Annotated in this window: 89 protein-coding genes, 3 tRNA genes and 1 pseudogene (2 of these 93 cut by a window edge); 76 read left to right on the forward strand and 17 right to left on the reverse strand. The window is 49.5% G+C overall.

Translation table 11 applies throughout. From position 1 onward, the window contains the following. From LKE33_06375 to LKE33_06410, 8 genes are all read left to right on the forward strand, one after another. A protein-coding gene (locus LKE33_06375) for an LptF/LptG family permease (protein MCH3950544.1) crosses the window boundary here: on the forward strand, window positions 1–1,022 show its 3' portion. The gene continues 70 nt to the left of window position 1, outside the view; 1,022 of the gene's 1,092 nt are visible here — the last part of the coding sequence; the start codon falls outside the window, past its left edge; the stop codon is at window positions 1,020–1,022. Between the two features lie 915 nt (window positions 1,023–1,937). Then, complete coding sequence (locus tag LKE33_06380; protein ID MCH3950545.1) at window positions 1,938–2,966, forward strand: PhnD/SsuA/transferrin family substrate-binding protein; 1,029 nt, start codon at window positions 1,938–1,940, stop codon at window positions 2,964–2,966. A gap of 16 nt (window positions 2,967–2,982) precedes the next feature. After that, complete coding sequence (phnC, locus tag LKE33_06385; GenBank protein MCH3950546.1) at window positions 2,983–3,723, forward strand: phosphonate ABC transporter ATP-binding protein; 741 nt, start codon at window positions 2,983–2,985, stop codon at window positions 3,721–3,723. Further along, window positions 3,720–5,255, forward strand: coding sequence for an ABC transporter permease subunit (locus LKE33_06390; GenBank protein MCH3950547.1), 1,536 nt, complete (start codon window positions 3,720–3,722; stop codon window positions 5,253–5,255). Before phnC ends, LKE33_06390 begins: the two co-directional genes overlap by 4 nt. A 473-nt stretch (window positions 5,256–5,728) precedes the next feature. After that, on the forward strand, window positions 5,729–6,922 hold the full coding sequence (locus LKE33_06395; GenBank protein ID MCH3950548.1) for a DUF3084 domain-containing protein: 1,194 nt from the start codon (window positions 5,729–5,731) through the stop codon (window positions 6,920–6,922). Beyond that, window positions 6,922–7,347, forward strand: coding sequence for a pre-16S rRNA-processing nuclease YqgF (locus LKE33_06400; protein ID MCH3950549.1), 426 nt, complete (start codon window positions 6,922–6,924; stop codon window positions 7,345–7,347). The genes LKE33_06395 and LKE33_06400 overlap by 1 nt, the downstream gene beginning before the upstream one ends. A gap of 632 nt (window positions 7,348–7,979) precedes the next feature. After that, window positions 7,980–9,260, forward strand: a complete 1,281-nt coding sequence (locus LKE33_06405; GenBank protein ID MCH3950550.1) for an S-layer homology domain-containing protein — start codon at window positions 7,980–7,982, stop codon at window positions 9,258–9,260. A 924-nt stretch (window positions 9,261–10,184) separates the two neighbouring features. Continuing rightward, window positions 10,185–11,495: an S-layer homology domain-containing protein gene (locus tag LKE33_06410; protein MCH3950551.1), complete on the forward strand. Its 1,311-nt coding sequence runs from the start codon at window positions 10,185–10,187 to the stop codon at window positions 11,493–11,495. Between the two features lie 826 nt (window positions 11,496–12,321). Here LKE33_06410 and LKE33_06415 read toward each other — a convergent pair. Both LKE33_06415 and LKE33_06420 read right to left on the reverse strand, forming a co-directional pair. Beyond that, window positions 12,322–13,950 (reverse strand): IS1182 family transposase, encoded by a 1,629-nt coding sequence (locus LKE33_06415; protein ID MCH3950552.1) that lies wholly within the window; start codon window positions 13,948–13,950, stop codon window positions 12,322–12,324. A 95-nt stretch (window positions 13,951–14,045) separates the two neighbouring features. After that, a complete protein-coding gene (locus LKE33_06420) occupies window positions 14,046–15,323 on the reverse strand; it encodes an NlpC/P60 family protein (protein MCH3950553.1) in 1,278 nt (425 codons plus the stop codon). Window positions 15,324–15,804: 481 nt separating this feature from the next. Here LKE33_06420 and LKE33_06425 point away from each other — a divergent pair, with 481 nt between their 5' ends. The 15 genes from LKE33_06425 (at window position 15,805) to LKE33_06495 (ending at window position 29,973) form a co-directional block, all read left to right on the forward strand. Further along, window positions 15,805–16,446 (forward strand): YigZ family protein, encoded by a 642-nt coding sequence (locus LKE33_06425; GenBank protein MCH3950554.1) that lies wholly within the window; start codon window positions 15,805–15,807, stop codon window positions 16,444–16,446. A 226-nt stretch (window positions 16,447–16,672) separates the two neighbouring features. Continuing rightward, window positions 16,673–18,046 (forward strand): SH3 domain-containing protein, encoded by a 1,374-nt coding sequence (locus LKE33_06430; protein ID MCH3950555.1) that lies wholly within the window; start codon window positions 16,673–16,675, stop codon window positions 18,044–18,046. A 92-nt stretch (window positions 18,047–18,138) separates the two neighbouring features. Continuing rightward, window positions 18,139–18,696 (forward strand): hypothetical protein, encoded by a 558-nt coding sequence (locus LKE33_06435; protein ID MCH3950556.1) that lies wholly within the window; start codon window positions 18,139–18,141, stop codon window positions 18,694–18,696. A gap of 60 nt (window positions 18,697–18,756) precedes the next feature. Beyond that, window positions 18,757–19,665, forward strand: a complete 909-nt coding sequence (locus LKE33_06440) for a VirK/YbjX family protein (GenBank protein MCH3950557.1) — start codon at window positions 18,757–18,759, stop codon at window positions 19,663–19,665. 96 nt (window positions 19,666–19,761) lie between these two features. Continuing rightward, window positions 19,762–20,988, forward strand: a complete 1,227-nt coding sequence (locus tag LKE33_06445) for a hypothetical protein (GenBank protein MCH3950558.1) — start codon at window positions 19,762–19,764, stop codon at window positions 20,986–20,988. 829 nt (window positions 20,989–21,817) lie between these two features. Beyond that, window positions 21,818–23,422: an organic solvent tolerance protein OstA gene (locus tag LKE33_06450; protein ID MCH3950559.1), complete on the forward strand. Its 1,605-nt coding sequence runs from the start codon at window positions 21,818–21,820 to the stop codon at window positions 23,420–23,422. Beyond that, entirely contained in the window at window positions 23,403–23,987 is a 585-nt protein-coding gene (gmhA, locus tag LKE33_06455) for a D-sedoheptulose 7-phosphate isomerase (GenBank protein MCH3950560.1), read from the forward strand. Before LKE33_06450 ends, gmhA begins: the two co-directional genes overlap by 20 nt. After that, window positions 23,987–25,465: a D-glycero-beta-D-manno-heptose-7-phosphate kinase gene (gene rfaE1 / locus LKE33_06460; GenBank protein ID MCH3950561.1), complete on the forward strand. Its 1,479-nt coding sequence runs from the start codon at window positions 23,987–23,989 to the stop codon at window positions 25,463–25,465. The genes gmhA and rfaE1 overlap by 1 nt, the downstream gene beginning before the upstream one ends. Next, a complete protein-coding gene (gene rfaD, locus LKE33_06465) occupies window positions 25,462–26,427 on the forward strand; it encodes an ADP-glyceromanno-heptose 6-epimerase (GenBank protein ID MCH3950562.1) in 966 nt (321 codons plus the stop codon). Before rfaE1 ends, rfaD begins: the two co-directional genes overlap by 4 nt. A 12-nt stretch (window positions 26,428–26,439) precedes the next feature. Then, the gene (gmhB, locus tag LKE33_06470) at window positions 26,440–26,967 is read left to right on the forward strand and encodes a D-glycero-beta-D-manno-heptose 1,7-bisphosphate 7-phosphatase (protein ID MCH3950563.1); all 528 of its coding nucleotides are present in this window, start codon (window positions 26,440–26,442) and stop codon (window positions 26,965–26,967) included. Continuing rightward, window positions 26,957–28,009, forward strand: coding sequence for a lipopolysaccharide heptosyltransferase II (waaF, locus tag LKE33_06475; GenBank protein ID MCH3950564.1), 1,053 nt, complete (start codon window positions 26,957–26,959; stop codon window positions 28,007–28,009). Before gmhB ends, waaF begins: the two co-directional genes overlap by 11 nt. Beyond that, window positions 28,002–29,030, forward strand: a complete 1,029-nt coding sequence (locus LKE33_06480; GenBank protein MCH3950565.1) for a glycosyltransferase family 9 protein — start codon at window positions 28,002–28,004, stop codon at window positions 29,028–29,030. Before waaF ends, LKE33_06480 begins: the two co-directional genes overlap by 8 nt. Before the next feature lie 696 nt (window positions 29,031–29,726). Further along, window positions 29,727–29,802, forward strand: a tRNA-Lys gene (locus LKE33_06485). Between the two features lie 9 nt (window positions 29,803–29,811). Further along, a tRNA-Glu gene (locus LKE33_06490) sits at window positions 29,812–29,886 on the forward strand. 11 nt (window positions 29,887–29,897) lie between these two features. Further along, window positions 29,898–29,973: transfer RNA gene (locus LKE33_06495), tRNA-Val, on the forward strand. A gap of 489 nt (window positions 29,974–30,462) precedes the next feature. On the opposite strand, the gene LKE33_06500 is transcribed toward LKE33_06495, so the two are convergent. Next, the gene (locus tag LKE33_06500) at window positions 30,463–31,875 is read right to left on the reverse strand and encodes an amino acid permease (GenBank protein MCH3950566.1); all 1,413 of its coding nucleotides are present in this window, start codon (window positions 31,873–31,875) and stop codon (window positions 30,463–30,465) included. Window positions 31,876–32,154: 279 nt separating this feature from the next. Here LKE33_06500 and LKE33_06505 point away from each other — a divergent pair, with 279 nt between their 5' ends. The 9 genes from LKE33_06505 (at window position 32,155) to LKE33_06545 (ending at window position 39,673) form a co-directional block, all read left to right on the forward strand. Further along, window positions 32,155–33,426, forward strand: coding sequence for a M18 family aminopeptidase (locus LKE33_06505; GenBank protein MCH3950567.1), 1,272 nt, complete (start codon window positions 32,155–32,157; stop codon window positions 33,424–33,426). A 587-nt stretch (window positions 33,427–34,013) separates the two neighbouring features. Continuing rightward, window positions 34,014–35,024, forward strand: coding sequence for a metallophosphoesterase (locus LKE33_06510; protein MCH3950568.1), 1,011 nt, complete (start codon window positions 34,014–34,016; stop codon window positions 35,022–35,024). A 222-nt stretch (window positions 35,025–35,246) separates the two neighbouring features. Then, entirely contained in the window at window positions 35,247–35,723 is a 477-nt protein-coding gene (locus LKE33_06515) for a hypothetical protein (protein MCH3950569.1), read from the forward strand. Continuing rightward, a complete protein-coding gene (floA, locus tag LKE33_06520) occupies window positions 35,720–36,712 on the forward strand; it encodes a flotillin-like protein FloA (GenBank protein ID MCH3950570.1) in 993 nt (330 codons plus the stop codon). Before LKE33_06515 ends, floA begins: the two co-directional genes overlap by 4 nt. An 11-nt stretch (window positions 36,713–36,723) precedes the next feature. Next, entirely contained in the window at window positions 36,724–37,191 is a 468-nt protein-coding gene (locus LKE33_06525) for a hypothetical protein (protein MCH3950571.1), read from the forward strand. 341 nt (window positions 37,192–37,532) lie between these two features. After that, the gene (locus tag LKE33_06530) at window positions 37,533–38,018 is read left to right on the forward strand and encodes a YbaK/EbsC family protein (GenBank protein ID MCH3950572.1); all 486 of its coding nucleotides are present in this window, start codon (window positions 37,533–37,535) and stop codon (window positions 38,016–38,018) included. A 115-nt stretch (window positions 38,019–38,133) separates the two neighbouring features. After that, the gene (locus tag LKE33_06535) at window positions 38,134–38,556 is read left to right on the forward strand and encodes an aspartate 1-decarboxylase (protein MCH3950573.1); all 423 of its coding nucleotides are present in this window, start codon (window positions 38,134–38,136) and stop codon (window positions 38,554–38,556) included. 78 nt (window positions 38,557–38,634) lie between these two features. After that, a complete protein-coding gene (locus LKE33_06540; protein ID MCH3950574.1) occupies window positions 38,635–39,291 on the forward strand; it encodes an HAD hydrolase-like protein in 657 nt (218 codons plus the stop codon). A gap of 235 nt (window positions 39,292–39,526) precedes the next feature. Next, complete coding sequence (locus tag LKE33_06545) at window positions 39,527–39,673, forward strand: hypothetical protein (protein ID MCH3950575.1); 147 nt, start codon at window positions 39,527–39,529, stop codon at window positions 39,671–39,673. Window positions 39,674–39,749: 76 nt separating this feature from the next. Here LKE33_06545 and LKE33_06550 read toward each other — a convergent pair whose 3' ends face one another. The 6 genes from LKE33_06550 to thiW all read right to left on the reverse strand — a co-directional run bounded on the left by LKE33_06550 (window position 39,750) and on the right by thiW (window position 45,254). After that, window positions 39,750–40,037 (reverse strand): metalloregulator ArsR/SmtB family transcription factor, encoded by a 288-nt coding sequence (locus tag LKE33_06550; protein MCH3950576.1) that lies wholly within the window; start codon window positions 40,035–40,037, stop codon window positions 39,750–39,752. Beyond that, the gene (locus LKE33_06555; protein ID MCH3950577.1) at window positions 40,009–40,611 is read right to left on the reverse strand and encodes a 4Fe-4S binding protein; all 603 of its coding nucleotides are present in this window, start codon (window positions 40,609–40,611) and stop codon (window positions 40,009–40,011) included. Before LKE33_06555 ends, LKE33_06550 begins: the two co-directional genes overlap by 29 nt. Continuing rightward, a complete protein-coding gene (locus LKE33_06560; GenBank protein ID MCH3950578.1) occupies window positions 40,604–40,810 on the reverse strand; it encodes a 4Fe-4S binding protein in 207 nt (68 codons plus the stop codon). The genes LKE33_06555 and LKE33_06560 overlap by 8 nt, the downstream gene beginning before the upstream one ends. A 486-nt stretch (window positions 40,811–41,296) precedes the next feature. After that, window positions 41,297–43,570, reverse strand: a complete 2,274-nt coding sequence (locus tag LKE33_06565) for an SMC family ATPase (GenBank protein ID MCH3950579.1) — start codon at window positions 43,568–43,570, stop codon at window positions 41,297–41,299. Further along, window positions 43,570–44,709: an exonuclease SbcCD subunit D gene (locus LKE33_06570; protein ID MCH3950580.1), complete on the reverse strand. Its 1,140-nt coding sequence runs from the start codon at window positions 44,707–44,709 to the stop codon at window positions 43,570–43,572. Before LKE33_06570 ends, LKE33_06565 begins: the two co-directional genes overlap by 1 nt. 38 nt (window positions 44,710–44,747) lie before the next feature. After that, the gene (gene thiW, locus LKE33_06575) at window positions 44,748–45,254 is read right to left on the reverse strand and encodes an energy coupling factor transporter S component ThiW (GenBank protein ID MCH3950581.1); all 507 of its coding nucleotides are present in this window, start codon (window positions 45,252–45,254) and stop codon (window positions 44,748–44,750) included. Window positions 45,255–45,887: 633 nt separating this feature from the next. Here thiW and LKE33_06580 point away from each other — a divergent pair. The 8 genes from LKE33_06580 to LKE33_06615 all read left to right on the forward strand — a co-directional run bounded on the left by LKE33_06580 (window position 45,888) and on the right by LKE33_06615 (window position 55,316). Further along, on the forward strand, window positions 45,888–47,045 hold the full coding sequence (locus tag LKE33_06580; GenBank protein ID MCH3950582.1) for a M48 family metallopeptidase: 1,158 nt from the start codon (window positions 45,888–45,890) through the stop codon (window positions 47,043–47,045). A gap of 51 nt (window positions 47,046–47,096) precedes the next feature. Continuing rightward, window positions 47,097–48,161 carry an FkbM family methyltransferase gene (locus LKE33_06585; protein MCH3950583.1) on the forward strand — a complete coding sequence of 355 codons (1,065 nt, stop codon included), beginning with the start codon at window positions 47,097–47,099 and terminating at the stop codon, window positions 48,159–48,161. 145 nt (window positions 48,162–48,306) lie between these two features. Next, the gene (locus LKE33_06590; GenBank protein ID MCH3950584.1) at window positions 48,307–49,305 is read left to right on the forward strand and encodes an ABC transporter substrate-binding protein; all 999 of its coding nucleotides are present in this window, start codon (window positions 48,307–48,309) and stop codon (window positions 49,303–49,305) included. A gap of 86 nt (window positions 49,306–49,391) precedes the next feature. After that, entirely contained in the window at window positions 49,392–50,270 is an 879-nt protein-coding gene (locus tag LKE33_06595; GenBank protein MCH3950585.1) for an ABC transporter permease, read from the forward strand. Window positions 50,271–50,272: 2 nt separating this feature from the next. Then, window positions 50,273–51,067 (forward strand): ABC transporter ATP-binding protein, encoded by a 795-nt coding sequence (locus tag LKE33_06600; GenBank protein ID MCH3950586.1) that lies wholly within the window; start codon window positions 50,273–50,275, stop codon window positions 51,065–51,067. A 53-nt stretch (window positions 51,068–51,120) separates the two neighbouring features. After that, window positions 51,121–52,395, forward strand: coding sequence for a diaminopimelate decarboxylase (locus LKE33_06605; protein ID MCH3950587.1), 1,275 nt, complete (start codon window positions 51,121–51,123; stop codon window positions 52,393–52,395). After that, window positions 52,379–53,965, forward strand: a complete 1,587-nt coding sequence (locus tag LKE33_06610) for a ClC family H(+)/Cl(-) exchange transporter (GenBank protein MCH3950588.1) — start codon at window positions 52,379–52,381, stop codon at window positions 53,963–53,965. The genes LKE33_06605 and LKE33_06610 overlap by 17 nt, the downstream gene beginning before the upstream one ends. Before the next feature lie 265 nt (window positions 53,966–54,230). Then, window positions 54,231–55,316: a glycosyltransferase gene (locus LKE33_06615; protein ID MCH3950589.1), complete on the forward strand. Its 1,086-nt coding sequence runs from the start codon at window positions 54,231–54,233 to the stop codon at window positions 55,314–55,316. A 196-nt stretch (window positions 55,317–55,512) separates the two neighbouring features. Here the strand turns inward: LKE33_06615 and LKE33_06620 are convergent, their stop codons facing one another. The 4 genes from LKE33_06620 to LKE33_06635 form a co-directional block, all read right to left on the reverse strand. Then, window positions 55,513–56,730, reverse strand: coding sequence for an ISL3 family transposase (locus LKE33_06620; GenBank protein ID MCH3950590.1), 1,218 nt, complete (start codon window positions 56,728–56,730; stop codon window positions 55,513–55,515). Between the two features lie 281 nt (window positions 56,731–57,011). Next, window positions 57,012–57,611, reverse strand: a complete 600-nt coding sequence (locus LKE33_06625) for a TIGR04100 family radical SAM protein (protein MCH3950591.1) — start codon at window positions 57,609–57,611, stop codon at window positions 57,012–57,014. Further along, window positions 57,586–58,149 (reverse strand): TIGR04002 family protein, encoded by a 564-nt coding sequence (locus LKE33_06630; protein MCH3950592.1) that lies wholly within the window; start codon window positions 58,147–58,149, stop codon window positions 57,586–57,588. Before LKE33_06630 ends, LKE33_06625 begins: the two co-directional genes overlap by 26 nt. 17 nt (window positions 58,150–58,166) lie before the next feature. Further along, window positions 58,167–59,033, reverse strand: coding sequence for a bifunctional hydroxymethylpyrimidine kinase/phosphomethylpyrimidine kinase (locus LKE33_06635; GenBank protein MCH3950593.1), 867 nt, complete (start codon window positions 59,031–59,033; stop codon window positions 58,167–58,169). A gap of 255 nt (window positions 59,034–59,288) precedes the next feature. Between LKE33_06635 and LKE33_06640 the strand changes: the two genes are divergently transcribed. The 5 genes from LKE33_06640 (at window position 59,289) to LKE33_06660 (ending at window position 64,303) form a co-directional block, all read left to right on the forward strand. Next, the gene (locus LKE33_06640) at window positions 59,289–60,611 is read left to right on the forward strand and encodes a replication-associated recombination protein A (protein MCH3950594.1); all 1,323 of its coding nucleotides are present in this window, start codon (window positions 59,289–59,291) and stop codon (window positions 60,609–60,611) included. Window positions 60,612–60,675: 64 nt separating this feature from the next. Continuing rightward, a complete protein-coding gene (acpS, locus tag LKE33_06645) occupies window positions 60,676–61,056 on the forward strand; it encodes a holo-ACP synthase (protein MCH3950595.1) in 381 nt (126 codons plus the stop codon). Then, window positions 61,053–62,597 (forward strand): NAD(P)H-hydrate dehydratase, encoded by a 1,545-nt coding sequence (locus tag LKE33_06650; protein MCH3950596.1) that lies wholly within the window; start codon window positions 61,053–61,055, stop codon window positions 62,595–62,597. The genes acpS and LKE33_06650 overlap by 4 nt, the downstream gene beginning before the upstream one ends. 39 nt (window positions 62,598–62,636) lie before the next feature. Beyond that, window positions 62,637–63,731: an N-acetylmuramoyl-L-alanine amidase gene (locus LKE33_06655; protein ID MCH3950597.1), complete on the forward strand. Its 1,095-nt coding sequence runs from the start codon at window positions 62,637–62,639 to the stop codon at window positions 63,729–63,731. A 5-nt stretch (window positions 63,732–63,736) separates the two neighbouring features. Then, on the forward strand, window positions 63,737–64,303 hold the full coding sequence (locus LKE33_06660; protein MCH3950598.1) for a GerMN domain-containing protein: 567 nt from the start codon (window positions 63,737–63,739) through the stop codon (window positions 64,301–64,303). 443 nt (window positions 64,304–64,746) lie between these two features. Here the strand turns inward: LKE33_06660 and putP are convergent, their stop codons facing one another. Next, the gene (putP, locus tag LKE33_06665) at window positions 64,747–66,240 is read right to left on the reverse strand and encodes a sodium/proline symporter PutP (GenBank protein ID MCH3950599.1); all 1,494 of its coding nucleotides are present in this window, start codon (window positions 66,238–66,240) and stop codon (window positions 64,747–64,749) included. A gap of 429 nt (window positions 66,241–66,669) precedes the next feature. Here putP and LKE33_06670 point away from each other — a divergent pair, with 429 nt between their 5' ends. From LKE33_06670 to LKE33_06810, 29 genes and pseudogenes are all read left to right on the forward strand, one after another. Then, entirely contained in the window at window positions 66,670–67,098 is a 429-nt protein-coding gene (locus LKE33_06670) for a DUF1934 domain-containing protein (GenBank protein MCH3950600.1), read from the forward strand. Continuing rightward, a complete protein-coding gene (argS, locus tag LKE33_06675; GenBank protein ID MCH3950601.1) occupies window positions 67,088–68,746 on the forward strand; it encodes an arginine--tRNA ligase in 1,659 nt (552 codons plus the stop codon). The genes LKE33_06670 and argS overlap by 11 nt, the downstream gene beginning before the upstream one ends. A 29-nt stretch (window positions 68,747–68,775) precedes the next feature. Beyond that, window positions 68,776–70,395: a CTP synthase gene (locus LKE33_06680; protein ID MCH3950602.1), complete on the forward strand. Its 1,620-nt coding sequence runs from the start codon at window positions 68,776–68,778 to the stop codon at window positions 70,393–70,395. A 58-nt stretch (window positions 70,396–70,453) separates the two neighbouring features. Beyond that, window positions 70,454–71,416: a class II fructose-bisphosphatase gene (gene glpX, locus LKE33_06685; protein ID MCH3950603.1), complete on the forward strand. Its 963-nt coding sequence runs from the start codon at window positions 70,454–70,456 to the stop codon at window positions 71,414–71,416. Between the two features lie 97 nt (window positions 71,417–71,513). Next, window positions 71,514–74,789: a transcription-repair coupling factor gene (mfd, locus tag LKE33_06690; GenBank protein MCH3950604.1), complete on the forward strand. Its 3,276-nt coding sequence runs from the start codon at window positions 71,514–71,516 to the stop codon at window positions 74,787–74,789. Window positions 74,790–74,851: 62 nt separating this feature from the next. Then, window positions 74,852–76,417 carry a polysaccharide biosynthesis protein gene (locus LKE33_06695; GenBank protein ID MCH3950605.1) on the forward strand — a complete coding sequence of 522 codons (1,566 nt, stop codon included), beginning with the start codon at window positions 74,852–74,854 and terminating at the stop codon, window positions 76,415–76,417. Further along, window positions 76,410–77,204, forward strand: coding sequence for a nucleoside triphosphate pyrophosphohydrolase (mazG, locus tag LKE33_06700; GenBank protein MCH3950606.1), 795 nt, complete (start codon window positions 76,410–76,412; stop codon window positions 77,202–77,204). The genes LKE33_06695 and mazG overlap by 8 nt, the downstream gene beginning before the upstream one ends. 98 nt (window positions 77,205–77,302) lie before the next feature. Next, window positions 77,303–77,578, forward strand: coding sequence for an HU family DNA-binding protein (locus LKE33_06705; GenBank protein ID MCH3950607.1), 276 nt, complete (start codon window positions 77,303–77,305; stop codon window positions 77,576–77,578). Between the two features lie 75 nt (window positions 77,579–77,653). Next, window positions 77,654–77,998 carry a septum formation initiator family protein gene (locus LKE33_06710; protein MCH3950608.1) on the forward strand — a complete coding sequence of 115 codons (345 nt, stop codon included), beginning with the start codon at window positions 77,654–77,656 and terminating at the stop codon, window positions 77,996–77,998. A 510-nt stretch (window positions 77,999–78,508) separates the two neighbouring features. Then, complete coding sequence (locus tag LKE33_06715; protein MCH3950609.1) at window positions 78,509–79,009, forward strand: S1 RNA-binding domain-containing protein; 501 nt, start codon at window positions 78,509–78,511, stop codon at window positions 79,007–79,009. A gap of 54 nt (window positions 79,010–79,063) precedes the next feature. After that, complete coding sequence (gene tilS / locus LKE33_06720; GenBank protein MCH3950610.1) at window positions 79,064–80,116, forward strand: tRNA lysidine(34) synthetase TilS; 1,053 nt, start codon at window positions 79,064–79,066, stop codon at window positions 80,114–80,116. Then, window positions 80,100–80,639 carry a hypoxanthine phosphoribosyltransferase gene (hpt, locus tag LKE33_06725; GenBank protein MCH3950611.1) on the forward strand — a complete coding sequence of 180 codons (540 nt, stop codon included), beginning with the start codon at window positions 80,100–80,102 and terminating at the stop codon, window positions 80,637–80,639. Before tilS ends, hpt begins: the two co-directional genes overlap by 17 nt. Before the next feature lie 50 nt (window positions 80,640–80,689). Continuing rightward, the gene (gene ftsH / locus LKE33_06730) at window positions 80,690–82,624 is read left to right on the forward strand and encodes an ATP-dependent zinc metalloprotease FtsH (protein MCH3950612.1); all 1,935 of its coding nucleotides are present in this window, start codon (window positions 80,690–80,692) and stop codon (window positions 82,622–82,624) included. Window positions 82,625–82,978: 354 nt separating this feature from the next. Further along, a complete protein-coding gene (locus LKE33_06735) occupies window positions 82,979–83,980 on the forward strand; it encodes a biotin--[acetyl-CoA-carboxylase] ligase (GenBank protein ID MCH3950613.1) in 1,002 nt (333 codons plus the stop codon). Window positions 83,981–84,452: 472 nt separating this feature from the next. Then, complete coding sequence (locus LKE33_06740) at window positions 84,453–85,223, forward strand: type III pantothenate kinase (protein ID MCH3950614.1); 771 nt, start codon at window positions 84,453–84,455, stop codon at window positions 85,221–85,223. 242 nt (window positions 85,224–85,465) lie between these two features. Further along, window positions 85,466–86,434: a tRNA dihydrouridine synthase DusB gene (gene dusB, locus LKE33_06745; protein MCH3950615.1), complete on the forward strand. Its 969-nt coding sequence runs from the start codon at window positions 85,466–85,468 to the stop codon at window positions 86,432–86,434. 441 nt (window positions 86,435–86,875) lie between these two features. Next, on the forward strand, window positions 86,876–89,881 hold the full coding sequence (locus LKE33_06750; GenBank protein ID MCH3950616.1) for a heavy metal translocating P-type ATPase: 3,006 nt from the start codon (window positions 86,876–86,878) through the stop codon (window positions 89,879–89,881). Between the two features lie 404 nt (window positions 89,882–90,285). After that, window positions 90,286–90,906, forward strand: a pseudogene (locus tag LKE33_06755) (IS1595-like element ISSag10 family transposase). Between the two features lie 23 nt (window positions 90,907–90,929). Next, a complete protein-coding gene (lnu(C), locus tag LKE33_06760) occupies window positions 90,930–91,424 on the forward strand; it encodes a lincosamide nucleotidyltransferase Lnu(C) (GenBank protein MCH3950617.1) in 495 nt (164 codons plus the stop codon). A 340-nt stretch (window positions 91,425–91,764) separates the two neighbouring features. After that, entirely contained in the window at window positions 91,765–93,069 is a 1,305-nt protein-coding gene (locus LKE33_06765) for a GGDEF domain-containing protein (GenBank protein ID MCH3950618.1), read from the forward strand. Window positions 93,070–93,093: 24 nt separating this feature from the next. Further along, complete coding sequence (locus LKE33_06770; protein MCH3950619.1) at window positions 93,094–95,313, forward strand: EAL domain-containing protein; 2,220 nt, start codon at window positions 93,094–93,096, stop codon at window positions 95,311–95,313. A gap of 24 nt (window positions 95,314–95,337) precedes the next feature. Then, window positions 95,338–96,198 (forward strand): sensor domain-containing diguanylate cyclase, encoded by an 861-nt coding sequence (locus LKE33_06775; GenBank protein MCH3950620.1) that lies wholly within the window; start codon window positions 95,338–95,340, stop codon window positions 96,196–96,198. 1 nt (window position 96,199) lies between these two features. Beyond that, a complete protein-coding gene (locus LKE33_06780; protein ID MCH3950621.1) occupies window positions 96,200–97,903 on the forward strand; it encodes a hypothetical protein in 1,704 nt (567 codons plus the stop codon). A gap of 58 nt (window positions 97,904–97,961) precedes the next feature. Continuing rightward, window positions 97,962–99,293: a nucleotide sugar dehydrogenase gene (locus LKE33_06785; GenBank protein MCH3950622.1), complete on the forward strand. Its 1,332-nt coding sequence runs from the start codon at window positions 97,962–97,964 to the stop codon at window positions 99,291–99,293. 12 nt (window positions 99,294–99,305) lie between these two features. Continuing rightward, window positions 99,306–100,196: a polysaccharide deacetylase family protein gene (locus tag LKE33_06790; GenBank protein MCH3950623.1), complete on the forward strand. Its 891-nt coding sequence runs from the start codon at window positions 99,306–99,308 to the stop codon at window positions 100,194–100,196. After that, window positions 100,193–101,995 carry a glycosyltransferase gene (locus tag LKE33_06795; protein MCH3950624.1) on the forward strand — a complete coding sequence of 601 codons (1,803 nt, stop codon included), beginning with the start codon at window positions 100,193–100,195 and terminating at the stop codon, window positions 101,993–101,995. Before LKE33_06790 ends, LKE33_06795 begins: the two co-directional genes overlap by 4 nt. Beyond that, the gene (locus tag LKE33_06800; protein ID MCH3950625.1) at window positions 101,992–103,872 is read left to right on the forward strand and encodes a polysaccharide deacetylase family protein; all 1,881 of its coding nucleotides are present in this window, start codon (window positions 101,992–101,994) and stop codon (window positions 103,870–103,872) included. Before LKE33_06795 ends, LKE33_06800 begins: the two co-directional genes overlap by 4 nt. 22 nt (window positions 103,873–103,894) lie before the next feature. After that, complete coding sequence (locus LKE33_06805) at window positions 103,895–104,920, forward strand: glycosyl hydrolase family 18 protein (GenBank protein MCH3950626.1); 1,026 nt, start codon at window positions 103,895–103,897, stop codon at window positions 104,918–104,920. Window positions 104,921–104,924: 4 nt separating this feature from the next. Beyond that, complete coding sequence (locus tag LKE33_06810; GenBank protein MCH3950627.1) at window positions 104,925–106,580, forward strand: polysaccharide deacetylase family protein; 1,656 nt, start codon at window positions 104,925–104,927, stop codon at window positions 106,578–106,580. A gap of 224 nt (window positions 106,581–106,804) precedes the next feature. Here the strand turns inward: LKE33_06810 and LKE33_06815 are convergent, their stop codons facing one another. Further along, window positions 106,805–108,433 carry an IS1182 family transposase gene (locus LKE33_06815; GenBank protein ID MCH3950628.1) on the reverse strand — a complete coding sequence of 543 codons (1,629 nt, stop codon included), beginning with the start codon at window positions 108,431–108,433 and terminating at the stop codon, window positions 106,805–106,807. A 397-nt stretch (window positions 108,434–108,830) separates the two neighbouring features. Continuing rightward, window positions 108,831–109,745, reverse strand: a complete 915-nt coding sequence (locus LKE33_06820) for a LysR family transcriptional regulator (GenBank protein MCH3950629.1) — start codon at window positions 109,743–109,745, stop codon at window positions 108,831–108,833. Between the two features lie 122 nt (window positions 109,746–109,867). On the opposite strand from LKE33_06820, the gene LKE33_06825 reads away from it, so the two are divergent. Together LKE33_06825 and LKE33_06830 are read left to right on the forward strand one after the other, a co-directional pair. Beyond that, window positions 109,868–110,278, forward strand: coding sequence for a DUF2000 domain-containing protein (locus LKE33_06825; protein ID MCH3950630.1), 411 nt, complete (start codon window positions 109,868–109,870; stop codon window positions 110,276–110,278). 608 nt (window positions 110,279–110,886) lie between these two features. Beyond that, window positions 110,887–114,435, forward strand: coding sequence for an autotransporter outer membrane beta-barrel domain-containing protein (locus LKE33_06830; GenBank protein MCH3950631.1), 3,549 nt, complete (start codon window positions 110,887–110,889; stop codon window positions 114,433–114,435). A 606-nt stretch (window positions 114,436–115,041) separates the two neighbouring features. Here LKE33_06830 and LKE33_06835 read toward each other — a convergent pair. Next, on the reverse strand, window positions 115,042–115,343 hold the 3' portion of the coding sequence (locus tag LKE33_06835; GenBank protein MCH3950632.1) for a phosphatase PAP2 family protein. The gene runs 274 nt beyond the window's last position; 302 of the gene's 576 nt are visible here — the last part of the coding sequence; its start codon lies off the right edge, out of view — the gene reads right to left on this strand; the stop codon is at window positions 115,042–115,044.

Here is a 115,343-nt window from a genome sequence, read left to right on the forward strand (position 1 = left end):
CGACGATTTTTGTGGCAAGCTCCTTTCTGTTTCGCGTGACACAATATATTACGCAATACGGCGCTTCTTATTCTTCGCTGTTTCGCCTTTTTCTGTGCCTTATGCCGGAAGTCATCAACTATACATTTCCAATGTCTATGCTGCTGGCTTCCCTGCTTACGATGGGACAGCTTTCCGGTAATAGTGAAATTACGGCAATGCGCAGCGGCGGCTTAAGCTTCCGTCGTATTGCCGCTCCGATCCTGACTGCCGGTTTTATCGTCAGTCTTTTTTCAGTCGTTTGGGCTGAAAAGGTCGTCCCTCCGGCTAAAGCCGAATACGAACGGATTATCCAGCAGGAAATTAAGAATAATACCAAACCCCGTACCCAGAATCACGTTCTGATCAAGAATATTCATAACGGACAGCTGGAACGCTTGACCTATGCCCGTACTTTTGATGAAAATGCGGGCGAGATGAAGGATATTACCATCGAGGAATGGAATAACGGGCGCGTGGTTCGCATTCAGCGTACGCCGTCCGCCAAGTGGGAAAACGGTACCTGGATTATGGAGAAGGGAACCGTTACGGAACTTACCGGTGAGGAAGGCCTGACGAGAACGATGACCTTCGATAAGCAGGTGCTTCCGATTTCCGAAACACCGAAGGCTATTACCCTGGATCAAAAAGACCCGGATGAAATGACCATCGGTGAACTGAAGATGTATATCGGCATTTTGGAACGGCAGTATCAGCCGACCAGTAAATATGTCATGGAAATCTACAGCCGGTTTACCGTACCTCTGGCCAGCTTCTTCTTTGCGCTCATCGGTGTGCCTCTTGGCGTGCAGAGCCAGCGCAGTGGTACCTCTATGGGGCTTGGCTTCAGTGTGGTTATTATCTTCATTTACTACTCCATTATGACCTTTATGACAGGTCTTGGTCAGGGCGGTGTCATTCCGCCGCTGATTGCTGCGGCTACCCCGAACGTGCTCTGCGGGGCATTAGGGTGCTGGATGATTTGGAAGAAAGATAAAGCATAAAAAGAACCGTGAAACAATGATCTATTGTTTCACGGTTCTTTTTATGCCGCGGGTCGCAGGTCGCAGGCCGCCGGTCGCCCGTGGAAGCCAAATTGCATTAGCAATTTGGCCATGAATAAACAAAAATATATGCATCAGCCCTCAGCCCTCTTGTTTTCCTTCGGAAAATAAGAGGGGGAACCGCTTGCGGTGGGTGTTCAGTCGGATAACAGGAATTGGTTCGATAAAGTACCTGTTAAATTCAAACCAAATTGAAATTTATCACACCTGAGACCTTCTTCCACGCCGCTGTGCGGCGTCGGAGGAAGGGGGACCGCTTTGCGGTGGATGGTAGTTTCTTTTGGTTTTGCAGCTTTCGTTTCTACCTCGCTGCCGCAGGCGAGGCCAAATGCCAAAAGCGCTTTTCAGCCAGCTGCAGCTATCTGCTAACTGCTAACTGCCAACTGCCATCTGCCTTGGGTTTCAGCCGCCAAAATAGCTGCCCGCACGGGTGTACTATCCACTTTTCACTATCCACTTCCCACTTGACCAGACGAAGCCAAAGGCGCTTTTCGGCTAACTGCAGCTATCTGCTACCTGCTAACTGCCATCTGCCTATTTAGAATCAGCCAAAGTAGCTGCTCACTCGGGTGTACTAACCACTTACCACTAGCCACTGTTTCTTCTGCCACATTGCTTTTTCCCCCAATCTAGTGTATTCTTAAAAAGTAAACTTTACCTAAATTTTACAATTTAATACCCGGTCTTGGGGGAGCGCCCTGGACCGGCAGTCGTCATGCGAGGGAGCCTGTGAGCCAGGCTGAGAGGGTGCCAGAGCCGCCGACCGTTATTTTGGACATTGGTCCCTCTGCATGCTTTTTGCGCTTTGTGAGGGACTGTGGTTCCTCATTTTTTTATGTAAGGAGAGCGCGTATTATGAAGATGAAAAAATGGATGATAGGGGCACTTACTATTTGTACTGCTGCCACACTGTTTTCAGGCTGCGGGGGTGAAAAACAGTCCTCCGGCAAGAAGGCTGTCCCGGAACTGAAAATTGCCATTTCCCCTTATCAGGACGCGGATACGCTGAAGACAAAGACGGAACCGCTTGGGAAAATGCTGCAGGACAAAATGAAAGTAAAGGGCTATCCCATCGATAAAGTGACGATTAATGTGGGTACCTCCTATAGTGCAGTAGGGGAAGCACTCAGTTCCGGCAGTGCCGATGTCGGATTTATTTCCGGGGCTACTTACGTGATGTATGACTCGGATGTCGATGTACTGCTCACCGCACTGCGGGAAGGCATTGATAAAGATACGACCGATTTGTCGGTCTGGAATAACGGAAAGCCGGACGTCTTTACGAAGAATCTGGTTAAATATTACCGGTCTGCCATTGTAGTCGGACCCAGTGAAAAAGGAAAGGCAATCCTTGACAAAGTAAAGCGCGGTGAAAAACCGACATGGGAAGAACTTAATAATCTTACCTGGGCTGTCATGAGCCCGGCTTCGGCATCCGGTTATCTTTATCCTTCCCTTTGGCTGAAACAGAATTACGGGAAAAAGATTTCCGACCTGTCCCATGTGGTGCAGTCTGATTCTTACACAACATCCACGGCGCGTCTTGCGACCGGCCAGGTAGATGTCATGGTCGCTTATTCCCATATTCGGGCTAAAATGGCTAATGACTGGTCGACAAAGCTCGGCGGTACGGGAGATATCTGGTCTCAGACGGGTGTGATCGGTGTGACGGATAAGATCTTTAACGATACGGTAAGTATCAGTAAGACCAGCAAAGTCATGCAGGATGAAGGATTCCGCAAGGCCCTTGGAGAGTCTCTGATCGAGATTGGCAAGACGGAAGACGGTCTCGCTGTACTGAAAACAATCGGCCATAAAGGATATGACTGGGCTGATGCGCACGATTATGACGGAGAAAGAACGGTGCGCAAAGAAGTGAAGTAAATTATCAGGGTGAATCATGCTGGAACTAAGACATGTCTATCATAAGTACAAGGACAAAGATATATTGCAGGATATCAGCTTTGTCATCCCGGAGGGTCAGTTTGTTTCGGTCATCGGACCGAGCGGAGCGGGGAAGACAACCTTGCTGCGTCTTTTTAACCATATGACCAAACCAAGAAGCGGCGAAGTTTATGTGGGCAAAGAGAGAATTGATACACTGCACGGGGCTAAGCTGCGTAAGGTACAGCAGAGAGTAGGCATGATTTACCAGGATTTTTGTCTCGTAGAGGAACTTTCATGTGTAGAGAACGTATTAAACGGCTGCCTTGCCAGAATACCGTTTTGGCGTGCTTTGAGCGGCCGTTTCCCGGAAAACGAACGGACAGCGGCCCAAAAAGCCCTGCAGGAAGTTCATTTGGAAACCTATGCTGACCAGCCTGTGTATGCATTGAGCGGCGGTCAAAAGCAGCGTGTTGCCATTGCCCGTACGCTGCTGCAGGATGCTGATATTCTTCTTGCAGACGAGCCGGTGGCTTCCCTGGATCCTCTCACGGCAGAGCAAATCCTTGGACTTTTGCGGCAGCTTCAGCAAGTCTCAGGAATGACTATTTTGATGAGCAGTCATAATGTGGAACAGGCCAGAAAGTGGTCTGACCGCATTCTTGGTTTAAAGGACGGCAAGCTTTTCTTTGACGGCCCTCCGGAAGCATGGACACACGAGCGGCTGGCAGCACTGTACGGGAGCCGGTTATCATGAAAAAATCAGCATCACTTCGCTGCGGATTCCTTTTTGTGCTCATCACGGCCATTTCTCTTTGGAAAGTACAGTTTTCCCTGCCGCTTTTGTGGGAGCGGGGCAGCAGGTTCTTTGACATTGCCCGCGCCATGGTGCCGCCTGATTTATCTTATGTACCTGTTGTTTTAAGGCCTTTGTGGGCTACGGTGCAGATGTCAGTGGCAGGAACCGTCCTCGGTGCGATTGCAGGCTTTTTGGGCGCTGTTTTTGCCAATTCATATACGAATCCCTTACCGTACCTTCGCATTCCCTTTAAAGCTGTTGTTCATCTTATCAGGACGGTGCCTGCCTTGATTCTGGCACTCGTATGTACTTTTTTTGTAGGTATCGGGAGTCTTGCAGGAACAATCGCTTTGTTTCTTTCTACGACTGTTGTAATGACGCGGATCGGCTATGAAGATATGGAAAATGCGAATCTGAAGGTTCCTCGCTGTCTTGAAGTTGCAGGCTGCAGCCGGCTGCGGGCCTTCATCCGTACTGTATTGCCTCATGTGCTGCCCGGGTATCTGACCAATGTACTTTACCTTTTTGAAAGCAACGTTCGTCATGCTTCGATTTTGGGCTACGTCGGAGCCGGTGGGATTGGGCTTTTGCTGAATGAACGGATTGCCTGGCGGCAGTATCACGAAGTGGGAGCTATCCTGATGCTTTTATATGGGATTGTACTCATGACAGAAGGCGTAAGTGAATGGCTGCGTAAGGTACTCGAAGGAAAAAGAACGCTTGGAAAAAATGGAAAATTAGCGGTGGCAGCCATAGTAACGACTCTCTTTACCGCCTCTCTTGTGACACTTGAATGGCCGACCGAATGGGGCAGAGGAAATGCAGCGGCATCTGCGATTTTTGCCGGTATCTGTCACCCCGATACCGCTATGCTCTTTTCTTTGTCCCATAACGATGTGCCCTATCTTTTGGTGGAAACTTTTTGTATTGCTTTTCTGGGTACTCTGGGCGGCACGTTGATTGCAGTCTGGCTGTCATTCTTTGCCAGTTTTCGGATTCTTCCGTTCCCTGTGGCACTGGTTTCAAGAATGGGACTTCTTTTGATTCGTACGGTTCCGGCTTTTGTATACGGCCTCATGTGGATTCGAGTGACGGGACCGGGACCTTTTGCAGGAGCACTCACCTTGGCGCTTTGCAGTATTGGCCTTTTGGCAAAACGGTTCCTCATTGCGATTGATGAAATCCAGCTCGGTCCGTATGCAGCGTCACGCGCCATGGGTGTGCCTTCTGTGCGGGCCTTCTGGCGTACTGTCCGGCCGCAGCTTTCCGGAAGATATGCGGCGGCCATTCTTTACCGTATGGATGTGAACATCCGGGAGGCGGCGATTCTCGGTGTGGTAGGTGCCGGTGGTATAGGAACACCGCTCATCCTGGCCATGATGCATTATGAGTGGCCGCAGGTAGGGGCGCTGTTCTGGGGTATGGTGCTGCTAGTTACAATTGTGGATGTGTTGTCGGAGTTGTGGAGAAAGAAAAATAGAAAATCATAAAAAAGGCAGATAGCAGGCAGCAGATAGCCGATAACTGCAGATGGCGAAAAGCGCCTATGGCCTTCAGTAGAGTGAATAGTGGATAGTAGTTAGTGCACCCGGGGCAGCCACATTGGCGGATTCTTGACGAAGATTGCTATTAGCAGTTAGTTCCAGCCTTCGGCAGAAATGTCCATCACCCACCGCAAGCGGTCCCCCCCCCTAATCAACTTTCTTCCCCCACTTCGTGGTCCTTCCTCCTTCCGAACGGACAGAGGTGGCAGAGGAATTCCAAACCTTACGGTTTGGCTTAACTTGGGCGGCGTCGAAGAGGGTCTCCTTTGCAATTTTTCTTCCACAGTGGCTAGCGACCTGTGTAAAATGGAAGAGACAGTGAAAAAATTCCTATTTTTTCACTGTCTCTTCCATTTTCTCTCAAAATTTCTTATAATAATTTATACTCAATCAATTTAATACGAAGGGGGTGGACCGATATGCTTGGCATTCGATTGATTCTGATTCTTGCAGTAATGGGCGGCCTCATTGCCTTTTTAGGCGATAAACTTGGCAGTAAAATTGGTAAAAAGAGACTACGGCTGTTCGGTCTGCGTCCTCATGATACGTCAGTAGTAATGACGATAGTGAGCGGGGTCCTGATTGCCTCTGTGACAATGGGAGTCCTGACTGTTACTTCCAAATCTGTCCGGACGGCGCTGTTTGGTATGAAACAGCTCCAGCAGGATTTGGAGAATCTGACTGAGTCGCGGGACAAGGCGCAAAAAGAACTTTCTGCCCAGAGCCAGACCATCAAGGAACTGGATGATCAGATTGACCAGGCGAAGGAAGAACTGGTTCGTGCCGAAGGGGAGAAGAAGGCTGCTCAGGCCCAGATGGAAGCGGCAAAGCAGGATCTTTCCAAAATGCAGGCTCAGTATGACGAAGCAAGCCGCCGGCTGAAAGACGCCGAACAGCAGGCGCGGCAGGCTGAAGCAGCCAAAGACAAGCTGCAGAAGGATGTCAGCGAGCTGGAAAACCAGGCTGCTCAGCTTAAAAAAGGTATCATAGCGATGCGTGAAGGCGACATCGTCTTCCGCAGCGGTGAAATTTTGTATACGGGTACGCTGCGTGCCGGTCTTGACACAGCAAAGACGAGAGAAGAACTGGAATCCTTCCTCAATGCGGCCAATGCGGCAATCGGGGAGAGACTGGGTGTCCAGCCGAATACGCCGGTCATCTGGCTGAGTAAAGAGGTTGTGGAGCAGGAAGCAGCTAAGCTTTCTGCGGCCAAAGGGCTTGCCTACGTGCGCCTCTGCGCGGCCGGCAATATTCTTCATGGGGAAGTCGTCGTCTGCCGTCTTGAAATGACGGAAGACCGTGTCGTTTACCCTGAAGGCACTACGATTCTTGAACAGAACATCACAGTAAAACCGAATACGGACGAAGTAGACCTGGCGCTCATGGCTTTCCTCAAGGACGTGAACCATGTAGCTCAGGGCGAGGGTGTCATCCCGGATCCTCTGACGGGTAAAGTCGGCGCCATTTCAAGCGGCGATTTGGTGGAAGCCAGTGAAAAGATTTCGAAATTGGGCGGTCACGTCAAGATTACCGCTAAAGCGAAACGCGATGTTACCGTGGCCGGCCCTGTGACGCTGCGTCTTGAAATTCGCGGTCTCGGAGAAAGTCTGTAATGGAACCTCTCATTCTCGCCGTTGATCCCGGCAAGGACAAAACAGGGGTAGCCCTTGTGGATAGGGAAGGACGTATTGAGGCGTTTACCGTGATCCTCATGCAGAATTTTGATCAAGAGTTTGCCGCGTTTGTAAAAGACAGACCTATTGAGCAGTGCGTCCTGGGGAACGGTACGACCTCGGCTGCGATGAAGCAGTACCTGGTGACAGCGCATCCGGAGTGGCCGCTTACGGTCATTGACGAAGCCTTCAGTACAGATGAAGCGCGTCATCTGTACTGGGAACTGTATCCGCCCAAAGGGCTGAAGAAGCTGCTGCCATTAAGCCTCCTTACGCCGCCGGGCAATATGGATGGCCTTGCGGCGGTTGTTCTGGCAAGACGCTTTTTGAAAAACACCGGCCGGCAGGCAGGGAGCAAGTCGTAAAAGGTTCAAAAGAATCACAAACAGAGTGAAGCGATAAAAAGTCGTTTCACTCTGTTTTTTATTAACCGCTGGTCGCGGTTCGCAGGTTGCCGGTCGCTTCATAGGCGGCAAACTGACAAGCAGTTTGCCCCAAAATAAAAATGGACATCAACTGCAATCTTCCTCAAAAATCCGCAAAGTCGTTGTCCGCACGGGTGCACTAACCACTACGCACTAGCCACTATCCACTTCGTACAGCCAATGCCACATGCCAAAAGCGCTTTCATCCTACGATATAAATAAAATATATCGTTTAATATACAATAGCAATAAGATAAATAAATACTTTTTTAAGCTATTAACAGAAAAATCAGACTATAATAGCAGAAATAAATTTTTAAGATTGAAATTATAGTAAAATCAATAAAAAACAGATATGACTAATCAGTCGAAAATTCTCCAATTTAGAAAAAGTTTATGCTATAATAGCGGTGCAAGCAAACGGCTTGCCGGACAGGCCGTTAGAAGAAATATCTTGACGGATAAAGAACCCGGATGTAGAGGAAACAAGGTCACTCGCACGGGAAAGGCTCTTTACACGGAAAGAAATTTCTCCGAATCGGTCAATATGATTCCTAAAGGAGGAATTTATTATGAAAAAGAGTCTCGTATTTGCCATGGCTATGGCACTGGGTGTAAGCGCAACTGCTTTTGCTGCTAACCCGTTCTCCGATGTACCTGCCGGCCACTGGGCTTATGCAGCTGTTGCTAAACTGGCTGCTGCAGGTATTGTTGATGGTTATCCTGATGGCACCTTCAAAGGTGACCGCACCATGACCCGTTATGAAATGGCTCAGATTGTTGCTAAGGCACTGGCTAAAGGTGCTATCGGCGCTGATGACAAGCTGGTCAGCGAATTCGCTGATGAACTGGACAACCTGGGTGTTCGTGTTGCCAGACTCGAAAAGAACGCTGACAACGTAAAGATTACCGGTACCGTTAAGGCCAGCTACTCCGATAACAGCGGCGGCGCTCTGGACGGTGAAGGTGACAAGTCTATGGCCAGACTTCGTACCGATATCTACTTCACCGGTGAAGTAAATGACAACTGGCATTATGTAGCCATGCTCCGTAACCAGCAATTCTTCGAAGGCGAAAATGAAGAGGGCGATGACGATACCGATTTCCAGAGAGCTTATCTGACCGGTAACATCGGTGTAGTTAACCTGCAGGGCGGCCGTTACAACGATTTCATTGCTGATGGTAACATCTACGATAACCGTGTTGATGGTATCAAAGCCAGTGTTCCTTTCGGCGATGCATACTTCACTGCTGAATACGGCAAGATGGCTGATGTAGGTCAAAGATGGGATGTTACCCACGGCGACGGTGATTCTGTAGCTGATACCTTCTGGATGACCGAACTGGGCGGCACCTGGGGCAACTGGGATCTCGCTGCTAACTACATCCAGGCTGATAACGATGTCGCTATGGGCCTGAATGGCGATGACAACCACATCTGGACCGTTGGCGCTACTTACCATACCGGCAAGTTCTATCTGGGTGGTATGTACCTGATGGGCGATGATGATACGCTGGACGGCGCTGTTGACCGTGAAGGCCATGACGCTTCCGATTATGATGATGACGGCTTCGTAATCAAGATGGGCTGGGCTGGTGCTCAGAAGTCCGATCCTGGTTCTTGGGGCCTGTATGCTAAGTACTACGATCAGGGTGCTCCTACCACCATTTCTCACACGATGGATGGTCTGTATGATTCCTTCCCGGGCGAAGGCTTCAAGGGTTATCTGGTCGGCGGCAACGTAACGATTGCTAAGAACATGGTAGCTCAAGTCGACTACTATGATCTGAAGGGCAAGGAAACCGATGCTCATGCTCGTACCCTGTGGTCTCAGCTGATTGTTTCCTTCTAATTCAGTTAGAAGAAATACTCAAGAGCAGCGCGAATGCGCTGCTCTTGTTTTTTATGTGAAAAAGGACAGTGAAAATGAAATTTCATTTTCACTGTCCCTTTTCACATATTTTTTGAGATGTATCGGCCCTCTTGTTCGCGTGCTTTTTGCGAATAAGAGGGGGGACCGCTTGCGGTGGGTGTTCAGTCGGATAACAGGAATTAGTCCGATAAAGCACCTGTTAAATTCAAACCAAATTGAAATTTATTCCACCTGAGACCTTTGGAAGACCTTATGCCAGGCCTTCCGAATCAGTGGTAGATAATGGACAACTCTGCCGAAGGCAAAATACGAATTGCCAGATATAATCCTCATAAAGAATCCACCAAAGCAAATGCCCGCACAAGTGTACTATCCACTTTCCACTATCCACTTTGCCAGACAAAGCTAAATGCGCTTTCCGGCTATCGGCTGCGATCTGCTAACTGCAAGCTGCTGACTGCCTCAACAATCTGCTCGCACTACAGTACTAACCATTTTTCACAAATTGTTCATAAATTTATAGAAAAGCAGAAATTATTCATTGATTTTTAAAAATCAATTAAAATTACTCATACTAAACCTTAAAGTTAAAACGAAAAAATGAAAGTGATGTAACAAATTTTAGATAAAATGTAACAATCGTTTAAATCTATCGTAAATAACGTAATATAATTTAAATAACAAATTTCTAAAATTATAGAAATAAGTTAAAACTTTCTTTAAACACAATTAGACAAAAAGAAAAAGCTATGGTAAGATATAGGAGCAATCCGGTTGGGATGTCATTGAAATAGACAAATCAATACGCAGACCGAGGAAACTAGGCAACTCTGGCAAGCGCGTAGAGACGAGGATATGGAGATGAGATTCCGACCGAGATTAAATTTAAAGGAGGAATTTCTCATGAAAAAGTCTCTGGTATTTGCCATGGCTATGGCACTGGGTGTAAGCGCAACTGCTTTTGCTGCTAACCCCTTCTCCGATGTTCCTGCCGGCCACTGGGCTTATGCAGCCGTTGCTAAACTGGCTGCTGCAGGTATTGTTGATGGTTATCCTGATGGCACCTACAAAGGTGACCGCACCATGACCCGTTATGAAATGGCTCAGATCGTAGCTAAAGCACTGGCTAAGGGTGCTATCGGCGCCGATGACAAGCTGGTCAGCGAATTCGCTGATGAATTGGACAACTTGGGTGTTCGCGTTGCCAGACTGGAAAAGAACGCTGACAACGTAAAGATCACTGGTACCGTAAAGGCTACCTACGCTGATCACAGCGGCGGTGCTGTAGACGGCGACGATGCTGGCAACTCCATGGCTAGACTCCGTACTGATATCACCTTCACCGGTGAAGTCAACGACAACTGGCATTATGTAGCAATGCTCCGTAACCAGCAATTCTTCGAAGGCCAGAATGAAAACGGTGACAGTGACACCGATTTCCAGAGAGCTTATCTGACCGGTAACATCGGTGTTGTTAAGCTGCAGGCTGGTCGTTACAACGACTTCATTGCTGATGGTAACATCTATGATAATCGTGTAGATGCTGTTAAGGCTACCGTTCCTTTCGGCGATGCATACTTCACTGCTGAATACGGCAAGATGGCTAGCCAGAGCACCTATGGCTGGCAGAAAAAATACACGTTTAAGGATGATAGTACCAGCGGCGATGTGACGGTTGATCTGAGCAAAGATTCTGCTGCTGATAAGTTCTGGATGGCAGAACTGGGCGGTACCTGGGGCAACTGGGATCTCGCTGCTAACTACATCCAGGCTGATGATGTAGTTGTTATGGGTATGGACGGCGACGACAAGATTTGGACCGTTGGCGCTACTTACCATACCGGTAAGTTCTACCTGGGTGGTATGTACCTGAAGGGCGACGATGATGCTTTTGCCGCTAAATATGCTGACAAGGATTATGATGATGACGGCTTCGTAATCAAGATGGGCTGGGCCGGCGCTCAGAAGTCCGATCCTGGTTCTTGGGGCCTGTATGCTAAGTACTATGATCAGGGTGCTCCTACCACGATTTCTCATACCATGGATGGTCTGTATGATTCCTTCCCGGGCGAAGGCTTCAAGGGCTATCAAGTTGGTGGTAACCTGACCGTTGCTAAGAACATGGTAGCTCAAGTCGACTACTATGATCTGAAGGGTAAGGAAAGCGACGTTCATGGTCGTACCCTGTGGTCTCAGCTGATTGTTTCCTTCTAATTCGATTAGAAGAAATACTCAAGAGCAGCGCATTGCGCTGCTCTTGTTTTTTATGCGAAAAAGGAGGCTGTGAAGAAATGCTGTTGCATTTCTTCACAGCCTCCTTTTTTCGTAGGGATGGACCTTCTTCCACGCCCTAGTTAAGCCAAACCGTAAGGTTTGGAATTCTTCTACAACCTCCTTCCGTTCGGAAGGAGGGCGGACCACGAAGTGGTGGAGGAAGGTAACAAGAGGGGAACCGCTTGCGGTGGAGGGATAGTTATATATTTTTGCACACTGAAGTGAAAATAGCAGCACCAGCCCTCTTGTTCGCGCTAATTAAGCCAAACCGAAAGGTTTGGAATACCTCTGCCACCTCCGTCCGTAGGAAGGAGGAAGGACCACGAAGTGGGGGAGGAAAGTAAGTTAAGGGGACCGCTTGCGGTGGGTGTTCAGTAGGATAACAAGAATTGGGTCGATAAAGCGTCTGTTAAATTCAAACCAAACCGAAATATAGCACCACCTGAGACCTTCCTTCACGCCGCTGTGCGGCGTCGGAGGAAGGAGAACCGCTTTGCGGTGGACGGTAGCTATTTCTGCCAAAAGTTTTTATAAATTCTGGGCAAAATTGCGTTGGCAATTTTGCGTCCACGAGCGGACAGCGGACGGCGGGTGGCGGAAAGCGAAAAGGGGCTGTCGCAAGTGACCGATTTTTAATCCCTGAAATAACTTGCTAAAGGCCCCAATTTGCCTTACTTTTTAGTTGGATATGTTTTGAGATGAAAAAAGGGCGCACGAAATTAAGCAACCCTAAGTTGCTTTTTTTCGAGCGCTCTTTTTGTATCTTTTAGGCCTCTTTTTTCAGCGGATATAAGTGCAAATCCTCTTTGCCGTCTTGAACTTTGTGATGGACCTTCAGGACATTCCGTGCCATGGCACATATTCCCACTGTTACCAGGGCATTTCCTTTGCCTCGGGTTTCTAATCTTCTGACGTTTAATGAATCCTTGAGATCCGCAAAGGCTCCTTCTGCCTGTATACTGCGGTTCATCCTCAGTTCCTTACCATATTCGGAAGTAATGTTCTTCAGGGATTCTGCCCTCAATGCAGCAAAATTCTTCGAGACCACTAATTTCTTGTTTCTTTTCTCCATAGGTGTCCTGCAATTGTTCCCATGGATGCACTGTTCCTTGTAGGGACAACCGCTGCAGTCCTTACATTCGTAATATGTTTTCTCTGACACATATCCCGACCGGTTCTTTACCTGGGTTACTTTGCTGACTTTCAGCAGTCTCCTACCTTTACAGATATACATGTCTTGATCAGGCAAATATGTCATGTTTTCTGCTTTGCCGATGTCGTTCTTATACTTTTTCCTCTTGCTTCTTTCATAATTGTTAGGCTTGATATATGAAGTATACTGATTCTTCTTCAGCCAGACCAAGTTCTCTTCGCTTTCATAGCCTGCATCGGCTACAATGTTTGCAAATTTCTGACCGAAGTGGGCTTCAAATCCTTCAAGAAAAGGAATGAGTGTCCGCATATCTGTGGGATGTGCACTCACATCTGCAAACAAGGTAAAACCGGAATTGTTTGCATATTGGACATTGTATCCCGGCTTTAAGGCGCCATTAAGCATGGCATCTTCTTTCATCCTCATAAAGGTAGCATCCGGGTCTGTTTTGGCAAAGCTGTTCCGTTCCCCACAGATGTGAAGCTGCTTCGTATACACCTTAAGCCGTTTGAGATAGTTAGCTAAAATCTCATAGTACTTCTGTAGAATGGTCTTTCTTTTCCCACATCCGTGAACAAACTCGATTCCCTCAGCCCGCTTTATGACAAGCAGTTTTTTTAGGAGCTTCTTTAAATGACGGATGTGGAAAGTGTTTCCGTAACAGACCTTGATTCCGAAACGTTCCTCGATTTCGGGAACCAGTTGCTCCAGTTTCTCTATGAGTTTGTTCTGGCTGCCTAAGACTCTGTTTTTCCAAACAAATTTGTACTTGTTTGCCACAGATTCAATTTTTGTCCCATCGATGAACAGGCTATCCAGAGTGATGAAACCGCGAGCCAGCAGCCATTTATCCATCTGAATCATGAGTTTCTTGATACATGGTTTTAGATGGAGGGAACAAAATCTTGCAATGGTTGCATTATCCGGAGCTTTTTTCCCATCTAAGAGAAACATGAAATGAGTGTCTCTTTTACAGGATTGCTCTATCTTACGCGAACCACGAATTCCTTCCATACATGCATAAATGACGATTTCCAGCAGCTGAATTGGTGACGTTAATTTATTCTCGACATGAGAATACGTGTCATACAATGCCTTTACATCCATCCCTTCTACCATGGCACGCACCAAGCGAACAGGATCGTCATTAGGGATTTGTACTTCAAAATTTAGAGGAAGAAAAAGTTGATAAGAACTACCAATTTTTGTATAATCCTTTTGTGTAGGTTTGTTTTTTTGCATATTTAAATTCTACACCAAGGCGCGGTCTCATTCAATGAGGCCGCGCCTTGCTTTTGATACAAAAGAGGCCGTCGCAAAATGCGACAGCCCCTTTTTCACCGATATACATTCACCTTCGTCAGTTGCTCCGCCAGCGATTTCCCGCTGCGGCCTAAAAGATCCACCTTGCTTACAACAACTTCGAGCACGTAATTAGCTTTCACCTTATTTCCCGTACGTTCGCCATAAGAACCGAGAGCATGGATCATGTAGGGTGTGCCGTTCTTCTCTCCCAGATAGATCATCACGTGCCCCGGCTTAAAGAGCAGGGCACCGGCCGGCAGTGTATCGATGTACTTCAGTTTTTGCGGCAGCGTCATGGCGCGGACATCTTTGCCGGGGAAAGAACGGGCCTGCTCGCCGCTGTTACGGGGGAGCTGTATACCTACCGTCTTATACACGTCCTGGGAAAAAGCGGAGCAGTCCACGCTGTTTTTGAGGCCACCCCAGCCGTAGGGAGCTCCCAAGTGGCGGAAGGCCATAGTCACAATATTGTTGGCTGTATAGGGCAGATATCCTTTGTGAAGGGAATCGTTGTAGTTAGGTTTTTGACGGATGATTTTGAGGGTTCCTTTGTCATCTCTTACAGGGAGAAGCAGATTGCCTTTTTCGGTCGGAATGGCCGTTCCCATCTGGTAGAGTTGGTCTTCCGTACCGGCTTTAAGGGTGAGGAGTCTTCCTGTTACGACGGCAGGGTCAGCCGGTTCCACAAATTTCTTCCAGGTGGCACGGTCTGTGAGCGCCACATAACGCGAAGGCACCCAGCCCCGGTAATCCGGCGTGCGAACGTAGTAAAAAGATCCTGTTTTATCGGCTACATAGATGCGGACCGGCGTTGTCGGGTCAGCAGCGGAACACTGCCAGTCATCAAAATTTGTATCGGCCGGCGTTTCAAAGGCCTGTGCCTCCGTAGGGAACACGCGGACATTGGCGCGACTTGTCAGGACACCGTATTTGACATTATTTTGGTCTTTGATGAGGGCGACGGCATTTTCCCTGAGTCGTGCGGCTAAGTCTTTGGTCACTGGTTTGCCTCTCACGTAGAGCTTCATATTTACAGGGGCCTCTGTGACGTAGGCACGCAGCGTTTTCCCGTCAATGGTGTCCTTTTCTTCACGGATGTCACCGTAGATTGATTTTTTCATTTGTGCATTCATGGCCGCAATACGGGCCGGGGAGGCCATGACTACGTCACCATTCTTTTCCTTCCAGGTCAAGGCTTCCGTATAGGCGGCCGGCGTGTCCGGCATCTTTGCCATTGTAAGGCCCCAGTGGGGCAGTAAAGTCAGCACCGACACCGTCAGTGCCACACAGGAAAATTGTTTAAATCGCATGGATAAAATCTCCTTTCGAGCGGGGAAAGTGGTTGGTGGTTAGTGGAAAGAGTGGTTAGTACACCCGTGCGGGTATATTTTTTGGCTGCAGCCAAAGGCAGACAGCAGTCAGCCGTTAGCCGATAGCTGCAGACGGCCCGAAGGCCTCAAAGGCGCTTTTGGCTTTTGGCATCACCTGAGGCAGTGAGAAAAAGCGGCAGGTGATGACACTTAAACTCTTTTATGTCATTCGTGCAATGCGTCAATCAAAGACCTTCTTTCACGCCGCTTTGCGGCGTCGAAAGAAGGGGAACCGCTTGCGGGGGATGATAGAATGCTTTTACTTATTCAAAGCAAAATTGCCATGACAATTTTGCTTCCACGGGCGCCCAGCGACCGGCGGCTTTTAACTTTTCGTGTCTAATTTGTAAAGATTTTTAAAAGTTCCCTGTTTTTTTCTTTTTCAATGCTATAATGATACCATATTATGAAAGGATAGAGCATGGACCAATATATTATCTCAAAACCTGTGCGGACAGAAATCGTGGTAGAAAAATCACGTTTTATTTGTACACTGGCGCGCGTTGCCAGTGAGCAGGAAGCACAGGATTTTATCAAAAAGACACGCAAGGAATTCTGGGATGCCACGCATAACTGCACGGCGTATATTATCGGCGGCGTGCCGCGGGCAGAACGCTCCAGTGATGATGGGGAGCCATCCGGAACAGCAGGATCTCCTATGCTGGAAGTGCTGCGTAAAAAGGAACTCTACAATACAGCTGCCGTGGTGACGCGTTATTTCGGAGGCATTAAACTCGGTGCGGGAGGACTTACCCGCACGTACGGCAAAGCCGTAACGGAAGCCGTTAAAGCAGCAGGTCTTTCAAAGATGGTTCCCATGGGGCACTACGCGTTTACCTGGTCTCTTGATGATGTGGGCCGGGTGCTCAATCTGCTGTACCGGCAGTCACTTTTTGCGGTGCACGATGTTGAGTACGGCAGCCGGGCTGAGATTATTCTCGAAATGAAACAGGCACAAGTGCCGGAAGCGGAAGCCTGGCTTACGGAAACACTGAGCAAGCCGGTGACGCTCGAGGAAAAGCATCTTTTTGAAGCGGAGCAGCCTGTGGCGGCGGGCGTGTAAAAGCTGTCGATATGCAGGGACTATTAATCGCCTGCTTATGCTGTTCTGAAGAAAAAAGGGGACAGAGCGCAGTAAATGACAGCCTGCAATAAGGAACGTTCCTTGACGTTTGACCTTGAAATAAAGTAAACTAATAGAGTGTGCTTTTATGAGGGTACACGTTGAGTTTATGGATAATTGTTCAATGAAAAATTATCTTTCCTTTGAACAAGTAGGAGTGTAAAGTATGCTGAAAAAATCAATTGCAGTGTTGGCGAGCTGCCTGATTTTGGGCAGTTCGGTACCGGTTTGGGCGGCCGATGTGCCGGTCAAGACGATTACGCGGACGGAAAAATCCGTTTCCGTGGAATGCCCTGAGGTAACGGGCGGCAATTCTTCAGCCACGGAAAAAATAAACAGGGCTTTGAGCAGCCAGGTGTCTTCCTTCGTGAGTGAAGCTTCGACACTGGGCGGCGGCAAGGTTCACTACGATGTACATCGCGCCGATGATGACGTGATCAGTCTTACGATTATGATGACGCCTCAGATGGGCGTCGAAGAGACGCAGGGAATGACTTTTGACCGCCGGACCGGAGAGCAGCGTCCCCTGAGCTACTATTATAACGATGCCCAGGTCAAGGCCCGGGCTGAAAACGGTCTGCAGTATCTTTACGATGTAGAACCGGATAAAGCTGCGGTTATGCCCGATACGTACTATATTGATGAAGATAAAAGTGTGATTGGTTTGTATCATGCCGGCAGCGTTCTCGATAAGAACGAGGGAGAAATTGAAGTCAATCTGTCCGCAGCGGATATCAATGACGGCCAGGGATTCGAGTCGGAAGCTGAGAATGCAGCCACAACGGCAGCAGCACAGCCCGTCAAGTCCACTTCGGAAACGGCAGCTCCTAAAACGGAGACCACGAAGACCGAGACAGTAAAGAAAGAAGAAACAAAACCGGCTGCCAAGGAAACACCGAAAGCAGAAACTACCAAACCGGCTGAAACGGTAACAAAGGAAACCCCGGCTCCGGCTGCTCCCAAGGCAGAGGAAAAACAGGCGGCTGCAGAGACGCAGACACCTGCTCCGGTGGAAACTCCGAAACAGGAAACCCCAGTGCCTGAACCTCAGCCCGCACCTCAAGCCGAAACTCCGTCGGTGCTCCACTACAGCGGAAATTATCCGAAGGGTACGGTAGTCGGAACGGAAGTCCGGATGCGTGCCGGCGCCGGTACGGATCAGGATATCATCGGATACTATGAGAATGGGGAAGTCGTCGGTGTCATGAGCAGTGACGTCGCTACGGGCCGCAAATGGTACCAGGTGACGCGCGGAGACGGCACTGTCGGCTGGATTGCCGCGGACTACCTGAGCGTGGAAGAAGGCAGTTACGTGAGAGCCGATGCCGTCCTGGAAAACCGCAAGGGCACTATTACGGGTACAGAAGTGCGGATGCGCGGGGATCCCAGTCTGAACGGCGATGTCCTTGATTTCTTTGAAAAAGGCGAGGTCGTCACGATTCTTGATGCCGCCGAAGGCGATGGCATGCAGTGGATCAAGGTAAGACGCGATAACGGCGCAGTCGGCTGGGTAGCAGCCGCTTATTGCGCGCAAGAGTAGTCAATCCCTCGTTTTTATGATAAAATAATTCAAGACTGAGCAGTCACTCAGTAAAAAATAGTTGGAGAAAATTAAACAGGAGGCTTGTTCACATGAATAAAATTTTAAAGATGCTTGCCGCTGCCTTGTTCTGCGCAGCCTTTGCTGTTCCTGGTTTCAGTAAGGCTGACGCATCTACGAAACTGGCAGTGGTACCGCTGATCATCGGGGAAGAAGTCGAAGATGATGCCGGTATTAAACCGATTGCGTACAGCTCTGTCGTAGGTGAACTTTTCCAGTATCCGGAATATGATATTGTCGATGCAGCACCGGTTCGTAAGGCAGCATTGGAACAGCAGGATAAACTCTTTACCAAAGAAGGTCTTGCCGCAGTAGCAAAAGCAACCGGCGCCGATATGGTTGTGGCCATGAGCGTCGATAAGTTTGAAGTCACGGAAGATTATGTTCGCCGTGAGCCGGAAACAAAATTGAATTTTGTCGGCAACTTTGCCTGCATCAATGTAAAGACCGGTAAATACGATGAAGATCGGTATCGCTTCCGTGATTCCAGAGAAACTGAAGCAATTCCTCCGAAGTATGATTACCCGCATCAGCGCTTCCGTTTCCTCTGCAAACGCGAACTGAACAAAGCAGTGAAAATGAACAAATAGTCTTAGAGAAATGAAAAGGCGGTCCGCGTTGACCGCCTTTTTTCACAGAGAGGGAGATTCATGAACTGGGCGGATTTAGAGAGAACAGGTCATGCCTGCTATAATTGTAAACATTTAAAAGAACGAAAACGTTATATTGTTTTTCTGGCGCGCTGCCTGCTGCACAGCAGCTCGGTAACGGGGCTGCAAACTTTTTTTGCTTCCGATCCGGTATGGAAAGATGTCTATGAGGGAATGCCCTGCCTGTTGGAACAGGCAACTCGGGCCTTCTTTTACAAGGGAGCGCAGTGGGACGAGAGAGTCAAACTGGTTAAGGATCATCTGACCTTGCTGAGGCAAGTGATGACGGATGATTTTCTGCGGCGGATTTATCACGACCACGAAACGGTGACGCTCTGGCGTGATGAATTCCAGGAAAAACCGTTGACCATGGAAATACTTTTCCACCCGGGACAGCGCAAGGAAGGCTGCCTTTCCCTGGTACTGCGGTGGGGAGAAATCGATTTTTACCAGATTATGTTCTGGCTTTCTCCGGCGCCGGATACAGGGAAACCGTGCATCTTTGTCGGTGCCCTTCAGGGAACAACGCTCGGCAATGATGCCGTGAAGGCAATGACAAAGAAATTTTTCGGGTATCGGACAAAGAACCTGATTTTTTACGGACTGCGTACGTTAGCGGACCTCATGGGCTGCGAAAAGATTTATGCCGTGACGAATGAAGGTTATTATGCCATGAACCATGTGCGTATGGATCGGAAACTCAAAACGAATTTTGGAGATTTCTGGGCGGAATGCGGCGGAGCGCCGGACAAAGATCCGCGTTTTTATGTCATTCCGCTGGAAGAACGGCGCCGTGACCTATCTGAGCTGAAACCTTCCAAACGCGCCAACCATCGCCGCCGATATGCGCTCATGGATGATATGAGTGCCGCGATGGCAGAAGCCCTGCGCCCCTGGAAAAGAGTGTAAAACCCGGAAAAAGTGCCTGAGAACGGCCGAACACTAGTCACTTGCCGCTCTTTATGTTAAAATAAATGTTAGACAAATCTGACGGAGGTGTACGTCGTGAATAAAAAACTTATCAGTATGTTAATGGCAGCGCTGCTATGCCTGACCTGTCTGACACCGGCTTTTGCCGAGGAATCGCTGACAGCATCGACAGTAGCAGACAAGCTGGCTGCGACAGAAACTTTTCTGTACGGTCAGGAACAGGCGGGTTCCCTGATTACCCGTGTTGACAAAGTGGAAAAGGATCTGTACGGACAAAAATCCAGCGGTTCCGTAATGAGCCGCGTAGATCGTGTTTATAACCGTGTGGAAGGAACTCCGAGCGGAAAGCAGCTTTCGATAGCAGCTCAGATGAATGCGATTGAATGGCAGTTCTCCGACCGGATGTCTACGGATGGTGCCAAAGACAGAATCGGTGCTCTGGAAAACCAGATTTTCGGATCCCAGTACACGAATGATACGATTCTTTCCCGTCTGAACCGCCTGAACAAAGCTGCCTTCCCATCCGGAAGCCTGACTCGTCAGGCTGTGACGCTGCCGAAAGATTCCCTGATCAAGATTAAGTTCATGGAAGATCTCAGCAGTAAGCAAAATGTAGCCGGCGATAAGGTTGACATCGCTGTGGATGACAACGTGTATGTCGGTGAAGCCCTGGTGCTTCCGAAAGGCGCCAAGGGCACGGCGACGATTGCTAAAGTCGTACAGCCGAGAATCTTCGGACGTGATGCCCGCATCGATATCAACTTTACGGATGTGACGGGTGTCAGCGGCGAGAAGATTCCTGTCACGATGGGTGAACTGGCTAAACAGCAGGCCAAGACGGCTGCCGGTGCAGCCGGTGCCTCTATCGGCGGCATGATTCTCTTCGGGCCTGTCGGCGTAGTCGGCGGTGCTTTTGTGAAAGGCTCTTCCGTAACGATTCCGGCCGGCAGCAATACGTACGTGCAGGTGCAGGAAGATACGCCGGTACAGGGCATTATCCTGGCAGGCGTTCCGCAAAGCGGCCAGCAGGCTGTCAGCGCTTCCGAAGAAGAGCTGAAGAAGATTAACACGGTAGAAAAACCGGATGAAGTTGAAACCGATACCAATACCGATGAAACTGCCGTCAAGGAAGATACCACCAAGACGGACCGTGCGGATGACGAAACGGAAGCTACCCTTGCTGCGGATGAAAAGAAGCAGGAAGAAGCCAGTAAGAAAGAAACCAGCAAATCCGACAGTAATACGGATACATCCGAGGACGATGAAGATATGGACATCGACCTGGATCTGGCAGAAGAATAAAATTCAAAAATCGGGGCTGCTGCGGCAGCCCCGATTTTTTTGTATCAGAAAAACGCCGGTCGCGGATTGCCCGTGGAAACATTCTACCATCCACCGCAAGCGGTTCCCCTTCCTTCGACGCCGCGTAGCGGCGTGAAAGAAGGTCTTTTGGTAGCAGCTTTTCGGTATATTTAAATAATAAAAAAGCAAAAGAAAAATTGTTGCACCTGCCCTCTTGTTTTCCCTAGTTAAGCCAAACCGTAAGGTTTGGAATTCCTCTACAACCTCCGTCCAGTGGAAGGAGGGAGCCCGCTTTGCGGGGGAGGAAAGTAAGTTATGGCGGGACCGCTTGCGGTGGGTATTCAGTCGGACAACAAGAATTGGTGCGATAGAAACGCTGTAAAATCCAAACCAACACCCAATCGGGGCAGTAGTGACCCTCTTCGACGTCGCTACGCGACATTGAAGAGGGGGGACCGCAGGAAGGCCTGATGGCATCAGGCCTTCCGAAAAGCGGTGGGTGATGTCCCTTTCTGCCGAAGGCTGATTACTTACTACCCGTTTCTTTCTTCCTCAAGAATCCGCTATGAAAAATACCCACACTAGTGTACTAACCACTTGCCATCTAACCACTAGCCACTTTTTCTTTTCACCAAAAGCCAAAGCCTAAAGGCACTTTTTATTTTTCATCTAAAGCAATACAGTTTATAATTTAAAAGACATAATGTCCGTTTTCCGGGGGTGCTGATTTTTCACCATCCCCATTATTGTGGTATAATTACCATGGTATATTCTTTATTGCATTATATTCAGCCCGACAGGGTGAGCCAACGAGTGGAGGAACTCATCGATGAACAATAAAGTGCTTACATTAGGCACCATGCTGGTTCTGCTTCTGCCTGCGACGGCGTGGGCGGAAAAAACATATGAAGGCGGTCCTCTTTTTACGAAAAATGGGCCTGTATATGTGCCTCAGACTTTGGAAGATGTGGCTCGTAACGCACGCCGTGCGGAAAGCGTCAAACGGCTTCAGGATGAGCCGGACGCCGAGACAGAAAAAATTATCATTGCCCAGGGTGAAACAGCCCAGCAAAAGAGAGAACGGGAAGCCCGGGGAGAAGAAAGCCCGGCCGGCGCCATTTCATCACTGCCGATTACCATTTACGGTGATCACGTAATCTACGATTCCGAAACGGGGGATTTCACGGCAACGGGCAATGTCCGCATGTATCAGGGCGACCAGAAGCTCTATACGACGGAAGCACGCGGCAACGCCATTACGGGAGATACGTATCTGCTCGAAGGCGGCCGTATGATCGATCCGCCGAGCACGACGGATGCCAAATGGGGCTACTATAACTTCAAGACAAAGACCGGTACGGTCAAGAATATGAAGGGCACCAGCGGGACGGAAATCTATCACGCAGACAGCGCTACGATTTATCCGGACCGGACGGAACTCGACGAAGGCGGCCAGGTGACGCGCTGCCCGGCTGTCAAGCATCCGCCTTGTGCCGAAGTGCGGGCCAATAAGGTCGTGATTTATCCTAACGATAAAATCATCGCTTACGACGTTAAGGTGTACCTCAGAGGAAAGCACATTTATTCCCGTGACCGCTGGATCAATGATCTGACGGCGCAGGATTCGGGCGAGAGCATGGTTCCTCATATCGGTTATGATGATGATCAGGGCTGGAAGTTCCGCTTCAACCTGGCCTATCCTCTCAGCGATTCGAATACGGTGCGTGCCGACATCAAGTATTATTCGAAGGTTGGCTGGCGCCCTATGGTCTCGGATACGCAGGACTTTAAGAACTTCTATCTGCGCCTCAGTGAAGGCTATGATGAAGATGATGATAACAACTGGATCCGCAAAGAGCATGATATCAAGCTTGTCTATAAAGACCATTATTTCAGCGATTATATTCCAATTTCCTATTCCGCTTACGCCAGCAACGGTTACTGGAAGGAAGATTCAAGAAGAAGCTGGCACACGGAATATGCCGCGTTCCTGAAGCACGATCCAATCCATCTGACGCATGGTGACAGACCGGTTAATTTGAATCTTCGTATGGGCCATAAGTGGATTGATGAAAATGCGCGCGATAAGAGGCAGAGAACGTGGGTTTATTCTGCTGTAGCAAACCGTGATATGGGAGCAGGCTTCTATACCTGGCTCGGATATTACTGGGAGAAGCGGCGCGCTTCTATCTTCGATTACGGCGCTCCTGATATGGACCGTGAAGTTCAGTGGGGCATTGTCAAGAATTTTGGCAGCCGGGATCATCTTACCTTTATTACGCGGTATGATGAAGCGCAGCACAATATCTATGAATATATCTGGCGTTGGGACCACGATTTCTGCTGCTTCCGTCTGGGATTTGAATACCGCGATAAGCGCTATGACGGCGGCGACGATGAATGGAGTGTGAACTATGACCTCTTCCGTTGGTAATGTACAGGAAGTAATCAATGCTCGTTTTTTGGAACATGAAAAATTGATTCACCGTGTCATGGGCAGCAAGAGACTGATGAAGAATCTCGAGGATGCGGCAGGTCTGATGAAGATGACGCTTGCTTCGGGACGCAAGATTATGTTTTGCGGCAACGGTGGCTCAGCTGCCGACGCCCAGCACTGGGCTGCTGAAATTGTCGGCCGTTTTAAGAAGGAACGGGAAGGCATGGCAGGACTTGCTCTGACCACGGATACGTCGATTCTGACGGCCGTTGGCAACGATTACGGGTTTGACCGCATTTTTGCCCGTCAGGTGGAAGGCCTGGGACAGGAAGGCGACCTGCTGCTTGCTATTTCGACATCCGGCAACAGTGCCAATGTAATTCAGGCTATCGAAGCTGCTCGTAAAAAGGGCATCCGTGTCATCGGTTTTACGGCTCGTACGGGCGGTAAGATGGCAGAAATGTGCGATATCCTGCTTAACATACCGGAAGATAATACAGCACGGGTGCAGGAAATTCATGAACTCATGGGTCATATCCTTTGTGAATTGGTGGAAGCGTAATGAGCAACGATCAAGTAATTGAATTTTTGACAGATAAGTTATCGAAGATGCGTATTGCCGTTATCGGCGATATTATGCTGGATCAATACTATTATGGGGAAGTCAAACGGATTTCCCCGGAAGCACCGGTGCCGGTCAACCGGGTCCGCCGCATGACGAGCGTACTCGGCGGGGCGGGCAACGTGGCTGCTAACCTTGCAGGACTCGGTGCCCATGTCTATGCCTGCGGCGTGACGGGGCACGATGCTCACCGCACGATTCTTGAGACGAAACTGCAGGCTGCAGGAATTGATTTTTCGGGTCTTTATCCTTCACCGGACCGCAGCACGATTACTAAATTGCGCGTTATCGGTTCCCGGCAGCAGATGCTGCGCCTTGATTTTGAGGAGCCGGGGGATTTGTCGGCGGAGGAGGAGAGAACCCTCCTTAAATGGTATGAAAAGCGGCTTGCTGAAGGCCTTGACGGGATTGTGCTGTCAGACTATGCCAAAGGCGTCTGCTCAGATCATTTCTGTCAGGAAGTGATCCGGCTGGCTCACGGGGCTGACGTGCCCGTGCTGGTTGATCCGAAAGGCTCCAACTGGAACAAGTACCGCGGCTGTGACTTTATCACACCGAATGTCAAGGAAATGTGCGAGGAGGCAGGCGTCCAGGTTCCTAACGAAACAGAACCGCTGGTAAGGCTGGCACGCCGTGCTCATGACGAATTTGATATTGCCAATGTCGTGGTGACGCGCTCCGAAAAGGGCGTGACGCTGGTCAACGACCACGAAGTGATTACAGAAGCGGCTACGGCGCAGGAAGTCTTTGATGTGTCCGGTGCCGGCGATACGGTCGCTTCCGTGCTGCTTGCTGCGGCAGCAGGCCATTTGCCGCTTGCCGATGCACTGGAACTTTCTAACAAGGCAGCAGGAATTGTCGTATCCAAAGTCGGTACATATGCGGTGCACCGCGATGAACTGCTCAAGGAAGTACTGTCCGATCACGAACGGGCCGGGCATGAATATGAACCGATGAGCTGGGAAGAAGCCCAGCGCCTGGTTAAAACGTGGCAGGTGGCAGGAGAAACGGTCGTCTTTACGAATGGCTGCTTTGACATCCTCCATACGGGACATATTTCCTATCTGGAAGAAGCAGCCCGCCTGGGAGATCATTTGATTGTTGGTGTCAATACGGATGCGTCCGTCAAGCGCCTCAAGGGGGAGACTCGTCCGCTTAACGGGGAAGTCGACCGGGCAAGAATCCTGTCCGCACTGCGCTGCGTGGATGGTGTCGTACTCTTCGGGGAAGATACGCCGACCGAACTTGTGCGTACGCTGCGTCCTGACCTCATCGTCAAGGGCGGCGATTACAAGCCGGAAGAAGTGGCCGGCCGTGAATATGCCGGAGGCGTGCAGATTCTCCCGTTCAAGGATGGGTATTCCACGACGGGACTGATTCAAAAAATTGTGAACCTGGTGAAGGAGGGCAAATTATGATCATTGTAACCGGTGGTGCCGGGTTTATCGGCAGCAATATCGTCAAGGGACTGAATGACCGCGGCCGCGACGATATCCTTGTTGTAGATAACCTCACCAACATGGTGAAATTCAAGAATATCCAGGGCCTCAAGGTCATGGATTATCTGGATAAAGGCGATTTTCTGAATCGTATCAGAGAAGGTAAGTTCAATCACGAAAAGATTGACATCATCTTCCATGAAGGTGCCTGCTCCGATACGATGGAATATAACGGCAAATACATGATGGACAATAACTTCGAATATACGAAGACGCTGTTCCATTTTGCGGTTGACCGCAAGATCCAGTTCCTTTATGCTTCCTCTGCCTCGACCTATGGCAGCGGCAAGCATGGATTCCGTGAAGAACCGGCCTGCGAAGAAGCACTCAATGTCTACGCTTTTTCCAAACTGTTCTTTGATAATTATGTCCGCCGCTATATGGATTCCCTCGAGAGCCAGGTAGCCGGGTTCCGTTACTTCAACGTCTTTGGACCGCAGGAGAACCACAAAGGTAAGATGGCTTCCATGGTCCGGCAGATGTTCCTGCAGTGGCAGAAGGACAAGCAGGTCAAGCTCTTTGAAGGCTATGACGGCTATGGCCCGGGCGAACAGACCCGTGACTTTGTCTATGTCAAGGACGTCGTCAAGGTGCTTTTCTACTTCATGGATCATCCGGAATTAAAGGGTATCTATAACTGCGGTACGGGCCACGCCCATACGTTTAACGATATGGCGAAAGCCGTATTGGAATTCTTCGGCAGCGGGGAGCTCGTCTATGTGCCGTTCCCGGAAGTGCTGAAGGGTAAGTATCAGAGCTATACCCAGGCCGATACGACGAAACTGCTTGCGGCCGGCTATGACGGTGGCTTTACGGACTTTGCCCAGGCAGTGAAGGAATATTGCCAGGTGCTGAAGGATTCTGACGGTTATTATAAATAAGGAGACGCTGCTGTGAGTCAACGTGCAGTATTTTTAGATCGGGACGGTGTCCTGGATATTGATACAGGCTACATCAGTAAACCGGAAGAAATACGGTGGGTCGACGGCGCGCGGGAGGCTGTAGCCCTGCTGAAAGAGCAGGGCTTTCTCGTTTTTGTCACCACTAACCAGAGCGGTATTGCCCGCGGCTATTTTACGGTGAAAGATATGCAGGCACTGCATGCCTGGATGGAGAAGGAAATCGAGAAAAAGGGCGGCCGCATTGACCGTTTTTACTATTGCCCGCACCATCCGACCAAGGGAATCATTCCCGAACTGACCCATCCGTGTAACTGCAGGAAACCTCGTCCGGGGATGATTCTGCAGGCATTTAAGGACTATGATATTGATAAGAAGGGTTCTTTCATGATCGGGGACCGGATGTCCGATGTGGATGCAGGACTTAATGCCGGTATTCCGGGATATCTTTTTTCGGAAACGAATCTATTAACGTTTGTAAAACGAGTTTTGGCAAGGCAGGCGAAGGGCTGTGGAGTATAAAAATATTCTGATTATCAAAATGAGCTCCCTGGGGGACGTCATTCATGCCCTGCCGTTTGCGGGGGCGCTGCGGGAACGGTTTCCGCACAGCCGGATTACGTGGCTGGTGCATCCGCAGTTTGGTGCTTTTGTACCGGATCCGCCTGTCGTGGATGAAGTCTTGTATTTTGACAAGAAAGCTTATCTCAAGATGAACTGGAAGGATAAGCTGAGGAAACTTCGGGAAATGAAGCATCTGCTGCACTCCTGTCATTTTGATCTTGTCATTGATCTGCAGGGACTTTTTAAGAGTGCAGTCATGGCGTATCTGACGGGTTGCCCCAATCGCATCGGATACGGTGAAATGCGGGAAGGCAGCGGCCTGATTTCGAAGGCGATTGTCGGCCCTCATATTCATGACCATGTGATTGAGCGTTATCTGGATGTGGCACGCTATCTGGGAGCTAAGGTGGATAAAATCAGTTATCCTATGCCGGCTCTGAAGGAACAATGCGAATCCATCAAGCAGCGGTTAATCGAGGCCGGCATGCCGGACAAGAACCCGCTGCCATACGTTGTGATGGCGCCGGGAGCCCGCTGGGAGACAAAGCAGTGGCCGGTAGAGCACTATGCCGAACTGGCACTGAAATTTGCCAAAGATGACTGGTACGTCGTACTTGCCGGAGGACCGGACGACTGTAAAAAAGGTGAGCGTATCTGGGAACTGACCGGGTACAATCCTCACATCATTGATTTTATCGGTCACACAAATCTCCGGGAACTCGGTGCACTCATTAAAATGTGCCGATTCTACGTGAGCGGCGATACAGGCCCGCTTCATATTGCGGCAGCCTACGGAAAGAACCTGATTGCGATTTACGGACCGACGAGGCCAGATCGTACCGGTCCTTACGGAGATCTGGGTGCTGTGATTCTGACGAGTCCCGAGTCGTGTGCCGGCTGTCTTAAAAAACATTGTGATCACTGGACGTGTATGGGGCATGTAACCCCCGACGACGTTTACCGAATCTTTCAGGAAAAGGAGGCCGAATCGCATGATTGAACTTGCACATAAGAAAATCATCGTGACTTTTTTGATGCACCTGGGCGATTTGGTGCTCACGACGCCTTTTTTGCATGCGCTCCGCAGCGCAGCACCGGGGGCAGAGATTACATACCTCGTCGATGAAAAACTGCGGGATATCGTAGATTACAACCCTAATATCGACCACGTATGGACGATTGATAAAAAGGGAAAGGACGATAATCTGAAATCACTTCTCGCCATGAGCCGCCGCATTTCGGAAGCTCATTTCGATGTGCTGATCAACCTGCACCCGAATGAACGCTGTTCCTTTATCGACGCCATGGCTTCTGTGCCCGTGAAGGTGGGGGCAAGTCACTTCATTTTCCGTCCTTTCTTCCATCCGTTTATCAAACTCAATCGGACCATTCACGCGGCTGATATGTACCTGGATGTGCTGACGCGGCTGGGCGTAAAAAATCTTGTCCATAATGGTCTGGAAGTCTTTCCCGGACCGGAGCATCAGGAAAAAGCCCGCCTTTTCTGGGAAGATCAGGGACTCATGCCGGGGCAGCTGCTTGTCGGTTTTAATATCGGAAGTGCTGTCGTGACAAAGCGCTGGGCACCGCAGCGCTTTGCCCAGGTCGCTGATACACTGGCGTCGGAAGGGTACCGTACCGTCTTTTTCGGCGGGACTATGGATGAAGCAATGGTCAAAGAGGCTGTGAGCTACATGAAAACGCAGCCGATTATTGCGACCGGAAAATTCCGTTTGGGAGAACTGGCTGCTGCCATGGGCCGCTGCAAACTTATCATTACTAATGACAGCGGACCTATGCACGTAGCCATCAGTCAGAAAGTACCGATTGTGGCGATGTACGGCCCGAGTCATCCGGATTTGTACGGACCTTATACCAAGGATGCTATTATCGTACGGGCTATTCCGCCTTGTGACGGCTGCCACAAACGCATGCGCCATCAGTGCGATGATATGCGGTGCATGAAGAATTTGACGGTAGAGCAGGTGCTGGAAGCGGCGCACAAGTTTTTGAGGGTTTAAAGGCACCTCTGCTCATCTGGTACTCGGCAAGCCTCGCACGCAGCTGAGCAGAGAGTTCTTTCCAAGGAAACTTTTTAAGTCCGACGCCGAATATGGGCGCATCTGCTTTGTCAGACCGGGCTGTGACCACTCGTGCGGCCTTCGGCCGAAAAGGAAACTCACGCAGCTCCTTCTCGTCGCTGCTTCTGAGAAACTTCGCGTCAACAACTCCCACGGCGCTTCGCTTGTGTATCGTTGGCGCTCAGTTCCGACTTCGTGGCCCCAACCCGGTCTTTTGGGGAACCGATGACTAAATGAGATGTGTCAGATTCATGTAGATACGCTGCATCTCTCTAGGAGACAAAGCGATGATTTACCGGGTGTAAGTCGAGCTTTTGTCGACAACGGGAGAACAGCGTAGATGCATGAAGATGGCGCGTTGAATTAGTCATCGGTTCCCTGACATCTGCACCCATCTTCGGTATCGTCCATAAAAAGAAAAACAAAATAAAAAACACTGCTTAAACGTTAAGAAGGAAAAGACATGCCTGAAATTCAGCAAAGGTAATACTATTTCTTTTAGCAGTGGTTTTGCGGCTATACGAGTTTTGTAAAAATCTGTTAAAAATTTTTCAACTTTTTTCAAAAAAACACTTGCATTCTTTTGGTAAATCTAGTATTATATTCGAGTAGTCACTCAACGGAGTTGACTGACGTGGTCCGCTAGCTCAGCTGGTAGAGCACCTGACTCTTAATCAGGGTGTCCAGAGTTCGATCCTCTGGCGGATCACCATTTTTTTTTGGCCGGGTGGTCAAGCGGTTAAGACACCGCCCTTTCACGGCGGTATCGGGGGTTCGATTCCCCCCCCGGTCACCATATTTTTTCATGGGCGCTTAGCTCAGCTGGGAGAGCGTCTGCCTTACAAGCAGAATGTCAGCAGTTCGATCCTGTTAGCGCCCACCATGGAAAGCACAGACAGTCTCATTTGTGAGGCTGTCTTTTTTATTAGTAGCGAACCTTCGGTTTGCTGATCCTCTGCTACCTCCTTCCACGGAGTCGGAAGGATGGACCACGAAGTGGGGGGAGGAAAGCAATAGGAGGGGCTGTGCAATAATGCGCATGCATTATTGCACAGCCCCTTTTACGCAGGTCGCCGGTCGCTGGCCGCGGTTCGCCCGTGGAAGCAAAATGACCAAAGCATTTTGCTTTAAACTTATAAAAATAAACCCTGAAATTTAAGTTAACTTCTAAATTTCAGGGTTTATATCATATTTTACTTGTGCCAAAAGCATCTTTTTATTTTTCACAGTCCCAATCCTTATAAAATCGACGAAGGAGATTTGCTAATCTTCTTCTGTCCTGTACGGATTCCATTATAGTTTGGCGCGTGAAAATCCAAAAAAAGAACTGCTGCCTGAAGAGGCAACAGTTCTTTACGTCTAAGAAAGCTGCTTATTTCGAGGTGTTTTCCATCGCTTCTTTTTCTCTTTCCCGTTTGGCCAGGGTCGGGAAAATCAAGCCGATACCGAGCAATACGACCGGCGTGATGATGTTCATAGCGAACTGGAAGTACCAGCCGCTTGTGTAGGCAGCAACGCCGCGCGGGAACATACCCATGATGCAGGCAAAAGCGGTAAAGGCAAAGCACCAGAACCCGGCGAACATCCCGATTCCTTTGCTCTTGACGAAGTGGTAATCCGAGGTGAAGCGGCCCGTACCGGTGTATTTCTTCAGCGCCATGTAGGCGAAGAATACCCACAGATAACGCAGCGGCATGCATACAGCGTTCAAACGAATCAGCCAGTTGTACAGGCTGGTCATATCGCCGATACCCAGAGCCGGCACGATGAGCAGGATGCTGACGAGCGTAGCCGTCATCTTATAACCCGTAACCGGTACGCCTTTGCTGTTGATTTTAAGGAAGGATTTAGGAACGAACTGCGGATCTACATCAGAAAGCAGAATCTTAATCGGTGCGTCAATGGAAATAGCGAGCGTTGCCGACTGTCCGAGGACGTTGCAGATAGCGTAGATGATGACAAAGGTCTGACCGATGCCATAATACTGACCCAGTTTGGAGAAGCTGTAATAAGCACCGTTCATCATCAGGTCTTTAGGAATGTTGTTCGGGTCAAACATCAGGCCCATGGCAAACGTGCCGAGCAAAGCCGTAACAGCAACCATGGTAGCCATGAAAATCATGGCTTTCGGGAATTCACTGGACGGTTTCTTCAGGTTGTTGACGTACGGGGACAGACGTTCGCAGCCGCCGACGGCAAATACCAGGATGGCAAGGGTGGTCATGTAGTCGAAGTTGAAGTTCGGCATCAAGGTTTCCCAATCCAGGTTATACGTGAAGGTCTTGGCCGTTGTCAGATGCGGAGCGGCCAGCGCCAGCAGGATATATAACAGGGACATGATGAACATGGAAGAACCGGCCATAGCACCAATTTTCTTCAAGGCGCCTACACCTTTGGATGCATACCAGAGGAAAATAAAGAAAATAACGAGTGCCAGGCACTGGATGACGATAGGCGGCATCATTTTAGTCAATTTGCCGTTCTGGAAGAAGGCCCAGCCAAAGGCAATCATGATGTTCTGCGGTTTTTGTGCCAGGTAGGGCATATGGACGATCCAATAGGTCCAGCCCGCCAGATACGCTAGTTTGGTGTTCGTCGTGTTGCGGATCCAGGTGGATACACCACCGGAAGAATCCTTAAAGGTGGAGCCCATTTCACCAACCATAAGGACGTAAGGGATGAAGTACAAAGCAAACATCAGAATCCACGATACAACGGCTTTTAAGCCCTGCGTGGCATAACCGTTAACGATGTTGCCGAAGCCCCATACCGAGGTGAAGGTCATAAGTCCCAGGGCTTTTCAGGAGAGTACTTTATTGCCTTCGCTGCTAACATTGTTCTTGTCCATTGCATTGCCTCCATTTCACTTAAAGTGTTAAATATATTGCAGTGACAAGTCCTTTTACTGTAATATTTTAACATAAAAGAAAATAAAAAAATAGAATCTTTTCAGATAATTTAGACTTGAGACAATTGTGCGAAAAGTGTTAGACTATACAAGACAAGTCCTGCATCTGATTCAAGAATGCACTTAGTTCAATTCATTAAGAAGGAGTCTGATCCCATGACAAATACTATCGATGACCTGCTTACCTTTATTCAAAACAGTCCTTCTCCGTATCATACGGTCCTGTCCGCAAAGGCACTCCTTGAAGCTTCCGGCTTTACGGGGCTGGATTTGAAAGATACCTGGCAGTTGGAACCGGAGAAAGCCTATTATGTAACGGTATATGATTCGGCCCTCATTGCGTTCCGGACAGGGCGGAAGGGCAGCCGCGGCCTTAAAATGGCGGCAGCTCATACGGATTTCCCGTGCTTCAGGATCAAACCTCATGCGGAAGTCCTGAAAGAAGGTTATGGAACACTGAACGTTGAAGCGTATGGCGGCATGATCGTCAGCACCTGGATGGACCGTCCTCTTTCGCTGGCAGGTAAAGTGGTACTGAAATCACAGGATGTTTATGCTCCTCAAACACGCATCATTGACCTGAAAAGACCGCTCTTTACGATGGCGAGCCTGGCAATCCACATGAACCGTGAAGTCAATGACGGCTATAAATGGAATAAACAGAAAGATGTACTGCCTCTGGCCGCTCTGGCAGGAAAGGAAAAGGATTTCTTCCTGTCCTTCCTTGCAAAGGAACTGAACTGTGCTGCGAGCGACATCCTTTCCTTTGATCTGTCGCTGTATCCGGCAGAACCGGGCTGCGTGCTGGGCCTGAACGGTGAATTTGCTTCTTCTGCCAGATTGGATAACCTGACTTCCGTGAAGGGCTGCCTGGCCGGAATTATCCATGGCACAGGTAAGGACGGACTGCGCGTGGCGGCTCTCTTCGACAACGAAGAAGTCGGCAGTACGACGAAGCAGGGCGCCAACTCCCTGGTCTTGAATAATTTGCTGCGCCGTATTTACCTGAACCTGGGATACGATGAAGAGGCCCTTTATGCCGATATTGCCGGCGGATTCATGTATTCTGTCGATGTGGCCCATGCTTATCATCCCAACTATGGGGATAAATGCGATCCTACGAATAAACCCGTGCTGGGCGGCGGCGTCGTGCTGAAACAGGCCAGCAGCCAGTCTTATGCCGGAGATGCGGAAGCTGTCGCTATTACCCGCGGCATCTGCGAAACTCACGGAATCCCCTGTCAGGATTTTGTGAACCGCGGAGATATCAAGGGTGGTTCTACACTGGGCTCCATGGCTTCGGCCCTGACGCCTATCCGTACGATGGATATCGGGGTACCGCTCCTGGCGATGCATTCCGCCCGTGAAACGATGGGCGTCAAAGACCAGACTGCATTGGAAAATCTGCTGACCGCGTTTTTTGATTAACCGTGTCAGGTATTAGCAGCAAACCAAAGATTTGCTGATCCCCTGTCACCTCCTTCTATGTAGCCGAAATGAGGGACCACGAAGTGGGGGAGGAAAGCCCTTGTCGCTTTCCGCTGTCCGCAGCCCGCATTCTGCCTGTGGATGAAAAATGACAAAGCATTTTTCTACAAACTTATAAGAATAAAAGCTGAAATTTAGGTTATCTGCTAAATTTCAGCTTTTATATTATATTTTACTTAAATCAAAAACTTTAACATACTGTTTCAGATGAGACCAAATGCTATATGCAAAATGCCAAAAGCGCTTTTTTATTTTTTCCCGGCCGATAGGCCGTACCATTCTGCCGAAGGCTGAAACAAACTGTCAGCAGTCATCTTCTTCAGCAATCCACCAAGGCAGCGGTTTGCACGGGTGCACTAACCACTTTTCCACTACACACTAATCGCTTTTCCTCGGCCAGCAGCGATTTTACAAAGTTTAGAGTAAGTTTATTCTTTTTTTACTCAACACGCACATGCTTTTTACAAATCCCATACATGCACTTTTTACAATGAGCTTACTTAGACAAGTAGAAAAGGAGTGTGTAGATGATGTGGCGTAAGAAGTTTTCTTTGATTGCGGCAGTCATGCTTGCCGCCTCTGCTTTTGTACCGGCAGGTCTGGAAGCCAATCAGGTTTTTGCGGCGGAAAAGAGCAAACGTGTTGTCGTCCTGAGTGATGTTCATTACGGGAGCAAGGAACATAAGGACAAGGCCCTGCGTCAAAAACTGATGCAGAATAAAGAAAAGGCCGTACAGGACATCAATAGCTGGAACGATGTGGATCTTTGTGTATTCACCGGGGATATGACCGAGCTGGCCGCAAGCGAAGATGAATATAAACTGGCTCACAGCCTGACCGACAAAGTAACGCATCCGAAAATCTTTCTTGCCGGCAACCATGAAGTCGTATACAGCGAAGTTCCGGCTGTGAAGGGAAAAAATCAGCCGGCGGGACCGTTTGAACGTGTGCAGCATATCGACCGCTATATCAAGAATTACGGCCCTCTGTATCAGGCAAAGGAATTGGGCGGATATCTGCTTCTGACGCTCTCTCCCGATGTTATCGAAGGTCATATTCCTTCTACGAAACCGTATGCCGTGGAACTGTCCAAGGCTCAGCTGACCTGGCTCAAAGCTGAACTCAAGGCAAATCAAGATAAGCCGACCATTATCTTCTGCCATACTCCTCTTAAAGGAACGATTTTACCCGATAACAGTGAAAACGAAGAACGTAACTTCACGTATCCGGACCATGATATCAAAGATATTCTGGTAAAGAATCCTCAGGTCCTTATCTGGACTTCCGGCCATACTCATACGCCTCCTACGGATCCGAGCTTTGATAACCCGATTAACAAAGTCCCGGGAACTAACGTTCTGGACGTTTATAACCCAGCATGGGAAGGCGACCAGGTCTGGACGAATTCCTTCTATCTCTATCCTGACAGAATTGTAGTTCGCACGTACAGCCACAAAGATCATAAATGGCTGACTCAGTTTGACCGTACTATCCAGGTACCGTCCTCTCTGCGAGCTGCTGCTTCTAAAGCTGCCTGAGTTTATCTAAGCCTACAAGTGACCCTCTTGTATATGGAGGCTGTGAAACAATGAAATTCATTGCTTCACAGCCTCTTTTTCACGCATTCCGCCCTACCGAAGGCCATATGCAAAATGCCAAAAGCGCTCTTTCAATAGTTGTAATTTAGAAGGATTTTCCAAATCAAAGTAGAATAATATGAGTAAGTCGCATATTCCATCATTTCGCAAAGGAGGGGCGCCATGTTTCTCAATCTGCTCATTGTGGGCCTGATTCTTTTGGCCATTGAAATGATGATTCCGGGATTTGGAATTTTTGGGATGTCCGGTCTGGCTTGTCTGTTAGCTGCCCTGTATTTTTATCTGGGAGCTACGATAGAAGCTGCCGTTATCGTAGGCACCGTACTGTTCTTTACGGTGCTTCTCGGAATCTGGTTCTTCCGCAAGGGACCTCACAGCCGCTTGGGAAGAAAAATTACCCTGATGTTTAAAAATACTTCGGAAGAGGGGTATATTGGTGCGGAACTGCCGAAGGATTTGCTGGGGAAGACCGGAATTGCCCAAACTCCGCTGCATCCGGCAGGGAGGGCTTTAATTGACGGCAAGCCCGTTGATGTCATTTCCCAGGGTGAATTTTATGAGCCCGGAACGAAGCTTAAAGTCATCGAAGTCAGCGGAAGGCGTGTTGTAGTTACCGAAAATAAGGAGGTTCGTCCATGATTGCTTTGCTCAGCAGTGGTTTTGTGATTTTCCTGCTTTTTGTTGTGATTATCCTGTTCCTGCATTTTGTCCCGTTGGGACTCTGGGTCTCGGCCATGGCCGCCGGTGTTAATGTAGGTATCTTTAATCTGGTTGGCATGCGGCTGCGCCGCGTCATTCCTTCCAAGATTGTTCTGCCGCTTGTCAAAGCGAATAAGGCCGGTCTGGATCTCAATGTCGATCAGCTCGAAGCGCACTATCTGGCCGGTGGTGATGTCGACCGCGTGGTTGATGCCCTCATTGCCGCGGAACGCGCTGCCATTCCTCTGACCTTTGAAAGAGCTGCAGCTATCGACCTGGCGGGCCGTGACGTGCTGGAAGCCGTGCAGATGAGCGTCAATCCGAAAGTCATTGAAACACCGCTCATTTCTGCCGTGGCTAAAAATGGTATCGAACTTAAAGTACGCGCCCGTGTGACGGTGCGTGCCAATATTGACCGCCTCGTCGGCGGTGCCGGTGAATCAACGATTATCGCCCGTGTCGGCGAAGGGATTGTTACGACAGTCGGTTCCTCCGAAGAGCATACAGACGTTCTGGAAAATCCGGACCATATTTCTCGTACTGTGCTGAATAAAGGCCTGGATGCCGGGTCTGCTTTCGAGATTCTTTCCATTGATATTGCCGACGTCGATGTCGGACGCAACATTGGTGCCCAGCTGATGACGGACCAGGCTGAAGCGGATAAGAACATTGCTCAGGCAAAGGCTGAAGAGCGTCGTGCCATGGCTGTCGCCAAGGAACAGGAAATGAAAGCGTACACGCAGGAAATGCGGGCCAAAGTGGTCGAAGCGCAGGCTCAGGTGCCGGCCGCTCTTGCACAGGCTCTGCGGGACGGACATCTCGGCGTCATGGATTACTACCGCATGAAGAATATCAATGCGGATACGCTGATGCGGGAGAATATTGCCGGTGACAGTTTGCCGGGGAGTGACGCGCCGACGGATAAGTAAGGAGTAAAATTATGGATCTTTTTACTTTCCTTTTCATTGCAGTTATCCTCATGATGATACAAAGCAGCACTCAGAAAAAGAAGAAACGGGTGCCGCCGAAACCGCAGCAGCCGATTCCGCAAAAAACAGCAAAAAAACAGCCGCTCAATCCTCATATCAGAGAGGCGCTGGAGCGATTCGAAAACCGGATGAAGTCTCAGTCCCAGCCTCAATCTCAGTCGGAACCTTCCTGCGCCGGACCGACGATTTCCGATGAGCCGCTGCATACAACGGAAAAGGATGAAATTCATCCTATCAATCCGACTGTAAAAGAAGATCTGACAACGCTCAGCACTTCCGTAAAGGAAGATTTGAAACCGCAGGTGGCGGAAGCTCCGGAACCGGGTGAAAGTTCCGAAACTAAGCCTCGGACGCGCAGCAGACGAAGCAAAGTTCGTGAAGGTATTATTTGGAGTGTTATCCTGGAGCGCAAATATTAAAGGCATTTGGCCACATAGAGTCCTCAATTTGTCTTGGGCGTCTATGTGGCCTGAGTTTTTTTTAGAAAAGCGGCTGGTTCATATTAGGCTTTGATTCCTTGCGGCTCCTTTGCAGCAAATTTTCTGTGAAAAATGAAAATAGTGACGGAGCGAAAAAGGTATACTGCTGAATGCTTAGTTTATCATCTTTGGAATGCAGTAGGCGAGGCTAGATGCTAAAAGCTAACTGCCAAAAAGCGCTTTTTCATAACTCATAACTCATAACTCATAACTCATAACCTTTCCCTTTTATGTTATAATGTCCCTTATCAAGGAACCCATAACAGGAGGACACTAGGGCAATGTCTATTGAAAAAGCACGGGCCTATTTGGAGGCCGTGGGATATGCGGACCGAATCATCGAAACCGAAGCCAGCAGTGCTACGGTAGAACTGGCGGCTCAGGCAATCGGCTGCAAACCGGCTGAAATTGTCAAAACGCTTTCTTTCCTGCTGAAGGACCAGCCTATACTGATTCTCGCGGAAGGGGACGCCCGCATTGATAACCATAAATTCAAAATGACGTTTCATACCAAAGCAAAAATGATACCGGCTAACCAGGTTGAGTCTCTTGTCGGCCATGCACCGGGCGGTGTTTGTCCTTTTGGCATCAATGAGGATGTTGACGTGTATCTCGATGAAAGTCTGCGAAAATTTTCTTATGTCTATCCCGCGGCAGGCAACGATCACAGCGGCGTCAAACTGACTCCGGAAGAATTGGAAAAGCTCTCCCGTGCCAAGGGCTGGGTAGATGTATGCAAGGAAAAAACTGAATACGTAAACTCATGATTTGACAGGGGTGTTATAATAAAAGCGCTTGGACGAAGTAAGCATGTCCGGCGCTTTTTTATGTAAATGGGGAAATCTTGAAATTTTCATACGAAGTCAGGAAGGATGGAGAACGATGCTTTACACGATGTTTCACGGGAAGATTCACAGAGCCATTGTAACGGAAGCTAATCTGAACTACATGGGCAGCATTACCATCGATCAGGATCTGATGGATGCAGCTGGAATCCTGCCGGGTGAACGCGTACAGATTGTGAATAATAATAACGGCGAGCGTCTGGAGACGTACACCATTGCCGGCAAGCGCGGCAGCGGGATGATTTGCCTCAACGGGGCCGCAGCAAGAAAGGCCCAGATTGGGGATATGGTGATTATCATCGCCTATGCCCAGATGGACGAAAAAGAAGCTCGCAGCTTTGTACCGAAAGTCGTCATGGTGGACGAACACAATCGTATCATCAGTGACATCGGCCGTGAAAAAGCAGGCCAGACTGTGGATAAAGCAGTCAAGAAAGCTGAAAAACGCAAGAAAAAATAAAGAGGTACTTCAATCATCCTCTTTGACGTCATCGCCAGGGAGGATGATTTTTTGTATCTCCGCAGAAAAGGATAGAAAATGAAACAAGCTCTGTTATTTGATTTGGATGGCACGCTGACAAAGTCGGAAGAAGGCATCCTGCGCAGTGTGCAGTATGCACTCAGGCAGATGGGCAGACCGATACCGCCCAAAGAAGAACTCATTCCTTTTATCGGACCGCCTCTCATCGATTCCTTTATGCATTTTTCGGGAATGAACCGGGAAGAGGGCGTGAAGGCTACCACATTTTACCGTGAACGGTTTTCCAGGGTAGGTATTTTCGAAAATGAATTGTATCCCGGTGTCATGGAGATGCTGCAGCATCTTTCCAAGGCAGGATTTCTGCTGGCGACCGCGTCTTCCAAGCCGGAACCGTTCGTACGGCGCATCGTGGAACATTTTAAAATTGCCCCTTACTTTACGCAAGTTGTGGGGGCTACCTTTGACGGACGCATCAGTTCCAAGGCGACTGTCGTGGCTGAAGTGCTGCGGCGCCTTAAAATGGAAACACAGCGTGACGAAGCACTGCTTGTCGGAGATACCCATTTTGACGTGGACGGCGCCCGTGCTGAAGGCGTGGACTGCGCAGCTGTTTCCTATGGATACGGCACGCGGCAGGAACTGGAAAAAGCGCAGCCCAAAGTCATTTTGTCATCGGTGAAAGAATTGGAAGCGTATTTACTGGCGCAAAAATAAGTGGGTAGAGTTTAGTGGAGAAGTGGCTAGTACCATAGTGCAAACATAATGTTTGGAAAATTTAACTCGCATTTGGCTCTGCTTGTAGTTGCCAGTAGTGTAAAATGAATCTTAGATAACTATAAAGGAGCAATGAAGAAATAAACAATCATTTCTTCATTGTTCCTTAATTGTTTTTTACTTTAGCTTTTCAACTACAGCCAGAGGCGATTTTGGCCGCCAGAGGCGGCTCTATTTGTTTCTGGTGGACTCTGCTGCAAGACAGCTGCAGATGCGCGAAAGACCGGATTGGGGCCATGAAGTCGTACAAAAGACGTACGTCGAATGGTCACAATCCGGTCTGACAAAGCAGATGCAGTTGGATTCTGCAGAGGACAACTGAAACGTCTCTAGAAAAGCTCTGCGCCAATAGGCGTCCGAGACATGTCGAGGACTCTATTGGCGCAGGTGCCTTTTTATCAGGATTCGCTGCAGTATTGCTCTTTAAGTGCCTCAAGGACCGGCAGTAAACGTCGATCCTTAATTTGGTAAAATACATTAAGCCCTCGTTTTTCTGCCTCCAGAATTCCTGCCATGCGAAGCTGGGCGAGGTGCTGGGACAGAGCAGAAAGCGAAATGTTGGGAACCTTACTGTGAATTTCTCCTACGGTCAGGCTTCCATCCATGAGGGCACAAATAATCAAAAGGCGGTACTGATTGGCCAGTAATTTTAAGAGTTCAGCGATTTCCTTTGCTTGTTCTTCCATGAGAGGATCCTCCTTTCAGTACGCAAATAGCCTGGGTCATGGTTCCCATGGGGCAGTAGACACACCAGGAACGAGGACGGAACAGGACCATCGTGATGAAACCAAGCGTGCTTGAAGTCAGCATGACACTGAAAAATCCGTATGCGAACTGGGCCATCCAGGGAGAGACCCAGCTGACGTCAGCCCACTGCCAGGGCAGACGGAAGGTCCAGAGCAGGGTGACTGTCTGACTGAGAGGAGCACCCATAAAAACCTGATAGGTAGCGTAAAGCATGCGCAGAAACATCACCATAAAAAATGCAAGAAATGCCAGACGGAACCAGCGGCGGTGCAGAAAAGCAGGCGGCGCTGTGTTGCGGGAAAGAGAGAACTTTTTGCCCAGAAGGCGGAGCAGCTGGCTGCGGCCGCAATAGCGGTTGCAGTAAGCTTTCCCATAGCCCAGTATGGAAAGAAGGAGGGGCAGGGTAAAGAAAATCAGTCCGAACCAGGCAAAAAGGATATTACAGACACCTAAAAAATCGTAAAGCAGTTCAACAACCCAGAGGTAGTCGTACCAATGCTTTTGTTTAGTCATGGCAGGCCTCCCTTGGAACAATGGTAATGATGGCGGCCGGACATTCACGGGCACAGGTACCGCAGCCGACGCAGAGCGCAGCGTCTACGACAGCTTTGATCCCGGAGGGAACCGTAATGGCACCGCGTGGACAAACAGCGGCACAGGAGCCGCAGGCTACACAGTCGGCACCGACAGAAGCAATATTTTTGGATGCCATAGAGAGGACCTCCTTTAATTTAATAATTTAGATATTTCTAAAATACTAAATTAAAGGACATCTGTCAAGAGGGAAATAAAAAAGGCCTGTGAAAAAAATGAAATTTCATTTTTCACAGGTCTTTTTCGCCTTCCGCCCATGGAAGCAAAATTGTTGAGACAATTTTGCTCTGATCTTGTAAAAAGCAGCGCTCGAATTAGTATCTAAAAACAATGTTTGTATTCTCTTTTTATATTTGCCGCCAAGGGCGGCTTTATCTGTTTCTGATGGACTCTGATGCAAGACAACCGCAGGGACGCGAAGAACCGGGCTGAGGCCAGGAAGTCGTACAAAAAACGTACGTCGAGTGGTCGCAGACCGGTTCGACAAAGTCCATGCGGTTGGATTCTTCAGAGGACAGCGGAAACTTCACTGAAGAGAGCTCTGCCTCGAAATGCGTGCGAGGCCAGCCGAGCACCAGAGAGAGGCAGGTGCTTTTCCTTTAGATTACACGTGAAATACAGTAGTACTCCCATGGTCGGATCCAATTACTTCTAACTGCGCAGGAATTCGTTCTTTCAGATCGGCCACGTGGGAGATGATACCAACGAGACGGCCGCCCTTTTGCAGGTCAATTAACGTATCCATGGCATTGTCGAGGGTCTCCGGATCGAGGGAACCGAAACCTTCGTCGACAAGGATGGTATCAAGGTGCAGTCCGCCGGCATAAGATTCGAGCACATCGGAAAGTCCCAGTGCCAGTGAAAGGGACGTAAAGAAACTTTCGCCGCCGGAAAGTGTGGTCACGGAACGGGCCTGTCCTGTGTAAGCATCAAGGATTTCCAGGTCGAGTCCCTGTTCCTTACGGGCATCGTGGATGCCCTGACGGCGGTACAGGGTATAGCGGCCCTGACTGATCTTGGAAAGTCTCAGGTTGGCAGTTTGCAGGACATCATCAAGAACGGCCTGCAGGACATATGTGGAAAATGACAGATTCTGGCTGTTGTCCCCGCGGGCGGTGGAGGCAAGGAGTCCGATAGGACCGTAAGCGTCCTGAAGGGATGTAAGTTGATTTTCCAAAGCTTCCAATTGACCGAGCTGCTTTTTCTGAAGTTCGATTCTTTCCTTGAGACCGCCGACTTCACGGGCCAGTTCCTGATAGGCTGCTCTTGCTTCGGCGTCGGCTTTTTCCAGGGGCTGCGTATCCGGTTTACTGCGGTCCTTGATTTCATTGGCAAGGACTTTCAGCTCTCCTGCCGTACTTGCCTTCCGGGTTTCAAAATCTTTCAATTCTTTTTCCCACGCACTCTTTTGTCCTAATTGTCCGTGAATCGTAAGGAATGCTTTTTGGTCGGGGAACGGAGAGGCTTCGAGCGCCGTTTTAAAGTCGGCCGCATCAGTTTTTTGCTGTGCGGAGGCCTTGTTGGCATTGGCCTTGGCAGTAGCCAGACTGCCTTCCAGTTGTTTCAGTTTGTTTTGCGCCTGTTCCAGTTCGCGCTGTTTTTTCTGCAGTTCCTGAATCTGTTTTTCTAATTTCTTCTGCTGCGCCAGCAGTCTTTCTTTCTCCTGTTTTGTCTGGGTAGCCGGATGCGGATGTTCCGTTGCGCCGCAGACAGGGCAGGGCTCCCCGGGCTTCAGGCTTCCGGCAAGCCGTACGGTTTCCGTCGAGACGGCGGTCATGCGGGCCAGTTCCTCCCGGGCTTTGGCAGCAGCCTCCTGCAGCACCTGCGTATTGGCGTCTGTCGCATTCTTTGTCTTAGCCGCAATATCCTTGAGAGCTGCGTCGTATTGCTTTGTCGTTGTCTCCACGGTATTTTCCGCTTGTTTCCACTGCATTGTGGAACGGCGGGCACGGTCATAGACGGGGTGGAGCTTCAGTGCTTCCTCAAGGTGCCCGATGGCGGCAGCCAGTTTATCCATAGCAGGCTGCTGCGCCGTGAGTGCTTCCTGCCGTTTTGTAACATTGTCGAAAGATGTGAAAAGACTGAGCAGTTTTTTTGCTTCCTGCAGGGCTGCAGCCGTTTCTCGTGCCGTTTTATCGGCAGCGGCCAGTGCTTTTTCCTTGGCTGCAAGAAGCAGCTGATTTTGCTCTCTGGATTTTTTCAGCGCCTCTGCAGAGTCGGTACCGGCCTGTCCGAGGAGCAGTGTCTTTTTGGCTTTGACATCTTCGTATTGCTGCTTCAGGGATTTAGCGCGTTCTGTCAGGGCTTCTTCCAGTTCCCGGTATTGGCTGGTACGGAAAAGGGTTTCCAGGATTTGCCGGCGATTTTTGGAGTCAGCCATGAGGAAGCGGCGGAACTCGCCCTGCGGCAGCACCATGAGCTGACGGAACTGGATTGCCTTGAAACCGATGATAGATTCGATTTCTTTTGTGACGGAACCATAGGCAGATGCCTTGATAGTGCGGCTGCCGTCCGGTTCAATTTCGACAAGGGATGCACCGGCAGGCACAGATCTTGTTCCTTCACCGCGCTGTTTTTGCAGGATCTGTTCCGGCGTGCGCGTTACTTCATAGGTATGACCATGATTGGTAAAAGTGAGTGTGACTTCGGTTTTGAGGGTAGGAGGGGCATAGTCACTTCGAAGCGAACGGTTTTCACGCAGGTCACCGCTTGCCGTTCCGTAGAGTGCGAATGTGATAGCATCCAGAATGGTGGTCTTGCCGCTGCCTGTCGGGCCGGTAATCAAAAAGAGACGCTGCTCTCCCAGACGGGTAAAATCGATTTCTTCTCGCTGCGCGTATGGACCGAAAGCCTGCATTGTCAGTGTAAGCGGTTTCATCAGGCATTCCTCCCTTCGGTCAGCATTTCGTTCATGACATCTTGGAACAGGGCGCGTTCCTTATCGTTCATCGGACGCTTCTGAATTTCTTCGAAAAAGGCTTCGAAGAGTTCGGACTGGGTCAGACCTTTACGTTTTGCCGTGGCTTCTGCTTCCGGCTGGGCACCGAGCCCTTCATAGCCCAGCTGAAGGATATTCGGATAAATCTGTTCCAGACGGTTCTTGGGGTCGAGGACCGGTGTCTTATCGGTCAGGACAATCTGCAGATAATCATTGAAGTGTTCTTTTTGCGGATGGTTCAGCAGTTCTTCAAAGGTGCCCTTTAAAACAGCCAGTTCGTGAGGTGCCTTGAGTGGAATCGCTTCCGTTTCGATATGTCCGGACCCGTCCATGTCTACCAGAATAGCGCTCTTTTTCTGTCCGGTTTCACTGAAGGAATATTTCATCAGCGAACCGCAGTAGCGGACGGTGTCACTGCATTTTTGCAGGGCGTGGAGGTGGCCCAGTGCCGTGTAGTTAAAAGCGTCAAAGCAATCAAGTCCCACGGAGGTACTGCCGCCTGCGGCAAGGGGACGTTCACTGTCGGGCGTCAGAATGGCCCCCGTCACAAAGGCATGAGCAAGCGCTACTTTACGAGTGTTTTTCGGAATTTGTTTCAGCATGCAGTCAATCTGCCAGCGCAGGGCTGCATCGTGTGAAGGCTGCCTGGTACCACTGAGTTCCGTAGCGGTAAGCGGTTCACAGTAGGTCAGGGGTGCAAAGTAGACGGGACCATCCGCGTCTTCCAGCACAACCGGCTTGGTATCCGCAGAGACCGGGCCTGTAATAAAGAGCTTTTCGGACGCAAAAAGAGCCTGACCGAAATTTAACCGGTCAGGGTTATCATGGTTCCCAGCAATGAGAATTACGGGAATATGCAGTTCCATAATGAGCCGCCGAAGCGTTTCGTCAAGTACGCGCACGGCTTCCGTCGGAGGTACGGAGCGGTCGTAGACGTCACCTGCAAGCAGCAGGGCGTCGATCTTGCTGTCCTTAGCAAGCTTCAACAAGTCCTCCAGGACAGCTTCCTGGTCATCAAGCAGATGAAGCCCGTGAAAAATACGGCCCAGATGCCAATCCGAGGTGTGAAGAAATCTCATGGAAATACGCTCACTTTCTGTATAGTGGTGTACTTATCTCAGTGTTTTTCGTCTGTTTCCGCGAGTTTCTTCCCGATGGCCTGGATGAACGGAGTCTTCAGCAGGATACCTGCCAGGATGACACCGCCGCCGCTGCTCAGGAGGAAAGGTGCCACAAAGAAGTAGAAAGGCACGTCCTTACCCAGCAGATAAGAAGAGATAAAGGCGGAAATCCAGGCACCGATAATGCCCGTACCGAAGAGTTCACCGAACATAGCTGCCGGAATCTTGCGGAAGCGCTTATACAGGATGCCGGCGAGGAATGCACCAATCATGCTGCCTGGAAAGGCGAGCGGTGAGCCTGTTCCCAAAAGGTTGCGCAGCAGCGAAATGAGAAAGGCAATAATGGTGGCGTTGGCCGGTCCCATGAGAGCACCCGTCAGGGCATCAATCATGTTCTGCATCGGAAAACATTTGGAGACACCGACGGGAATGTAGAACAGATTGGCCGTCAGCGTTCCGATGGCAATAAAAATTGCGGATAACGTCAAACGATAAGTACTCATTGATAAGACTTCCTTTCAATAAAATACAGATTCAATGTTGAAAGAATGTCTCATCGATTTTCATTATACCATGTGAATGCGCGAATTGAGTCTGAAAAACAGGATAGCTGTGATGAGCTGCGGGCAGTGATAAGCCATCAGATTCAGTGCATCAAAAAAAGGTCCACGAAAAGCGGCACCCGCGGTGGTGCCCCCCCTTCGTGAACCTTGTTCACTCACTTGGTAAAACGTATGCGATTGTGATTCTTTCAACTTTCGATTTGAGTGTAGACCTTAAAGATCATATTGTCAAGAGAGAGGCACCTACCATAAGCTGTGCTGTGAAACTTTGACTCCAAGGATTGTAAAATGGAACTATTTTTATACTTAAAATCTGAGCTTCCACAAAACGTTTAAACTTTATTCCGCCAAAGTAGTGTATAATGACAGGAAGGATTACTATAGCCGCCGGCCGCATGTCGCCGGCCGCACTGCAGGAAGCAAAATTGCCAGGCCAATTTTGCTTTAAAGGAATAAAACAAGTTTTTGAATCCAGACCAGGCTAAAAGCCGAATGCTATATGCTAAAAAAGCGCTTTTCCGCTATCTGCTGTCTGCAATCGGCTATCTGCCGTTTTTTATGAAGGAGTTCATTATGAAATTTTCCATTATAAAATTCTTATGTATGCTTTTTACAATACTGTTTTGTGCACTGCCGCTGCCTCATGCCGAGGCTGCCATGATTAGTCAGCAGCAGGAAATTTCCATGGGTGAGAGCGTGGCTAAGCAGCTCGAAAATCAATATGGCCTTTATCAGGACGATGAGGTACAGGCGCGTATCGACCGCATTGGCCGGAATCTCATTGCTAATGCATCCCGTAAGGATCTGCCTTATACTTTTAAGGTGCTGAATACGCAGGATGTCAACGCGTTGGCCTGCCCCGGCGGGTTTATTTACGTGTACAAAGGACTCGTTGATTTTATGACAAGTGATGATGAACTGGCAGCCGTGCTGGGACACGAAATCGGGCATATTGAAAAACGCCACACGGTTCACCAGATCGAAAAACAGATGGCTCTGTCCCTTTTAACGATTCTTGCGGGAGCCGCTTCCGGGGATCCGGGAGCCGGCATGGTGCTTGCCACTACGGCTTCGCAGGCATTGATGGCAAGCTACAGCCGCGGCGATGAACAAGAAGCCGATGCTGAAGGATTCGTCCTCGCACAGAAGGCCGGTTATAATCCTTACGGTTCTTTCGTGACGATGGCCAAATTGGAAGATATGACAAAAGATATGGGAAACCCGGGTTACGGTCTGTTTTCATCCCACCCGGATCCGGAATCCCGTATGAAAAAGGCTATGGACGCAGCTGCGAAACTGCATATGGCTGAAACGGTCAGTGTGGATAAGGACGGAACCGCGACGGTAAAAGATGGGAACTGGTCCTATACGTTCCGGCAAACTGTCGGCTACGATAAACCCGAATACAGGGCAAGACTGATGGCAGGGGCTTTGTATCTGGCTGAAACGCGCGGCCCTGTCGATGAAAGCCATTTTATTACCGTAGACGGAGATAACTGGTCCGATGTCTATTATGAGGATATCCGGATCATGCGGGTATATCCTCAGGATGTACTTGATGGGAACGTGTCCGGAGCGGCCGCCAGGATGGCAGAAAGTCTGCAGCATTGGGCAGCGGAACAGAAAAAGAGAACGGCTGGTAAAACTGCGTCAAGTCCTGCCAAAATGCAGAAACCGGCGGTACAGAGAGCAAAAACGACCCAGACCGTTCCGGCTTCCAAGGCGGCCTGAGAATAGCAATATACTTAATAACAGCTAATATAATGAAACGAGGGGTAAGACATGGAGCTGCGGGAAAGAGAAACACTATGGCAGCATTTACAGCAGACAAAGAAACCAATCGTGCTCTATGGCATGGGGAATGGCGCTGACGAGATTCTGGACCGATGCGAGCTGCTGGGAATTCCGGTAGCTGGTGTTTTTGCCAGCGATGACTTTGCAAGGCATCAGACGTTTCGAGGCTTCACGGTTTGTCGCTATGATGAAATCGTAAAAAAGTATCCGGATTGTCTGGTGCTTATTGCTTTTGCCAGCGAGCGCCCGGAAATTCTGGAGCGATTTTTCCGTATTGCCGCGGAGCGCGAAACTTATGCACCGCATCTTCCGCTTTTTGGGGACTTATCCGTTGTTTCTCCATCCTGGCTGCTGGATCATGAAACGCAGCTGCAGGATACATGGGAACTTCTGGCTGACCAGCAGAGCCGACGCGTCATGGAGGATATTCTTGACTACAAACTGAGCGGCAAACTCGACTATCTGGAGGCTGTATCGCAGCGCCGGGAAGACCTGGAGACACTATTTATGTTCTCGGACAAAGAAACTTATCTTGACCTCGGCGCGTACCGCGGAGATACGGTGGAAGAATTCCTTTCCCTGACGGAAGGACGCTACGACCATATCTATGCCGTGGAACCGGACCCAAAGAATTTTCAGAAACTGCAGCGCTTTGTGGAAGAAAATCAGATCAGCAAATGTTCCCTGATTCACAGTGGTATATGGAAAGAGGAAGGACGCCTCTCTTTTGCGGAAAAAGGCGGCCGCATGTCTTTTCTCGATGCGCAGGCAGAGACGGACATACCGGTAACGACGATTGACCGGATTCTTGATGGACATCCTGTTTCCTACATTAAAATGGACGTGGAAGGCGCAGAAATGGAAGCACTTGCAGGCGGCGCCGAGGCTATCAAAAACTATCGGCCCAAGCTGCTCATTGCGGGGTATCATCACGACGATGATTTGTGGAAAATTCCTTTGTGTTTAAAGCGGCTTTGCCCGGAATATCGCATTTACCTGCGGCGGCATCCCTATGTGCCGTGTTGGGAAATTAATTTTTTTGCTTCCTTATAATGGAATGATTGAAAAAATCAAAACAAAATTTGATAATTTCAAACATATAATATTGCTCAGTGTAAACGAATATGATAAAATTGGAAAATAGATTGTAACAGTTGTTCAAGTGATTCAACTACAAGCAGGAAAGAAGGACGGAAGAATGATGAAAAATTGGAAAAAAGCATTAGTAGTATTGATGGCGTTAACCGTTGGTGTCACCGCCGGATGCGGCGGTAAAAAACAGGAAACCGGCGCCAAGAAAGATAAGGCTAAGATTGGTGTTGTACAGCTTGTACAGCATGCGGCACTGGATGCGGCCAATAAGGGCTTTATCGATGCGCTGGAAGCTAATGGTTACAAAGTCGGTCAGAATCTTGAAGTCGATCAGCAGAATGCACAGGGTGACCAGTCCAATTTGCAGACGATTGCCCAGCGTTTTGTCAACAATAAGGTAGATATGATTTATGCGATTGCTACGCCGGCAGCGCAGACGATGGCAAATGCCACAAAGAAGATTCCGATTGTGGGATCTGCTATCACGGACTATAAAGAAGCAAAGCTGATCAAGGATAACAACAAACCAGGTACAAACGTAACCGGTACGACGGATATGAACCCGATTGACCGTCAGGTAGCACTTCTGCAGACGATTTTCCCGAAAGCGAAGACGATAGGCGTCATCTATAATTCCAGTGAAGTCAATTCTCAGCTGCAGGTCAGTATCCTGAAAAAAGAAGCAGAGAAAAAGGGTCTTACGGTGAAGGAAGCTACCGTAACGTCTGTCAATGATATTCAGCAGGCTGCTCAGAGCCTTGTCTCCCAGAAGGTAGATGTTATCTACATTCCGACGGATAACGTCATGGCTTCTGCTGTGCCCGTGCTGACGAAAGTTACGAATGAAGCCAAGATTCCTGTTATTGCCGGTGAAGAAAATGAAGTCAAGAAGGGCTGCCTTGCTACAATCGGTATTGACTATTACAAACTTGGTTACCAGACGGGCCTGATGGCTGTCAAAATCCTGAGAGGCGAGGCAAAGCCTCAGGATATGCCTATTGAGACCCAGAAAGACATGAAAGTAACCGTCAACGAGACGACCGCAAAAACGTTGGGAGTTACGATTCCTGACTCCGTTCTGAAGGGAGCAGAAATCGCCAAATAGGAAATGATGTACTTCTTTCGGGCAGAAGAGTCCAGATTGCGGGCTTTTCTGCCCGAGGAGTTTCACAGTAAGGAGATTACACAGTTATGATCGATTTGATTATTCCTACCATATCCCAGGGCCTTTTGTGGTCCATGCTGGCCTTGGGTGTATACATTACCTTTCGTGTACTTGATATAGCCGATATGACAGTAGAAGGGTCGTTTCCGCTGGGGGCGGCCGTGGCAGTCGCTTGTCTTGTCAAAGACATGAACCCGATTGTTGCTATTTTAGCTGCTGCCGTAGCCGGCGGTATTGCCGGCGTGGTGACGGGCCTCTTAAATACAAAACTTAAGATTCCTTCTCTTCTGGCTGGTATCCTGAGCATGATTGCTCTCTATTCCATCAACCTCAGAATCATGGGAAAAGCAAACGTTTCCCTTCTTGGCAAGGAAACTGCTTTTTCTATTGTAGAGTCCTGGGGCCTGGATTATACGACGGGTGTCTTTGTCGTAGGTCTTGCAGCTACGCTGATTATTTCTGCCTTTATTTATTGGTTCTTTGGCACGGAACTCGGAGCCGCTATTCGTGCTACCGGTTTTAACCCGCAGATGATTCGGGCACAGGGCGTCGATACGAACGTGATGCTGCTCTTCGGTCTTTTCATGAGTAATGCCCTGACAGCAGTGGCCGGTGCACTCATTGCCCAGAACAACGGCTTTTTTGATGTAGGCATGGGTGTCGGGACCATCGTTATCGGCCTTGCCTCTGTTATTATCGGGGAAGTGCTCTTTGGTACCCGGAGTTTTAAAAACAGCCTGATTTCTGTGGTGCTCGGATCCATCGTATATCGTTTTGTCATCGCGATTGTGCTGCAGATGGGTATGCCGCCAAACGATCTGAAGCTCTTTACTTCTGTCCTTGTCGCCATTGCGCTGGCAATGCCGATTGTAAAGAACAAGCTGCAGGCGAGAAAGGCGGGCTGACCATGCTGGAATTAAAAAATGTAAATAAGACCTTTTTTCCCGGGACCATCAATGAGAAAAAAGCGTTAATCGATATTAATCTGCACGTAGAGACAGGGGATTTCATTACGATTATCGGCGGTAACGGCGCCGGTAAATCGACACTCCTCAATTCCATCGCCGGTGTATTTTCAGTGGATACAGGCAGCATCACCATTGATGATGTGGACCTGACCAAGATGCCGGAACATAAGAGAGCCCGCTATATCGGACGTGTCTTCCAGGATCCGATGCTGGGTACGGCAGCCGGGATGATGATTGAGGAAAATCTTGCCATTGCCAGTCGGCGCGGCAAGACACCGGGACTTTCCTGGGCTCTGAAAGACAGCGAACGCGCCCACTTCAAGGAACTTTTGAAAGAACTGGATCTGGGACTGGAAACTCGTCTCACAGCCCGTGTAGGACTGCTTTCCGGCGGCCAGCGGCAGGCGCTGACACTGCTTATGGCGGCAATGAATCATCCGAAATTACTGCTTCTGGATGAACACACGGCGGCCCTTGATCCGAAAACCGCGGAAAAAGTGCTTGGTCTGACTCAGAAAGTCATCGCAAGGGATCATCTGACATCGCTCATGATTACCCATAATATGCGTGATGCCCTGCGTTTCGGCAACCGGCTGATTATGATGAACGCCGGCCGTATCGTAGTCGATGTCAGCGGCGAAGAAAAGAAAAAACTGACCATTCCGGATCTGCTTGCGCTCTTTGAAAAAGCGGCCGGGGAAGAATTGGTTAACGACCGGATGATGCTCAGCTGAAATGCTCGGTACTCCGTTTGAATTATGATTATTTTTTGGAGGGGATTGTTGAAATGAAGAAGGTTCCATTTGTTACCAGGGAACAAGTTGTAGAAATTGCAAAGAAGTATCCGACACCGTTTTATATTTATGATGAAAAAGGAATTCGGGAAACTGCCCGCAGCATTTATAAAGCTTTCAGCTGGAACAAAGGATACAGAGAATATTTTGCCGTCAAGGCCACTCCGAATCCGTTTATCCTGCAAATCCTGAAAGAAGAAGGCTGCGGTACGGACTGCTCTTCCGCTACGGAATTGATGATGAGTAAAGTCTGCGGCTTCAAGGGAGAAGAAATCATGTTTTCTTCGAACGACACGCCGCCTGAAGAATATGCGCTTGCTGCCAGATTAGGCGCTATCATCAATCTGGATGATTTCACGATGATTGATGTGGTCGAAAAGACACTGGGCAAGATTCCGGAAACTATCTGCTGCCGTTATAACCCGGGCGGGAAATTTGCCCTCGGCAACGATATCATGGACGATCCCGGTGATTCCAAGTATGGCATGACGAAAGAGCAGCTGCTGGAAGCCTTCAAGATTTTAAAAGCCAAGGGTGCCAAGCATTTTGGTATCCATGCATTTCTTGCCAGCAATACGGTAACCAATGAATACTATCCGGAACTGGCACGGCAGCTCTTCAGCCTGGCCGTGGAAGTAAAGCACAAGACCGGTGTTGCCGTTGAGTTCATTAATCTTTCCGGCGGCGTAGGTATCCCTTACCGCCCGGATCAGACTCCGAATGATATCATGGCTATCGGTGCCGGCGTCCATAAAGTATATGATGAAATCTTTGGGCCGGAAGGCATGACGAATGTCCGCCTGATGACGGAAATGGGCCGTTTCGTGACGGGACCTTACGGTGCTCTCGTTTCCAAGGTTATCAACTTCAAACATATTTATAAGGAATATGTTGGTATGGATGCCTGCGCGGCTAACCTGATTCGTCCGGCTATGTACGGTGCTTATCATCACATTACGGTGCTCGGTAAGGAAAATGAACCGTGTGACCATAAGTATGATGTAACGGGCAGCCTCTGCGAAAATAACGATAAGTTTGCCGTGGATCGCATGCTTCCGAAAATCGAACTGGGCGATTATCTGTTTATGCACGATGCCGGGGCTCATTGCTATGCCATGGGCTACAACTACAACGGCAAACTGTGGTGCGCTGAACTGCTGCTGTGCGAAGACGGCAGTGTCAAGATGATCCGTCGTGCCCAGACGCCGAAGGATTATTTTGCAACCTTGGATTTTACGGGATTGTTTGATCATGTCGACGAAATCTGAAGAAGATAAAGTGGTGCAGGGTCTCATCCATATTCCGACTCTGCGCCTGAAACTGGCGGCACAGGGAGTTATCGTCGGTATTACGGCGGGACTTTCTATCGTCGTCCTGCGTTCCTGTCTGGAAATGGTTTCGGAAAGCCGAAACAGGATGGTCGCTTTCCTGCAGGGACTGCCTCCGTACCTTGTGCTCGTCTGGGCTGCCGGATTGGTGCTGACAGCCTTTATCATTGCCGGTCTCTGCCGGCGTGTGCCGAGCGCGGCCGGCGGCGGTATTCCCCAGGTGCGTGCCATTATGCTGGGGCTTGCCAAGGATGATAACTGGTTTACCATCCTCATTACGAAACTGGTAACAACCATTATGGGTATCGGGGCCGGACTATCCATGGGGCGTGAGGGACCTTCCGTCCAGATTGGGGCCATGGCAGCCGAAGGCGTGAGCCGCGCTTTTAAGAATACAAACGTTGAGGAACGGGCGCTCATCAGCAGCGGCGTGGGAGCAGGCCTTGCCGCCGCGTTCAATGCACCGCTGGGCGGGTTCATGTTTACCATGGAAGTCATGCAGAAGAACTTCTCCACGCTTGTGATTGCACCGACGCTGGTGGCCAGTGTGACGGCCGGTGTCATTGCTCATACGTTCTTCGGTATGGATACGGTTTTTCTGATCAAGCCGATGCCGCTGCTGCATCAGGGCTTCCTGCCGCACCTCATTTTACTGGGACTTTTCTCCGGCTTTATGGGTGTGCTCTTCAACAAAGTGTTTTTCGGAATCGGGGCTTTTTATAAACTGCCGATTTTTAAAAATTCCGTGATGAAGATTGCTTTTCCGCTGCTCCTGACGATTCCTCTGACGTATCTGCTGCCGCAGGTATTGGGGGCCGGCGATGGCATTATCGGAGCCATGCTTAATTTAAAAGGCTCCATCAGCATGATTTTGCTGCTCCTTCTGGGGAAGTATCTGTTTACTGTGCTGAGTACCGGATCCGGTGCGCCGGGCGGCTGCCTGCAGCCGATGCTGGTACTGGGTTCCCTGACAGGCGGCCTCTTTGGCAGCGTGGCTTGTGCGCTGGGCTTTATGCCTCCGGAATATCGGCTCCATATGGTAGTCTTCGGTATGGCCGGTTTCTTCGCCGGGTCTGTGCGGACGCCGGTAACGGCCATTTTGCTGCTGCTCGAACTGACCGGCCGTTTTTATCACATTGTTCCGCTCAGTATTGTGTCACTGTGTGCGTATGCAGCAGGCGAGCTGCTGCGCGATAAGCCGATGTTTGACAGGGCAATGGAAGGCATTTTTGCCAAGCTGGATGGTCCTAAACCGCTGCCGATAAAGCAGAACCAGCACCTTATGGAAGCCTCCGTGGAGGAAGGATCCAAAGCGGAAGGGCACTCCCTGAGTGAGCTGCGTCTCCCGGGCAAGGCACTCGTCATCTTTGTGCGCCGCGGGAATCAGACCTTTGTTCCCGATGGCAGTGTACGCTTTATGGCGGGGGATTTTGTCTACCTCGTGCCGAACCAGGCTAAATTGACAGAACTGGCGGATGTCTTTAAGAGCTCCGCTTATTCAGACAACTAAGCTGACAGCCTGACCGATATTGCTGATACCTTTAGGCAAGGTATCATGCAGCAGCGGTCAGGCTTTTGTGTGTGTAAGAAATTTCGTTTTGTTGCGCCAGAGCAGCAGATACGGTATACTGAATTTGCTTTCTATAGATTTTTGGGGAAAAATTATAATGGCTGCAGGCCATTTAGAGAGGATGTTGGCATAGTTGAAGATTCTATTGGTACATCGGGAATCTAAAATAGACACCGCAGGAGGAGCGGCTAAAGTTTTTTTCTTAATGGCGAATGAGCTGGCTAAGCGGCATCATGAAGTCAGCGCCCTTGCGTTAACGAAAACGCAGGGAAAGACTTTTTATACTATGTCGCCGCAGGTTCATTTTATTAACCTGAACTATAGCAGTGAAACACATAAGAGTCTGCATCAAAAATTCTGCCGTGCCTTTCATTTCGGTAAAACGGCACGTCACCGCTATGATCAGCAAGTGCAAGATCCGCTGTGGGCAGCCAAAATCAAGCCCGTCATTGAAAAGGTACAGCCAGATGTCATTATTGCTTATACACTGGATTTGGCTCGTATCCTGCTGCTTTCCGTGAAAGTTGCCTGTCCCCTGGTCATTATGTTTCATCGATCTGCCGATTATATTATGACTAACCTGACTCCGGAAAATAAAGAGGCCCTTGAACAAGCATCTTGTGTGCAAGTGCTGATGCCGGCTGATATTGACCGGGTAAAAGCAAAAGTACACTGCCGCCGTCTGATTCGGATTCCAAACGCCGTTCGGAGCTTAGGGATGCGCAGCTTACTCGAAAATAAACAGATTATCCATGTGGGCCGTTTTGACAGGCGGCAAAAGCGGCAGCATCTCCTCATTGAAGCCTTTCACCAGCTGCAGCCGGAATTTGCAGACTGGAAAGTGGATTTCTGGGGAGAAGGGGATGTGAACCAAGACCCTTATGCGAAATATTGTCATGATCTTGTCCTCAAGTATGGAATGGACAAGCAAATTACGTTTTGTGGTACCGGCAGTCAAATCCCGGCAAAAATGAAAGACGCTTCTATCTTTGCTTTTCCCAGCTCGAATGAAGGGATGAGTCTTGCCCTGGCGGAAGCGATGGAAGTGGGACTTCCCGTTGTTGCGTATAAAAACTGTAATTCTGTGAATGAAATGATCCAGGACGGAAGCAATGGCTTTTTGTGCGATGATGGGGTTGAACCTTTTGCGGAAGCTCTTCGTCAATTAATGTCAGATAAAGAGCTGCGCAGAAAGTTTGGCGCAAAGGCGCATGAGAGTGTACGTCCTTACCGTCCGGAAACTGTATGGAACCAATGGGAAAGTCTGCTGCATGAAATAACGGGCAAATGATAAATAACATAAAACAGGGGGCTGTGAAATATGATTTCATTTTTTCACAGCCCCTTTTACGCAAGTCGCTGGTCGCTGGCCCGGGTCGCCCATGGAAGAAAAATTGCCAGGGCATTTTTCTGCGAAATTATAAAAATAAAACCTGAAATTTAGGTTCTTTGTCAAATGTTGGGGTGCCCCACAACTAAATCGCCTTTTAGGAACTCGGCAAGGCATTTGCCGAGTTCCTTTTTTGCCAATTCACATAGAGAATCCGGTTCCTAAATCTGTTGAAATCACGCATTCCAAATGCAACTCTCTTAACCGTCTTAATCAGGTTGTTACAGCCTTCTGTGAATCCATTGGAGTATGGCTGGATAATTGCTTGAATAATTGCAGCCTCCCAATCTTTAAAAGATCTTAAAATCCCTTTAAAAGCATCTAAGTTGTAGCCCATTACCATAGCTAACCATTTGTTTAGCTCCCGCTTCGCAGCCAATTCAGTCTTCTGCCTCAATACTTTGTGAAATGCTTCTTTGAGTATATATGCACGCCTCAGTTCATCAGATTGAGAGAGGATGCAGCGCAGCTTTACCAGCTCTTCTCCACTTAGTGTTGTTCCCCTCTTTTGGAGAATCCTCTTATTATGTTTCAAATAAGGTGAGGTCTTTGGAAACGTATTTTGAATGTCTTTCCTTACTCTTTCCATAGCCCAGAGAACAAGTCGCTGTACATGGAATCTATCGGCTATCAGTGTGGCATTCGGGAACATTGTTTTATAGACAGAACGAAAAAGGGCAGACATGTCCATTACAACATAGCGAACCCTTCTTCGCTCCGCTTTAGGATAGCGAAGAAAATAACGTATAATCCAGTCTGCATCACGTCTTGGCAGAATGTCGATGAGCTCATTGTGTTCTACGTCTGTAATGCTGACCTGATACTTTTGTCCATGAGCATTGCCCCGGAATTCATCCATGGCCAGGACTTGGGGAAGGTGTTGGGGATGAGGGAAATGAAGGCGGTCAAAGTAACGTATGACCGTTGTAGTAGATGTGTGGAAGTCAGCCGCTATATCTGTGAAGCTGCGCTTTTGAAAACACGACACCATAATCTGCATCTGCAGATCTTTTGATTTGCGTTGATAACGCTGCAGGAACGGGACGGTTTCAAAGAATGTACGACCGCAGCAAGGGCAAACGTATCTTCTTTTATGTAATCGGACAAAAGCCTGTTGGTGCAAAATGGATCCGATAGCAATCCTTTGCCAACGGTAATCCTTGATTCTATCGGTCTTCGCATGACAATTAGGGCATTGGACAACAGCTCGATTCAGTTCCATAATAAATTCAATTTGTTGCTCACTGTGGATGCATTTTTTTATTACGTTACCTTTGACATTCAAGGAATTTGCTATATAATCAAATGTGGACATAGGCCATCTTCCTTTCATTTAGGTTTGGCGATTTAATTGTAAGAGTGGATGCCGTCTATGTCCACTTTTTTATGCAAAAATGGGGTGAGGAAAGAATATTTCCTCACCCCAACATTTATTATAGAACCGAAATTTAGGTTAACTGCTAAATTTCAGGTTTTATTTTATATTTTATTTAAATGAAAGCTTTCTCACACTGCTGCGGGCGACGCTAAAAACCATATGCCGTAAGCCAAATGCGGTCTTGGTGCTGACAGCAGCTATTCGCTGTCCACTACGGCTCACGAGAAATGACGCACGCGCAGTTTGATGCCGCAGGATTCGGCGACTTTGCGGCTGGCTTCAATCTGTTCCGGCGTCAGTACGTCGACGACGGTCATGCGGGTATCCGGAATTTTTTCCTTGCATTCTTTGGCAAAGGTGAGCATGGCCTGATACGCTCCGGGCAGCGTGGGACGCGTTACTTTGTTGTAATCCTCTTCATCGGGGGCGTTCAGGCTGATGGAAACGGCATCCAGGTGGGAGGCTAGTTCGGGAACGATATCTCGTCCGTTTTCCAGACTGCCCAGGCCATTCGTGTTGACGCGGAGTTTCAGTTCAGGGTGCGTCTGGCGTACATACTTTGCTGTTTTCAGCATTAAGTCCAGTGCGCAGGTCGGTTCCCCATACCCGCAGAAAACGAGCTCTTGATAGCCCGTGAAATCAAAGGCATCCACGGCTGCTTTGACTTCTTTCCAGGTGGGATTGACTTTATGCCAGAGCGTCGGGGCGTCACCGATGCCTTTGTGCTGAAAGCGTACGCAAAACGTACAGCGGCAGTTGCATAGATTTGTCAAATTGACGTAGACACCGTCTTTATAAGTATAGAGAATCTGAGCCATGATATTTTGTCGTCCTTTCTGTATCTGCACCAAAAATTTTTGACTTAATGGACTGTTTATCAAGAACGCCGGCAATGAGGTAATAGAACAGCAGGCTGCCGCCGGATTGGATGGAACTGCCAAGGAAAGATGTAATTAACGCTACCTCGGTGCCAAATATCAATTTTTCAGCAAGAAAATAGCCGGTCGCGGAAATAATCCAGGACAGGAAGGGTGCAATCCGGTTCCGTCTGCATAAAAGTTTCGGCACCTTAGAAGTAAAGGGCAGGGTAATCAGCGCCTTGATGACAATAGTGGCCGGCGCCCACATGGGAGCGGTCAAAAGATCCGCCAGGCCGCCGCCGATAGCGGCAGCAATCAGGGCATATGGCTGTGGGAGCAGGGATGCTGCTACGTAAATCAGGGAATCTCCGAAATGGAGATAACCACCGTTAGGCCCCATGGGGATGTGACAGATGTAGGCGGTAAAAAGGCAGACCAGCGCCGCAAAAAGTCCAGTCAGGACCAGCAGGCGGTCTCGTTTCAATTTTGACTGCATTACAATCATTCCTTTCTTTATTGCTGAACCTGTTTGCCTGGGGAAAGGAGGAGCAAATAGGGTTCATAGTTGATACCATCATTAAAGGGAACAGCTTCTTTTTGGGCATCGGTGATGCTGCGTAAAATAAAATCTCCGGCAAGACGAGTGCTCTGCACCAGATCCCGATGCTGCAGACGGCTGCCCATCAGCACGGCGGCAAAAAGGTCTCCTGTGCCGGAATACGTCCCGTTCAGGCGGGGAAAATAAATCGGCATTTCTCTACCTTTCTGCAGAACGAGATTGGCGATAAGGGGCCGGCCCTCTTTGCCGCGGCAGTGAATGCCCGTAATCACAAGCGACGGGTTATGAAGAATGGATGCTTTTTCGATGAGTTCCCGAAATAAAGATTCCGGCTCTTTTTCGCCCAGTTTTTTCAAGGGTTCCATGGCAGTACCGGTAAGGATACAGAACTCCGTAAAGTTCGGCGTCACTAAATCGGCTTCTTCTGCAAGCTTTCTCATGGAATCGATGGAGGCGTCTGTGAACCCCCGGTAGGTGTGTCCGTTATCTCCCAGTACGGGATCACAGAGATAAAACGCCCCTTTCCGGTGAAAAACCTGTAAAAACTCAGCGGTTTCCCGGACAGTTTCCGGCGTGCGGAGGTAGCCGGAAAGAATTCCGTCAAAAGAAACACCGAGCGCCTTCCAGTGACGCGTATAGTTTGGCATTTCTTCAGTAAAGGACACATTGTGAAATCCCGGATAGCCTGTCTGTGAAGTGAGAACGGCTGTCGGGAGCGGGCAGGCTTCGATTCCCATCGCGGCCAGTACTGCAATGTCCGCCGTGAGGGAACAGCGCCCGAGCCCGGACAAATCATTGATAGCTGCAACACGTTGGTGCATTATTAAAACTCCCTTAAAGCAAATTGTAATGGTAAGGCTGTTATCGTTATAGCATAGAAGGACAAAGAATAAAATGAACGGTTTGCAGAAGATTCATATAAAACTGTGATGGTAGGGGAAGGAAAGCTTCGGTTTTTTGACATGCGTTCGAATGACAGCAACTGTGTGCACAGCCTGCGGATGAGCGTCTGCTTTCACTAAGTGTCTATTCCATGGTATAATAAAATACTACATTGTATACAAAGGAGGTTCGTCATGGACGAAGGCAGTTTATTTGAAAATCATGCAGAAGAACCACTGGCTGAGCGGCTGCGTCCTCGTACGCTCGATGAGTTTGTAGGGCAGGACCATCTTCTCGGACCGGGAAAACTGCTGCGGCGGCTCATTGAAGCAGACCGGATTTCTTCCATGATTTTCTGGGGACCTCCGGGTGTAGGGAAAACGACACTTGCCAGAATCATTGCCCATCAGACGAAGGCAGGCTTCATTACCTTTTCCGCGGTGACAAGCGGTATCAAGGAAATTCGTGCTGTCATGCAGCGGGCGGATGATGCCCATCGTTTTGGCAGCCGGACCATCGTTTTTATCGACGAAATCCATCGTTTTAACCGGGCGCAGCAAGACGCTTTCCTGCCTTTTGTGGAGAAGGGCAGTATCATTCTCATCGGTGCTACGACGGAAAATCCTTCTTTTGAGGTCAACGGCGCTCTGCTTTCCCGGTGCAAAGTATTTGTGCTGAAGGCACTGACAACGGATGATATTGTGAAAATTTTGAAGCATGCTCTTGACGACCCGCGGGGATTTGGCAATGAGCATGTCCAAATGTCAGATGAGATGCTGCGAATCGTAGCTGAATTCAGCAACGGGGATGCCCGGAGTGCGCTTACGACGCTCGAGATGGTTGTCCTGAACGGCACTCCGACGGCTGACGGCATAGAAGTAACCATGGATACGTTGGAGCAGTGCACTTCCAAAAAGTCGCTCCTCTATGATAAAAGTGGGGAAGAGCATTACAATTTAATTTCTGCTCTGCATAAATCCATGCGTAATTCCGATCCTGACGCGGCGGTCTATTGGCTGGCCCGGATGCTGGAAGCAGGTGAAGACCCGCTTTATATTGCGCGCCGTGTCGTGCGGTTTGCCAGCGAGGATGTGGGCCTTGCCGATTCCAAGGCACTTGAAATCGCCGTAGCTGCCTATCAGGCCTGCCATTTCATCGGGATGCCGGAGTGCTCCGTGAATTTAACCCACGCTGTGATTTATATGGCTATGGCACCGAAATCCAACGCCATGGAGCTAGCTTATAACGAAGCTAAGGCAGATGCCCTGACGCATATGGCAGAACCGGTGCCGCTGCAGATCCGCAATGCACCGACGAAGCTTATGAAAGAACTGGACTACGGAAAAGGCTACGTCTATGCTCATGATACGAAAGAGAAGATGGCGGCCATGCAGTGTCTGCCGGACTCACTGAAAGAAAAGCATTATTACCATCCGACAGAACAGGGACTTGAAATCCGCTATAAGCAGCGGCTTGAACAAATCCTCGCCTGGAAAAAGGAACATGGTATGCCATAATTCATAGATTTGCCTCATTTTTTTAGTACAATATTCTAACAGCGATTGGAAAGAAGGTTTCCGGATGATCAAGGGAATTGGCATTGATATCGTAGAGGTGGCACGCATTGCCGAGAGCCTGAAAAAAGAAGGCTTCAAGGAAAAAGTGTTCACGGAAGACGAAATTACATACTGCGAAAGTAAAAAAGCCCATGCAGTGGAATCTTATGCAGCCCGGTTTGCCGCCAAGGAAGCGCTTGGAAAGGCGCTTGGAACCGGTGTTGCACCCGGTAATCTGACCGAGATTGAAACACTGCCGGATGAAGCGGGCGTACCGCAGATCCATCTTCACGGGGAGATGCTGCGCCGTGCCTATTTCTGGAATGCGGGTGCGATTTTTGTGTCGCTCAGCCATACGAGTCAGATGGCGGCAGCACAGGTGATTGTGGAGGCAAAATATCAATGAAACTTGTAAGAGCCGGAGCCATGAGAGCTACCGATCAGCTGCTTATCGGCACGCTGGGATTTCCTGAAGCCGTGCTGATTGAAAATGCCGGACGGGCTGTGGCAAAGGAAACCATAAATTTCTTAAAAGATGCTGCAGAAAAGAAAATTGTTGTACTGGCCGGTAAGGGTAATAATGGCGGCGACGGCCTGGCGGCGGCCCGTTTTTTGGAAAAAAAGGGGGCCAGGGTGACGGTCGTTATGGCTGCCGAACCGGAGCAGCTCGGCAAGGGCTGTGCCCTGCAGCTAAAACTCTGTACGGCTTTTGAAATGGAAGTCCTTTCCTGGCAAAAGGATCAGACCGGTGCTTTGGCGCGCTGCGCCGAGGCGGACGTAGTGCTCGACGCTCTGCTTGGCACGAGCTTTCATGGATCACTTCGGGAACCGGTCCGGAGCCTTATTGAAGCCGTTCAAAAAATTCCGGTGCCGGTCATTGCTGTTGATATTCCTTCCGGCGTTGAGGCAGATACGGGCCGCTGTGAAGAAGCACTGCCTGCTTCTGTGACGGTAACCATGATTGCACCGAAGACGGGTCTTTATTTCTATCCCGGCGCTTTTTTCACCGGAAAGATTGTGGTTGCTGATCTTAACACACCGGCTGCTGTACTGCGGGATGTGGAAAGTCAGGAGACACTGCTCACTGCGGACTACGTAAAGCGGAATTTCCCGCTGCGCGCCCGCAATGCTCATAAGGGTACGAATGGAAAAATTGCGGTGCTGGCAGGCAGTCCAGGCTACCTGGGGGCTGCGGAAATGGCTTCTCAGGCAGCGGTTCGGGCAGGAGGCGGACTGGTGACGCTTTATACGCACCCTGAGGTGTGGGCACCAATGACCATTAAATCGACAGAAGTCATGGTGCGGAAAATGCTTCTGGAAGATGTCCCTTCCGAGGCAGATCGCCTGAAGGACTATACAGTGGCAGCCGCCGGACCCGGCATCGGCAAATCCCCGGAAATGGTATCTTATATCCGTGACTTGCTGCCGCGGCTCACTATGCCGCTGGTGCTTGACGCGGATGCCTTGAATGCTCTTGACGGACAGGACGCACTGCTACTTGGACTGCACTCAAAGGTGCTGACGCCGCATCCGGGGGAAATGGCGAGACTGCTGGGTAAGTCCCTGCGTGAAGTCATGCAGGATCCCATGGCGGCAGCAAGAGAAGGCGCTGCCCGCTGGCAGGCCGTAGTGGTACTGAAATGTGCACCGGCAATTATTGCCACTCCGGAAGGCCGTGTTTATGTCAATTCGACGGGGAACGAAGGCATGGCGACAGGCGGCAGCGGTGATGTGCTGACAGGAACAATTGCTGCCCTCATCGGGCAGGGACTGCTGCCGGTACAGGCTGCCTGCTGCGGAGTCTATCTGCACGGCCTCGCGGGAGATTTGGCTGCTCAAAAAGGTAAGATTGGTATGAAGGCAGGAGATATTCTGGAGTATCTGCCTTCGGCTATTGCCCGGGTTTTAGGTGACGGGGACCGGACGTTGTTTGCATGTCTTCCCTGAACGTGGTAAAATTTTCGGGTATACGGAGGAGGTACTTGCGTGTTTAAAAAGATATTTATATTGTGTGCCTGCCTGATCTGCGCACTCGGAACCGCAGTCGCTCAGGCCAGACCTAGAATTACAAAAGTTGCTTATGGCGTCAGTCCGGACAGACAGCTTCGGGTCGTCCTGGAAACAACGTCGTATGCCAAAATGAGTACCGAAGTGCTTGACAGGGAACTTCGCGTAACGGTAAACGGACGGCTTAGTTCCAGTGTTCCCAAGTCCTATGTGCCGAAGAACGCGCCTTATGTCAGAAAAGTGCTCATCGAGCCGAAGGGCAGCAAGACGCTTGTCCGCGTGCAGATGAAGAAGAAACTGAAATCCAGCGATTATAAAACCTTTAATCTGAAAAAGGATAAGGTGAACAGACGGCCCACGCGTGCCGTAATCGATGTTTATGCCGGACCTTCTACGAAGACTTTCAAGACGTCTCGTCCGAAGTCTTCCCTGGAACGTAAACCCTGGAGACCTTCCACGTCGGGAGCCGGATATTCTGTTGTCGGTGGTATCGATGGTAAGCGGATTACCCTTGACGCCGGACACGGCGGCACCGACCCCGGTACCCATGGATTGGCAACCGGCGTGCAGGAGAAGAACCTTACCCTGTCGATTACGAAAAAGGTAAAGCAGTATCTGGAGAAAAAAGGCGCTATCGTCTATATGACGCGCACGACGGATGTGGACGTATACGGACCTGATGCTACGGATCGTCAGGAACTTCAGGCACGTGTCGACGTAGCTGAGCAAAATAAGTCTGATATGTTTATCAGCCTGCATATCAATGCCAGTGAAAACACAAGTGTTGGTGGATTCTCTACTTACTACCATCCGAAAACTAAGTATGATATTCAGGTTGCCCAATGCATTCAGGATCGCATCATGAAGACGGCCAATGTAGATGACCTCGGTGTTCGTTATGCCAACTTCTACGTCAATAAGCGCAGTTCCATGCCGGGTGCTCTCGTAGAGATGCTTTTCCTGACTAACCGCAGGGAAGAAAAATTGCTGATGAATAGCTGGTTCCAAAACAAGCTGGCAAAAGCCATTGCTGATGGTATCGAAGACTTTTACAATATGCACAAGGGAGGCTGATGATGATGATGAACATGAAGCACCTTTGTGCAGCACTCTTGGCTGCGGTGTTGACGGTATCTCTGGCAGCAGGATGTGCTCCTGATGTGAAAGAAAAGATTGCCGAGAATGTGCCAATCGTTAAGCAGCAGGAAAAGAAGAATCAGAAACCGGCACAGGTCGAAAAAGTCATTTACCGGGCCCTGAATAAGAGCAGTCAGAAGCTGACTCCCGTCAAGATTAAACTGGATGCCGGCATCAAGGAAAAAGACCAGCCTCTCGCTGTGATGAAGGAACTGGTTGAGAAAGTACCGTCCGGTGACACGACATTCCCCAAGGATACGAAGGTCAATAAGGTGACGGTGAAAGACGGATTGGCTACGGTTGATTTCAACAAGGCATTTGTTTCCCGTAAAAACAACGAGTTTGACAACATGCTGATGATTTACGCGGTAGTCAATACCCTGACGGAGTTTCCGGACATCAAGCAGGTGACCTTCTCCGTGGAAGGCAAGAAGCTGGATATGCTCGGACAGATGGACATGGAAGAACCCTTCAAACGGGAACCGCTGATTATTAAGAAGGATAAATAACTTCTGAAAACTGCGAGTAATAACAAAAGGACTGAAACGCTGTAGTGTGGCGTTTCAGTCCTTTTGTTGATTTCATAAAGTTATGAGGCTGTGAGTTATGAGTTGTGAGTTATTAGTGTGAATAGTAAAAAGGCCGTGAACCAATGATTTTCCATTGCTTCACGACCTTTTTTCTGTCTGCGAGTCGCACGCTGAAAAGTAAAAAGATAACTTGTTTATCTATTCTTTCTCAGGAATCCGCCAAAGTAGATGTTCTCACGGGTGTACTAACCACTTTTTCCACTAGCCACTCTGCCACTGGCTAGACCAAAAGCTAAATGCACCTTTTTGCCGAATTTCTGCTATCTGCAGCCAGCTGCTAACTGCTGCCTGCTATCTGCCTAAAAAACTGGCCAAACAGGTATCCGACAGAAGTCGAGAATCCTATTTGGCCAGTTTTTTATTTAAGCAATGTCATTCTTATAAGCCTCTACAGCCTTATCATAGCCTTCCAGAATCATCTTATCCGGCTGCTTATCCATCAAGCTGACAATGGCGATGGCAGCAAGGGAAAGGAAGAAACCGGGGATAATTTCGTAGATACCTGTAAAGGACAGGAAATTCTTCCAGATGAGGACGGTCGTACCGCCGACAATAATACCTGCCAGCGCTCCGTTTGTCGTCATGCGGCGCCAGTAGAGGGAGAGCAGAACCAGCGGACCGAAGGCAGCACCAAAGCCGGCCCAGGCGTAGGAGACGATGGAGAGAATCAGGCTGTCCGGGTCAAGTGCCAGGAGAAGTGACAGCCCGGATACGACGATGATCATGATGCGGCTGACTCTTACCAGTTCTTTCGGGGAAGCATCCTTGCGAATCAGTGTCTTATAAAAATCCGTCGTAAAGGAGGAAGCCGCGACAAGCAGCTGACTGTCAGACGTACTCATGATAGCGCCGAGGATACCGGAAGTGATGATTCCGGCAAGCAGCGGATGGAAGAACAGCCCGCTCATTTTGATAAAAACGGTTTCCGAGGCTGAGCCCTTCAATACGTCACCCAGTACAACACGGCCGGTCAAACCGACGAGCACTGCCATGGCCAGGGAAATAATGACCCAGGTAACAGCGATGTGCGTAGCTTGTTTGATGCTCTTGGAAGATTTGATGGCCATGAACCGGACCAGGATGTGCGGCTGACCGAAATAACCGAAGCCCCAGCCGAGCAGGGAGATAATGGCCGTGAAGGTCATGACACTGCCGTCCGCTCCGAAAATCATGCTGAAATAATTCGGACTGATGGCTTCCAGCCGGGAAATCGTGGCGCCGACACCGCCGATGTAATACATGGCGGTTACCGGTACAATCAGGATAGAGAAGAACATCAGGAATCCCTGAAACAAGTCCGTCCAGCAGACAGCGGAAAAACCGCCCATCAGCGTGTAGAACACGACAATACCAGCTGTCAGGAACAGGGACTTATGATAATCCAGCCCGAAGGCCGTATTAAAGAGTTTGCCGCCGGCCACAAAACTGGACGACGTATAGATCAAGAAGAAAATAAAGATAAATACGGCAGAAGCGATGCGCAGCTTTTTACTGCTGTCGCAGAAACGGTTATCGAAGTATTCCGGCAGGGTGATGGAATTCTTCATAACTTGTGTGAAGACACGCAGTCTTCTCGCAGTGATGAGCCAGTTGGCCCAGGTACCGATAATGAGCCCGATAGCAATCCAGAAAGCTGAAATACCCGCTACGTAAGCGTAACCGGGAAGCCCCATCAGCATCCAGCCGCTCATGTCGGAGGTTTCCGCACTCATTGACGTGACCCATGGTCCCAGGGCGCGTCCGCCAAGTGCATAGCCTTCCATGTCTTCATCACGTTTATAAGTGACAAGTCCGATTGTAATCAAAATCAAAAAATAAATGCATATTGCAGCAATGACATACCAGTCAACCTTCATGAAAACAGCCACTTCCTCCCTTATATATGAAATTCATTATACATGAAGGAAAGAAGGGACGCAAGAAAAAGGCAGCAGGGAATCGCACTGCTCGGAAAAATTTTTCAGCCTTTTCAGGAGTGAAAACTCCTAATGCTTGCTGCGGCAGCCACAGCATAGTAATTGCCGCTGGTCTTTTTTTCTCTATTCTCTTGTTTCTCGGCCGTAATTATATTATAATGTCATATATTTGTTTGTGAGGGACTGGTGTGCTGAGCCGTTTTCTTAACAGGGCTTTTTCATGTCCAAAATAAGAAAATACCCTTTTGGAATGGATTTTCCATTCTTACATTTTGATATGGTTATATTACGAGGGATTGCTCTTGGAGTTTAGCGGCGCCAACCGGACCCGGGAAGCAATCTCTCTCTTATTGTGCATTCGGAGGCGTTATGGTTCCAGTTAAGATTACTATTCACAGTTTGACCAAGGGAACAGAGGAAGGACCTATGACCTTTGTGTCTTACGGAACGCTTACCGAAAAAAATAATACCGTTTACGTGCGGTACGAAGAAAGTGCTGTCACCGGCATGGAGGGAACGAAAACGACCCTGAAATGGGACGCTGACAGTCTTACAGTGATTCGTCATGGGAAGTATGAGCATCGTCAGCATTACGAAAGAGGACGCAATACTTCCTTTAACTATGTAACGCCGTATTTGACCGTGCCTATGGTTGTATTTACGCGGCTCATGACGTTTGAAAAAGGAGACGGCCGATGGGATCTGGCACTTGACTATGATGTCGATATTGACCAGAAATCCAACGGCAGTATCAGTTTGAAGATTGAAATTGAGGAGGAAAAAGTCAGTGGACATTAAGAAAGTATTGGCTGACGCGGTTACTGCTGCAGTCAAAAAGGCAATCGCGGCCGGAACGCTCAAGGAAGGTGAGCTGGATCCCGTCGTGTTGACTGTGCCCCCGCAGAAAGCTTTTGGTGATTTCGCGACAAACTTTGCCCTGCAGGCTGCTAAAAAACTGCATTGTGCACCTCGCGTGATTGCCGGGGCCATTCGGGATAACCTGAAATGTTCTGTTGTGGATAAGGTGGAAATCGCGGGACCAGGCTTCTTAAACTTTTATCTGCGTCCCGACTGGCTGTATCAGGCTCTTGCTGATATTTTGAAGCGCGGTGCCGACTACGGCAACCTGCCGAAGAAAAATGGCGAGAAGATTCAGATTGAATTCGTCAGTGCCAATCCAACGGGCCCGCTGCATGTAGGTCATGGCCGCGGCGCTGCCGTGGGAAGTGCGCTTGCCAACCTGATGAAGGCAGCCGGCTATGATGTGACGCGTGAATATTACATCAACGATGCAGGTAACCAGATGCATAACCTGGCAGCTTCCGTCAATGCCCGTTATCTGGAACTTTTCGGGATTCCCTGTGAGTTCCCGGAAAACGGCTACCACGGTGAAGATATCATCGATACGGCAAAGCGCATCAAGGCGAAGTACGGCGATAAATTTATTTCTATGCCGGAACCGGAACGCCTGGAAAAGTTCCAGACAATTGCCAAGGATGAGAAGCTGGCAGCCCTGCGGGAAGATCTGCAGGCATTTAACTGCGAGTTTGATGTCTGGTTCAGCGAACAAACCCTGCATGATTCCGGAAAAATCAAAGCGGCCGTTGAAACCCTGAAAGAGAAGGGGTATATTTATGAGAAGGACGGAGCCCTGTGGTTCAAGTCTACCGAATTTGGCGATGACAAGGACCGCGTCGTAATCCGTGATACCGGTGTTTCTACGTATTTTGCGGCAGATATTGCCTACCATCAGAACAAGTTCCAGAGAGGATTTGACCGAGTCATCAATCTCTGGGGTGCCGATCATCACGGTTACATCCCGAGAATGAAAGCCGCCATGCAGGCTCTGGGTTACAAGCCGGAACAGCTTGAAATCCTGATTCTCCAGATGGTCAGCCTGTACCGCAACGGCGAGCTGGTCAAGATGAGCAAACGTACGGGCAAGGCCGTGACGCTGAATGAATTGATTGAAGAAGTCGGTACCGATGCGGCCCGGTTCTTCTTCATCATGCGCAGCATCGACAGCCAGCTTGATTTTGACCTGACGCTTGCTACGGAACATTCCAATGACAACCCTGTGTATTATGTCCAGTACGCACATGCCCGCATCTGCAGCATCATGCGTCAGATGGAAGAAGAAAAAATTACCCTTCAGCCGGAGTGTGATCTTACGATCCTCAAGGAACCGGTGGAAGTGGATTTGATCAAGAAACTGAACTCGTACGAAGAACTGATTGAAACGGCAGCGGCCGAACGGGCCCCTCATAAGATTGCCCATTATGTCTATGAACTGGCCGGCCTTTTCCATTCTTTCTATAATCAGTGCCGTGTCCTGGGCGTCGATCCTGCTCTCCAGCAGGCACGTCTGGCACTTATTTCCGCAGTGGGGTATACGCTGCGTCATGGTTTGATGATCCTCGGTGTAAGCGCACCGGAACATATGTGATTTTGATTTAAGTACAAGGGAGGAACAAAATGACCAAGTATATTTTCGTAACGGGCGGTGTGGTATCGTCTTTGGGCAAGGGGATTACGGCAGCTTCTCTGGGCCGTCTGCTGAAAAGCAGAGGTTACAAGGTAACTATCCAGAAATTTGATCCGTATATCAATATTGACCCGGGTACGATGAGCCCTTATCAGCACGGTGAAGTTTTTGTTACCGATGACGGCGCGGAAACGGATCTGGATCTGGGCCACTATGAACGTTTTATTGATATCAATCTGACCCGTAACTCCAACGTAACGGCAGGCCGCATTTATCAATCTGTCATTGATAAGGAACGCCGCGGCGATTATCTGGGCCGTACGGTACAGGTCATTCCTCATATTACGAACGAAATCAAGGAACGTGTTTATCGCGTAGGCCGTCTTGAGAACGCTGACTTTGTCATTACCGAAATCGGCGGTACGGTCGGCGATATCGAAAGTGAACCGTTCATGGAAGCTATCCGCCAGGTCAAGAAAGACGTGGGCCGCGATGATGTGCTGTACATCCATGTAACGCTTGTTCCGTACATTGCGGCTGCCGGCGAACTGAAGACCAAACCGACCCAGCACAGTGTCAAGCAGCTGCGCAGTATCGGTATTACGCCGGATATCCTCGTTTGCCGCAGCGAACGTGAAATCAGCAAGGAAATGCGCGAAAAGATTTCCATGTTCTGCGATGTGGATACGGACGCCGTATTCCAGTCCATTACGGCAAAGAGCATTTATGAAGTACCTCTGCTGCTGCAGGAACAGGGACTGGACCGCGTTGTCCTGAGAAAGCTGGGCATGGAAGACAGACCGGCCGATATGGATGGCTGGCGCGAAATGGTCAAGAAGATCCTGGCTCCTCATGCCAAGAAATCCAAGATTGCCATCGTCGGCAAGTATGTAGAATTGCAGGATGCCTATATCAGCATTGTGGAAGCCCTGAAACATGCAAGCTTCAACAGTGACGCCGATGTGGACATCGAATATATCAATGCCAGCGACCTCGAAGATCAGGATGCAGATCTTGATGCCATCTTTGCAGGTGTCGATGGTATCCTGGTTCCGGGCGGTTTCGGCGACCGCGGTATCGAAGGCATGATTCGTGCCGTACAGTATGCCAGAGAAAAGAAGATTCCGTTCTTCGGTATCTGCCTCGGCATGCAGTGCGCTGTCATTGAGTATGCCCGCGATGTCTGCGGCATGAAGAAGGCCAACAGCACCGAATTTAATGAGGCAACTCCGTACCCTGTCATCTATCTGATGCCGGAACAGGTCAGCATCGAAATCAAGGGCGGTACGATGAGACTGGGCAAGTATCCCTGCAAGCTGAAGGAAGGCACGCATGCCTTTGAAGCTTACGGCACGGATATGATCAGTGAACGCCATCGTCATCGCTATGAAGTCAATAACGAATTGAAGGAAGAACTCTTCTCCCATGGCTTGATTGAAGCCGGCACGCTGCCTAACGGCAAGCTGACTGAAATTGTCGAACTGCCTGAGAGCGAACATCCTTGGTTCGTCGGCGTACAGTTCCATCCTGAACTGAAATCCCGTCCGACTCATCCGCATCCTCTTTTCAAGGCCTTTATCGCAGCCGCATTGGCCAACCAAAAGCATTGAAGGAATTTCCCGGAACAGGTATAATAAGAAGTAAGCTGACAAATTGGGAGGCGCAAAGATGAACAGAGAATTGTCTATGGAATTTGTAAGAGTTACAGAAGCAGCTGCCATGGCCAGCGGCCGTGGCGTGGGCCGCGGAGATAAGAACGGCATTGACCAGCTCGCCGTAGATGCAATGCGCAAGATGTTTGATACGGTTAACATCAGCGGTACGGTTGTCATCGGCGAAGGCGAAATGGATGAAGCTCCGATGCTCTATATCGGAGAACACGTTGGTGCCGGCGGTCCGGAAGTGGATATCGCTGTTGACCCGGTAGAAGGCACGAACCTGGTTGCAAAAGGCCAGAACGGCGCTATTGCCGTTATTGCAATTGCTCCGAAGGGCTGCCTGCTGCATGCTCCTGATATGTACATGGATAAGATTGCTGTAGGCCCGAGAGCCAAGGGCTGCATCAATATTGATGATCCGGTTGCTGTCAACCTGGAACGCGTAGCTAAGGCCATGGACCGTAAAGTATCCGACCTGACTGTTGTGGCTTTGGATCGTCCGCGTCATCGCAGCATCATTGAAGAAGTAAGAGCTGCCGGCGCTCGTATCCGTCTCATCTCTGACGGCGACGTAGACCCGATTATCAACGCAGGTATTGAAGGCACCGGTGTTCATATGTACATCGGCCGCGGCGGTGCTCCGGAAGGCGTTATCGCAGCTACCGGCCTGAAGTGCCTGGGCGGCGATATGCAGGCTCGCCTGTGCCCGGAAAATGAAGAACAGGTAGAACGCTGCCACAAGATGGGCATCACTGACCTGAAGAAAGTCCTCACCCTGGATGACCTTGTCAAAGGTGATGACTGCATGTTCACGGCATCGGCTATTACCAACTGCGATCTGCTGAGAGGCGTTAACTACTTCGGCAACGGCTGCCGTACCCATACGATTTCCATGCGTTATTCCACGGGCACGGTACGTTTCGTAGATGCTGTTCATACGTATGACCGCAGCAACATCAACGTAAAACTGTAATGAAATTTCAGGAAGCAGCCGTGGGGCTGTTTCCACAGGCTGCGGCAGATGCATATTGCATTTGGCCGCAGCTCTTCTTTTTGTGTGAAAATCATATATGGAACAAGAATTAATCAAGCTTTTACTGAAAGAAAAGAATATTCGCAAAGGGATCGATACGTGGAGAAGGACCTCCGGGCCCCTGACCTTCACCGGCTTGACAGGATCTGTCAAAGCCGGCTTTTTGGCTGCCATGATGACGGGCACCAGGGCGGAAGGCCCGCTTGTGATTTTGACGGCGAACCGGGAAAATGTCCGGAATCTTCGCCGGGAATTGACGTATTTTTACCCGGATCTTGCTATGCGGGAACTGTATCCGGCAAGTCTGGTTCACGGGCAGGTCGATACGCGCAACGAGGAAGTCATGGCGGAACGGGCCGCTTCTCTTGAAATGATTGCCAAGGAAGAACCGGGAATCATCTTTGTGACAGCCGAAGCGGCTATCCAGAAACTCCCCAGTCCGGAAAACTTTTTTCGCAAAAATATTACCGTGACGAGCGGCGCTGAAATTGACCGTGACGAACTGATTGAAAAACTGGTCAAGGAAGGATATGAAAGGACGGATCAGGTAGATACCATCGGTCAGATTTCTGTGCGCGGTGACATTCTCGATATCTTCCCGATTAACCAGAAAGACCCCATTCGTATGGAATGGTTCGATAACACGGTGGATGCTATCCGGCGTTTTAATCTGGCAGATCAGCGCAGCATCGGCGGTTTGACCCGGGTGGACATCATGCCGATTGCCCAGCCGGAAAACGAAGCTTCTTCCGATATTTTTGCCTACGTAAAGGAAGAACAGTTCTTTGTGCTCGACGAACCGGCTGCTTTCTTTGAAGAAGCTAAAAAGAGCTATAACGATAACCGGGAATTTGCGGACCAGCTCTTTACGGAAAAAGAACTGGAAGAGCGGGGAATCAAGGGACATGTAATTGTGGTGAGTGACTTGGGTCACAAATTTGCTCCCAAGGCTCCCAATATCCACATCCAGGTGCGTTCCATGGCACCTTATAACAAAAATACGGAACTGCTTGTCAAGGATCTCAAGGGCTGGATTGCTGACGGCGTGCATCCTCTCATTATGATGGGCACGCGGGATAAGGCGTTCGGTGTGGCCCAGGAACTGAAAAATCAGGGCGTACCCATGCAGTTTGTGCGCACCGGCACGCTTCTTCCGGAAACGGGCGGAGCTGTCTTCGAAGGCAGTCTGTCACGAGGCTTTAACTTTTGGGACGAAAACTGGCTCCTTCTGACGGAAGCTGATATTTTCGGCATGCAGAAACAGCGCCGCCAGAGAAAGCAGCGCGGAAAAGGCCCGTCTATCAATTATTTCTCCGATATCAAGGTCGGCGATTATGTCGTTCATGATACCCAGGGTATCGGCCGGTATCTGGGCGTCGAAACGATTGTCATCGACGGCGTTCACAGAGACTATCTCAAACTCCAGTATGCCAAGGGCGACAAACTCCACGTGCCGATTGAACAAGTCGGTCTGCTCCACAAATACGTCGGGAGCGAAGGGACGCCGCCGCGTCTTTCCAATATGGGACGCTCGGATTGGCAGCGTACGAAGAAAAAGGCCAAGAAGGCTATTACGCTTCTTGCGTCTGAATTGCTGCGCCTCTATGCCCAGCGTAAGATTACCAAAGGGCACGCTTTTTCGCCGGATACGCCCTGGCAGAAAGAATTTGAAGCGCAATTCCCTTACGAGGAAACACCGGATCAGCTGCAGGCTATCCGGGAAATTAAGGCGGATATGGAAAAACCGGTGCCCATGGATCGTCTGCTGTGCGGGGACGTTGGTTACGGCAAGACAGAAGTCGCCATCCGTGCTGCTTTTAAAGCTGTCATGGACGGCAAACAGGTTGCCGTGATGGCGCCGACGACAGTATTGGCCCAGCAGCACCTCCTGACCTTCCGGCAGCGCATGGAAAATTTCGGCGTCCGTATTGATATGCTGAGTCGTTTCCGTACTCCGAAGGAACAAAAAGCTATTCTTAAAAAACTGGAAGAGGGGCAGCTCGATATCATTATCGGGACGCATCGCCTTTTGCAGCCCGATGTACATTTCAAGGATATTGGTCTCCTCGTTATCGATGAAGAACAGCGCTTTGGCGTGGCGCAGAAAGAAAAAATCAAACAGTGGAGTGCCGGCATCGATGTACTGACCCTGTCAGCTACCCCGATTCCACGTACGCTCCACTTGGCGCTCGTCAAGGGCCGCGATATGAGTGTCATCGAGTCGCCTCCGGAAGATCGTCTGCCGGTAGAAACATATGTGGCAGAATATGACGAAGGCATGGTGAAGGAAGCCATCGAACGCGAAATTCGCCGCGGCGGCCGTGTTTACTATGTCCACAACCGGATTGAAGGACTGAGCTCCATCGCTGCCCGTCTGCGTGAACTGGTGCCCGGCATTACCATCGGCATCGGACACGGACGCATGACGGAAGACGAATTGGAAGATGTGATGATGGGCTTCTATCAGGGCGATTTCGATGTACTCCTCTGCACGACAATCATCGAAAACGGCCTTGACGTGCCTCTTGCCAATACGATTATCATCGACGGCGCAGAAAACTTCGGCCTGTCCCAGCTTTATCAGATGCGCGGCCGCGTGGGCCGTTCGTCCCGCTTGGCTTACGCGTATTTCCTCTACAAGAAAGACCGGGCCCTCACCGAAATCGCACAGAAACGTCTGCAGGCTATCCGCGACTTTACGGAACTCGGTGCCGGTTTCAAGATTGCTATGCGGGATCTGGAAATCCGCGGTGCCGGAAACCTTTTGGGACCGGAACAGCACGGACAGATTGCGGGTGTCGGCTTTGACCTCTACTGCCGCCTGCTCGAAGATACAATCAATGCCCTGCAGAGCGGAAAAACGGCGGAAGAACAGGTGCCGGATCCTGTTATCGATATGAAACTCGATGCCTACATCCCGGATGATTATATCGATAATCCCCGGTACAAGCTGGAAATTTACCATCGCCTGGCCGACATGAAGTACGAAGAAAGCAAGGATTTCATGGACGAAATCATCGACCGGTTCGGCACGCCGCCGGAGCAGATGGTGCTTTTGTGGCGTGTTGCTGCGCTGCGGGATCTCTGCCGGAAACTGCGCATTATCGGTATCTCTGTGCGTCCGGGAGCCATCCGCATTACTTTCGACCAGCATAGTACGGCCAATCCGGATGTGCTGAAGGACATGCTTCGCGAATATGTGCCCCGTGCAACGCTGAAAATGGGCAGTCAGCCGCTTTTTACACTTATTACGACTGGAATGAAGATCGAGCCTCTTACGTGGCTTGAAAAGAATATTCCGCGTCTTCTCTAAGAAAAGGGAGTTTTCCCTGGTCTTGAATAAAGCATCAGATGTCACCAGGAAGGGAGAAATCTATGGCTGACAAATTTGTCAAAGGAACATTGATCCTGACCGGAGCAGGGCTCATGGTCAAGATATTTGCATCCGTCAACCGGATTCTTTTATCCCGCCTTCTTGGCGGAGAGGGTATCGGGCTCTACCAGATTGCCTATCCTCTCTATAATTTCTTCGTCGGATTGTCGGCGGCCGGAATACCGGCGGCTATGTCCATCCTGATTTCCCGCCGGGCAGCCAGGAAAGAATGGGGAACGGCAAAGAGAACCTTTACGCTGTCTCTGGGTTTTCTGATTCTTGTTGGACTTTTGTTTGCACTCCTGGCCTATATGCTGGTGCCGCAGCTTATCGGGCATCATCTCATCAAGGACAGTCGGGCTTATCTGCCCATGATGGCCATGATACCTGCCATCGCCCTTGAAGTCCCGCTCTATGGGATGCGCGGCTATTTCCAGGGATTCCAGGAAATGGTACCGCCGGCCGCCTCGCAGATTTTTGAGCAGTTCGTCCGGGTTGTCGTGATGATCACCCTGGCTTTTCTGCTCGTACCGAGGGGACTTGCCTACGGCGCGGCAGGAGCTATCTTCGGAGCCGTTCCGGGGGCAGCTGCAGGAATTGCCCTGCTGATTTATTTTTATCACCGTCAGCAGCAAAAGTGGCATGCCGAGGCAAGGGAACTGAGCTGCCCGGGGGAAGTGCCTACAGCGCTCAGTACGGCCCGGGATCTGACGCTCCTTGCCGTACCTGTTGCCTGTGCGAATTTGATGGTGCCGCTGGTCAATCTGATTGAAATCATCCTGGTGCCGGACCGCCTTCTTGTCGCTGGTTTTACCATTGCCGAGTCGACAACGGCTCTGGGATATCTTTCGGGCATGGCGCTGCCTCTCGTCAACATGGGGACGATACCGACCAATTCCCTGGCCCTTTCGACGGTGCCTGCGATTTCTGAAGGTAAAGCGCTGGGCCGTAAGGATATTATTGCCGATAAGACCCGCCAGGCTTTCCGCTTTTTTATCCTGCTTAATCTGCCGGCCGCGGTGGGCGTAGCCGTGCTTGGGACCCCGCTGGCCAAGATGCTTTATAATGCGGGGCAGGCAGGCCCTGTGGTAACGGCCCTGGCACCTGCTATTTTCCTTCTGGGGCTGCATCAGGTGTCGGCTGCTGTCCTGCAGGGACTTGGATATACCAAGGCGCCTATGATCAATATGCTGCTCAGCCTCATCGTAAAGGTCGGGATTTTGTGGGTGCTGGTGGCAAATCCGCTGTACCATATCCTCGGAGCGGCCTGGGCCACGGACTTGAACTTGCTGACAGCCAGTATTTTGAATCTTTTGTTCCTGTATTCCAAAACGCGGCTGTCGCTTCCGTGGAAGACGCTTGCCCGGACTGCCGTCAGCAGTCTTTTGATGGGGGCTGCTGCGTGGGCAGCGTGGGGTTTGCTGCGCCCTGTCTGCGGCGGGACGGCAGGAACACTTCTTGCTGTGCTGGCTGGAGCCATCGTTTATGCTTTACTTATTGTCGTGACAGGTGAAATTCGTATAAGCGAAGTCCGGAACATGATCCGGAGGAGGAGAAAACATGGCTGAGAAAAAAGGAGAAGGGGTCATGGACATTAAGCCCCTCGATAAAGTAATAAAAACTCTCAGGGCGCCTCACGGCTGTCCCTGGGACCGGATCCAGACCCATCGCAGCATGCGGCGGGAGCTTGTGGAAGAAGTCTACGAACTGCTGGAAGCTATTGACGAAGAGGATACGGACGGAATGCGCGAAGAACTGGGCGACGTGATGATGCAGGTCGTCTTTCATGCCCGCCTTGCCGAGGAAGAAGGCCTCTTTACGATGCAGGACGTCATTGATGATGTCGTTAAAAAGCTGATTCACCGTCATCCTCATGTCTATGGCACTATCGAAGTCAGCGACACGGGAGAAGTCCTGAAAAACTGGGAAGCCATCAAAGCGGGTGAGAAAAAAGAGCGGACGAGTGCTCTTGACGGCATTGCCAGGGGACTGCCTGCTTTGATGCGCGCTTATAAACTAAGTGCCCGGGCTGCAGGAAAAGGTTTTGCCTGGCCCGAAGCTGAAGACGCCCGAAAAAAGGTGATGGAAGAACTGAATGAGTTAGAGGCTGCTAAGCAGGCAAAAAATATGGACGCTATGGAAGATGAACTTGGTGACGTATTTTTTGCCCTCTCTGTGTATGCAAGGATGCTTGGACTTGAACCGGAAACGGCTTTAAACAGGGCAAATAACAAGTTTGAAAAAAGATTTCGCTCTATGGAAAAAATTCTGAAATCCGAACATCGGGACATGGAAAAACTGTCAATTTCGGAACTTTTACAGCTTTGGAAGCGTGCAAAAGCGGAAAATCTCTAGGAAAATTAAAAAAAAACGTGCATTTTTATTTAGATTGTGATACCATAACGATAGCCAAGCGCCATAAGGCGCAATTAGTTTTTAGGAGGAACTTAGTTATGAACAAAAGTGAACTGATTTCTGAAGTTGCGTCTAAGACTGCTCTGCCTAAGAAAGACGCTGAAAAGGCTGTAAATGCTTTCATTGATACCGTGAAGGAAGCAATCGCTAAGAAGGATAAAGTTCAGCTGATTGGCTTTGGTACTTTCGAAGCTCGCGTTCGCGAAGCTCGTACCGGCAAGAACCCTCGTACTCATGAACCTATCAAGATTCCGAAGGCCACTGTTCCTGCTTTCAAAGCTGGCAAAGCTTTCAAGGATGCTGTCAACAAATAATGCGTTTGGAAAACAACCTGATGCCTTCGGTATCGGGTTGTTTTTTTCATGGTACCGCAAACAGGGAGAGAGGTTATGATGGTTACCGGAAAACGAAAGAAAGCGGAAAGCAGGAAGCGGTCACTTGGGACGTTCGTTTTCTGCCTGGTTATGGCACTTCTTATGGTTCGTGCCGGTTATCGAGTCTATACCCTGTTTCAGGTTCACCAGGAAACGGTAAAGACCGAGCAGAAGATCGAACAGCTGAAGGCTGAAAATGCCAAGCTTGAGCAAGAAAGAGATAATCTGAGCGATCCGCAGTATATCGAAAAGGTTGCCCGTGACGAGCATAATATGGTCGGGAAGAAAGAAATTCCTTTATTCCTGGTGGATGATAGTAAAAAGAACGAGCAGACCAAGGACGCTGCCGGGAAAAAATAAATAAAGAGCTGCCGCTTAAAGCGGTGGCTCTTTGTTTATAACGGAACGGATCGCAGGCCGCCTTAATTAAGCCAAACCGTAAGGTTTGGAATTCCTCTAGGACCTCCTTTCAAGCCGCTTCGCGGCTTCGAAAGGGGGGAACCGCAGTCAGCACTGACGGTAGGAAGCGCTGACGATAGCGGTGGAGGATAGCTTCTTTTCCTTCCGCTCGGAAGGAAAAAAGTGGGGGGGGAGGAAAGTAAGGCAATGGAAACAGCCTGCGGCAAGTGGTGAACCACTCTGCCGAAGGCCGGGCTGCCGGCCATCTGCCAAAGGCTGAAGGCGCTTTTTTATCGCTTTTCCTCTGTCTGCAGCTATCGGCTGCCGGCTTGACTGCCATCTGCCATATTTTGATTGTAAAAAATCTCCAAAAAGTTTGAAAATACGCATCACTGGGGACTTGACGACGAATCGGCGACAAATGTATAATTGTTAACGTAACACGAATTTAAAGGAGGATGTCTTTGACCTATGGCTTTGGAAAAAGGCGCAATTGTAGAAGGTGTTGTCACTGGAATCACTAATTTTGGGGCGTTCGTTCAACTCCCTGAAAACAAGGTAGGCTTGATACATATTTCCGAGGTATCCAATGTCTTCGTCAAAGATGTACATGACTTCCTGAAAGTGAAAGACAAGGTAAGGGTAAAGGTCGTATCCATCGACGATAAAGGCAAAATCGGTCTGTCTATCAAGGCCCTTATGCCTCCGGCACCGCATCGTCAGTATGGCGATAAACCCTTTGAAAATCGCCATGGCGGCGAAAAACATTTTGGGGACAGAAAACCCGGAGAAAAGCATTTTGGTGACCGCAAGTTCGGTGACCGCGCCGGCGGAGCTCCCAGAAACTCCGGACCGATGAGCTTCGAAGATAAGCTTTCCCGTTTCCTGAAGGAAAGCGATGACCGCCTGCTGGATCTAAAAAGGAATACCGAGTCCAAACGGGGCGGCCGGGGTGCCCGCAGAGGAGATTAATCAAACGCAAAGGTACTTCTGCGGAAGTACCTTTCTCTTTATTGAGGTGAAAATATGGGATTGTTGGAAGAAAGCCTGATCGGGCTGGTGCGGCGGTCTGCCCTGTGGAAACCGGGTACGCCCGCGGTGGCTGCCTGTTCCGGCGGGGCGGATTCCCTCGCCCTCACCGACGTGATGGCCAAGGCGGCCGAGGCGGATGATGTCCAGGTGATTGTAGCTCATGTGCAGCACCATCTGCGCGGCGAAGAGGCAGAAGCAGATGCCGCTTTTGTGGCAGACTACGCCCGGGAACGCGGCCTTGAGTTTTACCGGGCCGATGTGGAACCGGCAGAGCTGGCTGATGCCGAAGGTCTTTCCCTAGAGGACGCAGCGCGCCGCCTGCGTTATGAAGCACTGGAAGCCTGCCGCAGTAAATATGATGCATCCGGCATTTTCCTGGCTCATCATCGCGATGATCAGGCAGAGACCGTGCTGCTCAATCTGCTCCGCGGCGCCGGAACGAGAGGACTGCGGGGTATGCTTGCAGTCAGTGGTTATCTGGCCCGGCCTTTCCTGGAGATTTCCCGCAAAGATACGGAGCTGTACTGCGAGGAAGAAGGCCTTGCCTACAGAACCGACAGTACGAACTCCGATGAAACTTTGAAACGCAACTGGATCCGGAGACAGCTGCTGCCGCTTCTGGAAACCCAGAATCCCCAGATTAAGAAGCATCTTGCCCAGCTGGCCGATGTCGCCGCCGAGGATGAGGCTTATCTGGAACGTCAGGCACTGCGGTACCTGAACGCCTATGGCCGTGATGTGTTTGGCACGTACGACGTAGGTGTAGGATCTGATTTTGAAGTACTTCCGCTGGCACTTAAACGCAGCATTATTCGCGTGATGGTGCGCCGTGTGGGCGGCGGGGAACTTTCTTATGACCATGTCAAAAAAATACTTGAACTCATTGCCAGGGGTACCAGCGGCAAGGCGCTGGATGTGCCCGGGCATGTCCGTCTCATTTATTTGAACGGACGGTTGATGGCGGGAAAAAATGAACGGTCCCGGGAAGAAGAAAGGGCCGCCAAGCTTGCAAAAAAGGAGCAACAGAGAAATGCATCCCAATCTTGAAAAGATTTTGATTGACGAAAAGACCCTGAAGACGAGAATTGCCGAAATGGCAAAGGAAATCAGTGAGGACTACAAGGGGGAAGAAGTGCTGGTCATCGGCCTCCTGAAAGGGGCTGCTTATTTCCTGACAGAACTGACCCAGCATATGACCGTACCGACGCAAATCGATTTTATCAAAGCGTCTTCCTACGGTTCCGGTACGTCTACGACGGGCAAGGTCAATATTCAGTTTGATACTTCCCGTAACCTTGCGGGCAAGAATGTCCTGATTGTGGATGATGTAGTAGATTCCGGCCTGACGCTGAAGGCTGTGAGAGAACTTTTTGCTCAGCGCAATTGCAAGAGCATTAAGCTGGCGGCCATGCTTGACAAGAAGGAACGCCGTCTCGTAAAGATGGTTCCTGATTATTACGGATTCATCATCCCTGATGAATTTGTAGTCGGCTTTGGCCTTGATTATGCGGAAGATTACCGGACGCTGCCGTATATCGGCGTTTTAAAGCGTTCCGTCTATGAAAAATGATATTAAAAATATAAATCCTATTCGATAAGGATGGGAGGTAGGAGGAAACAGTGACAAAATTTTTTCGCAATTTGCTTTTCTACCTGCTCATTCTGATTCTCGGTCTGTGGATTTTTGAATATTACAATTCTCCCAGTACGCCGAAGAATGAAATGAGCTATTCAACGTTCATGAGGGAAGTCGAGGATGATGACGTCACCACGGTGACCATCATCGATAATACGACAATCAGAGGCAAACTCAAGAACGGTACCGAATTCACGACTATCGCTCCGCGGGATGACAAAATGGTAGAAACCCTGCGGAATAAGAACGTAGAAATCAATGCGCAGCTGCCGCCTCAGCCGTCGCTTCTGAGCAATATCCTGACGTCGATTCTGCCCATGATCATCATTGTGGTGCTGTGGTTCTTCATGATGAACAACGCCCAGGGCGGAGGCAGCCGTGTCATGTCCTTTGGCAAGAGTAAAGCCAAACTGTACGGGGACGGTAAGAGCAAGGTGACGTTCCGTGATGTGGCCGGTGCAGATGAAGCCAAGCAGGAACTGGAAGAAGTCGTGGAATTCCTGCGGGCTCCGCAGAAATATAATCAGCTGGGTGCCAAGATTCCAAAGGGCGTGCTGCTCTACGGACCTCCTGGTACCGGTAAGACGCTGCTGGCAAGAGCCGTAGCCGGTGAAGCCGGCGTGCCTTTCTTCAGCATCAGTGGTTCCGACTTCGTGGAAATGTTCGTCGGTGTCGGTGCTTCCCGCGTCCGTGACCTCTTTGATCAGGCGAAGAAGAACGCGCCCTGCATCGTCTTCATCGATGAAATCGATGCTGTCGGGCGCCAGAGAGGTGCCGGACTTGGCGGAGGCCACGATGAACGTGAACAGACGCTGAACCAGCTCCTCGTGGAGATGGATGGCTTTAGTGCTAATGAAGGCATTATTATGATTGCCGCGACCAACCGTCCGGATATTCTTGATCCGGCGCTTCTGCGTCCGGGCCGTTTCGACCGTCAGATTGTCGTCGACAAGCCTGATATTCGCGGACGTAAGGCAATTTTGAAGGTTCATACGAAGGGTAAACCAATCGATTCGACGGTAGACCTCGATGTCATTGCCCGCCGTACGCCGGGCTTTACGGGCGCGGACCTGGCAAACCTTGTCAACGAAGGTGCCCTGCTGGCGGCCCGTCATAATCAGATGACAATTACGATGAGTGATATGGAAGAAGCTGCCGAACGCGTCATGATGGGGCCGGAAAGAAAAAGCCGTGTCATGAGTGATGAGGAAAAACGTCTGACCGCTTACCATGAAGGCGGTCACGCTCTTGTCGGTATGCTCCTTGACCACACGGACCCCGTGCATAAGGTTACGATTATCCCTCGCGGCCGTGCCGGCGGTTATACGCTCAGCCTCCCGAAGGAAGATCGTTACTATGCAACTCGCAGCGAACTTCTGGATGAGCTGAAAGTGCTTTTGGGCGGCCGTGTCGCTGAGGCACTGGTACTGCACGAAATTTCGAGCGGAGCCAGCAACGATCTGCAGCGTGCTACGGAGCTTGCCCGGGATATGACGTGCGAATATGGTATGAGTGAAGTGCTCGGTGCCGTTACGTTCGGCCACCGCAATAAACAGGTCTTCCTCGGACGGGATATGGGTCAGCAGAACCAGGTCAGCGAGGAAGTAGCTGCCACGGTGGACCGTGAAATCCGCCGCTTTATTGATGAAGCTTACGAAGGCACCGTCAAGGTCATTTCCGAGAACATCGATAAACTCCATTTGATCGCCAAGAATCTGATGGAACGGGAAACTCTGGAAGAGCATGAATTGCAGGAACTTATGAAATACGGCCATATCCTTGAAAAGGGAGAGCTGCCGCCGGAAGCAGATACCACTTCGGAACCGAAGCCGGTAACTGAAACTCCTGAACCGGCAGAAGACGCCGGAACTGCAGACAAAGCACCCGAAACGGCTTTGAACGATATTCCTCAAGTATAGAATAAATAAAGGGCGCTTTGGCGCCCTTTATTTATAGGCAAACCGACGAAGGAGGTTTGCCCATTCCTCTGTAACCTCCTTCCACGCAGTCGGAAGGAGGAGGCCGCTGTGCGGCGGAGGATAGCTATTTGGCAAGCGAACCGAAGGCTTGACGTTTTTCTGTAACCTCCTTCCACGCAGTCGGAAGGAGGAGGCCGCTGTGCGGCGGAGGATAGCTATTTGTCAAGCAAACCGAAGGTTTGCCATTCCTCTACAACATCCTTCCACGCAGTCGGAAGGAAAACTATAGTTAGAGGTTACATTGATGTACGAAGTTGGGATAAGAGGAAACGAAATCATAGGGGATGACATGATATGCGGACAGAAATCTTGAAAATTTTACGGGAAAAGGCTCCGGAACCTGTATCCGGTCAGGAATTGGCGGATAAGCTCGGAATCACGAGAACCGCGGTGTGGAAACATATCCAAAGCCTTAAAAAAATGGGATATGAAATTGAAGCCCATACGAAGAAGGGGTATATCTTCATTTCAGCACCGGATAAGCTGCTTCCGGAAGAAATCGGGCGCGTACTGCATACAAAGTTTGTCGGCCGCCATATTTGTTATCAGGATACGGTGCGTTCAACCAACGAAATTCTGAAGCAGCTGGCTGGCAATGGCGCTGAAGATGGTACCCTTTGCGTAGCAGAAGAACAGACCGGCGGGAAGGGCCGTCTGTCTCGCGGCTGGTTCAGTCCTTACGGAAAAGGACTGTGGTTTTCTTTACTTCTCAAACCGTCCTTCCTGCCGCAGGAAGCTCCCAAAATGACGCTCCTTGCTGCCGTAGCCGTTGTACGTGCTATTCGGGAATGCTGCGGTGTTGACGCCATGATCAAATGGCCGAACGATGTCCTGCTTGACGGCCGCAAACTCGTAGGTATCCTGACAGAAATGAGTGCCGAATTCGGACATATCAATTTCCTTGTTGTTGGTATTGGCATCAATGTCTGCGTGCCGAAGGAAATGGTTCCGGAAAACTTGCGGGATTCCGCTGTTTCCATTGCGGATATTGCGGGTCATCCGATTGACAGAGTAGCTCTTCTTGGCAAAGTGCTTGATTATTTCGAAGAGTACTATGAACGGGTTCTCAAGGAAGGATTCCAGCCTGTTTTTGATAAATGGCGTGAATATTCGACGACACTTGGCCGCATGGTCAAAGTTGTTTCACCGGATAAGACCTACCTCGGTACGGCTATAGATATCGACCCTGATGGAGCACTTCTGGTCCGCAAGGAAGATGGTGTTGTGGAGAAAGTGCTGGCTGGGGATGTTTCCATTCGCCCGGCATCAGGCAAAGGGAAATATAATTTTAATTGAACGAGTTAGGGGTTGTGAAAAATAAAAAGCGCTTTTGGCTTTTTGCCTATGGCGTTTAGCCTAGGCGCTGGAAGATGACAAAGTGGCTGGTGGCTAGCCAATAGTGGTTAGTACCAAAGTGTTGGAAGTAATTCATTTAGCGGATTCTGAAAGAAGAATTACAGCAGCAGTTAATTTAGCCTTCGGTAAAGAAGTCACCCGCAAGTGGCCCCTCTTCAAGGCCGCGCTGTGGCGTCGGAGAGGGTCTCCTTGGTCATTTTTCTTCCACGGGCGACATGCGGCCAGCGACCGGCGACCTGCGTAAAAGGGATTGTGAAATAGTGCGTATGCATTATTTCACAGTCCCTTTTTCTTTAAAAAAGGTTGCACCTTTGTTTAATTTTGGTATAATAGAAACGTTTATGGGCCTAGTTCAAGAGGCGGCAGACCCGAATATACGGAATAGATCCTGTATTTTTGGAGGAAAGTCGAAATGTTAATGGTAATGGATGTCGGCAATACGAACATTGTAGTAGGTGTCCACGACGGCAAAGAGTGGCTCGCTCACTGGCGGCTGTCCAGCAGTCGTTCTCGTACGTCCGACGAATTCGGAATCTTACTTGGCAGCATGTTTAACTATACGGGTGTGGAGATGGGTGATGTTACGCACATCATTATTTCTACGGTTGTGCCGCCGCTGCTTGTTCCTTTGTGCAACATGTGCAAGCGTTACTTCCATGTTACGCCTTTTGTTGTAACAAGCGAAATCAACACCGGCCTGAAGCTCGATTATGATCATCCTAATGAAATCGGTGCTGACCGCATTGTTAACGCTGTGGCAGCTCACCATATGTACGGGGACAAGGGCAATCTGATCATCATCGATTTCGGTACGGCAACTACATTCTGCGCGCTGCGTCCGGATGGGGAATACCTGGGCGGTGCGATTGCCCCGGGCATCGGGATTTCTACGGAAGCCCTCTTCCAGAAAGCTGCAAAATTGCCGCGTATTGAACTGATTAAACCACCTAAGACCATTTGTCATGATACGATTCATGCAATGCGTTCCGGCGTGATTTTCGGGTTTGTCGGCCAGATGGACGGCATCATCACCCGCATGAAAGAAGAATTGGGCGGACAGGCCTTCGTCGTTGTAACGGGTGGGTTTGGCCGGCTGATGGCTTCTGAATCCAAACTCGTTGATGTAGTCGAACCGAACCTGACGCTCGAAGGGCTGCGCATCCTGCATGAGATGAACAGCTGATTGGAAGCAAAGCAGATTCCCGTTTTTGAATTAGTTCGGAAATGGGAATCTTTTTTATTGACTTCTCAGGTGCATGTCGCTGGCCGCGGGTCGCATTGTGGGAAGCAAAATTGCTGCAGCAATTTTGCAATTATCATAATAAAACAGGCTCTTAAATAGGGGCTAAACTAAATGCTAAATGCGCTTTTTATCCTTGCTATCGGCTAACTGCCAACAGCTTGCTTTTCCAGGAAGGAGAAACCATGTTCAATCAATTGGTACTGGCAAAGATTCCGGTCGTGCTTGCCCCCATGGCAGGGGTTACGGATTTACCGTTCCGGGTTATCTGTCGGGAAGAGGGAGCCGATTATACGGTGTCCGAAATGGTAAGTGCCAAGGCACTTCTGTTCCGCAACCAAAAGACCTTTGCCATGCTGCGTATCGATCCGCATGAGCACCCGACAGCCATTCAGCTCTTTGGTTCCGTGCCGGCGGAGATGGCTGCGGCAGGCAAGATTGTTGAGGAAAGCGGCGCTGATATCATCGATGTGAATATGGGTTGTCCTGTACACAAAATTGTAGCTAACGGAGAGGGTTCAGCCTTGATGAAAGATCCGCAGCGGGCTTATGCGATTCTGGCCGCTCTTGTCGATGCCGTGAGCGTTCCCGTGACCGTAAAAATTCGGGCCGGATGGGACGATGCTCATCAAAATGCTGCTGAAATTGCACAGCTTGCGGAAAAAGCGGGCTGCGCCGCCGTAGCGGTTCATGGCAGGACACGCTCTCAGTTTTATCAGGGCAAGGCCGATTGGAAAATCATCCGGACCGTCAAGGAAAGCGTTTCCATTCCGGTTTTTGGCAACGGTGACATCTTTTCTGCTGATGACGCTCTGCGCATGAAGAAAGAAACGGGCTGTGACGGCGTTATGATTGCCCGCGGGGCACAAGGGAATCCCTGGATTTTTCGGGAAGTGAAGGCGGCTTTTGAGGGCCGTCCTGTTCCAGCCGTTACTCTTGAGGAACGCTTCGCCATGATTCGACGCCATCTCCGCGACCTTATCGCATTTAAAGGTGAACGGATTGCGGTCAGGGAAATGCGTCATCATGGGGCATGCTACTTATCAGGGCTGCCGCACAGCGCCTATTACCGCAATGCAATCAACCAAACTCAGACACAGGAAGGCCTCCTGGCCGTCCTCGATGAATATGAACAAAAACTCCTGTTGGATTAAACCGACAGGAGTTTTTAATAGTAGAAATTTCAAAAATAAAAGCACCAGTCCTCTTATTCGCCCAAGTTAAGCCAAACCGTAAGGTTTGGAATTCCTCTGCCACCTCCGTCCTTTAGGAAGGAGGGTGGACCACGAAGTGGTGGAGGAAGGTAAGAGGAGAACCGCAGTCAGCACTGACGGGAGGAAGCACTGACGCGTGTGGTGGAGGATCGTTTTTTCTTTCGACTCCGCCTTTGCGGCCGCAGCCTGTTCATTTGATCCCTTGCTGCCGCAGGCGAGCTTGTACTAACCACGATTTCACTGACTACTTTCTTTTACGAATTTATAGTAAAAAACTATGATTTTCCCATTGACAAATGAAACTCATTCGGTTAATATAAGCATAAAGACAATACCTAGGTAGGGTATTAGCGATAGAGCTTTCGAAGGAGGTATCCTCTTATGAAACAATTTAAGGTCGAGGGTATGACATGTGCATCGTGTCAGGCCCACGTTGAAAAGGCCGTAGCGTCTGTTCCGGGCGTCAAGTCCGTTTCTGTTTCCCTGCTGACGAACAGCATGGGTGTGGAAGGAACCGCTGCGGATGAAGCTATTATCAAAGCTGTAGAAGATGCCGGGTATGGCGCCGCTCCTAAGGATGGGACAGCTGTATCCAAGAAGGCGGCTGAAGAAGACGCCCTGAAGGATACGGAGACGCCGAAACTGAAGCGTCGTCTCGCTTATTCTATAGGTTTCCTGCTCGTATTGATGTACCTCACCATGGGGCACAACATGTTGAATTTCCCTCTCCCGGCGTTCCTCGAAGGAAATCTCTTCGGAATGGGCATTACACAGATGCTCCTGGCCCTCATTGTGATGTTCATCAATAGAGCATTCTTCGTCAGCGGTTTCAAGAGCTTGCGTCACCTGGCTCCGAACATGGATACGCTCGTCGCTCTGGGCAGCGGGGTTTCTTTCCTCTGGAGTCTTTACGTACTCTATAATCTGACGTATCTGAGCAGTCAGGGCTGGGCCTACAGCGAACTCTTCCCGATTTATCGGTCGGATCTGTATTTTGAATCGGCAGCCATGATCCCTGCTCTTATCACTGTCGGCAAGACACTCGAATCAATTTCCAAGGGCCGTACGACGGATGCCCTCAAAGGGCTCATGAAGCTGTCCCCAAAGACAGCTGTCCTTCTCATTGACGGCAAGGAACAGACCGTTCCTATCGAGACGGTCAAAGCGGGAGATATCTTCGTTGTCCGTCCCGGTGAAAATATCCCTGTCGACGGCGAAGTCATCAAAGGTGAAAGTGCTGTCAATGAAGCGGCTCTGACAGGCGAAAGCCTGCCGGTTGATAAGAAGCCGGGCGACAAGGTCCAGACGGCTACGACGAACCAGTCCGGATACCTGGAATGCCGCGCAACCCGCGTCGGCGAGGACACGACCCTTTCGCAGATTATTAAACTTGTCAGCGATGCTTCGGCAACGAAGGCCCCGATTGCCCGTATTGCCGATAAGGTTTCCATGTACTTTGTTCCGACCATCATCGGTCTGGCTGTCATCGCAACCATCGGCTGGCTTGTGGCAGGGGCTACCGTAGGACAGGCTATTGCCCGCGGTATTGCTATCCTCGTCATTGCCTGCCCGTGCGCTCTGGGTCTCGCAACACCGGTTGCTATCATGGTTGGCAACGGCGTCGGTGCTAAAAACGGCATCCTCTTTAAGACGTCCGAATCCCTTGAAGTGGCAGGGAAGGTCAGCATTGTAGCACTTGATAAGACGGGAACCATCACTAAAGGGGAACCGAAGGTGACGGACATTGTTCCTGCTGCCGGCGTCTCCGAAGCAGAGCTCCTGGAAGCTGCTAATGATCTTGAACAAAAATCCGAGCATCCTCTGGCTCGTGCTATCGTTGAAGAGGCAGAAAATCGGAATCTTACGGCTCACCCCGTGGATCAGTTCTCCATCCTGCCGGGCAACGGCCTGACAGCGCAGCGGGAAGGGAGCAAGCTGATCGGCGGCAGCCTTTCTTATATCAAATCTGTGACGGCTCTTGATAAGAGCCTTGAAGAAAAGGCGGAAGAACTGGCCGGCCGCGGCCGTACGCCGCTTCTCTTTGCCCGCGATGGTTCTCCTTTGGGTATCATTGCCGTCGCTGATGTTATCAAGGAAGATTCTCCGAAGGCCATTAAGGAACTGCAGAATATGGGCATCACGGTTGTTATGCTGACCGGCGATAATGAAAAGACCGCTGCAAGCATTGGCCGTGAAGCCGGTGTGGACCGCGTCATTGCCGGTGTCCTCCCTGATGGGAAGGAATCTGTCATCCGTGAGCTCCAGAAATACGGAAAAGTTGCTATGGTCGGTGACGGTATCAACGATGCACCTGCTCTTACGCGGGCTGATATCGGCATTGCCATTGGAGCCGGTGCCGATGTAGCCATTGATTCAGCCGATATCGTCCTCATGAACAGCAAACTTACCGATGTTTCGGCTGCCGTTCGCCTCAGCCGGAGTACCGTCAGAAATATCCATGAAAACCTCTTCTGGGCGTTCTTCTATAACATGATCTGCATTCCTCTTGCCGCCGGTCTTGTCGCCGGTATCAAGATGAACCCGATGGTAGGTGCCGCGGCGATGAGTCTTTCAAGCTTCACGGTATGCATGAATGCACTGCGTCTTAACCTTACGAAGGTTCATGATCCCAGTGGGGATAAGAAGCGTCAGGGCGTGACTATTGGTGAAGTCAAAGTCGCAAGACCGGCCGTCAAGGCAGTTCCTCAGGCCGCAAAAGCTGTAGAGGAGGCAGACCTTGTCGTAACGGGTATGACTTGCGAACACTGCGAAGCTCACGTGAAAAAAGCCTTGGAAGACCTCTCCGGTATTGAAAGTGCCAAGGCAGATCACACGACGAATAACGTTCACGTAGCGCTGAGTGCACCACTTGATGAAAAGGCTGTAAAGGAAGCCATTACGAATGCCGGCTACACCTATGAAGGCGTGAAGGCTAAAGCCGAACCGAAGACGGAAGAAGCTGACCTCGTTGTGACGGGTATGATGTGCGCCCACTGCGAAGGTACCGTGAAAAAGGCCCTGGAGGGACTTTCCGGTATCGTAAGCGCCCAGGCGGATCATACGAAGAATAATGTTCACGTGACGTTCAGTGCGCCTCTTGATGAAAAGACTGTCAAAGAAGCTGTTGCCAAGGCGGGTTATACCTATGAAGGTATGGCCCCTGCGGCAAAGGGCGCCGGCGAATCGGCCCTGACTCTCCACGTGACGGGTATGATGTGTGCCCACTGCGAAGGCCGTGTCAAGAAGGCTCTCGAAAGTCTTCCTGAAATCAAGGAAGCTGTCCCTAATCATGAAACGGGAGAAGTAGCTGTGACATTGACGGGACCGTTCCCGAAGGAAGCCGCTCAGAAAGCAATTGAGAAGGCGGGGTATGAACTCGTCTCTTAAAAAAGAACGCGAGTCGCAGGCCGCTGGCCGCACTGTAGGAAACAAACCGTAAACGGTTAAAAAATGAAAACAGAGTGAAGCGATGAAAAGTCGTTCCACTCTGTTTTTTTGTGTGTGTAAAAATTTACTAGCTGCGGGGCACCGTTTGCTGAGGCATGAGTCAGGGTTTTTAGACACGCTCCGTAAAGAAAAATTCAGGTTTGAGAACAAATAAATCCGGGTTGAGGACAGTAATGAATTGTGAATTTTTTGTGAACTCGTGTACACGAAAAATAAGTCAAAGGAAAAAATCCAAGGTTTTTATCAGAATAGGAATTGTTATTAAAACAGAATATCCAATATTTTAAGAGTATTTTTTTGTACTTTAAAAATAAAGAAAACGTTAAATTCCATTTGCAGAGTTGAATATGGCAGACGATGTTACCCTTGACGGCATTATTGAGGCTGACGAAACTTTTTTCGCCATCTCGTACAAGGGCAATCATAGCAAGAGTAAGACATTTGCTATGCCACGCAAGGCTCATAAGCGTGGTCATTCTACACATATCAGAGGCTTGTCCCAAGAAAAGGTATGTGTTCCTTGTGCGGTTAATAGGAATGGCTTGTCTATCTCCAAGATTACGAATACTGGTAGAGTTTCTACAAGAGATTTACATCATATTTATGATGGTAGGATTAAGACCAATTCCACTCTTGTTACGGACAAGATGAACTCCTATGTGAGATTTACAAATGCCAATGGCATTGACCTTGTGCAGTTAAAGACTGGCAAAGCCAAGAAAGGCATTTATAATATCCAACATATCAATAGCTACCATAGCCAGCTAAAGAGGTTTATGCGTGGCTTTAACGGTGTTTCTACCAAGTATCTGAACAACTATCTTGTGTGGAATAACCTTGTAAATTACGCCAAAGAAAGCGACATGGAGAAAAGGAACATCTTCTTAACTTTTGTTTTGGCAACATTGAAAACTGCTAAATGCAGAGATTTATCAAACAGACCAGCAGTTCCTCTGGTCGCCTAATTAGAATTTGTGGAGATGATAAGATGGTCAATATAACAGATGTAAAACAGATTCTTCAATTTGCAATAGATGCGGAGATTAAAGTCTTTCTTGATGGTGGCTGGGGTGTAGATGCTCTTCTTGGATATCAGTCAAGAGCCCATAATGATATTGACATTTTTGTAGAAAAGAACGATTATCAGAACTTTATAGAAATAATGAAAGCTAATGGCTTTTATGAGATTAAGATGGAATATACAACATTGAACCATACTGTATGGGAAGATTTGAAAAACAGAATTATTGATTTGCATTGTTTTGAATATACGGACGAAGGTGAAATTCTTTATGATGGGGATTGTTTTCCGGTAGAAACTTTTTCGGGTAAAGGAAGAATTGAGGAAATAGAGGTTTCCTGTATTGAACCATATAGTCAAGTAATGTTCCATCTGGGATACGAGTTTGATGAAAATGATGCACATGATGTGAAGTTATTGTGTGAGACACTTCATATCGAAATTCCAAATGAGTATAGATAACTGCAAATAACAGTTTGTAGGGGAGTTCTGATACTCCCCTATAAAAATGGCTATTTATCAACTGTTTGTTGTGACATAGCCATAAAATTAAACAGATAAGAAATGATAAAAAGAATTTTTTATAATAAATGAATAGTTTTTAAGAATGCTTACAATTAGTAAAAACCTTGATTTATCCATATTTGAAAGGCAAGAATTTCCCTGTTATTGCCAAGTTTCCTGTCCTTCATGTATAATATGATGTAATTGTTTTATATTAAAAGAAAAGTTAAGATAAATAAAATCAGAATTGTTTTTCATGGCATTCCATGGAAGGAGAAACGGGGGGAAGAATAGCAGCATGGCAGCGCAGAATCACATATGGTCACGGAATGGTGTCGCAATTGACAAAGACTTCATCCATGACGACGTAATCAATCCCGAAGAAGCTTTCCAGCAGCTGATGTTTCAATTCAGCCAGCATTTTGGCGGGAAGAGCATTTATATACTCGAAAAAATAGGTCCCGATAACTTTACCATGACTCATGAATGGAAAGTTGCTTCGAATACGGCGCAGGAGCTTCACAGTGTTTTCTCTTCCGATGAAGTAGGAAAACGCTTTCCCGGTATCTGGGAAAAAGAAGTTGTTGAGACTTCGGAAGCCTATGCAGCGCTTCTCAAGCGATATGACAACGTGGTTGGCCTCATCGTTTTTGAAAAGGAAGAAAAGAAAGATTCCCGGAATCTCCTGCAGACGGTTCGTCTTATGGGCTTTTTCGTTTCCACCCTGCTGTACTACTGGAAGCTTATTGAACGGCTCCATACTTTGGGCTATATAGATGTGCTCACAGGAGTCGGAAATTTCAACAGTCTTTTGTCAGCGTTGGACCATTTGCCCGATGAGGAGAGTCTTGGTGTGATTTTTGCCGATGTGTCGGGGCTTAAGCAAGTCAACGATAATTACGGACATGAAGCAGGCAATGAACTCCTGAAAAAAGTGACAGGAAGTTCGATACGAGTCTTCCCTAAGCAGCATGTGTTCCGCGTCGGCGGCGATGAATTCATTATTCTCGAGGGAGGCATAAAGGAAGACGAATTCTCCAGGAAGGTACGGGAACTTCGCCTTCTCATGAAATCCCGCAAAATCGATATTGCATTGGGATCCGTATGGGTGCCTGAGTTTACCATGGATTTTTCGGTCCTCAAGAATCAGGCGGATTGGAAAATGTATGAAGAAAAGCGTTCCTTCTACCAGAAGAAAGGGAAGGAACTGCCCATTTATCAGCCCAGCAGTCCGGAGGAAATCGGTTTGCGCGTCAATTGCGATATTGTACCTTCACCTTTCTTCATTTTTGAAGTGGAACGGGATAAGACGGATGCCATTACAGATATCCGCATCGAGGCCGTGAACAAGGCCTTTGCGGACTTGTTTGATATGAGACCGGACGAGTGGACCAATCGCTCCATTTTACCGCTCCTTAATGCAGCGGATCAGCCGGTTTGGAGCTACATTCACAAGATGGCCAACGAGAAGGAAAACGTGACATTCCGTATCAATAGCCGGTGCCTCAAGCAGGAAATGATGGCTTCCATGAAGATGACGTCCCGACGTTATGGAACTTTTGTTATGATGCCTGTCGGGGACGCAAGCGCAACGATGTCATAACCTGTGAGCAAAGAAGGACTTCCTATGAAAAATCATATAGAAGAACTAGCAAAGTTAAATGAAGAGAGAGGCAATCGCCTGGATAGTACCAGTGATTTCTGGATGCAGGCTGAGGCGCTTCAGAAGGAACTGCTGCAGGAAGGAAAGAAAGCCTATTATATTTTCCTCGACCTTGAAAACTTCCGCTTTATCAATATGCGCGGGGATATCAGTGAAGGGGCTCACCTTCTTCAGGAAGTCTCTGTCTTGATTCATAAGGCTTTTCCTGATGCCCTCATTACGAGAGGGGATTCCATCCAGTTTGCCGTGGTGACCGGTGTACCTGACGTGAAAGAACGCCTCGTGGCGCTGCATAAAAAGGCTCTTGAACTGCGCAGCAACAACCAGATCGACCTTAAGGTCGGCATCTATGCCGTCACGAGTCCCGATGTCAGCCCGATTACAGCATCGGACTACGCCAAGGCGGCCTGCGCCCATATGAAGCAGGATTACCAGGCTGTATATCGTGAGTATGACGCCGAACTTCATGAGCAGCTTACGATTGATAACTATGTCGTTACTCATCTGGACGATGCCATCAGGCATCACGATAGCAAGGTCTTTTTTCAGCCCATCGTAAGAACACTTACGTGCAGAGCCTGTGCTGCCGAAGCACTTGCCCGCTGGGAGGATCCTGTCTATGGACTCCTGGTCCCGGGTGTTTTTATCGAACCGCTGGAATCAACGCAGCTTATCACCAAATTAGACCTCTATATTGCGGAAGAAGTCTGCCGCATGTACCACAATCTCCAGATACATCGGGACATTGACCTGCCTATTTCTCTTAATTTTTCCCGTACAGATTTTCAGCGCTGCCATGTCCGTCAAAGATTAGATCAGCTCCGGGCCCGCTACGGCGTGCCGGAGCATGCCATTTGCGTTGAAATTACAGAACGGGATTTTGGCGGGGATGACGTTGATGCTTTGAGAAAACAGATTAAGGATCTCCGTGATCATGGCTACGAAGTCTGGATGGACGATTTCGGAAGCGGTTTCTCGTCTCTGAGCCTCCTTAAGGATCTTGATGTGGATCTTGTGAAGTTTGACCTGCGCTTCCTTGTCGGAAGCGGCAATATCAACCGGGGCAATTTTATCATCGGTGCTCTTATTGCCATGGTAAAGCAGCTCGGTATGAAGACCCTTGTCGAAGGGGTCGAAACGGAGGAACAGCTGGAATATCTTCAGAGTGTAGGCTGCGAACGGATGCAGGGCTACCTCTACAGCAAACCGATTCCCTTTGCTGAACTTATGAAGCTCGCCATCTGGGATACGGATGAAACGGCTGAAAATAAACGTTATTACAATGCGGTCGGCTGCTGCAACATGGTTCAGGCTATGCCTGAATCCGTGACCCGGGGCTGGAACGACAAACAGGTTTTGCCTTCTTTGCCGGCTTGTGTCGTTGAATATCGTGAAGGTCAGTTGTGCCTTCTGGGGTCGAATGCGGCGTTTAATGCCCGTGAGGGACTGCAGAAATTCCGTGACCCTGAGGCTTTCAATGAATTCCTGGGGCGGGCCGGAGCTCTGTTCCGCTGGAATCTGCTCCGCGGAATCAAGCAGTGCGAGAAAAATCACGGCAGCGCAACGATTGAAGTCTTCACTCATAATGAATTCTGCACGCTGCGCCTTGATCCGATTGCCCGCAACGAAAGTAACGGTGCCAGAGCTTTTCTGATGATTCTTACGAGTGTCCGCAGTTCGGCCTTCAAGGAAAGACAAGCAGCTGTCCAAAGTATTATGAACGGGATATTTTCTATCTTTGACAGTTTCTTTGAACTCAATCTTACAAACCAGACCGTTCACCGAATCAAGAATGGCATGAGCCTTACGAGTGAACTCGAACGGCTCCCATTGCCCCTTTTTCTTCGGGAATGGGCACAGCAGCATGTTTATACGGAAGATTGGAAACGCTTTCTCGAGTTTTATGATGTGGCGACACTGGTACCGCGCATCAATCAGTCCGGATGTGGTTATTTGTCGACGCTTTTCCGCGTGACCCACAGCGAACGAAGTGAAAGCAACGGATGGCAGCTCCATCTGCTCTGGCTTTCCGGAGAATCTTCCGACATTGAGGTTCACTGCGGAACCATTGATTTGCGGCAGCCCGTAGGCGTCGTCATGCCCAGTTACGCAGGAATCCCTGGGGAGCGGGAAAGCTCCGGCATTGAGGATAAAGGGGCAGCGATTGCACCGGATGTACTGTGAGACGCACTCATCCATCTGCCCAATATGATTGTGTATTGGAAGGATACGAAAGGCCGTTTTGTCGGGGCCAACGACACATTCCTCCGCTATTTCAATCTTTCTTCAATCGAGGATATCCGGGGAAAAACGGAAGAAGAAGTAGGGTGGAGCGTAGAATTTGATCCTACCGATGATGAACAGAATATGCTTCTTGGTAAATTTTCCTTTGTGGCAGAAAAGAAAATGCATTCTATGACCAAGGGTATGATCCGTACGATTATGATGAATAAGATTTCTCTCATTCAAGAGGGAAAAATTGTCGGCATCCTTTCCTGGTTCCACGATGTGACTGAATCCACAGTGGCCCAGGAACAGCTGAAGAAGCAGAGCTATATTGATGCTTTGACGGGCGCCCTGAACTACCAGGGCTTCAAGGAAGCGCAAAGACAATTTAGGGAAAGTTATCAAAAATGGGGAATTGATTTTGCCCTTTTCTATACGGATCTCGACGACTTTAAGCAGTGCAATGATGAGTACGGTCACAGTTTCGGAAACCTGGTCCTGCAGGAAGTTGTAAAGCGCCTGCAGAAGATTTTCTGCCATAACGGTGTCGTCGGCCGCATGGGAGGCGATGAATTCGTTGCCCTTTTGCCTGTCGTGGACGCAGCGGAAGGTAAACGTATGGTAAAAGAAATCCGGCACGCCATCGACGCTCCCCTGACTATCAATGGAAAGACTTATTTTGGAGGAATCTCCGTGGGTGTAGCCTATTATTCTGAGGCCGGCGACATGGAAAAAATGATGAAGATTTCTGACCACCGCATGTATGAAGATAAGACAAGTCATAAAGAAGCACGGGGATTCAAGCCTGCTTATGGGTACACGTCCACCGTGGAAGGAAGTTGAAATGATATTGCACCACAAACTCTGTCAAAAGATTCTCTGGAGTCTGACGCTTGCAGCACTGCCGCTGTATGCGTCAGGAATCGCTTACGCCGGCGCTTCCCGGGAGGATGAGGCTCGCCGCGTGGGTTTGGCACTTTCCAAAGACGACGCACCTGAGATGCAGGAACGCCTCCGGGAAAATCTTGACCAGTTTACGAATCTTTCAAGAATTACAGTACGGGAGTCCGCTATGGTGAGCGTCCTTGAAAAGGAGTACAAGAGGGCCCTTGCAACCTATAACAGTGCCCAAAAGGCACTGGAGGAAACGGAAAAAAAGAAAATCTATGCGTCCCTTCAGGGCGGAGATGAAACGACCATGGCTTCGCTTGAACGAGAGGCGGCCAAACGGGACAAGACACTTGCTGAAGCAAGCGTGCGCCTTGCCCTTATTAAGAGGCGTCTCGAACCGGCCCGTGCCCAGCTTCAGGCCCTGACGCAAAAGCGGGATGCCCTGCTCGATTCCATGGCAGGACTCGTTCCAGCTGCTTCAGGAGCAAGCAGCAGTTCGATTCTCATCAAAGAACAGAAGGAAAACCACAAGGATAATGTATCTACTGCATCCAATGCATCGCCGGCAGTGGCTGCGGGCCCTGTGCCTACGGAGGAACTGAAGGAACTCTCTAAGCAGCAGGCAAATTATACGCAGGAATTGGCGGATCTTGGGTATTACGAGGAAAAACGGGCTAATGATATGGCCGTTCTCGAAACGCCGGATCCTGCTGTCGATGTATCGAAAAAATTCAAGATTGACGGGGAAATCCGGATTGATAACAACGATACGTCGAATCACAGTGCCATTGATCCGGAGCGGCATACAAAGCAATTCCCGGACGACAGGCTGCGCGCCCGTGCCCGGATTTATATGGATTACAACATTGATGATAACTGGCACGCTGTGGGAATGCTCGAAAGCGAGAAGGCTTTCCATGGTGATGACAGCATGGACGGCACCATTGATCTTGACCGCTATTATCTCAAGGGATCCATTGGCAAGGTCATCGTGACGGTCGGCGCCTTCGGGAAGACCATTGCGGACGGCAATATCTACGACAGCCGTTTCAAGGGCGTCCAGCTTGCCTATGGGGATAAGAAACCCTGGTACTATGAAGGGGCCTTTGGTGAGGTCAATGAGGCTGATGAAGTGTCGGCCATTACGGCTTCGTACCACGCTCCGGGTGATCAGACGCTTGAAGCAGGCGTTTACGGATTCCGTATGGATGCCGGCAATAACCGCAATATCGGAATGCTCGGGTATAAGACACCGCTTGGCGGCTGGCTCCATTTCGGGGCTCAGTACCTGTATGGGCACGATGAGACAGAACCCGGCGGCAGCGGTTATGTCTTCAGCCTGAGCCGCGGCGAGGAAAACAGCTGGGCCAAGGGCAATCTCTACGCCTATGCCAAGTATTACTATCAGCCTCGGGCTACTTATGTGGAACACACCATGAACGGGGCAGCGGACTATATGCATGGCTTCAAAGGCTATGGCCTGGGTCTTTCTTACACGCTGACTCGGGACTGGGTGCTGAGCCTTGAATATGATGACCTGGAAGATCTGCGGTACGGAACACGTAACCGTACTTTGTGGACCGGACTGTCCTATTATTTCAAGAATTACGGGGATGACGAACCTGAAGACGAGGAGAAGACGCAGGGAACCAAATAGGATTTTTCCGGCATTGTAAAAATTGGATCTCAGGTACACAGAAAAAAGGGGAAGTAAAATGAAAGGTTTGGATGTTTGTGAAAAGCTCGCTTCCAAAGAAACGAAGCTGGCTGTCGTAGGTCTGGGTTATGTAGGCCTGCCTCTGGCAGTGCAGTTTTCTCACCACTACGACGTGGTTGGCTTTGATACGAACGAGGCAAAGATCGGCCGCTATAAGGCGGGGCATGATGTAACGGAGGAAGCAGGAGACGAAGCGCTTCGGGCTTCATCCGTGGAATTTACATCGGATGAGAAAAAACTTGACGAAGCCTGCTTCTTTGTCATTTCTGTCCCGACGCCGCTTAACGGGGACAACACGCCGGATCTTACGGCAGTCCGGGAAGCAACGGCTTCGGTAGGACGCCATCTTACAAAAGGCAGCATCGTCGTATATGAATCGACGGTCTATCCCGGTGTGACGGAAGATATCTGCTGCCCCATCCTGGAGAAAGAAAGCGGCTTGTCCTGCGGAAGCGATTTCAAGATTGGCTACTCACCGGAACGTATCAATCCTGGGGACCGCAAACATCGCCTTTTTAATATTGTAAAGATTGTTTCCGGTATGGATGAAGAGACACTGGAAACCATTGCGACAGTGTACGAGTCCATCATCGAAGCCGGTGTGTACCGGGCTCCGACAATCAAGGTGGCTGAAGCCGCCAAGCTCGTCGAAAATTCCCAGCGCGATATCAATATTGCGCTCCTCAATGAATTTGCCATGGTCTTCAGCCGTATGGGCATCGAGACAAAGGAAGTCATCAAGGCGATGAATACCAAGTGGAACGCCCTGGGCTTTTATCCGGGTCTTGTCGGCGGACACTGCATCGGCATCGATCCTTATTATTTCGTGTACAAGGCGGAGACCCTGGGCTACCATTCCCAAGTAGTTTCGGCCGGGCGCCGTATCAACAATGGTATGGCAGGTTTTGTGGCCCGCCAGGTTCTGACCATGCTGCTTAAGGCCAAAATTGACGTGTGCCGGGCCAATATTTTCCTTCTGGGTATGACTTTTAAGGAAGACTGCCCTGATGTCCGCAATTCCCGTTCCTATGATGTGTATGAGGAATTTAATAAGTGCGGCCTTTCGCCGCGTATTGTCGACCCCTGCGCCGATGCGGAGGAAGTGGAGCGTCTCTATGGCCTTAAGCTGACTCCTATGGAAGAAGTGCACGATGCCGATTGTCTCGTATTCCTCGTAAGACATGAAGCTTTCCGTAAGCTTACGCCGGAACAGGTCGATGCCTTCTTCCGTTCGCCGAAGGCGGGACAGCAGAAAGTCCTTGTCGATGTCAAGGGCATGTACGAACGGAAGGACTTCGAGCAGAAGCACTTCCTCTATTGGAGCTTGTAAAGAGTATTTAAGATGAAAAGTGAAACTAAATTAAAACTTGGCCTGGGAGCTGTCCTGACGCTCTTCGTTTTTGCCGCTGCCTATGTCATTTATGGTATGGCAAAGGATCTGGGGGCCCGGGGCGTTTCCCATTTTATGGCGGATCCTGCCGCGGCGTATGAATCGGATGAAGCGATTGGTGAAGCGCTTGCACGGTACCACAGCGGAGCCGCACCGGCCCGTCTTCTGGCGGCACCTCCGTCTGACGCCGTTATTCTCGTTTTTGACGGACTGCCGCCCAAAACGGATACACAGCGGCTTCTTTCTGTTCTCCGCGCTAAACATGTAAAGGCTTTCTTCTTTGTGGAAGGGGAAAACGCGGCTATGGAGGCAGACCTCATTCGTAAAATCAAGCGGGATGGCCATACGGTGGGCAACTTTACGTTCTACGGACAAGGTGCGGCCGGTAAGCTCCCCATTGAAAAATTTATGAAAGAAGCAGTCTGGACGCAGACGGCCCTGACAGATATCCTCGGCTCGGCTCCGCAGTATATGCGGGCTCCGGGAACACCTGTTTCCCAGGAGCTGCTCCTGCGCGTCGGCGCGGCCGGTATCCCCACGTATGTTGATACGCCTCATTTGTTTTTGCCGGGACAAATGAAGACGGAAGCGGCTGTCAAGACATTCGCTGCAAGTGTAGGCGGAGGAACTATCCTTGCGGTGGTAAGCGGGCATCCTGTCGTGGGAGGCCCCAGAAAGCCTAAGATTCAAACGGGGAAAAATGGTCCCATTGAGCACAAGCCTACCGTGAAGGATAGTGCTTATACCAGTCCTTCTGAAGAAGTTACGATGTCTGAAAAAGTCGAAATCCTCCTTCAGGAACTCAGTGCAAAGGGCCTTCGTATTGTAGGAGAAGAATTGTGAAAGAAAATCGTGATATCCTGACCAGGGAGAAGTCAGACCGTCGTCTCTTGTCCCATGTGCCGGATGCATCAGGAGTGCGCAGTCACCGGGACCGCCGCGGCGGATCAAGCAGCGGGACGGGATTGCAGGACTTTGGTACTTATATCAAGGAAGACGAGGCCGGCGGCCGCTACCTTGTCGATTACGACGTGACCGTGAGCGCCGGCAAAGAAAAAGTAAAGGCGCGGGCCATCGATATTTCGACGACAGGCATGCTCCTTCATTTCGGAAAAGATGCTGACGAGTCTCTCTATGCTGAGGGCCGGGAGTTTCTTCTTAATTTTGAAATCACACCGGGCAGTTTGCCGGAAGGCTATGAAATGAAAATCAAAGACCTTGCGGCTGTTTCCGTGAGAACTTTCCGCAAAGAAGGGGAAAAAGGCTTTTTTGTCGGCGTCCAGTTCAAGGAAAGTCTTGCTGAATATGCAAACAGAAAACGGGGCCGCTACATGCTGGCCGCGGCCTCTTTCTTCCTTTTTGTCGTTGTTTTTGTCATCATTATGATGAGGGCGGAGTCTGTACTGTATTTCCGTTTCAACAAGACACTCTATCTGTACAGTATTATCGCCGCTACGCTGCTTTTGTCGCGTTACTTATACGGAGCCCTTTATCGGCCCATGAAGGTAGATCCCAACTTTACGCCGGGGGTCACCATCATTATCCCCTGCTTTAACGAAGAAAAATGGATTGACAGGACTATTAAATGTGCTATCAACCAGGACTATCCGCCGCAGCAGCTGGAAGTCATTGTTGTTGATGACCATTCGTCGGATCGTTCCTGCGAAGTGATTCAGAAGACCATCGAATCCCTGACTGAGTCGGATCACCTGTTTCATACGGATCAGCGCATCCGCTGGGTGCGTCAGCCCAAAAATATGGGTAAGCGCGAGGCTATGGCCCTGGGAGCCAGCTTGTCGACGAAGGAACTGCTGGTATTCGTCGATTCCGATAGTTTCCTCGACCCCTATGCCGTGAGAAACCTTGTGCAGCCCTTCAAAGACGAGAAAATGGGCGGTGTATCGGGAAGAACCGACGTGGCGAATACGTACACAAATTCCCTGACCAAGATGCAGTCCGTCCGTTACTATATTGCTTTCCGGATCATGAAGGCGGCCGAAGGCTACTTTGATGCCGTTACGTGTCTTTCGGGACCTTTGTCCTGTTATCGTAAGGATCTGGTTCTGAAATACAAGGATGCCTGGCTGCATCAGACTTTCCTCGGTCAGCGCGCTACTTTCGGTGACGACCGGAGTATGACCAACTTCATCCTTCGCGGACATCGGACGACCTATCAGGATACTGCTATCTGTTCGACCATTGTCCCTAACTCGCACCGCATGTTCCTGCGCCAGCAGATGCGCTGGAAGCGTTCATGGCTCCGGGAATCCCTGATTGCGGCCCGCTACATGTGGAAAAAGGAACCCTTCGCGGCTATCTTCTTCTATATGGGTTTTCTGGTGCCGATTATCGCACCGATTATCGTCCTGTATAACGTATTCTACGTTCCTATTATGTATCGTATCTTTCCTTTGGGCTTCTTTGTGGGTATGTTCCTCATGGCAGCCCTCATGAGCCTGGCTCAGCTCTTCCTGCGGCGCAGTACGACCTGGGTCTATGGGATGTGGTTCTGTATCTACTATGAACTGGTCCTCCTCTGGCAGATGCCCGTGGCTTGGTTCACGTTCTGGAAATCAAATTGGGGCACCCGGCCAACACCGGCTGATGTGGGTCCTGAGAAAGGGGAGAAAGTCCAGCCATGATTGGAGATCATGCCTATACACAACAAAAGGATCGCCGGAAAAGACGGCGCGTTGCCTTTCAGCTCGTCGTTCTCTCCTTTGTAGCCGCAGCAGTCATTTATGCCTTTTTCTTCCTGCAGTCTTACAGCCCATACAGTGAGGATGAAGTGAGTCCGACCCTGAGCACCGGATTCATTGCTATTTCCTACGGCGGTGTTGACCGGACGGGGCGGACCAAGGAGCTCATCGGGGAACCTCTCCTCAATGATCACCTGGCGGCTCTGCGTAAGGCAGGCTATGTGACGATTACCAATAAGGATGTCGAGGCCTATTACAATGAGGACAAGCCTCTTCCCAGAAAGGCCCTGTATCTCATGTTTGAGGACGGACGGCGTGATACAGCCATCTTTGCCCAGAAGAGCCTCGAAAAGTATAATTTTCATGCTACCATGTTTTCCTATGCGGAAAAACTTGAAGACAAGGATCCTAAATTCCTGAGCAAACGGGACATGAAATCCCTGCTGGATTCTTCGTTCTGGGACATGGGAAGCGACGGCTACCGGCTGCGTTTCATCAATGTTTATGACCGCTATCATAATTACCTGGGTGAACTTTCTCCTCTGCAGTTTTCTATGCTGCGTTCGAGCCTTGGACGCAACTATAACCATTATTTGATGGATTATCTGCGCGACAAGGACGGCCTCGCACGGGAAAGTTACCATCATATGGTAAGCCGCATCGACTACGATTATGAAAATCTTCGTGACATCTATCAGCGTGAACTGGGCTTTGTACCGCAGGCTTATGCCATTATGCACGCCAATACGACCCAGTTCGGGAACTCCGATGATGTGAGTGCCGTCAATGAAAAGTGGATTCGCCGGCTCTTTACCATCAATTTTAACCGGGAAGGATCCTCCTTTAATGCACATAACAGCAGTCCTTACGACCTGACCCGTATGGAACCGGGCACCCATTGGCCGGTAAACCATCTGCTTATGCGCATCGCTGCGGATACGAAGAACATGGGAAAGATTCCTTTTGAAAAGGGGGATGCCAAAAGGCAGGAAGCATGGAAACTTCACTCGGGCGCTTCGGAAATCACGGGCAATTCCCTGATTCTCACGACTGTTCCCTACGGAACGGCTCTCACCGAACTCACGGGCAGCAAGGCTTACCAGAACTTTACTCTTTCGACTCGCCTGACGGGGAATACCTTTGGGCGGCAGCAGATTTACCTGCGGGCCGGTAAAGACCTCAAGCGCTGCCTCATTGTGGAGCTGAGCGGAGGTCGGCTCATCGTGACGGAACGGCGCCATGGAAAGGATACGGAACTGCTGCGGGAAAATATTGATGCGCTCCTGGGCAAAAAGATTCCTTCCGTCGAGGAAGCTAAGCGCGATGCCGAGGTGCGTGACTATGAATCGCTGGCACGTTATGCGCCGACGAGGAAGCAGGCGGCCTTCTACGCACAGAAGGCTGTGGAAAGAAAAGCGGAAAATGCCCGCACTGTAGAGGAAGGGGCGGCTCCTTATGAGCGCCGGATTGACCGTAACGAATGGGAAAGTCATGATCTCGTGCTGTCCCTCAAAGATGAAAACCTGACCATTACCCTTGACGGGAATACGCTTGAACCGCTGACTACTTTGGTTCTTGAACCGGGAAGCCTCTATCTGGGAGCAGACATGGGGAAAAACGAAAGCTGGAGCCAGAAGAATTTGTCGGAGAGCGTTTATGACGGTACTTTTGAGAACCTTGAAATCAGGTCTCAGACGGGGCGCGCCCTCAAGGACGAACAGCTGCTGTACTCCTTGAAACTCACGGGCTTTGACCGTGTCCGCTATGAAGTGCAGGAACGCTGGGAGGACATCCTGAACTGGTTCCTGCGCTATATCTAATGAGAAAGGGGAGATCATCCCTATGATCAAATCTTTTCGGCCAAGATGGATTCCCATGCTGGCCGTCATCGCGGCTATCAGCCTCATCGGACCGACCCGGGAGGGCATCAGTGCCAACTTGTCGCTGTCGGCCTGGATTACGTACTGGGACAGTGCCCGGGGCAGGGAAGAAGCACAAGACCTGAAAGACCGTTTTGAGGATCTGTCCTATTTTGCTGCTTATTTTAATGACGAGGGAGAGCTGATTTTCCCTGAATCGCTTACCAAAAGCAAAGTGAGCAGGAAACGCGCGTATCTTACCATCGTAAACGACGTCGTGCCTCGCAAGGGAGAGCCGCGCCTCAAAGATACGGAATTTCTTGTTCCGCTCCTTACTACGAGAACCGGGCGGGAACGTCATGCCGAAAAAATCCTGAACCTTGCGGAGAAAAAGGACTTTACCGGAGTGGAAATTGACTACGAGAATATCTGGAAAAAAGGAGACGCGCGTCTGCAGGAAAAGTTCCTGTCCTTCCTCACAATCCTGGAAGAAAAGGCGAAAGCGCGTCATATCAAAGTCCGCGCTATTCTGGAACCTTCCGTTCCCTTTAGTGATACATTTCCGCAAGGCATCGAATATGTTGTGATGGCCTATAACCTTTACGGACCTCATAGTGGGCCCGGGCCCAAGGCTGATCTTGCTTTTATCCGCAAGACGTGCCGGAAGATGGACGTCCTGAAAGGAGATACGGCTCTTGCCTTTTCTGTCGGGGGAGCCGTCTGGAAGGATGGAAAAGAAGGCCGCTTTATTACGCAGCAAGAGGCCATGGCCCTTAGCAAAAATCATGGCGTGACGCCTGAGCGCGATGCAGCAAGCGGTGCCCTTTCCTTTACCTATGAGGAGGACGGGCACACCATGACTGTGTGGTATGCCGATGCATCTACATTAAACGCCTGGATCAAGGAAGCTATGAATGCAGGCTACCCGCACATCTTTCTCTGGGCCCTTGGCGGCAACGAAGATCTTTCTTCCCTGACACGGGGAAAGGTCGAGGAACTAAAGGAGTAACACTATGAAAAAAATTGTGCTCTTGGTTCTTTTCTGTGCCTTCTTTGCTTTTTTGCCTCAAAGTGAAGCCGGAAAAGCCATGAACATCATCCCTACGACCAAAAAAGCGGTTGTTTTCACTTTCGGAGGGCTCAGAAATCCGCAGACGGTGGAAGACGTGCTGGAACGTATGGAGAAGGAAAAGATTCGCGGCACTTTTTTTGTTACGGAGCGGGAACTTCGGGAAAATTCGGCCACGATTCATAATATCGTAAACCATGGCCAGGAAATTGGTATCGGACTCCGCCCGGGTGATACGCCTACAAAGGATGCCATCAGAAAGCAGATTGAGCGGATCAGGCAGCGCCTGTCCCGCGAGTATGGCGTGAATCCGACCGTGGTGCGTCAGATGTATGGCGCTGAGAATGAGGCTGTTTCGAGCGTCCTCGATGAACTGCACCTTCCCCTCATCGGGCAGACCCGCAACGTGGTGCTCACGAGACTTAAGGACGCTAACACATCCGATGACATTATGAACGCCATTTTTAAGAAATGGGACTTTTCTCTCGGACGGGGGCAGATTATGTATTTCCGTCTGGATTTTCTAAAGAATCCTGCCCTTATCGGGGAAGTCATGACACGGATTCATAAGGAAAAAGTCGATGCCAATACGTACCGGACCTTCCGTGACCAGCCGGAGACCAATCCGAAAAACGATTCCGCTTATGCGATCCTTTCCGTCGGGGATGTTCTTGCAGACAAGGCTAAGCTTTGGGAATATCCAGTTCCTATGGAGAAAGTTCCGACAAAGCTTCAGCCTGACACCATCGCCTATCCGGTGGATGACAGCAACTTTTCAAAAGTTTTCCTGTCCCATTACATCGGGGCACCTGAAGTCGATGAAGAAGACCGTATGTACGGGCTCGACCAGGACGTCATTCGCAAGGCCGATAAGGGCGGTGTTGTAAAGACTGCGCCGGATCGGATGATTTTTCTGACCTTTGATGACTGGGGCACGGATAATACCATCAATAAGCTGCTCTACGTGCTCCGCAAGCACAATGCTACGGGAACGTTCTTTATCATTACGCGGTACATGCCGAGCAATCCTAATCTTCTCCGTGCCATTGCCGAAGAAGGCAATACGATTGGAAGCCATACGGACCGTCATGGTGCCATGGCTATTCGGAATAAGAAAGGACATATTGAGGAAAGCGAGACGCCCGAAGCCTATTCTGAAAATGTGAAGACTGCTTACAGAAAGTTGGCAGAGACGGTCGGCGATGTAGAAGTGAATGGCCATTACAGCCTTTCCCGCCTTTTCAGACCGCCTACGCTTACAATCAGTGAAAATGGGGCAAAAGCTCTCTTTAACGCGGGATATACATTCCTCGTGTCGGGCTATGAAAGTACGGAAGACTATGCAGCGCATAATCTTGCGCAGCTCGTCGGAGCCATTAAAGCCGGCATCTATACGCCGGAACATCGGGTGCGCACGGGGTCCATCATTATTATGCACATGAGTGCTTCGGCCAAATTCACGCCGGAAGCCCTCGATATCGTCCTTACGCAGAACGAACTCCTACGGGATGATGATCCCCGTAAATTTACGGTCGGCCGTCTGACAGATTATTTGATAGATGGATATGATCAAAGGGCGGAGCAGAAAAATAGCAGATAGCTTCGCACAGTATGGCTTGCGGTTAAAACGAAAAAGAAAACCATTCCTGTATCAGTTCACTAAAAAGGGGCTGTCGCAAGTGACCGATTTTTAATCCCTGAAATAACTTGCTAAAGGCCCCAATTTGCCTTACTTTTTAGTTGAATATGTTTTGAGATGAAAAAAGGGCGCACGAAATTAAGCAACTCTAAGTTGCTTTTTTTCGTGCGCTCTTTTTGTATCTTTTAGGCCTCTTTTTTCAGCGGATATAAGTGCAAATCCTCTTTGCCGTCTTGAACTTTGTGATGGACCTTCAGGACATTCCGTGCCATGGCACATATTCCCACTGTTACCAGGGCATTTCCTTTGCCTCGGGTTTCTAGTCTTCTGACGTTTAATGAATCCTTGAGATCCGCAAAGGCTCCTTCTGCCTGTATACTGCGGTTCATCCTCAGTTCCTTACCATATTCGGAAGTAATGTTCTTCAGGGATTCTGCCCTCAATGCAGCAAAATTCTTCGAGACCACTAATTTCTTGTTTCTTTTCTCCATGGGTGTCCTGCAATTGTTCCCATGGATGCACTGTTCCTTGTAGGGACAACCGCTGCAGTCCTTACATTCGTAATATGTTTTCTCTGACACATATCCTGACCGGTTCTTTACCTGGGTTACTTTACTGACTTTCAGCAGTCTCCTACCTTTACAGATATACATGTCTTGATCAGGCAAATATGTCATGTTTTCTGCTTTGCCGATGTCGTTCTTATACTTTTTCCTCTTGCTTCTTTCATAATTGTTAGGCTTGATATATGAAGTATACTGATTCTTCTTCAGCCAGACCAAGTTCTCTTCGCTTTCATAGCCTGCATCGGCTACAATGTTTGCAAATTTCTGACCGAAGTGGGCTTCAAATCCTTCAAGAAAAGGAATGAGTGTCCGCATATCTGTTGGATGTGCACTCACATCTGCAAACAAGGTAAAACCGGAATTGTTGGCATATTGGACATTGTATCCCGGCTTTAAGGCGCCATTAAGCATGGCGTCTTCTTTCATCCTCATAAAGGTAGCATCCGGGTCTGTTTTGGCAAAGCTGTTCCGTTCCCCACAGATGTGAAGCTGCTTCGTATACACCTTAAGCCGTTTGAGATAGTTAGCTAAAATCTCATAGTACTTCTGTAGAATGGTCTTTCTTTTCCCACATCCGTGAACAAACTCGATCCCTTCAGCCCGCTTTATGACAAGCAGTTTTTTTAGGAGCTTCTTTAAATGACGGATGTGGAAAGTGTTTCCGTAACAGACCTTGATTCCGAAACGTTCCTCGATTTCGGGAACCAGTTGCTCCAGTTTCTCTATGAGTTTGTTCTGGCTGCCTAAGACTCTGTTTTTCCAAACAAATTTGTATTTGTTTGCCACAGATTCAATTTTTGTCCCATCGATGAACAGGCTATCCAGCGTGATGAAACCGCGAGCCAGCAGCCATTTATCCATCTGAATCATGAGCTCCTTGATACATGGTTTTAGATGGAGGGAACAAAATCTTGCAATGGTTGCATTATCCGGAGCTTTTTTCCCATCTAAGAGGAACATGAAATGAGTGTCTCTTTTACAGGATTGCTCTATCTTACGCGAACCACGAATTCCTTCCATACATGCATAAATGACGATCTCCAGCAGCTGAATTGGTGACGTTAATTTATTCTCGACATGAGAATACGTGTCATACAATGCCTTTACATCCATCCCTTCTACCATGGCACGCACCAAGCGAACAGGATCGTCATTAGGGATTTGTACTTCAAAATTTAGAGGAAGAAAAAGTTGATAAGAACTGCCAATTTTTGTATAATCCTTTTGTGTAGGTTTGTTTTTTGGCATATTTAAATTCTACACCAAGGCGCGGTCTCATTCAATGAGGCCGCGCCTTGCTTTTACCTTGTTTTTGATACAAAAGGGGCCGTCGCAAAATGCGACAGCCCCTTTACGCTGGTCGTCGGTCGCTGGCCGCGGGTCGCTCGTGGAAGAAAAATTGCGAGGGCATTTTTCTACGAACTTATAAAAATAAAACTTAAAAATTAGGTTAAGTGCTAAATTTCAGGTTTTATATCATATCTTATTTGAATCAAAAGCTTTAACACTCTGCTGCGGGCTAGGCTAAATGCCATATGCTAAAAGCCAAAAGCGCTTTTTATTTTTTCACAGCTCCTTTTGCATATCATCACTTATTTGGTTGGAAAGCCTTAAAACTCAAAACTCAAAACTCAAAACTCAAAACTCATAATTTTTCCCCAGTCTCCGCTTCCTCTTCTGCGGCAAAATGGGCACGGACGATATCCTCGAAACACTGTATGACGGGATTGTCTTCGGCTTCTTTGCGGCGGACCAGAATGGCTGTCATTTCTTTTTGCTCCATCTCAACAGGTATCTCCTTCATCGTGCCTTCCTGCAGCTCACGGTGTACGACAAATTCCGGGAGAAAGGCAATGCCAATGTTGCTTAAGATGCACTGTTTGATGGCTTCGAGGCTCCATACGTCCATTTCCTGGGCGAGGGTGATGCATTTTTCCCGCAGATAACTGTGGAAGAAGGTCAGATACAGGGCCCGGGCATCGTTCAAAAGCAAACAGAGCGGCTTTGTCTGGTTTGGCGTGATAAAATCACTGTCCTCTTCCGAGAGTTTGGGGGAGGCAACGAGCACGAGCGGATACTTGCGCAGCGGCTGGACAGAAAAGGATGGCGGATAATTCCCGACACCGTAGTGCAGCGCGACATCCGCCTGCCCCAGACGCATTTTGTCGTAAATGGAAAAGCAGTTTTCTACTTGCAGGGAAAGCCGCACAGCAGGGGCCTTTTTGCGAAATTCTTCCAGAATCGGCTGCAAATGGTATGTTAATAACGACTCAGGAAGCAGGACGGTCAGACTACCAGTGAGTGCGTCTGACTGGCAAAAGGAGAGCAGTTTGTCGGAGGCAGCGAGAACATTTTCAATGTAAGGCTGGACAGATGCACCGACTGAGGAGAGCTGCTGCTGATGGCCGCGCCGCTCGAACAAGGGAACACCTAATTCTTTTTCCAATTGCTTCATCTGAAAGGTGACAGTGGAGGGAGCGTAGGACAGTGCCTGAGCTGCCTTTTGAAAGCTGCCCGTCCGTGTAATGGCCTGGAACGTACGCAGGTATTTAAGATCCATGATATCCTCACCTTCTCAAATTTTATAATATTAAAGTTTAAATGCAATATATTCAATTTGATTGCAATATTATTCTCCATTATAATAACAGAGGTATCAACGGTTGACAAGGAGGTTTTGAAGTGAAATTTGATACGAAAATCAAGATTGTTTTGTGGGATGGACTTGAGACTTGGCAGGCTCTGAATGTGAATGCATTTTTGATGAGCGGGATTGCCGGTACGCAGAATATTATCGGCAAACCGTATATGGATGCGGACGGCCAGGAATATCTGCCCATGTCACAGCAGCCTGTCATGATTCATAGCGCCAGTAAAGAAGAGCTGCAGGAATTACTGCAGAAAACCATAGCCAGAGGAGATATCGCAGTCGCCATCTATCCGGAAGAATTGTTCGAAACCTTTGATGATGAGGCTAATCGCGCGGCCGTAGCCCGTTTTGCCACGGAAGACCTGAATCTTGTCGGCATCGGTTTAAGAGGAAAGAAGAACGCGATTGATCGGCTGACGAAAGGGCTGCCGCTGCATAAGTAAAATGCGCGGGGCGTTGGTAGCTAGCCACAGGTCGGACTGACGGAAGCAAATCGATAAGCGGTTTGCTGAGAATAAATGAAAAATGAGTCAATGAAAAATCGGATTCCTTAGGAAATCCGATTTTTTGTTTACTGCCAAAAGCTAACTGATTCCCTGCTGAAATCTTTCTCCAGGAATTTGTCAAAGAGCTGCCCACACGATAGGATTTATCCGTTCTGTCGAAAGTTTTGTCAAAGGCCGTATGCTAAATGCTGTTTTTTTTTATACCCTTCGTGCCGAGGCCGCACCACGCTGCCGAAACGTCACAGCTTTTTTTGCACGTAAGCGCCAAAGCTTTAACCTATAGCAAATGTAACAAACAACTCATAAAATAAGCTTATGTTCTTTAAACTTATCAAAATCTATTGATTATTAAAATAAGTTATATTACAATTAGCTCGTAACTAGGAATTCATATTATATTTGATTCGTTTTGTATTAAATGTCCACGTAGTATGTTTTCCTAAAAATAAAAAATAGGATAGTAAAGCGTTCGCAGGGGGGAACGTCATTTTCAGGAGGAGATAGGGATTTCTGCACGCTACTTGTCCGGGTAGGAGATGAGTAGTATGTCAAAGGTGAAATTCAACAGGAAGTTATTCAATGGAAAGTCAGTTGGGAAAAATGCTCTGCTGACTTTATTTGTGTTGTTGTCTTTATCTTCAGGACGCGCATATGCTGCCATTAATTACGGACAAGTCTATGCAGATGGTGGTAGAGCAACTATTCAAGGCAACGGAACGATTATTTTTAGCTCAACCAGTGACAGCGATAGTGCCATTTATGCCAATAATGGGGCTGTAGTTGCCGTTGGGTCTACAGATACCACTTCCACGTATGAAAACATTACAGCTAATGGGGAAGTTCTTGCTGATAATAGCAGTAAAATTAGTCTCTATGCGGATACCGTGACCCTTAACAGGTCAGCCAGTGACGCTGCCGTGACGGCCTCGGATGGGTCGACTATCACGATTGGTAGTTCGAAAACTACGTCTATTACGACGACAGGGGAAGTCCTTGCTACCGATGATAACGGATCAGCCTCAACCATAACGCTGACGGCAGACGATATTACGATGAATTACAGCCCGAATTCCTATTATTCGACTGAATATGGCGGTGATGAGGATCATACGCTCTATGCCGACGGAGGCAGCAGTATTACCGTTACGGCAACGGATGATGTTGATATTAACGGACCGATTGGCGCTGTTGGCTCCGGAAGCAGCATCAACGTCGACGGATCGGACATTTCTATTACCCATAATACAGTTGGGACAGGGAACTATGAATTAGAAACAGAAGGCATTCATGTAGAAAGTGGTGCTTCTATTCGCATCGGCAGTGACAGCACGGAGAGTTTAACTATTGATGTGGAAAATGGCAGTGGCGATTCTACCATTGTAGTAGATGGCAATGCTTCAACGCTGAACCTTTATGGCAATACTATCTCTGTCACAACGACTGATGGTATTCTCAATGGCGATCTTAGCTCAACGAGTACTCTTGAGATGGGATACGCCGGCGGTACGCTCAATATCGGAACGGAAAATACCGAATCCATTACGATTAGTGGTGTTCTTCGGACCGTTGGCTCGGGAGCCGCGACGACTCTTCTGGGATCTTCCATTACAACAGGCGATGTTGCGACATATCATAGCGGTACAACGACCATTGGGTCGGCAAGTACAGACACGGTTATCATGGAATCTTTGATGGCCCTTTATAATTCTACGGCGACAGTTCTTGGTGATTTGATTACGCTTGAAGCTGAAACTTATGAATGGAATGGACGTGAGCTTACCAATGGTTACTCTGTTTATTCTGCTGACGGCAGTACGATAACTATCGGCAGTGATGATACGTCCAAAGTTACAGTTGAAGGCCACGTGGAAGTGGACGGTGCAGACCTTACCATCAAGGGCAATGAAATTGTAATCGGCACGACGGGAACCTCAGATCTCGCTATTGAGCAAACCGATGGAGGGACGGTTACCATTGGTGACGATGCAACCGAGTCAGTTCTTATTAACAGTGCCATTTTAATAGAGGGTGACGACGGCGATAATGTGATGAAGATTACCGGGGATGCAGTTACCTTGAATGGCATGATAAATATGTATGGGAGTGATGCTTTCCTTTCGGTAGATGGGACGAATATTACTCTCACAGAAGATGAGTCTATAGATCCCAGTGATATGCCATACGCTGTCTCGGCTATGTGGGGCAGTGTCCTGTCTTTAGGCAGCAGTCGGACCGAATCTCTTTCAATTGTTGGACAGGTAGTATCCTGGTCACTGGAAGATGGGGTGGATACGGAAGTTAATCTCGATGGACAGACTATTACTTTGGAAAACGGCGCTCTTGCTACAGGAAATGGGGCCGTCGTTACTATAGGTGGTGCAGGAGTCACGGAAACGCTTACCGGTGACCTTACGGCTACGGACGAAGGTGTCCTTACAGCTACCTTATCCGGCACTTATACGGGTGATGCTGTGGCTTCGGATGCCGGTTCTTTAACCCTGACAGCCGGTTCTGTAACAGGCAATCTTACATCAACGGAATCCGGCAGTACACTTACGGCAGATGTGTCCGGAACTTTGACGGGCGATGCAGCGGCGACGGACAGCGGCACGCTGACGCTCTCCGCGGACTCTATTATCGGAGACATTTCTACCTCCGATAGTGGTGTGCTTACTGCTACTGTAAGCAGTACCTTTACAGGTGCGGCGACGGACGACGCCGATACGATGACACTGAATCTTGAAAGCGGCTCCACGTGGAACCTGACGGATTCTTCTACCGTAAACACGCTGAATGCCGACGGGGCCGCCGTAAATCTCATGGATGGTACGCTGGGTCAAACTCTGACGATGGATACCTTTGCCGGTGATGGAGCGACAGTCTATCTCGATGCCGATGGTTCGACCAATACGGGCAACGACCACGTATACGTCACGGGGACTCACACGGGCACGACATATCTGCATCTGAGCAGCACGTCCAATACCTGGTCGGGCGCGTTGGGCACTGTTCTTGCAAGCGTCGGTGATGAACAGGGTTCCTTTGTAAGTGATGGGGAGACAGAAGCGGCTCTCTACTACTATGACCTGAAACTTATGAGTACGACGGATAACGTGACGGACGGCTACAATACGGATTGGTATCTTGGCAGGTACACGAAAAATGCCACGAACAGCGAGGGGCATCACACGACAGTAGTCCGCAACCTCGGCGGCATTGCGGGATCGAACTACCTCCTCTGGAGAAGTGACATGGATACGCTCTTCCGCCGCCTCGGCGAAGCCGATGGTACGCTTACTCCTAATACGGATAATGGCATCTGGGCAAGAGCCAAAGGCAAGAAGTTCAGCCGCGTGAGTGATTTCCTCGTGAACTCGAAATACAATGAGTATGAAGTGGGTTATGACTGGCTTCATGAGGAGACGGATAAGAAGGAACACGTCATGGGTGTCGGCTTTGCTTACCTCGACGGTGATTCAACGTACGTCACAGGGAAGGGAGACCTTACGGGCTACACCCTCGGACTCTACGATACGCAGGTCTGGAAAGACGGTCAGTATCTCGACATTACCCTTAAGGGATCGCGGTACGAGAATGAATTCGATTACACGGCGCTTGGACGTGGTATTGAGGGAGAGTCGACCAGTACGGGCTTCTCACTGGGCGCCGAATACGGCTACAAGAGAAAGTCTTCGAACGGCTGGTTCGTGGAACCGCAGGCTCAGTTTGTACTGGGACATTTCAGCAATGACTCCTTCACCGACTCGAACGGCGTCCATGTAGATGGCGAAACCATCCGTACGGCACTGGGACGTATCGGCGCGCGTGTCGGCTACGAAAGCCCGAAGTTCTCTGTCTACGCTAAGGCAAACTGGTACCATGACTTTGGCGGCAACCATGTAACGACTATGTCTGTTGACACGGATTCGCTCCGCGTCCATGAGGACTATGGCGACACCTGGTTCTCCTACGGCCTTGGTGCTGCGTACAAGATTAATGACAAGACGCAGGCTTATTTCGACCTGGAACGGGGCGATGGGTCGACGTATGATGAGAATTGGAGCTGGGATGTCGGCCTTAAATTTAACTTCTGATGTTATTAAAGGCACCTGCCTCTCCCTGGTGCTCGGCTGACCTCGCACGCATTTCGAGGCAGAGCTCTTTTTAGGGAAACTTTTTCTGCCCGGCGCAGAACGGGGAGCCATTGATTCATTCGCAACTTCATCTACTTACGTTTGTGCCAGTTACGCTGTGTCGACAATTCCTTGAGTTACACCCGGTAACCCTTCGGATTGTCTTCTTGCGTAACTGGCACATCCGCATGTATCTGAAGCTGTTCATTGAATCAATGGCTCCCTTGGGCGCATCTGCTGTGTCAGGCGTCCTTAGGAACCACTCGATATACTATTTTTGTATTATCTCGGGTCCCTAAGGACGCCTTCCTTGCAGCTGCACCCATCTTCTGTGCCGTTCATAAAAAGAAAATGAAAAACAGGTATGATATTAGGACATATGCTCCTAAATGGGGTGTATGTCTTGTTATTTTTGTTAAAAGAAGTTATCTTTCCCGCCGGTTGTTTTTCCGACTTTCGAAGCCGCTGGAGAGGCGACTGGCGTAAAAAGGGAAGGGGCTGTGAAAAAATGCGTTAGCATTTCTTCACAGCCTCTTTTTGCACTTGGTACCTTTAGTGAAAGGTGACCTATTCGCTCTTACCGTCTTCTGCTGCATCGCTTCTCCAGGAATGAGAGGAAAGATATCTCACAAGGAAAATAGCTATACGGGATACGATATAGCCGATGAACATTCCTGCAAGCACGTCAGTGGGGTAGTGAACGCCGAGATAGAGCCTGGAAAAGGCAATGGCAGCGGCGACGAGAAGGGCGGGAATGCTTAATTTTTTGGGCAGCAGTTCAAAGAAGACGAAGGCGACAGCAAAGGAACTCGTCGTGTGTCCGGACGGGAAGGAAAAATCTGTCGGAGGGGGAATGAGGGGCATGATAT

Source organism: Acidaminococcus sp., from assembly GCA_022482815.1.
Taxonomy (GTDB): Bacteria; Bacillota; Negativicutes; order Acidaminococcales; family Acidaminococcaceae; genus Acidaminococcus.

Bases quoted from the DNA above. Each gene is read 5' to 3' on its own strand.
- LKE33_06380 (MCH3950545.1), top strand. From the start codon at position 1,938: ATGAAGATGAAAAAATGGATGATAGGGGCACTTACTATTTGTACTGCT.
- phnC (MCH3950546.1), top strand. From the start codon at position 2,983: ATGCTGGAACTAAGACATGTCTATCATAAGTACAAGGACAAAGATATA.
- LKE33_06390 (MCH3950547.1), top strand. From the start codon at position 3,720: ATGAAAAAATCAGCATCACTTCGCTGCGGATTCCTTTTTGTGCTCATC.
- LKE33_06395 (MCH3950548.1), top strand. From the start codon at position 5,729: ATGCTTGGCATTCGATTGATTCTGATTCTTGCAGTAATGGGCGGCCTC.
- LKE33_06400 (MCH3950549.1), top strand. From the start codon at position 6,922: ATGGAACCTCTCATTCTCGCCGTTGATCCCGGCAAGGACAAAACAGGG.
- LKE33_06405 (MCH3950550.1), top strand. From the start codon at position 7,980: ATGAAAAAGAGTCTCGTATTTGCCATGGCTATGGCACTGGGTGTAAGC.
- LKE33_06410 (MCH3950551.1), top strand. From the start codon at position 10,185: ATGAAAAAGTCTCTGGTATTTGCCATGGCTATGGCACTGGGTGTAAGC.
- LKE33_06415 (MCH3950552.1), bottom strand. From the start codon at position 13,950: ATGCAAAAAAACAAACCTACACAAAAGGATTATACAAAAATTGGTAGT.
- LKE33_06420 (MCH3950553.1), bottom strand. From the start codon at position 15,323: ATGCGATTTAAACAATTTTCCTGTGTGGCACTGACGGTGTCGGTGCTG.
- LKE33_06425 (MCH3950554.1), top strand. From the start codon at position 15,805: ATGGACCAATATATTATCTCAAAACCTGTGCGGACAGAAATCGTGGTA.
- LKE33_06430 (MCH3950555.1), top strand. From the start codon at position 16,673: ATGCTGAAAAAATCAATTGCAGTGTTGGCGAGCTGCCTGATTTTGGGC.
- LKE33_06435 (MCH3950556.1), top strand. From the start codon at position 18,139: ATGAATAAAATTTTAAAGATGCTTGCCGCTGCCTTGTTCTGCGCAGCC.
- LKE33_06440 (MCH3950557.1), top strand. From the start codon at position 18,757: ATGAACTGGGCGGATTTAGAGAGAACAGGTCATGCCTGCTATAATTGT.
- LKE33_06450 (MCH3950559.1), top strand. From the start codon at position 21,818: ATGAACAATAAAGTGCTTACATTAGGCACCATGCTGGTTCTGCTTCTG.
- gmhA (MCH3950560.1), top strand. From the start codon at position 23,403: ATGACCTCTTCCGTTGGTAATGTACAGGAAGTAATCAATGCTCGTTTT.
- rfaE1 (MCH3950561.1), top strand. From the start codon at position 23,987: ATGAGCAACGATCAAGTAATTGAATTTTTGACAGATAAGTTATCGAAG.
- rfaD (MCH3950562.1), top strand. From the start codon at position 25,462: ATGATCATTGTAACCGGTGGTGCCGGGTTTATCGGCAGCAATATCGTC.
- LKE33_06480 (MCH3950565.1), top strand. From the start codon at position 28,002: ATGATTGAACTTGCACATAAGAAAATCATCGTGACTTTTTTGATGCAC.
- LKE33_06500 (MCH3950566.1), bottom strand. From the start codon at position 31,875: ATGACCTTCACCTCGGTATGGGGCTTCGGCAACATCGTTAACGGTTAT.
- LKE33_06505 (MCH3950567.1), top strand. From the start codon at position 32,155: ATGACAAATACTATCGATGACCTGCTTACCTTTATTCAAAACAGTCCT.
- LKE33_06510 (MCH3950568.1), top strand. From the start codon at position 34,014: ATGATGTGGCGTAAGAAGTTTTCTTTGATTGCGGCAGTCATGCTTGCC.
- LKE33_06515 (MCH3950569.1), top strand. From the start codon at position 35,247: ATGTTTCTCAATCTGCTCATTGTGGGCCTGATTCTTTTGGCCATTGAA.
- floA (MCH3950570.1), top strand. From the start codon at position 35,720: ATGATTGCTTTGCTCAGCAGTGGTTTTGTGATTTTCCTGCTTTTTGTT.
- LKE33_06525 (MCH3950571.1), top strand. From the start codon at position 36,724: ATGGATCTTTTTACTTTCCTTTTCATTGCAGTTATCCTCATGATGATA.
- LKE33_06530 (MCH3950572.1), top strand. From the start codon at position 37,533: ATGTCTATTGAAAAAGCACGGGCCTATTTGGAGGCCGTGGGATATGCG.
- LKE33_06535 (MCH3950573.1), top strand. From the start codon at position 38,134: ATGCTTTACACGATGTTTCACGGGAAGATTCACAGAGCCATTGTAACG.
- LKE33_06540 (MCH3950574.1), top strand. From the start codon at position 38,635: ATGAAACAAGCTCTGTTATTTGATTTGGATGGCACGCTGACAAAGTCG.
- LKE33_06550 (MCH3950576.1), bottom strand. From the start codon at position 40,037: ATGGAAGAACAAGCAAAGGAAATCGCTGAACTCTTAAAATTACTGGCC.
- LKE33_06555 (MCH3950577.1), bottom strand. From the start codon at position 40,611: ATGACTAAACAAAAGCATTGGTACGACTACCTCTGGGTTGTTGAACTG.
- LKE33_06560 (MCH3950578.1), bottom strand. From the start codon at position 40,810: ATGGCATCCAAAAATATTGCTTCTGTCGGTGCCGACTGTGTAGCCTGC.
- LKE33_06565 (MCH3950579.1), bottom strand. From the start codon at position 43,570: ATGAAACCGCTTACACTGACAATGCAGGCTTTCGGTCCATACGCGCAG.
- LKE33_06570 (MCH3950580.1), bottom strand. From the start codon at position 44,709: ATGAGATTTCTTCACACCTCGGATTGGCATCTGGGCCGTATTTTTCAC.
- thiW (MCH3950581.1), bottom strand. From the start codon at position 45,254: ATGAGTACTTATCGTTTGACGTTATCCGCAATTTTTATTGCCATCGGA.
- LKE33_06580 (MCH3950582.1), top strand. From the start codon at position 45,888: ATGAAATTTTCCATTATAAAATTCTTATGTATGCTTTTTACAATACTG.
- LKE33_06585 (MCH3950583.1), top strand. From the start codon at position 47,097: ATGGAGCTGCGGGAAAGAGAAACACTATGGCAGCATTTACAGCAGACA.
- LKE33_06590 (MCH3950584.1), top strand. From the start codon at position 48,307: ATGATGAAAAATTGGAAAAAAGCATTAGTAGTATTGATGGCGTTAACC.
- LKE33_06595 (MCH3950585.1), top strand. From the start codon at position 49,392: ATGATCGATTTGATTATTCCTACCATATCCCAGGGCCTTTTGTGGTCC.
- LKE33_06600 (MCH3950586.1), top strand. From the start codon at position 50,273: ATGCTGGAATTAAAAAATGTAAATAAGACCTTTTTTCCCGGGACCATC.
- LKE33_06605 (MCH3950587.1), top strand. From the start codon at position 51,121: ATGAAGAAGGTTCCATTTGTTACCAGGGAACAAGTTGTAGAAATTGCA.
- LKE33_06610 (MCH3950588.1), top strand. From the start codon at position 52,379: ATGTCGACGAAATCTGAAGAAGATAAAGTGGTGCAGGGTCTCATCCAT.
- LKE33_06615 (MCH3950589.1), top strand. From the start codon at position 54,231: ATGGCGAATGAGCTGGCTAAGCGGCATCATGAAGTCAGCGCCCTTGCG.
- LKE33_06620 (MCH3950590.1), bottom strand. From the start codon at position 56,730: ATGTCCACATTTGATTATATAGCAAATTCCTTGAATGTCAAAGGTAAC.
- LKE33_06625 (MCH3950591.1), bottom strand. From the start codon at position 57,611: ATGGCTCAGATTCTCTATACTTATAAAGACGGTGTCTACGTCAATTTG.
- LKE33_06630 (MCH3950592.1), bottom strand. From the start codon at position 58,149: ATGCAGTCAAAATTGAAACGAGACCGCCTGCTGGTCCTGACTGGACTT.
- LKE33_06635 (MCH3950593.1), bottom strand. From the start codon at position 59,033: ATGCACCAACGTGTTGCAGCTATCAATGATTTGTCCGGGCTCGGGCGC.
- LKE33_06640 (MCH3950594.1), top strand. From the start codon at position 59,289: ATGGACGAAGGCAGTTTATTTGAAAATCATGCAGAAGAACCACTGGCT.
- acpS (MCH3950595.1), top strand. From the start codon at position 60,676: ATGATCAAGGGAATTGGCATTGATATCGTAGAGGTGGCACGCATTGCC.
- LKE33_06650 (MCH3950596.1), top strand. From the start codon at position 61,053: ATGAAACTTGTAAGAGCCGGAGCCATGAGAGCTACCGATCAGCTGCTT.
- LKE33_06660 (MCH3950598.1), top strand. From the start codon at position 63,737: ATGATGAACATGAAGCACCTTTGTGCAGCACTCTTGGCTGCGGTGTTG.
- putP (MCH3950599.1), bottom strand. From the start codon at position 66,240: ATGAAGGTTGACTGGTATGTCATTGCTGCAATATGCATTTATTTTTTG.
- LKE33_06670 (MCH3950600.1), top strand. From the start codon at position 66,670: ATGGTTCCAGTTAAGATTACTATTCACAGTTTGACCAAGGGAACAGAG.
- LKE33_06680 (MCH3950602.1), top strand. From the start codon at position 68,776: ATGACCAAGTATATTTTCGTAACGGGCGGTGTGGTATCGTCTTTGGGC.
- glpX (MCH3950603.1), top strand. From the start codon at position 70,454: ATGAACAGAGAATTGTCTATGGAATTTGTAAGAGTTACAGAAGCAGCT.
- mfd (MCH3950604.1), top strand. From the start codon at position 71,514: ATGGAACAAGAATTAATCAAGCTTTTACTGAAAGAAAAGAATATTCGC.
- LKE33_06695 (MCH3950605.1), top strand. From the start codon at position 74,852: ATGGCTGACAAATTTGTCAAAGGAACATTGATCCTGACCGGAGCAGGG.
- mazG (MCH3950606.1), top strand. From the start codon at position 76,410: ATGGCTGAGAAAAAAGGAGAAGGGGTCATGGACATTAAGCCCCTCGAT.
- LKE33_06705 (MCH3950607.1), top strand. From the start codon at position 77,303: ATGAACAAAAGTGAACTGATTTCTGAAGTTGCGTCTAAGACTGCTCTG.
- LKE33_06710 (MCH3950608.1), top strand. From the start codon at position 77,654: ATGATGGTTACCGGAAAACGAAAGAAAGCGGAAAGCAGGAAGCGGTCA.
- LKE33_06715 (MCH3950609.1), top strand. From the start codon at position 78,509: ATGGCTTTGGAAAAAGGCGCAATTGTAGAAGGTGTTGTCACTGGAATC.
- tilS (MCH3950610.1), top strand. From the start codon at position 79,064: ATGGGATTGTTGGAAGAAAGCCTGATCGGGCTGGTGCGGCGGTCTGCC.
- hpt (MCH3950611.1), top strand. From the start codon at position 80,100: ATGCATCCCAATCTTGAAAAGATTTTGATTGACGAAAAGACCCTGAAG.
- LKE33_06735 (MCH3950613.1), top strand. From the start codon at position 82,979: ATGCGGACAGAAATCTTGAAAATTTTACGGGAAAAGGCTCCGGAACCT.
- LKE33_06740 (MCH3950614.1), top strand. From the start codon at position 84,453: ATGTTAATGGTAATGGATGTCGGCAATACGAACATTGTAGTAGGTGTC.
- dusB (MCH3950615.1), top strand. From the start codon at position 85,466: ATGTTCAATCAATTGGTACTGGCAAAGATTCCGGTCGTGCTTGCCCCC.
- LKE33_06750 (MCH3950616.1), top strand. From the start codon at position 86,876: ATGAAACAATTTAAGGTCGAGGGTATGACATGTGCATCGTGTCAGGCC.
- LKE33_06765 (MCH3950618.1), top strand. From the start codon at position 91,765: ATGGCAGCGCAGAATCACATATGGTCACGGAATGGTGTCGCAATTGAC.
- LKE33_06770 (MCH3950619.1), top strand. From the start codon at position 93,094: ATGAAAAATCATATAGAAGAACTAGCAAAGTTAAATGAAGAGAGAGGC.
- LKE33_06775 (MCH3950620.1), top strand. From the start codon at position 95,338: ATGATTGTGTATTGGAAGGATACGAAAGGCCGTTTTGTCGGGGCCAAC.
- LKE33_06780 (MCH3950621.1), top strand. From the start codon at position 96,200: ATGATATTGCACCACAAACTCTGTCAAAAGATTCTCTGGAGTCTGACG.
- LKE33_06785 (MCH3950622.1), top strand. From the start codon at position 97,962: ATGAAAGGTTTGGATGTTTGTGAAAAGCTCGCTTCCAAAGAAACGAAG.
- LKE33_06790 (MCH3950623.1), top strand. From the start codon at position 99,306: ATGAAAAGTGAAACTAAATTAAAACTTGGCCTGGGAGCTGTCCTGACG.
- LKE33_06800 (MCH3950625.1), top strand. From the start codon at position 101,992: ATGATTGGAGATCATGCCTATACACAACAAAAGGATCGCCGGAAAAGA.
- LKE33_06805 (MCH3950626.1), top strand. From the start codon at position 103,895: ATGATCAAATCTTTTCGGCCAAGATGGATTCCCATGCTGGCCGTCATC.
- LKE33_06810 (MCH3950627.1), top strand. From the start codon at position 104,925: ATGAAAAAAATTGTGCTCTTGGTTCTTTTCTGTGCCTTCTTTGCTTTT.
- LKE33_06815 (MCH3950628.1), bottom strand. From the start codon at position 108,433: ATGCCAAAAAACAAACCTACACAAAAGGATTATACAAAAATTGGCAGT.
- LKE33_06820 (MCH3950629.1), bottom strand. From the start codon at position 109,745: ATGGATCTTAAATACCTGCGTACGTTCCAGGCCATTACACGGACGGGC.
- LKE33_06830 (MCH3950631.1), top strand. From the start codon at position 110,887: ATGTCAAAGGTGAAATTCAACAGGAAGTTATTCAATGGAAAGTCAGTT.